103 protein-coding genes, 2 tRNA genes and 3 pseudogenes (2 of these 108 cut by a window edge) are annotated in these 115,343 nt (G+C 63.2%); 56 read left to right on the forward strand and 52 right to left on the reverse strand.

Going from position 1 to position 115,343, the window contains the following annotated elements; all coding sequences use genetic code 11:
- The 4 genes in view from denD to NLY37_RS17095 are tightly spaced (at most 58 nt apart) and all read right to left on the reverse strand, a layout consistent with a single transcriptional unit that may run on beyond the window.
- A protein-coding gene (gene denD / locus NLY37_RS17080; protein ID WP_023740968.1) for a D-erythronate dehydrogenase crosses the window boundary here: on the reverse strand, positions 1-330 show its start. The gene continues 654 nt to the left of window position 1, outside the view; only the first 330 of its 984 coding nucleotides appear in the window; its start codon is at positions 328-330; its stop codon lies off the left edge, out of view.
- Positions 331-342: 12 nt separating this feature from the next.
- A complete protein-coding gene (locus tag NLY37_RS17085; protein WP_023683268.1) occupies positions 343-549 on the reverse strand; it encodes a hypothetical protein in 207 nt (68 codons plus the stop codon).
- 58 nt (positions 550-607) lie between these two features.
- Positions 608-1,579 (reverse strand): cation diffusion facilitator family transporter, encoded by a 972-nt coding sequence (locus tag NLY37_RS17090; protein ID WP_023733468.1) that lies wholly within the window; start codon positions 1,577-1,579, stop codon positions 608-610.
- Between the two features lie 15 nt (positions 1,580-1,594).
- Positions 1,595-2,281: a GNAT family N-acetyltransferase gene (locus NLY37_RS17095; RefSeq protein ID WP_023733469.1), complete on the reverse strand. Its 687-nt coding sequence runs from the start codon at positions 2,279-2,281 to the stop codon at positions 1,595-1,597.
- Positions 2,282-2,364: 83 nt separating this feature from the next.
- On the opposite strand from NLY37_RS17095, the gene NLY37_RS17100 reads away from it, so the two are divergent.
- Positions 2,365-3,549 (forward strand): pyridoxal phosphate-dependent aminotransferase, encoded by a 1,185-nt coding sequence (locus tag NLY37_RS17100; protein ID WP_023710953.1) that lies wholly within the window; start codon positions 2,365-2,367, stop codon positions 3,547-3,549.
- A gap of 12 nt (positions 3,550-3,561) precedes the next feature.
- On the opposite strand, the gene NLY37_RS17105 is transcribed toward NLY37_RS17100, so the two are convergent.
- Both NLY37_RS17105 and NLY37_RS17110 read right to left on the reverse strand, forming a co-directional pair.
- Complete coding sequence (locus NLY37_RS17105; protein WP_023733470.1) at positions 3,562-4,323, reverse strand: SDR family oxidoreductase; 762 nt, start codon at positions 4,321-4,323, stop codon at positions 3,562-3,564.
- A 333-nt stretch (positions 4,324-4,656) separates the two neighbouring features.
- Entirely contained in the window at positions 4,657-5,394 is a 738-nt protein-coding gene (locus tag NLY37_RS17110; protein ID WP_023733471.1) for a tellurite resistance TerB family protein, read from the reverse strand.
- Positions 5,395-5,597: 203 nt separating this feature from the next.
- Between NLY37_RS17110 and NLY37_RS17115 the strand changes: the two genes are divergently transcribed.
- The gene (locus tag NLY37_RS17115) at positions 5,598-5,960 is read left to right on the forward strand and encodes a YybH family protein (protein WP_023733472.1); all 363 of its coding nucleotides are present in this window, start codon (positions 5,598-5,600) and stop codon (positions 5,958-5,960) included.
- Between the two features lie 23 nt (positions 5,961-5,983).
- Here the strand turns inward: NLY37_RS17115 and trhO are convergent, their stop codons facing one another.
- On the reverse strand, positions 5,984-6,910 hold the full coding sequence (gene trhO, locus NLY37_RS17120; RefSeq protein WP_023733473.1) for an oxygen-dependent tRNA uridine(34) hydroxylase TrhO: 927 nt from the start codon (positions 6,908-6,910) through the stop codon (positions 5,984-5,986).
- A 173-nt stretch (positions 6,911-7,083) separates the two neighbouring features.
- Between trhO and NLY37_RS17125 the strand changes: the two genes are divergently transcribed.
- A complete protein-coding gene (locus NLY37_RS17125; RefSeq protein WP_023701045.1) occupies positions 7,084-7,722 on the forward strand; it encodes a 2-dehydro-3-deoxy-phosphogluconate aldolase in 639 nt (212 codons plus the stop codon).
- Between the two features lie 144 nt (positions 7,723-7,866).
- On the opposite strand, the gene NLY37_RS17130 is transcribed toward NLY37_RS17125, so the two are convergent.
- From NLY37_RS17130 to NLY37_RS17140, 3 genes are all read right to left on the reverse strand, one after another.
- Positions 7,867-7,940 (reverse strand) — tRNA-Gln (locus NLY37_RS17130).
- A 115-nt stretch (positions 7,941-8,055) separates the two neighbouring features.
- A complete protein-coding gene (mepK, locus tag NLY37_RS17135; RefSeq protein ID WP_023733474.1) occupies positions 8,056-9,882 on the reverse strand; it encodes a peptidoglycan L,D-endopeptidase MepK in 1,827 nt (608 codons plus the stop codon).
- 389 nt (positions 9,883-10,271) lie between these two features.
- The gene (locus NLY37_RS17140; RefSeq protein WP_023740967.1) at positions 10,272-11,810 is read right to left on the reverse strand and encodes a sigma-54-dependent transcriptional regulator; all 1,539 of its coding nucleotides are present in this window, start codon (positions 11,808-11,810) and stop codon (positions 10,272-10,274) included.
- Positions 11,811-11,955: 145 nt separating this feature from the next.
- Here NLY37_RS17140 and NLY37_RS17145 point away from each other — a divergent pair, with 145 nt between their 5' ends.
- The 12 genes from NLY37_RS17145 (at position 11,956) to NLY37_RS17200 (ending at position 26,319) form a co-directional block, all read left to right on the forward strand.
- Positions 11,956-13,794 (forward strand): M3 family oligoendopeptidase, encoded by a 1,839-nt coding sequence (locus tag NLY37_RS17145; RefSeq protein ID WP_023740966.1) that lies wholly within the window; start codon positions 11,956-11,958, stop codon positions 13,792-13,794.
- 412 nt (positions 13,795-14,206) lie between these two features.
- A complete protein-coding gene (locus tag NLY37_RS17150) occupies positions 14,207-14,923 on the forward strand; it encodes a helix-hairpin-helix domain-containing protein (RefSeq protein WP_023740965.1) in 717 nt (238 codons plus the stop codon).
- Positions 14,924-15,086: 163 nt separating this feature from the next.
- Positions 15,087-16,232, forward strand: a complete 1,146-nt coding sequence (locus tag NLY37_RS17155; RefSeq protein ID WP_023740964.1) for an aminodeoxychorismate synthase component I — start codon at positions 15,087-15,089, stop codon at positions 16,230-16,232.
- Positions 16,181-16,843, forward strand: coding sequence for an aminotransferase class IV family protein (locus NLY37_RS17160; protein ID WP_031245950.1), 663 nt, complete (start codon positions 16,181-16,183; stop codon positions 16,841-16,843). Before NLY37_RS17155 ends, NLY37_RS17160 begins: the two co-directional genes overlap by 52 nt.
- Before the next feature lie 52 nt (positions 16,844-16,895).
- The gene (locus tag NLY37_RS17165) at positions 16,896-17,819 is read left to right on the forward strand and encodes a heme-dependent oxidative N-demethylase family protein (protein ID WP_023740963.1); all 924 of its coding nucleotides are present in this window, start codon (positions 16,896-16,898) and stop codon (positions 17,817-17,819) included.
- Positions 17,820-17,821: 2 nt separating this feature from the next.
- Positions 17,822-19,060, forward strand: a complete 1,239-nt coding sequence (locus tag NLY37_RS17170; RefSeq protein WP_023740962.1) for a hypothetical protein — start codon at positions 17,822-17,824, stop codon at positions 19,058-19,060.
- A 127-nt stretch (positions 19,061-19,187) separates the two neighbouring features.
- A complete protein-coding gene (locus NLY37_RS17175) occupies positions 19,188-20,633 on the forward strand; it encodes a homospermidine synthase (protein ID WP_023740961.1) in 1,446 nt (481 codons plus the stop codon).
- A 188-nt stretch (positions 20,634-20,821) separates the two neighbouring features.
- Positions 20,822-21,199 (forward strand): Omp10 family outer membrane lipoprotein, encoded by a 378-nt coding sequence (locus tag NLY37_RS17180; RefSeq protein ID WP_023671949.1) that lies wholly within the window; start codon positions 20,822-20,824, stop codon positions 21,197-21,199.
- 197 nt (positions 21,200-21,396) lie between these two features.
- On the forward strand, positions 21,397-23,424 hold the full coding sequence (locus NLY37_RS17185) for a bifunctional metallophosphatase/5'-nucleotidase (RefSeq protein ID WP_023740960.1): 2,028 nt from the start codon (positions 21,397-21,399) through the stop codon (positions 23,422-23,424).
- Between the two features lie 155 nt (positions 23,425-23,579).
- Positions 23,580-24,644, forward strand: coding sequence for a ferrochelatase (gene hemH / locus NLY37_RS17190; protein WP_023740959.1), 1,065 nt, complete (start codon positions 23,580-23,582; stop codon positions 24,642-24,644).
- Between the two features lie 158 nt (positions 24,645-24,802).
- Complete coding sequence (locus NLY37_RS17195) at positions 24,803-25,753, forward strand: SPFH domain-containing protein (protein ID WP_023671952.1); 951 nt, start codon at positions 24,803-24,805, stop codon at positions 25,751-25,753.
- A 101-nt stretch (positions 25,754-25,854) separates the two neighbouring features.
- Positions 25,855-26,319 carry an NfeD family protein gene (locus tag NLY37_RS17200; protein ID WP_023671953.1) on the forward strand — a complete coding sequence of 155 codons (465 nt, stop codon included), beginning with the start codon at positions 25,855-25,857 and terminating at the stop codon, positions 26,317-26,319.
- An 87-nt stretch (positions 26,320-26,406) separates the two neighbouring features.
- Here NLY37_RS17200 and NLY37_RS17205 read toward each other — a convergent pair whose 3' ends face one another.
- On the reverse strand, positions 26,407-27,402 hold the full coding sequence (locus NLY37_RS17205) for a KpsF/GutQ family sugar-phosphate isomerase (protein WP_023740958.1): 996 nt from the start codon (positions 27,400-27,402) through the stop codon (positions 26,407-26,409).
- 150 nt (positions 27,403-27,552) lie between these two features.
- Here NLY37_RS17205 and NLY37_RS17210 point away from each other — a divergent pair, with 150 nt between their 5' ends.
- The gene (locus NLY37_RS17210) at positions 27,553-29,337 is read left to right on the forward strand and encodes an outer membrane beta-barrel protein (protein ID WP_031245949.1); all 1,785 of its coding nucleotides are present in this window, start codon (positions 27,553-27,555) and stop codon (positions 29,335-29,337) included.
- Here NLY37_RS17210 and galU read toward each other — a convergent pair whose 3' ends face one another.
- Positions 29,338-30,243, reverse strand: coding sequence for a UTP--glucose-1-phosphate uridylyltransferase GalU (galU, locus tag NLY37_RS17215; protein WP_023714035.1), 906 nt, complete (start codon positions 30,241-30,243; stop codon positions 29,338-29,340).
- Between the two features lie 207 nt (positions 30,244-30,450).
- On the opposite strand from galU, the gene NLY37_RS17220 reads away from it, so the two are divergent.
- Positions 30,451-31,674 (forward strand): lytic murein transglycosylase, encoded by a 1,224-nt coding sequence (locus NLY37_RS17220; RefSeq protein ID WP_023714036.1) that lies wholly within the window; start codon positions 30,451-30,453, stop codon positions 31,672-31,674.
- Positions 31,675-31,776: 102 nt separating this feature from the next.
- Positions 31,777-32,982: an SGNH/GDSL hydrolase family protein gene (locus tag NLY37_RS17225; protein ID WP_023714037.1), complete on the forward strand. Its 1,206-nt coding sequence runs from the start codon at positions 31,777-31,779 to the stop codon at positions 32,980-32,982.
- Here the strand turns inward: NLY37_RS17225 and NLY37_RS17230 are convergent.
- Complete coding sequence (locus NLY37_RS17230) at positions 32,979-34,433, reverse strand: glutamate synthase subunit beta (protein ID WP_023671207.1); 1,455 nt, start codon at positions 34,431-34,433, stop codon at positions 32,979-32,981. The genes NLY37_RS17225 and NLY37_RS17230 overlap by 4 nt on opposite strands.
- Positions 34,434-34,573: 140 nt before the next feature.
- The gene (gene gltB / locus NLY37_RS17235) at positions 34,574-39,325 is read right to left on the reverse strand and encodes a glutamate synthase large subunit (protein ID WP_023740956.1); all 4,752 of its coding nucleotides are present in this window, start codon (positions 39,323-39,325) and stop codon (positions 34,574-34,576) included.
- Between the two features lie 509 nt (positions 39,326-39,834).
- On the opposite strand from gltB, the gene NLY37_RS17240 reads away from it, so the two are divergent.
- Both NLY37_RS17240 and NLY37_RS17245 read left to right on the forward strand, forming a co-directional pair.
- Positions 39,835-40,884 (forward strand): threonine aldolase family protein, encoded by a 1,050-nt coding sequence (locus NLY37_RS17240; protein ID WP_023686416.1) that lies wholly within the window; start codon positions 39,835-39,837, stop codon positions 40,882-40,884.
- An 18-nt stretch (positions 40,885-40,902) separates the two neighbouring features.
- Positions 40,903-41,799 (forward strand): MBL fold metallo-hydrolase, encoded by an 897-nt coding sequence (locus NLY37_RS17245; RefSeq protein WP_023740955.1) that lies wholly within the window; start codon positions 40,903-40,905, stop codon positions 41,797-41,799.
- On the opposite strand, the gene NLY37_RS17250 is transcribed toward NLY37_RS17245, so the two are convergent.
- Together NLY37_RS17250 and NLY37_RS17255 are read right to left on the reverse strand one after the other, a co-directional pair.
- On the reverse strand, positions 41,796-42,560 hold the full coding sequence (locus NLY37_RS17250) for a sulfite exporter TauE/SafE family protein (RefSeq protein WP_023686418.1): 765 nt from the start codon (positions 42,558-42,560) through the stop codon (positions 41,796-41,798). The genes NLY37_RS17245 and NLY37_RS17250 overlap by 4 nt on opposite strands.
- A gap of 157 nt (positions 42,561-42,717) precedes the next feature.
- Complete coding sequence (locus NLY37_RS17255; protein ID WP_023671202.1) at positions 42,718-43,185, reverse strand: Hsp20 family protein; 468 nt, start codon at positions 43,183-43,185, stop codon at positions 42,718-42,720.
- A gap of 458 nt (positions 43,186-43,643) precedes the next feature.
- On the opposite strand from NLY37_RS17255, the gene NLY37_RS17260 reads away from it, so the two are divergent.
- From NLY37_RS17260 to NLY37_RS17275, 4 genes and pseudogenes are all read left to right on the forward strand, one after another.
- Positions 43,644-44,603 (forward strand): alpha/beta fold hydrolase, encoded by a 960-nt coding sequence (locus tag NLY37_RS17260; RefSeq protein WP_023735042.1) that lies wholly within the window; start codon positions 43,644-43,646, stop codon positions 44,601-44,603.
- Positions 44,604-44,767: 164 nt separating this feature from the next.
- Entirely contained in the window at positions 44,768-44,938 is a 171-nt protein-coding gene (locus tag NLY37_RS17265) for a hypothetical protein (protein WP_023683236.1), read from the forward strand.
- Positions 44,939-44,941: 3 nt separating this feature from the next.
- Positions 44,942-45,181 carry a DUF1127 domain-containing protein gene (locus tag NLY37_RS17270; protein ID WP_023683235.1) on the forward strand — a complete coding sequence of 80 codons (240 nt, stop codon included), beginning with the start codon at positions 44,942-44,944 and terminating at the stop codon, positions 45,179-45,181.
- A gap of 124 nt (positions 45,182-45,305) precedes the next feature.
- Positions 45,306-46,126: pseudogene (locus tag NLY37_RS17275) on the forward strand (helix-turn-helix transcriptional regulator).
- A gap of 12 nt (positions 46,127-46,138) precedes the next feature.
- Here NLY37_RS17275 and hisN read toward each other — a convergent pair.
- Together hisN and NLY37_RS17285 are read right to left on the reverse strand one after the other, a co-directional pair.
- The gene (hisN, locus tag NLY37_RS17280) at positions 46,139-46,912 is read right to left on the reverse strand and encodes a histidinol-phosphatase (protein ID WP_023691771.1); all 774 of its coding nucleotides are present in this window, start codon (positions 46,910-46,912) and stop codon (positions 46,139-46,141) included.
- 337 nt (positions 46,913-47,249) lie between these two features.
- Positions 47,250-48,191, reverse strand: a complete 942-nt coding sequence (locus NLY37_RS17285; protein ID WP_023714042.1) for an N-formylglutamate amidohydrolase — start codon at positions 48,189-48,191, stop codon at positions 47,250-47,252.
- Between the two features lie 164 nt (positions 48,192-48,355).
- On the opposite strand from NLY37_RS17285, the gene cpdR reads away from it, so the two are divergent.
- Positions 48,356-48,718 (forward strand): cell cycle two-component system response regulator CpdR, encoded by a 363-nt coding sequence (gene cpdR / locus NLY37_RS17290; RefSeq protein ID WP_023671195.1) that lies wholly within the window; start codon positions 48,356-48,358, stop codon positions 48,716-48,718.
- A 111-nt stretch (positions 48,719-48,829) separates the two neighbouring features.
- Positions 48,830-48,904 (forward strand) — tRNA-Val (locus tag NLY37_RS17295).
- A 206-nt stretch (positions 48,905-49,110) separates the two neighbouring features.
- Here NLY37_RS17295 and NLY37_RS17300 read toward each other — a convergent pair.
- The 7 genes and pseudogenes from NLY37_RS17300 to NLY37_RS17330 all read right to left on the reverse strand — a co-directional run bounded on the left by NLY37_RS17300 (position 49,111) and on the right by NLY37_RS17330 (position 54,463).
- Entirely contained in the window at positions 49,111-49,398 is a 288-nt protein-coding gene (locus tag NLY37_RS17300) for a DUF982 domain-containing protein (protein ID WP_245260022.1), read from the reverse strand.
- Between the two features lie 112 nt (positions 49,399-49,510).
- The gene (locus NLY37_RS17305) at positions 49,511-49,933 is read right to left on the reverse strand and encodes a DUF982 domain-containing protein (protein ID WP_348626545.1); all 423 of its coding nucleotides are present in this window, start codon (positions 49,931-49,933) and stop codon (positions 49,511-49,513) included.
- A 64-nt stretch (positions 49,934-49,997) separates the two neighbouring features.
- Positions 49,998-50,461, reverse strand: a pseudogene (locus tag NLY37_RS17310) (Hsp20 family protein).
- A gap of 406 nt (positions 50,462-50,867) precedes the next feature.
- Positions 50,868-51,074, reverse strand: a complete 207-nt coding sequence (locus tag NLY37_RS17315) for a hypothetical protein (RefSeq protein ID WP_023710933.1) — start codon at positions 51,072-51,074, stop codon at positions 50,868-50,870.
- Positions 51,075-51,155: 81 nt separating this feature from the next.
- Positions 51,156-52,124 carry a GDP-L-fucose synthase gene (fcl, locus tag NLY37_RS17320; RefSeq protein ID WP_023740954.1) on the reverse strand — a complete coding sequence of 323 codons (969 nt, stop codon included), beginning with the start codon at positions 52,122-52,124 and terminating at the stop codon, positions 51,156-51,158.
- Between the two features lie 9 nt (positions 52,125-52,133).
- Positions 52,134-53,204, reverse strand: a complete 1,071-nt coding sequence (gmd, locus tag NLY37_RS17325) for a GDP-mannose 4,6-dehydratase (RefSeq protein ID WP_023740953.1) — start codon at positions 53,202-53,204, stop codon at positions 52,134-52,136.
- A 104-nt stretch (positions 53,205-53,308) separates the two neighbouring features.
- Positions 53,309-54,463, reverse strand: coding sequence for a dihydrodipicolinate synthase family protein (locus NLY37_RS17330; RefSeq protein WP_023740952.1), 1,155 nt, complete (start codon positions 54,461-54,463; stop codon positions 53,309-53,311).
- A gap of 229 nt (positions 54,464-54,692) precedes the next feature.
- Between NLY37_RS17330 and NLY37_RS17335 the strand changes: the two genes are divergently transcribed.
- The 14 genes from NLY37_RS17335 to NLY37_RS17400 all read left to right on the forward strand — a co-directional run bounded on the left by NLY37_RS17335 (position 54,693) and on the right by NLY37_RS17400 (position 70,808).
- Positions 54,693-55,751 carry a LacI family DNA-binding transcriptional regulator gene (locus NLY37_RS17335; RefSeq protein ID WP_023740951.1) on the forward strand — a complete coding sequence of 353 codons (1,059 nt, stop codon included), beginning with the start codon at positions 54,693-54,695 and terminating at the stop codon, positions 55,749-55,751.
- On the forward strand, positions 55,748-56,758 hold the full coding sequence (locus tag NLY37_RS17340) for a Gfo/Idh/MocA family protein (RefSeq protein WP_023740950.1): 1,011 nt from the start codon (positions 55,748-55,750) through the stop codon (positions 56,756-56,758). Before NLY37_RS17335 ends, NLY37_RS17340 begins: the two co-directional genes overlap by 4 nt.
- Entirely contained in the window at positions 56,755-58,356 is a 1,602-nt protein-coding gene (locus NLY37_RS17345; protein ID WP_023740949.1) for an acyl CoA:acetate/3-ketoacid CoA transferase, read from the forward strand. The genes NLY37_RS17340 and NLY37_RS17345 overlap by 4 nt, the downstream gene beginning before the upstream one ends.
- Positions 58,349-59,125 carry an enoyl-CoA hydratase/isomerase family protein gene (locus NLY37_RS17350; protein ID WP_023740948.1) on the forward strand — a complete coding sequence of 259 codons (777 nt, stop codon included), beginning with the start codon at positions 58,349-58,351 and terminating at the stop codon, positions 59,123-59,125. The genes NLY37_RS17345 and NLY37_RS17350 overlap by 8 nt, the downstream gene beginning before the upstream one ends.
- Before the next feature lie 11 nt (positions 59,126-59,136).
- Positions 59,137-60,648: an aldehyde dehydrogenase family protein gene (locus NLY37_RS17355; RefSeq protein WP_023740947.1), complete on the forward strand. Its 1,512-nt coding sequence runs from the start codon at positions 59,137-59,139 to the stop codon at positions 60,646-60,648.
- 58 nt (positions 60,649-60,706) lie between these two features.
- The gene (locus NLY37_RS17360; protein ID WP_027049809.1) at positions 60,707-61,960 is read left to right on the forward strand and encodes an ABC transporter substrate-binding protein; all 1,254 of its coding nucleotides are present in this window, start codon (positions 60,707-60,709) and stop codon (positions 61,958-61,960) included.
- Between the two features lie 253 nt (positions 61,961-62,213).
- Positions 62,214-63,164, forward strand: coding sequence for a carbohydrate ABC transporter permease (locus NLY37_RS17365; protein ID WP_023683220.1), 951 nt, complete (start codon positions 62,214-62,216; stop codon positions 63,162-63,164).
- Positions 63,161-64,120, forward strand: a complete 960-nt coding sequence (locus tag NLY37_RS17370; RefSeq protein WP_023671181.1) for a carbohydrate ABC transporter permease — start codon at positions 63,161-63,163, stop codon at positions 64,118-64,120. Before NLY37_RS17365 ends, NLY37_RS17370 begins: the two co-directional genes overlap by 4 nt.
- 20 nt (positions 64,121-64,140) lie before the next feature.
- Positions 64,141-65,256, forward strand: coding sequence for an ABC transporter ATP-binding protein (locus NLY37_RS17375; protein WP_023671180.1), 1,116 nt, complete (start codon positions 64,141-64,143; stop codon positions 65,254-65,256).
- A 5-nt stretch (positions 65,257-65,261) separates the two neighbouring features.
- A complete protein-coding gene (locus tag NLY37_RS17380) occupies positions 65,262-66,764 on the forward strand; it encodes a GMC oxidoreductase (protein ID WP_023740946.1) in 1,503 nt (500 codons plus the stop codon).
- A complete protein-coding gene (locus tag NLY37_RS17385; RefSeq protein ID WP_023671178.1) occupies positions 66,761-67,522 on the forward strand; it encodes a 3-ketoacyl-ACP reductase in 762 nt (253 codons plus the stop codon). Before NLY37_RS17380 ends, NLY37_RS17385 begins: the two co-directional genes overlap by 4 nt.
- 12 nt (positions 67,523-67,534) lie before the next feature.
- The gene (locus NLY37_RS17390; RefSeq protein ID WP_023740945.1) at positions 67,535-69,163 is read left to right on the forward strand and encodes a GMC family oxidoreductase; all 1,629 of its coding nucleotides are present in this window, start codon (positions 67,535-67,537) and stop codon (positions 69,161-69,163) included.
- Between the two features lie 20 nt (positions 69,164-69,183).
- Positions 69,184-69,501, forward strand: coding sequence for a Dabb family protein (locus NLY37_RS17395; protein WP_023683219.1), 318 nt, complete (start codon positions 69,184-69,186; stop codon positions 69,499-69,501).
- 89 nt (positions 69,502-69,590) lie between these two features.
- Positions 69,591-70,808: an MFS transporter gene (locus NLY37_RS17400; RefSeq protein ID WP_023740944.1), complete on the forward strand. Its 1,218-nt coding sequence runs from the start codon at positions 69,591-69,593 to the stop codon at positions 70,806-70,808.
- Between the two features lie 12 nt (positions 70,809-70,820).
- Here the strand turns inward: NLY37_RS17400 and NLY37_RS17405 are convergent, their stop codons facing one another.
- The 15 genes and pseudogenes from NLY37_RS17405 to NLY37_RS17475 all read right to left on the reverse strand — a co-directional run bounded on the left by NLY37_RS17405 (position 70,821) and on the right by NLY37_RS17475 (position 87,594).
- Positions 70,821-71,666 (reverse strand): EamA family transporter, encoded by an 846-nt coding sequence (locus NLY37_RS17405; RefSeq protein ID WP_023683217.1) that lies wholly within the window; start codon positions 71,664-71,666, stop codon positions 70,821-70,823.
- Between the two features lie 7 nt (positions 71,667-71,673).
- Entirely contained in the window at positions 71,674-72,582 is a 909-nt protein-coding gene (locus NLY37_RS17410; RefSeq protein WP_023740943.1) for an endonuclease/exonuclease/phosphatase family protein, read from the reverse strand.
- Between the two features lie 88 nt (positions 72,583-72,670).
- A complete protein-coding gene (locus tag NLY37_RS17415; RefSeq protein WP_023704038.1) occupies positions 72,671-74,224 on the reverse strand; it encodes a cation:proton antiporter in 1,554 nt (517 codons plus the stop codon).
- A 148-nt stretch (positions 74,225-74,372) separates the two neighbouring features.
- Positions 74,373-75,437, reverse strand: a complete 1,065-nt coding sequence (locus tag NLY37_RS17420; RefSeq protein ID WP_023701013.1) for an ABC transporter ATP-binding protein — start codon at positions 75,435-75,437, stop codon at positions 74,373-74,375.
- Positions 75,438-75,467: 30 nt separating this feature from the next.
- The gene (locus tag NLY37_RS17425) at positions 75,468-76,259 is read right to left on the reverse strand and encodes an ABC transporter permease (RefSeq protein ID WP_023671171.1); all 792 of its coding nucleotides are present in this window, start codon (positions 76,257-76,259) and stop codon (positions 75,468-75,470) included.
- Positions 76,256-77,170: an ABC transporter permease gene (locus NLY37_RS17430; protein WP_023671170.1), complete on the reverse strand. Its 915-nt coding sequence runs from the start codon at positions 77,168-77,170 to the stop codon at positions 76,256-76,258. The genes NLY37_RS17425 and NLY37_RS17430 overlap by 4 nt, the downstream gene beginning before the upstream one ends.
- Positions 77,171-77,233: 63 nt before the next feature.
- A pseudogene (locus tag NLY37_RS17435) lies at positions 77,234-78,339 on the reverse strand (ABC transporter substrate-binding protein).
- A gap of 239 nt (positions 78,340-78,578) precedes the next feature.
- Positions 78,579-79,751 (reverse strand): iron-containing alcohol dehydrogenase, encoded by a 1,173-nt coding sequence (locus tag NLY37_RS17440; RefSeq protein ID WP_023725206.1) that lies wholly within the window; start codon positions 79,749-79,751, stop codon positions 78,579-78,581.
- Between the two features lie 17 nt (positions 79,752-79,768).
- Entirely contained in the window at positions 79,769-81,154 is a 1,386-nt protein-coding gene (locus NLY37_RS17445; RefSeq protein ID WP_023740942.1) for an aldehyde dehydrogenase family protein, read from the reverse strand.
- Positions 81,155-81,167: 13 nt separating this feature from the next.
- Complete coding sequence (locus NLY37_RS17450; protein ID WP_031245945.1) at positions 81,168-81,587, reverse strand: type II toxin-antitoxin system VapC family toxin; 420 nt, start codon at positions 81,585-81,587, stop codon at positions 81,168-81,170.
- Positions 81,584-82,039 carry a DUF7662 domain-containing protein gene (locus tag NLY37_RS17455; protein WP_023740940.1) on the reverse strand — a complete coding sequence of 152 codons (456 nt, stop codon included), beginning with the start codon at positions 82,037-82,039 and terminating at the stop codon, positions 81,584-81,586. The genes NLY37_RS17450 and NLY37_RS17455 overlap by 4 nt, the downstream gene beginning before the upstream one ends.
- Positions 82,040-82,128: 89 nt before the next feature.
- The gene (locus NLY37_RS17460; RefSeq protein ID WP_023740939.1) at positions 82,129-83,499 is read right to left on the reverse strand and encodes a glutamine synthetase family protein; all 1,371 of its coding nucleotides are present in this window, start codon (positions 83,497-83,499) and stop codon (positions 82,129-82,131) included.
- Between the two features lie 78 nt (positions 83,500-83,577).
- Positions 83,578-85,134: an amino acid permease gene (locus NLY37_RS17465; protein ID WP_023691841.1), complete on the reverse strand. Its 1,557-nt coding sequence runs from the start codon at positions 85,132-85,134 to the stop codon at positions 83,578-83,580.
- Positions 85,135-85,213: 79 nt separating this feature from the next.
- On the reverse strand, positions 85,214-86,758 hold the full coding sequence (locus NLY37_RS17470; protein WP_023740938.1) for an amino acid permease: 1,545 nt from the start codon (positions 86,756-86,758) through the stop codon (positions 85,214-85,216).
- Positions 86,759-86,775: 17 nt separating this feature from the next.
- Positions 86,776-87,594 (reverse strand): N-formylglutamate amidohydrolase, encoded by an 819-nt coding sequence (locus NLY37_RS17475; protein WP_023740937.1) that lies wholly within the window; start codon positions 87,592-87,594, stop codon positions 86,776-86,778.
- Between the two features lie 147 nt (positions 87,595-87,741).
- Here NLY37_RS17475 and NLY37_RS17480 point away from each other — a divergent pair, with 147 nt between their 5' ends.
- The 3 genes from NLY37_RS17480 to NLY37_RS17490 all read left to right on the forward strand — a co-directional run bounded on the left by NLY37_RS17480 (position 87,742) and on the right by NLY37_RS17490 (position 93,032).
- Positions 87,742-88,569: a MurR/RpiR family transcriptional regulator gene (locus NLY37_RS17480; protein ID WP_023740936.1), complete on the forward strand. Its 828-nt coding sequence runs from the start codon at positions 87,742-87,744 to the stop codon at positions 88,567-88,569.
- A gap of 171 nt (positions 88,570-88,740) precedes the next feature.
- A complete protein-coding gene (locus NLY37_RS17485; RefSeq protein WP_023740935.1) occupies positions 88,741-89,904 on the forward strand; it encodes an efflux RND transporter periplasmic adaptor subunit in 1,164 nt (387 codons plus the stop codon).
- On the forward strand, positions 89,901-93,032 hold the full coding sequence (locus NLY37_RS17490) for an efflux RND transporter permease subunit (protein ID WP_023740934.1): 3,132 nt from the start codon (positions 89,901-89,903) through the stop codon (positions 93,030-93,032). The genes NLY37_RS17485 and NLY37_RS17490 overlap by 4 nt, the downstream gene beginning before the upstream one ends.
- Positions 93,033-93,102: 70 nt before the next feature.
- On the opposite strand, the gene NLY37_RS17495 is transcribed toward NLY37_RS17490, so the two are convergent.
- The 3 genes from NLY37_RS17495 to NLY37_RS17505 form a co-directional block, all read right to left on the reverse strand.
- Entirely contained in the window at positions 93,103-93,600 is a 498-nt protein-coding gene (locus NLY37_RS17495) for a hypothetical protein (RefSeq protein ID WP_023740933.1), read from the reverse strand.
- A 24-nt stretch (positions 93,601-93,624) separates the two neighbouring features.
- Positions 93,625-94,662 carry a zinc-binding dehydrogenase gene (locus NLY37_RS17500; RefSeq protein ID WP_023740932.1) on the reverse strand — a complete coding sequence of 346 codons (1,038 nt, stop codon included), beginning with the start codon at positions 94,660-94,662 and terminating at the stop codon, positions 93,625-93,627.
- A 215-nt stretch (positions 94,663-94,877) separates the two neighbouring features.
- Positions 94,878-96,119 (reverse strand): acyl-CoA dehydrogenase family protein, encoded by a 1,242-nt coding sequence (locus NLY37_RS17505; RefSeq protein ID WP_023740931.1) that lies wholly within the window; start codon positions 96,117-96,119, stop codon positions 94,878-94,880.
- A 127-nt stretch (positions 96,120-96,246) separates the two neighbouring features.
- Between NLY37_RS17505 and NLY37_RS17510 the strand changes: the two genes are divergently transcribed.
- The 3 genes from NLY37_RS17510 to NLY37_RS17520 are packed head-to-tail and all read left to right on the forward strand — an operon-like array spanning position 96,247 to position 98,605.
- Complete coding sequence (locus tag NLY37_RS17510) at positions 96,247-97,062, forward strand: SDR family oxidoreductase (RefSeq protein ID WP_023710918.1); 816 nt, start codon at positions 96,247-96,249, stop codon at positions 97,060-97,062.
- Complete coding sequence (locus NLY37_RS17515; protein ID WP_280790892.1) at positions 97,059-97,574, forward strand: MaoC family dehydratase; 516 nt, start codon at positions 97,059-97,061, stop codon at positions 97,572-97,574. Before NLY37_RS17510 ends, NLY37_RS17515 begins: the two co-directional genes overlap by 4 nt.
- Positions 97,571-98,605, forward strand: coding sequence for a phosphotransferase family protein (locus NLY37_RS17520; protein ID WP_023740930.1), 1,035 nt, complete (start codon positions 97,571-97,573; stop codon positions 98,603-98,605). Before NLY37_RS17515 ends, NLY37_RS17520 begins: the two co-directional genes overlap by 4 nt.
- A 250-nt stretch (positions 98,606-98,855) precedes the next feature.
- On the opposite strand, the gene NLY37_RS17525 is transcribed toward NLY37_RS17520, so the two are convergent.
- Complete coding sequence (locus NLY37_RS17525) at positions 98,856-99,557, reverse strand: hypothetical protein (protein ID WP_023700998.1); 702 nt, start codon at positions 99,555-99,557, stop codon at positions 98,856-98,858.
- A gap of 250 nt (positions 99,558-99,807) precedes the next feature.
- On the opposite strand from NLY37_RS17525, the gene NLY37_RS17530 reads away from it, so the two are divergent.
- Complete coding sequence (locus NLY37_RS17530; RefSeq protein ID WP_023671149.1) at positions 99,808-100,452, forward strand: TetR/AcrR family transcriptional regulator; 645 nt, start codon at positions 99,808-99,810, stop codon at positions 100,450-100,452.
- Between the two features lie 186 nt (positions 100,453-100,638).
- Positions 100,639-100,872: a DUF680 domain-containing protein gene (locus NLY37_RS17535; protein WP_023671148.1), complete on the forward strand. Its 234-nt coding sequence runs from the start codon at positions 100,639-100,641 to the stop codon at positions 100,870-100,872.
- A 123-nt stretch (positions 100,873-100,995) separates the two neighbouring features.
- On the opposite strand, the gene NLY37_RS17540 is transcribed toward NLY37_RS17535, so the two are convergent.
- The 6 genes from NLY37_RS17540 to NLY37_RS17565 are packed head-to-tail and all read right to left on the reverse strand — an operon-like array spanning position 100,996 to position 106,842.
- Positions 100,996-101,223 (reverse strand): hypothetical protein, encoded by a 228-nt coding sequence (locus NLY37_RS17540; RefSeq protein ID WP_023671147.1) that lies wholly within the window; start codon positions 101,221-101,223, stop codon positions 100,996-100,998.
- 52 nt (positions 101,224-101,275) lie between these two features.
- Positions 101,276-101,860 (reverse strand): sarcosine oxidase subunit gamma, encoded by a 585-nt coding sequence (locus tag NLY37_RS17545; RefSeq protein ID WP_023683198.1) that lies wholly within the window; start codon positions 101,858-101,860, stop codon positions 101,276-101,278.
- Entirely contained in the window at positions 101,853-104,846 is a 2,994-nt protein-coding gene (locus NLY37_RS17550; protein ID WP_023740929.1) for a sarcosine oxidase subunit alpha, read from the reverse strand. Before NLY37_RS17550 ends, NLY37_RS17545 begins: the two co-directional genes overlap by 8 nt.
- Positions 104,843-105,154, reverse strand: a complete 312-nt coding sequence (locus tag NLY37_RS17555; RefSeq protein ID WP_023683197.1) for a sarcosine oxidase subunit delta — start codon at positions 105,152-105,154, stop codon at positions 104,843-104,845. The genes NLY37_RS17550 and NLY37_RS17555 overlap by 4 nt, the downstream gene beginning before the upstream one ends.
- A gap of 12 nt (positions 105,155-105,166) precedes the next feature.
- Positions 105,167-105,589 (reverse strand): hypothetical protein, encoded by a 423-nt coding sequence (locus tag NLY37_RS17560; protein WP_023671143.1) that lies wholly within the window; start codon positions 105,587-105,589, stop codon positions 105,167-105,169.
- Positions 105,589-106,842, reverse strand: a complete 1,254-nt coding sequence (locus tag NLY37_RS17565) for a sarcosine oxidase subunit beta (RefSeq protein WP_023725217.1) — start codon at positions 106,840-106,842, stop codon at positions 105,589-105,591. Before NLY37_RS17565 ends, NLY37_RS17560 begins: the two co-directional genes overlap by 1 nt.
- 202 nt (positions 106,843-107,044) lie before the next feature.
- On the opposite strand from NLY37_RS17565, the gene NLY37_RS17570 reads away from it, so the two are divergent.
- The 8 genes from NLY37_RS17570 to NLY37_RS17605 all read left to right on the forward strand — a co-directional run bounded on the left by NLY37_RS17570 (position 107,045) and on the right by NLY37_RS17605 (position 113,241).
- Positions 107,045-107,413 carry a YrdB family protein gene (locus NLY37_RS17570; protein ID WP_023671141.1) on the forward strand — a complete coding sequence of 123 codons (369 nt, stop codon included), beginning with the start codon at positions 107,045-107,047 and terminating at the stop codon, positions 107,411-107,413.
- A 133-nt stretch (positions 107,414-107,546) separates the two neighbouring features.
- Positions 107,547-108,305, forward strand: a complete 759-nt coding sequence (locus NLY37_RS17575; protein ID WP_023671140.1) for an SDR family oxidoreductase — start codon at positions 107,547-107,549, stop codon at positions 108,303-108,305.
- Positions 108,306-108,411: 106 nt separating this feature from the next.
- A complete protein-coding gene (locus NLY37_RS17580) occupies positions 108,412-108,798 on the forward strand; it encodes an SET domain-containing protein (RefSeq protein WP_023740928.1) in 387 nt (128 codons plus the stop codon).
- A 176-nt stretch (positions 108,799-108,974) separates the two neighbouring features.
- Positions 108,975-109,253, forward strand: a complete 279-nt coding sequence (rpsU, locus tag NLY37_RS17585) for a 30S ribosomal protein S21 (RefSeq protein WP_023671138.1) — start codon at positions 108,975-108,977, stop codon at positions 109,251-109,253.
- Positions 109,254-109,456: 203 nt separating this feature from the next.
- Entirely contained in the window at positions 109,457-110,311 is an 855-nt protein-coding gene (locus NLY37_RS17590; protein WP_023686462.1) for a tetratricopeptide repeat protein, read from the forward strand.
- A gap of 257 nt (positions 110,312-110,568) precedes the next feature.
- Positions 110,569-111,042, forward strand: coding sequence for a DUF992 domain-containing protein (locus tag NLY37_RS17595; RefSeq protein ID WP_023671136.1), 474 nt, complete (start codon positions 110,569-110,571; stop codon positions 111,040-111,042).
- Positions 111,043-111,131: 89 nt separating this feature from the next.
- Positions 111,132-111,611 carry a DUF992 domain-containing protein gene (locus tag NLY37_RS17600; protein WP_023671135.1) on the forward strand — a complete coding sequence of 160 codons (480 nt, stop codon included), beginning with the start codon at positions 111,132-111,134 and terminating at the stop codon, positions 111,609-111,611.
- 193 nt (positions 111,612-111,804) lie between these two features.
- Entirely contained in the window at positions 111,805-113,241 is a 1,437-nt protein-coding gene (locus NLY37_RS17605) for an MFS transporter (protein WP_023740927.1), read from the forward strand.
- 120 nt (positions 113,242-113,361) lie between these two features.
- Here NLY37_RS17605 and coaBC read toward each other — a convergent pair whose 3' ends face one another.
- Both coaBC and ubiB read right to left on the reverse strand, forming a co-directional pair.
- On the reverse strand, positions 113,362-114,828 hold the full coding sequence (coaBC, locus tag NLY37_RS17610; RefSeq protein WP_023740926.1) for a bifunctional phosphopantothenoylcysteine decarboxylase/phosphopantothenate--cysteine ligase CoaBC: 1,467 nt from the start codon (positions 114,826-114,828) through the stop codon (positions 113,362-113,364).
- Between the two features lie 66 nt (positions 114,829-114,894).
- Positions 114,895-115,343: the 3' portion of a 2-polyprenylphenol 6-hydroxylase gene (gene ubiB, locus NLY37_RS17615; protein ID WP_023671132.1), read on the reverse strand. The gene runs 1,126 nt beyond the window's last position; 449 of the gene's 1,575 nt are visible here — the last part of the coding sequence; the start codon falls outside the window, past its right edge — the gene reads right to left on this strand; its stop codon occupies positions 114,895-114,897.

Consider the following 115,343-nt stretch of genomic DNA (forward strand, 5'->3'; position numbering starts at 1 on the left):
CCGCACGGCGTCGAACAGCGCCCGTGTGCCGTCGAGATTGACGCGGTAGCCGAGATCGAAATTGGCTTCCGCCTCACCCGACACGATGCCGGCGAGATGGAACATGACGTCGGGGCGTGAGGCGACCAGGCTCTCGGCAGCACCGGCGTTGGCAAGGTCGCCGGTATGCGTGGCGATGCTGACGCCGTCCATCGCCGGCGCCTGCGGCGGCACGATGTCGTGCAGGTCGAGCCCGGTGATCATGCGGCCGTTGAGCGTGCCGTCCTTGGCCAGCCGGTCGACAAGTTTGCGGCCGACCATGCCGGCCGCGCCAGTAATCAGGATGCGCATTTCGAAAGCCTCTTATTTGCCCTTGTTCTGGCTGCGGCCCCGCAACCAGAACACCAGAAAGAATGCCAGCACGAAGGCGATGCCGACGATGCCGGCAAGTACGGTCGAGATATTGCCGACAGCCAGCATCACCGTCGGCAGATAGAACGCCGCGATGCCGAACAGCAGCATGATCCAGGCTGCGGCAATCAGCGCGTTTCGCGTGTCGCGATCCATCATGCCGTCCCGCCACATTGGGAACTCGTCAACTCGGATGCCAATGCCATGAAATTCCCTGTCAGTGATAATGGCCGTGATGCGGTGGCGCACCATGGTCGTGGTCATGATCGTGCTCGTCATGGCTGTCGGCGCACTGGCCGAATTCCGGTTCGACCGTCGCGTGGCTGATGCCGTGTTCGGCGGCGAGCCGCTTCTTGATGGCGCTGACCGCCTGGTGCGGATCGACGCCATCGTTGAGGCAGGCATGCAGCGTCGCCATGTTGCTGGAGCCGTCCAGCGACCAGACATGCATATGGTGCACCTCACGCACGCCCTTGACGGTGCCGGCAATGTCCTTGGCGATGATGTCGCGGTCGAGGCTTGCCGGTACGCCTTCGAGAAGGACGTGGGCGGCTTCGCGCATCAACGACCATGCGGTGGACAGGATCAGCACCGAGACCAGCACCGACAGAATCGGGTCGATCGGCGTCCAGCCGGTGGCCAGGATGACCAGCGCCGCCACGATCGCCGCCGCCGAACCGAGCAGGTCGCCCAGCACATGCAGGATGGCGCCGCGCATGTTGAGGCTGTCGTGGTCGCCGCCATGCAGCACGAAGAACGAGGCGAAGTTTACCAGAAGGCCGGCGATCGCCACCACCAGCATCGGCCCGCCCAGCACCGGCGCCGGCGTCATCAGCCGGCCCCAGGCTTCGTAGACGATCCACAAAGCAATGGCGAATATGGCGATGCCGTTGGTGTAGGCGACCAGCGTCTTGACCCGGCCGAAACCATAGGTGAGGCGCACCGTCGCCGGCCGTCCGCCAAGATGGAAGGCGTACCAGGCAAGGCCAAGCGCGATCGAGTCGGCGAGCATGTGGCCGGCGTCGGCCAGCAGCGCCAGTGATCCCGTCAAAAGGCCGCCAAGCACTTCGGCCACCATGAAGCCGGCGGTCAGGCAGGCTGCGATCAGCACACGCTTCTTGTCGGTCGAGCCATGCACGTGGCCGGCGCCATGCCCAGCATGCGAACCATGATAATGGCTGTGCGCCATCGGAAAAAACTCCTGTTACGCGCCAAACTCGGCGCGGAAATCCTCGAGCCGCCGCTTCTGCCGGCCTTCGCCGTCGAAATTGGCGGGATCGAGCCATGCCTCATAGGCTTTGCGCAGCGCCGGCCATTCCTTGTCGATGATCGAGTACCATGCGGTATCGCGGTTTTCACCCTTGACCACAAGATGCTGGCGGAAAATGCCCTCGAACTTGAAGCCGAACCGTTCCGCCGCGCGCTTTGACGGCTCGTTGCGGTTGTTGCATTTCCACTCGTAGCGGCGATAGCCGAGCCCGTCGAAAATATACTTCATGAACAGGAACTGCGCCTCGGTCGCTGCCGGCTTGCGCGAGATCAGTGGCCCCCAATAGATGTTGCCGATCTCGATGACGCCATAGGCGGGATCGATGCGCATCAGCGTCTGTCGCCCGGCGACCTTGCCGCTGGCCTTGTCGATGACGGTGAAGAACAGCGGATCCTCGCTCGCCTCGACCTTGTCCAGCCATGGCTGGAAATCGGCGCGGGTTTGCGGCGGGTAGTCGGGCAGCCAGGCAAAGCGTCCATCGATGTCGGGCACGGACGACGCCTCGTACAACCCATCGCCGTGCTTTTCGGCGCTCAGCGGTTCGAGCCGGACATAGCGGCCGTCAATGGGCTTGCGCTCGGGCCGCGGACGCGCTTGCCAATCTTTGAGATTTTCCGACACGCAAAACTCCAATCCGTTTGACTTTTGTGAGCAGACGCTCACAAAAACGCGACCTAACAGCAAGAACCACACGGACGGGAAAAATGCTCCACACGATTTCGGCCTTCGACCGTCTCGGCGAGGAAAACGCCTTTGCCGTGCTGGCGCGCGCGACTGCACTGGCTCAACAGGGCCGCGACATCGTCAATCTCGGCATCGGCCAGCCCGACTTCAAAACGCCGCAGCACATTGTCGAGGCCGCGATCAAGGCGCTGCGCGACGGCCACCATGGCTACACCCCCGCCAATGGCCTGCTGGCGACGCGCGAAGCGGTGGTGCGGCGCACGCTGACCACTACCGGCGTCGAAGTCTCGCCCGAGAATGTAATGATCCTGCCCGGCGGCAAGCCGACCATGTTCGCGGCCATCTTGATGTTCGGCGAACCCGGCGCCGAGATCCTCTATCCAGACCCAGGCTTTCCGATCTACCGCTCGATGATCGAGTTCACCGGCGCCGCGCCCATTCCGGTGCCGATCCGCGAGGAGAACGGCTTTGCCTTCTCGGCAGAAGAGACGCTGGCGCTGATCACGTCGAAGACCAGACTGCTAATCCTCAACTCACCGGCCAACCCGACCGGCGGCGTCACGCCGCGCGCCGAGATCGAGAAGCTGGTGAAGGGACTGCAAGCGCATCCGCAGGTCGCCATCCTCTCCGACGAAATCTACGACGTCATGACCTATGACGGCGAGACGCATTTTTCGCTGCTCAATTTTCCGGAAATTCGCGACCGGCTGATCGTGCTCAACGGCTGGTCGAAGACATGGGCGATGACCGGCTGGCGCATGGGCTGGTCGATCTGGCCGAATGGCGACAAGGGCGGGCATCTCTACGACAAGGTCCGCAAGCTGGCGGTCAATTGCTGGTCCTGCGTCAACGCGCCGAGCCAGTTCGCCGGCATCGCCGCGATCGACGGCCCGCAGGACGATGTCGACAAGATGATGCGCGCCTTCGACAACCGCAGGAAGATCGTGGTCGAGGGGCTGAACGCGCTGCCCGGCGTCTCCTGCATAACGCCGAAGGGCGCCTTCTATGCCTTTCCGAATGTCTCGAAGACCGGCTGGAAGGCCAAGAAGCTCGCCTCGGCACTGCTCGAGGAGGCCGGCGTGGCGCTGATCGGCGGTCCCGATTTCGGCATTCTCGGCGAAGGCTACATCAGGCTTTCCTACGCCAATTCCGAAGAGAACATCTTGCGAGCGCTGGAGCGGATCGAGGCGTTTTTGAAGAAGTAGGCCTTCGGCTGCTCACCCACGCCCCACGAACGGCATCTTGGTCGCCATCACGGTCATGAACAGCACGTTGGCGTCGAGCGGCAGGCTGGCCATGTGGACGACGGCGTCGGCGACGCGTTGGACGTCCATCACCGCCTCGGCGGCGATGGTGCCATTGGCCTGCGGCACGCCGACCGTCATTGCGTGCGCCATATCGGTCAGCGCGTTGCCTATGTCGATCTGGCCGCAGGCGATGTCATAGGGCCGGCCGTCGAGCGCCAGCGTCTTGGTCAGCCCCGATATGGCGTGCTTGGTCGCGGTGTAGGGCACCGAGCCCGGCCGTGGCGCATAGGCCGACACAGAGCCATTGTTGATGATGCGGCCGCCCATTGGCTTTTGCTTGCGCATGACGCTGAAGGCGGCGCGAGCGCATAGGAACGATCCGGTGAGATTGACGCCGACAATATCGTTCCAGACCTCGACCGGGATCTCGTCGATGGGCGTCGACTTGTAGCTCATGCCGGCATTGTTGAAGAGCAGATCGACACGGCCGAAGGCTGCGGCCACCGTCTCGAACAGGTCATCGACTTCGCCGGCCTTGCTGATGTCGCAGGCAACTGCCAGCGCCTTGGCGTCCGCTTTCCCGGCTTCGGTAATGGCGGCGTCGAGCACCGCTTTGCGGCGGCCGCAAAACACCGTGTTCCAGCCCGCCTTGAGCAGCGCCGTGGCGACGCTCTTGCCGATGCCGGTGCCGGCGCCGGTGACGATGGCGGTTTTCTCTGTGAGGGCTGTCATGGATTTTGCTCCTGCGCGCCGCGCATCCCCGGCACAGATCGGGGTGCATCCGAATGCACCGACCCATCGCAAATGAGGGCGATCATGGCAAGCCGGACACTAATGCATGTCGCTCAAAAGTGGCCCCGGTTCTGAGAGAACGACATGCACCAGGACAAAAACATGAAGCGCCACGCGCTTTATGTGATCGGTCCGACAAAAAGGGCGGTCATTGGCGACCGCCCCCTGATCTGAACCGGGCTTGGGAGGAGGAAAAGCCGATCCGACTAACTAAAATCATGCGCTTCCTCGGTAAACGAGAAGTTAACGCTTTTCCCGCCGCGGCTGCGTTGTCTACCAGCGCGGGTTCGGCGCCGTGCCTGACGGAACCGGCACCTTGACCGCCGACACCGTCGCCTCGACATGATCGACGAGCGCATCCGGCAGGCCGAGCCGGCCGGCGAGCAGGTCGAGATAGCCGCGTTCGGCGCGCGTATCGGGGTCGATCGTCAGTCGGGACGCCGTGTAGAGCTCGAGCCTCTGCTCATCGGTCTTGGCGCCTGCGACCAGCGTATCGAGGTCGAGCGGGCTGTCCAGCTCGGCCATCAGAAACTTTTCCGCTTCCGTGCCGATGCCGGCCAGACTGAGCTTGCCGGCGATCTTTTGGCGTTCCGCGTCATCGACATGGCCATCGGCCTTGGCCGCCGAGATCATCGCCCGCACCAGGGTCAGCGTGAACTCGTCCTCCCCCTGTGGCGCCTGTGAAGGATGAAAGCCGGTGTCGGCGGGCGGCGGCAGCAATTCCGGCTGGCCGGCCGCCGGCGCCTGCTCGGGTGCATTGCCGGCCTTGTAATTCTGGTAGGCCTTGTAGGCGAGACCGCCGATCGCAGCCAGCCCGCCGAGCTTCACGGCCGTGCCGGTGACCTGCCGTCCCGTGCCGGTTCCAAGCAGCACCGCGGCCAGCGCACCGGCGGCCAGCGGATTGTCCTTGGCCATCTGCACAGCCTGCCCGGCCTTGTCGCGAACGGTGCCGGTTGTGCCGGGAACTTGCGAGCCGAGCAGATCGTCGAGAAGCTTCTTGGGGTCGAACATGGTGCCTCCAGAAAAGGGCCCGCGCCAACGTGGACGGGCAGGTTTTGGACGTTGCAGACGTAGGTCCCGATTGTTGACATTACAATGACGGACCGGCGCTTTGCTATCGGCGCCGGCAATGCCGCAAATCAAATTCGATGTGTCGAAACCCGCCTCGGCTTCGGTTAGTGTCGCCGCAACGTCGGCGAGGGAGGAGTTTTGCCGTGACCGATCAGCCAGACCGCGACCAAGCACGAGATCCCCAGGATCTGGAGCGCCTGCTAATTGATCGGCAATGGGCGGGAGACATTGAGGGCATGGTAGCGCTGTTCGAACCCGATGCCGTCATCGACACCGGAGCAGCCGAATTGACCCGTGGCCATGAGGCGATCCGCGCTTTGTTCGAAGCCTTTGCCGCGAGCTGGCGAAAATTCCAGCGCGGCGAGCAGCGCCCGGCGGCCATTAACGGCGAACTCGCGTTGACGTCGACCAGGCTTGCCGACGGCTCGATAACCTCAGAGGTCGCGCGCCGGCAGGCCGACGGCACATGGCTGTGGGTGATCGACCGCTATTCTGTCGTGTGGTGATCCAGTCAGGGCGTCGGCGGCACTTAACTGCCGATATGTCCCCTGCCCTGCGCCTGCGCAAGTTCGACCTGGCGCTGGCGCTCGGCATAGCGGGTGCGATCCTCATCCGAGCGTGCCTCGTAGCAATGCGGGCATGACACGCCGGTGGAAAAATGCGGCGACAGCCGGTTCTCCGGCGTCAGCGGATGCCGGCAGGCGCGGCAGAGTTCGGCCTCGCCTTCGGTCAACCCATGCGACACCGAGACCCGCTCGTCGAAGACGAAACACTCGCCCTGCCACAGGCTGTCTTCGTCCGGCACCTCTTCGAGATATCTGAGGATGCCGCCCTTGAGATGGAACACATCCTCGAAGCCGAGCGACTTCACATAGGCCGTCGCCTTTTCGCAGCGGATGCCGCCGGTGCAGAACATCGCAACCTTGCGGCCGTCGAGTTGGTCGCGGTGTTTTTCCACCCAGGCCGGGAATTCGCGAAAGCTCGACGTGCGCGGGTCCACCGCGCCCTCGAACGTGCCGATCGACACTTCGTACGCGTTGCGTGTGTCGATGACGATGGTGCCGGGGTCCGAGATCAGCGCGTTCCAGTCGGCCGGCGCGACATAGGTCCCCGCACCCGTCGCCGGGTCGAGGTCTTCGACGCCCATGGTGACGATCTCGCGCTTCAGCCGCACTTTCATGCGATGGAACGGCATTTCGGCGGCAGTGCTGTATTTGACCTCGAGATCGGCAAGACCCTCGATGGCCTCGAGATAAGCGATCAGGTCGGCTATGTCGGTTTCGCTGCCGGCGACCGTGCCGTTAATGCCCTCCTGCGCCAGAAGCAGCGTGCCCTTGATGCCGCGCCCGCAGCAGAAGGCGGCAAGCGGCGTGCGCAAGACCCGCAGCGCGTCGAAGTCGCCCAGCCTCGCAAATTTGTAGAGCGCGGCGACGCGCACGGGTTCATGGTTGGTCATCGCCAAGCCACTAGACTGTGGTCAAAGCGGATTCAAGGCAGAGCTAAAGCACTTCCTCGGTATTCGCCCGCAGGCTCGTTGGCCGACATGTGACATCGCGGCAGGCCGGGTTTCGTGGACTCGGAATCGGCCTTCTGCTAATCGGTTGAAATCACCTAGGGAGAGACAAGCCAATGCTCAGCAAGACCGAAACGCTCCTGTCGCTGCTCAATGGCCAGCCGGTCATTCCGGTGCTGAAGATCGCCAATGTCGCGGACGCCGTCCCGCTCGCCCGGGCGCTGGCCGCCGGCGGCCTGCCGGCAATCGAGATCACGTTGAGAACCGCCGATGCGCTGGAAGCGATCCGCCGCGTCGCCGGTGAGGTCGAGGGCGCCATTGTCGGCGCCGGCACAATTCTGGATGCCAAGCAGTTCGACGAGGCAGCGGCCGCTGGCTCGAAATTCATCGTCAGCCCCGGCATCACGCGAGAGTTGCTGGCGGCGGCCAAGGACAGCGACGTTCCCTTGCTGCCCGGCGCCATCACGCCCGGCGAGATCATGGCTGCCCGCGAGGCCGGCCTGCGGTTCCTGAAATTCTTCCCGGCCGAACAATCCGGCGGCATCGCCTCGCTGAAGGCCTTTGCCTCGCCGCTGGCCGACGTGAAATTCTGCCCGACCGGCGGCATCTCGGCCAAGAACGCGGCCGACTATCTCAGCCTGTCCAACGTTATCTGCGTCGGCGGCTCGTGGGTGGCGCCGGACGAGTTGGTCAAGGCCGGCAAGTGGGATGAGATCGAGGCGCTCGCACAGACCGCGAGCAAGCTCGGAAAATAACCTCGCTACTTTATCTTTGCGCAATTCCCAAGGGAAACGCTCCGCGCTTTTCCCGGCAAATCGTTTCACACTGTTCCTGGATTGCTCTCGGCACAAGAAACCCGGCCAGCTTGCGCCGACGGGGGTTGCTACGCATTGAGATTTTGGTTCCCGCTCAAGGGCTCGAACCTCGATTCACGCCTTCAAAGGGCGCTGTCCTACCATTAGACGAAGCGGGAATGCAGGCTGGTGGTTAGCATTCCGGGACGCTAGAAGCCAGTGCTGGAGATTCGCCAACAGCAAAAAGCCGCGCGGGTTGCCCAGCGCGGCTTCGATGTTTACCCCGTCGAGCTCTTACTTCGTCTGGAAGCGGGCGACCGAAAGGAATTTCACGGCATTGCCGGTGAAGCGGTTGGCATCGGCCATCTGGTTGTCCGCCTGGAAGCCTGCGGTGTAGACCTCGCTCGGCGGCGTATGCACGATGTTGTATGCATAGCGCGGCGCTGTCGTCGGGCTGGAAACGGTGGCGATGTTGTCGCCGCTGCTCAGCGCCCAGCGGGCCGCCTGCGGTTCGGCCGCCACCACCACTGCCTTCGGTCCTGGCTTCAGGTCGCGGGCCGAAGCCCTGGCTTCCTTGCGTGTCGTCTTGACGCCGGCGCCGATCACTGAGGCCGGATCGGTACCGGCGGGACGGGCAGCAATAGCACCGCGCGGCGATGCGGCATCGACACCTGACGGATCGTTGAACGCCGAGCGCGGCTCGAGCGAGGCGACCTGATAGTCGTCGGTAGCACCGGCTGTATCGGCGGCGCTGGCCTGTTCGAGAACCGCCTTGACCTCGTCCGGACGCTGCGACGGCAGCACCGAGAACGCGTCGGTTGCGCTCTGCTTGTGGGCAGCCGTATCGGCCAGCGCCAGCAGAACGCCCTCGTCCTGCGGCGCAAGCTCAGCCGGCGGCGAAGAGCGGTCGGGACGCCAGGTCGGCAACGGGACGTTCACCGCGACCTGCGCCGGAGCGGCAGCTTGATCGGCCCCCTGGTCGGCATTGCTCGCATCGGCCGTGCCGAACGGCACATTGGCCGGCGCCTGCGCCGTCGCCACCGTCTGTTCGGTGGTGGCATCGGCCACGCCGAACGGCACGGTCTCAGGCTGTTGCGCGCCGACATCGGCCTTCGGCCGCGGTGCGAAAGCGGGCAGCGGCACTTCCTTGGCGGGCAGCGCGGCGATGATCGTCTCCGGCGTGTCCTGCGGCTCCGAATCGTCAGCGCTGTCGTCGGCAAGCTGCGGAATGTTGGCGCGCTTGGCGTTCTGCGGCGACACGATCGCGATGCCAGGCAGATTGCTGTTGTTGTTGCTCGTGGCAGCCAGCACCGGCTTCACGCTTCTCGGCGGCGGCGCGGCGGTAGCGACATCGGCGCTGTCGTCGGCTTCGTCTTCGCCGCCACCGCCAAAGAAAGCGGACAGGAAGCCACCGGATTTCTTGGTGCTGCCGCCTGCGCTGGCCATCATGATGGCAGGAGAACCGGCGCCCTTGCGCGCCTTGTAGGAGGCGAGCGCCTGGTCATAACCCGGCAACGGCCTGCCGTCGCTCGGCACATGCAGCGTCTTGCCATTGGGGAACAGGCTGACCAGTTCCTGGCGGCTGATGCCTGGCCAATGTCGCACATTGCCGACGTCCATGTGGACGAAGGGCGAACCCGACGACGGATAGTAGCCGACGCCGCCGCCCTGCATCTTGAGGCCGATGTTGCGCAGCTTTTTCAGCGGCACACCCGGAATGTAGAAGTCCATCGCCTTGCCCAGCATATGCTGGCTTTCCTTGGCGACACCGCGGCTGCGGCTGCGCAGCATCGAATTGGTCGACGGCGAGCGATAGCCGCAGACGACCTGGATATAGTCGGTGGCGCCGGCCTGCCGGTAAGCTTCCCACACCAGATCGAGCAGGCGCGGATCCATCTTGGTCGGTTCGTTGCGACGCCAGTCGCGCAGGATGATGTTGATCTTCCTGAGGCCTGCCGGATCGTAGCGGCCATTGCGCTTGTAGACGATCTCGGCCTTTTCGTGCGTGTGGAGGTGATAGAGCTTGAGCGAGCGCGTTTCAGCGCTAGCGCCGGCAGCAGTTGCGGCGAGGAAAGCGAACGCAACGATCAACGCTGCCAGCCATCTCGGCCAGACGCCCATGTGATCGCGCCGCCCGTTTCTGTGTCGTTCGACTTTGTTCAAATCAAAAGGCCTTGCAGGCTGCCGTTTGTCCCCGGATTTGTCCAAACGGATGCGTGGTTCTCACATCCGAATATCGATCCTAATGGTTAATCATCGCTTATTGAAGCCGAAATGCGGTAACACCGTGGCGATATCCCGTCAAAAATAATACACAGGATTTCTTGGTAAACTGCTGGTTTAGATCAAGATTCAGCCTTTTCCCGCTACACGATCTGTTACCGCTGGCCTTAATGCGTGAACAACGCTGTCCGCATCAGCCATATTCCCGCCCCAACCCTTATGCAGCGCCGGATGTGGCATGGCAAGCTGGTCCCGGCCTTGCGTTGGCAAGCTGTGGAATTCGGCGTTCAGGAGGCAAGGCGGTCGAGGCGGCCGGTTTCCGGGTCGATGCCGTATTCCTTGAGCTTGCGGTAGAGCGTCGAGCGGCCGATGCCGAGACGCCGTGCGACCTCGCTCATCTGGCCGTTGTAATGGTCGATGGCGAGCTTGATCATTTCGAGTTCGACATCGGCCAGCGCACGCACATTGCCACGCTCGTCCAGCGCCCTCAATGTGCCGAAACGCTGAAGCAACCTGGCCGGAGGGGCGAGCTCGGCAGCTGCAGTACCGGCGTCATCAGTCTGCGCGCCATCGCCTTGCGATCCGGTGCTCAAGGCCATGCCGGGGTCCGACAAGGACGCATCGGCGTCGAGATTCACGGTGCCGTCGACCTGCGCCCGGATCTGCGGAAATTCGTCAGTCGTGAGCACATCGCCTTCGGCAAGCACCGAGGCCCTGAACACGGCGTTTTCCAGCTGCCTGATGTTTCCCGGCCAATCATAGGCCTGCAGCATGGCCAGTGCGGCATCCGAGATGCCGTGCAGGCGATTGCCCGCCGGCGCCACCTTGTCCATGAAATGCTTGACCAGATAGGGGATGTCGTCGCGGCGGTCGCGCAGCGGCGGCACGACGATCGGGTAAACGTTGAGCCGGTAGAACAGGTCCTCGCGAAACTTGCCGTCCTTGACCTGCTGCAGAAGGTTGCGGTGCGTGGCCGAGATCAGCCTGATGTCGACCCTGACGGTGGAACGGCCGCCGACCGGATCGACCTCGCCATCCTGCACGGCGCGCAACAGCTTGACCTGCACGTCGAGCGGCAGGTCGCCGATCTCATCCAGGAACAGGGTGCCCGAATGCGCCTCGACGAACTTGCCGGTGTGCTTTTCGGTGGCGCCGGTGAACGAACCTTTTTCGTGACCGAACAGGATCGATTCGACCAGATTGTCGGGGATGGCGCCGCAATTGACGGTGACGAACGGCTTTGTGCGGCGTTCGCCGCTGCCCTGGATGGCGCGCGCCACCAGTTCCTTGCCGACGCCCGATTCGCCCTCGATCAGGATCGGGATGTTGGAGGCCGCAGCCTTCTGGCCGAGGCGGATCACCCGGTCCATCGCCGGGCTGTGCGTAATCATGTCCTTGAATGTCAGGTGGCCGCCGCGACGCCGCGACGTGCGCTTGACCTCGTCCTCGACGGCCTCGACCTTGAGCGCGTTGCCGATCGCGGTCTGCAGCCGGTCGGGAGACGCCGGCTTAACGACAAAATCGAAAGCTCCGTGGCGCATCGCCGAAACCACCGTTTCGATGCCGCCCTGCGCAGTCTGCACGATGACGGGAACAGTGATGCCGCGCTCGCGCATCGCCTTCAGCACGCCGATGCCGTCGAGGCCCGGCATGACAAGGTCGAGGATGACTGCCGAAATATCCCTCGCATTGGGTTCGTCAAGCGCGCTCAGACCGGCCTCGCCGCCATCGGCAACGATGGCGCTGTGGCCGAATTTCGTCACCGCCGCTTCGAGCAGCCGGCGCTGCACGGGATCGTCATCGACTATAAGAATGGAACCTGTCATGACTGATTTGAGTTGCCCGCCTGGGAAATTCCCATGGATCATCTTGGCACAGGGTTCTAAACAAGGTTTCAAAAAACCCGGTGAACGAATTCCTTAGGATTTGACCGGCTTGTCCTTTCCCCTTGATTCCAGAAGGTAATTGTTGATGAGCAGGATTCTCGGTCGGCAGCTTGCGGCGGTAGCGTCCGGTCAGGGCGCGGCAGAACTCGGCGACCTGCCGGAATGGAATCTCGCCGATCTTTATTCCGGCATGGAGGCGCCCGAACTGAAGCGTGACCTTGCCAAGGCGGCGGCCGATGCCGTCGCCTTCGAGAACCGCTGGAAGGGCACACTGGCTGCGGAGGCCGGGCGCGGCAGCGCCGGCAGGCTTGGCGAGGCGCTGACAGCCTATGAGGCGCTGGAGGAACTGATCGGCCGCATCGTCTCCTATGCCGGCCTGATCTATGCCGGCAACACCGCCGATCCGCAGCGCGCAAAGCTCTATGGCGACATCCAGGAAAAGATGACCGACGCCAGCGCGCATCTTCTGTTCTTCGCGCTGGAGCTGAACCTGATCGATGACAAGGCGCTCGAATCCGCCCTCGCCGCCGACGCCGGCCTTGCCCATTACCGCCCCTGGGTGCTCGACCTCAGAATGGACAAGCCCTACCAGCTCGAGGACCGGGTCGAGCAGCTGTTCCATGAGAAATCGATCACCGGACGCGGTGCCTGGAACCGGCTGTTCGACGAGACGATGACCGATCTGCGCTTCGACATAGACGGCGAGGAACTGACGCTGGAGCCGGCGCTGAACCGCCTCCAGGACGCCGATGGGGAGGTCCGCCGCCGCGCCTCCGAAGCGCTGGCCGCAACCTTCCGCAAGAGCCTGCGCACCTTCACGCTGATCACCAACACGCTGGCCAAGGACAAGGAGATTTCCGACCGCTGGCGCGGCTTCGAGGACATCGCCGATTCACGCCATCTCGCCAACCGCGTCGAGCGCAGCGTGGTCGATGCGCTGGCGTCGGCCGTGCGCGAGGCCTATCCGCGCCTGTCTCATCGCTACTACGCGCTGAAGGCGCGCTGGCTCGGCATGGAGGTGATGAACCACTGGGACCGCAACGCCCCCTTGCCCGAAACGCCGCAGGCCGTGATCCCTTGGGACGACGCCAGGAACACCGTGCTGTCGGCCTATCAGCGCTTTTCCCCCGATATGGCGGAGATCGCCCGCGTCTTCTTCGACCGCAACTGGATCGACGCGCCGGTCAGGCCCGGCAAGTCGCCCGGCGCCTTCGCCCATCCGACCGTGCCTTCGGCGCACCCTTACGTGCTGCTCAACTACATGGGCAAGCCGCGCGATGTGATGACGCTGGCGCATGAACTCGGCCACGGCGTGCATCAGGTGCTGGCCGGCGGCCAGGGCGCCCTGATGGCTTCGACGCCGCTGACTTTGGCCGAGACGGCCTCGGTATTCGGCGAGATGCTGACCTTCCGTTCGCTGCTCGATCAGACCACCGACAAGCGCGAGCGCAAGGCGATGCTCGCCCAGAAGGTCGAGGACATGATCAACACGGTCGTGCGCCAGATCGCCTTCTACGAGTTCGAGCGCAAGGTGCATGCAGAGCGCAAGAACGGCGAACTGACCTCCGACAAGCTCGGCCAGTTCTGGCTCGAGGTGCAGGCAGAAAGCCTGGGGCCGGCGATCAAGCTGCGCGAGGGCTATGAGGTCTTCTGGACCTACATCCCGCACTTCGTCCACTCCCCCTTCTACGTCTACGCCTATGCCTTTGGCGACTGCCTGGTGAACTCGCTCTACGCGGTCTACCAGAACGCCGAGCACGGCTTCCAGGATAAGTATTTCGAGATGCTGCGCGCTGGTGGCACCAAGCATCACTCCGAACTTCTCGCCCCCTTCGGCCTCGACGCAACCGACCCCGCCTTCTGGCAGATCGGGCTTGGCGTGATCGGCGGCCTGATCGACGAGTTGGAAGCGCTCGACAGTTAATGCGCGCACCCATTGGACCGATGGCGCAGAGTGGCAGGTTCAGCAGCGGCCTCGACTTTGCAGAATCGCAGAACAGTTTAGCCGGAATGCATGTGACGGCAGCTCTGTTCTTGTTCTAAATATCTGTTCTTGAATAACTCTCCGGCGAAAATTCCGTTAGCTTTCCCGAAGCCGTATGATAGCTTTCCGACTGAAGCTCAGCCGGGCGCGCGGCTTAAGGCCGGACAGTATCCCGGCCCATGGCAGCGGTCTGACGAATGCGACAGCGACGGTTGGCAATGGGCGGAAAGCCGAACGCCGACACTCGACGACAGACCGGCTGTTCCCTGAGCCGCCGAACCACATTGGATGATCCGATCTGCCAAGGTCATGACTTGGGACGGCGGCGGACGGATCCGACTGGAGAGAGACGATGACCTTCTTTTACATTGTCCTGGCGTTCCTTGTAGGTGTGTTGGTTGGCTGGTTTATCTGGGGCCGGCTGCGCGGCGAACTTGACAGCCTGCGCGGCGATCTCGACCGCACCCGCAGCGAGCGTGACAGACTGCGCGCCGACGCCGATCGCCTGACTGGCGAACTCGACGCCTGCGGCAAGACCCGCGCCGATCTCGAACGCCGGCTGCGTGAAACATCGACTCCATCCGCCAAGCCTTCAAGTTCGGCGCCGGCCGCGCTGGTATCGACAGCGGCAACGGCCAAGTCCGCCCCGGCCGCGAAACCGACCCCCGCCAAACCCGCCGCGACCAAACCAGCTGCGGCCAAATCCGCGGCCGCAAAACCAGCGGCCAGCAAACCTGCCGCCGCCAAGGCCGCGCCCAAAACCGCGGCTTCAAAGCCCGCCGCCGTCCCGAAGAAGGCCGCCCCGGCAGCTGGGAAGGCCGACAATCTGCGTCGCCTGATCGGTATCGGCCCGGTCAACGACAAACTGCTCAAGGGCCTTGGCGTCACGACCTACGCGCAGATCGCCGGCTGGACCGCGGCCGACGTCAAGCGCATCGAGGACACGCTGAATTTCGACGGCCGCGTCGCCCGCGAAAAGTGGGTCGAGCAGGCCAAGCTGCTTGCCGCCGGCGACGAAAAGGAGTTCGCACGCCAATTCCCGAGCGCCGGGACCGCCAACAACAGCTGATCCGTCATCGGCAACATAACCAGAAGGCGGCGCTTTCGGGCGCCGTCTTTGTTTTTGCATTCGCCACTGTCTTTGCGCCCTGCGACGCCGCTCCCTCGATTGCGCGCCGCCCGGCCCCCATATAGAGCGGTTCTGGCGTCATCGACCGCAGTACCCGAGCCCCATGCCCCTGCCCTCTGCCATTTTCCGCAACGATGAAAGCGGCCGTCAGTTGGTCTTCGACCACCCGGCCGACATCATCATTGCCTATGATGCCAAGGATTTTCTGCCGGCGCTGGCGGCCGCGCAGGCGGCGAGCGATGCCGGCAAATGGCTGGCCGGCTATTTCTCCTACGAAGCGGGCTATCTGCTCGAACCGAAACTGGTGCCGCTGCTGCCTGAAGGCCGGCGCGCGCCACTGGTTTGTCTGGGTGTCTTCGATGCTTCGGTCGAAGAGGCGGTGCCGCGCAACGATGCGCCTGCCACCAATGGCCCCATCTTCGACGCCAGGGCCAGTTGGTCCGCTCAGGACTACGCCAAAGGCTTCGCGCGCCTCCACGACCACATCCGCAAGGGCGATTGCTACCAAGGCAACCTGACCTTTCCGGTCCGTGCCCAATGGTCGGGCGATCCGCTTGCTGCCTTCGACGCACTGACAGGACGCCAGCCGGTCAAGTATGGCGCGCTGATTTCGCTCGGCGATCCCATCGTCTTGTCGCGTTCGCCCGAGCTGTTCTTCGCGATCGATGCCGAAGGCATGATCGAAACCCATCCGATGAAGGGTACCGCACCGCGCGGCGCGACCAAGGCCGAGGACGCGCGGTTGAAGTCCTTCTTGCGCAACGACGAAAAGAACCAGGCCGAGAACCGGATGATCGTCGATCTCCTGCGCAACGACATCTCCCTGATCAGCGAGATCGGCACGCTGGAAGTGCCGGAACTGTTCCGCATCGAGAGCTACCCGACCGTCCATCAGATGGTGAGCCGTGTGCGGGCGAAGCTTCTGCCTTGTCTCGGCATCCGCCAAATCTTTGGCGCGCTGTTTCCCTGTGGCTCGATTACCGGCGCACCGAAAATCCGCGCCATGGAAATCCTGCACGAGCTGGAAGAGACACCGCGCGACGTCTATTGCGGCGCCATCGGCTGGATCGCGCCTGGCGGCATGATGCGCTTTTCGGTGGCGATCCGCACTATATCGCTCTTTTCCAGTGGCGAGGCCGTTTACAATGTCGGCGGCGGCGTCGTCTTCGATTCGACGGCGCAAGAGGAGTATCAGGAGTGTCTGCTGAAGGCGCGCTTCGCGACGGGGACACCGCCGATTTCGAGCTGATCGAGACGATGCGCTGGGAGCCCGGCCAGGGCTTTCTGCGCTTCGAACGCCATCTCGCGCGCCTTTACGGCTCGGCGGAAGAACTCGGCTTTGCCTGCGATCCGCAGCGGATCGGCGAGGTGCTGGCGAATACTATCGGGGCGCAGCAGACGGCGCTGCGCACCCGGCTCGTCCTGCAGCGCAATGGCGAAGTGACCGCCTCGGTCCAGGCCTATGAGCCGTTCGCCGCCGACAAGGTCTGGCGGCTGCAGCTGGCACGGGTGCGGCTCTCCTCGGCCGACACGCTGCTGCGCCACAAGACCGGCCGGCGGCAAGTCTACACTCACGCCCGCTCCGAATATCTGATCACCCAGGCCGACGAAGTGTTGCTCGCAAATGAGCGCAGTGAAATCTGCGAAGGCACCATCACCAACGTCTTCGCCGATTTCGGTGATGGCATGCTGATGACACCCAGGCTCGACTGCGGCCTGCTGCCTGGCGTATTGCGCGCCGAGCTGCTGGACGAAGGCCGCGCCCAGGAGGCGATCTACAGCTATGACGAGTTGAAATCCGCCAAAACACTGTTCGTCGGCAATTCTCTGCGCGGCTTGATCCCGGCAACATTGGCCTGATACGAAGCGGCTGCGAGAATAACAGCGGGCATTGGACACTTTCTAGCGAAGCATGAATTCTCCTCAGCCCACGCACACGCCCTATGATGGCTCCTCAAAGCTCTTCACCATCGGGCTGAAGCCGCTCGAGCTCGACAAATGGATCGAGGTCGACCGGTATCTCTTCGACCATCTCGCCGAAAAGCGCCGGCTGTATGCCGAAATTCCCGACAAGGTGTTTGTCGAGGAAGACGGCACGCGCGACGCCCAGCGCGAAGTGCGCGGCCTCATCGAAGCACATCTGCTGTCGACATTTCCCGGGATGTACCGGCGCACCAATGCCGGGGTTGAGGTCATTGGCGCCAAAGCCGACTCTGACGCCACCATCCCCGATGCCCCGCTGGTCGCAGCGTCGCTGCTCGTCCAGGAAGACCTGATCCTGATGCGCCGTGACGACACCGGCTGGCGGCTCGCCGCCGGCTCGCTGTGTTTCCCGTCATCCTGGTCGCTGGTCGAGAAATTCGGCCGGCCGCTGCAGCAGATCCACGCACCGGTGCCGGGCTTCGGTCCGGGCACCAGGCCGGCCGAGCTCATCAACCGCATGTTCGACGGCCTGCAGGGCCAGGCCGTCGAACGCTTCAACTGGTCGATCCAGGCCGGCGACGCGCTCTATCATCCGCTCTCCAATGTCGAGCGCATCGACCGTGCCACCAACCGCCCCTCGCGATTTCCCGACGGCGACGTCAACGCCCACGCCTTCATCCGCGTCGAGCGCCAGACGCTGCGCAAACTGCCTCTGTCGCGCGACATCCTGTTCACCATCCGCATTCATCTCGACCCGCTGAAAGTGCTGGCGCGGCATCCCGACCGGGCAACGCTTGCCGCCTCTTTCGCGGCGCAATTGCAGGCGCTGGATGAGGCTCAACTCGACTATAAGGGGATGACATCAGACCGTGACCGGCTGGTGCAACGCCTGCAAACCATGGCTCAGGAGTGACGATGATCCGACATGTTCTGAAGCTAGCCGTCCTGCTCGGTGCATTGCTGGCGTTGCCGGCAACAGCGCATGCGGAACCGGTGACCTATGCGGGGAAGCTCGGCAACATCGACATCGTCGTCGAGTTTACCGGTGATCCGGCGACGGCTGGAGAGGCACTGGCGGGCCGCTATTTCTACCGCTCCAAGGGCGTCGATATTCCTCTGCAGGCGAAGTCGAGCAAGGGCGCCACCTTTCAATTGGCCGAGGAAGAAGCCTGCGATGCCAAGAAGTGCGGCGACGGCCAGGCTCCAGCCATCGGCGCCGTCTGGCGGTTGAGTTCCGCCGACAAGGGCAAGACGCTGGAAGGCACCTGGACGGCCAAAAAGACCCTGCCGCTGAAGCTGACAAGGTTCGCCAGCCGTGCCCAGACGGAGACGCCGGCGACGACGCCACGCGATCTCTATGATTTCACCGATATGACATTCTCGGGTGACGATGCGCCGATCACCATGGCGGTATCGCCCTACGACTATCTCAAGCTGGATTTCGCGCCCAAGGCAGACGCCAAGGAAGGTTGGCCGGATGCAGCCTACAACTATGTCACCGATCCACGCACCAAATTCGCCAGGCCGCGCATCGTCGATCTCGCCGGCGGTGCGCCGATCGAAGCCGCCAATGCCTTGCTGCAGAACCGCCATTGGCATGACAGCCTCAGCGCCTTGACGTGCGCGGCGCTGCAATACGCCGGCTTCCACGATGGACCACCGATGGAGGGCATGGATGACGATTCGCTTGGCGGCTACGAAGACACGACGTCCAAAGTGACGTCATTGACGCCGAAGCTGATGAGCTGGTCGGAATCCGGCAGCCTCTATTGCGGCGGTGCGCATCCGAACAACTATTCCGACGCCTATGTCATGGACGTGCGCCGTGGCGCCTTGCTTACCCTTCAGGACATGTTTTCCGATACGGGCGACGGCAAGCCAGGCCCCTCGCTGGCCGCCTTCGTCAGGGAAAACCGCAAGAAGCCAAGCGACCAGGCCGAGGTGGATTACGAGGCCGAATGCGGCATCGACGATTTGATCAGCGACTATCTCGGCGCCAGCCTGAAGCGCGATGGCGACAGGCAGGTTCTGGTCTTCGGCCTGCAAGGTTTGCCCAACGTCATCCAGGCTTGCGGCGGCGATCTCGTTGAAATGCCGGTCTCCGAAGCACAAGCGCTGTTCACACCGGAATTCGCGAAACTGCTCGAACCGTAGGCGTATCTGGGCGGCCGGGAACTAACCTTATCCCTGCTTTTCGCTTTATTGTGACAATGATCTATGGTTTGTCGCGCGGCGGTCGAACGGCCGTTTTGGCGCGTTGCTTGAAGGAGTGCTCGATAAAATGGCGAATGAAAACTGGCCCGTTTACGGTGAAATCACCGGCCCTGTCGTGATGATCGGCTTTGGTTCGATCGGACGGGGAACGCTGCCTCTGATCGAGCGCCATTTCAAATTCGACAAGTCGCGCATGACGGTCATCGACCCGCTCGACACCGACCGCAAGCTGCTCGACGAGCGCGGCATCGCCTTCGTCCAGGAGCACGTGACCGAGAAGAACTACAAGAAACTGCTGACGCCGCTTTTGACCAATGGTGGCGGCCAGGGCTTTTGCATCAATCTGTCGGTCGATACCGGCTCGGTCGACCTGATGCGGCTCTGCCGCAAGCTCGGCGTGCTCTACATCGACACCGTCGTCGAGCCGTGGCTCGGCTTCTATTTCGACGCCAAGGCCGACAATGCCAGCCGCACCAACTACGCGCTGCGCGAAGCCTTGATCAAGGAGAAGCACGACAAGCCCGGCGGCGCTACCGCGGTTTCGACCTGTGGCGCCAATCCGGGCATGGTCTCGTGGTTCGTCAAGCAGGCGCTGCTGAACCTTGCCGGCGACCTCGGCCTCGAATTTTCCGAACCGGCGCAGGACGACCGTGACGGCTGGGCGAAGCTGATGAAGAAGGCCGGCGTCAAGGGCATCCACATCGCCGAGCGCGACACCCAGCGCACCAAGAAGCCGAAGCCGATGAACGTGTTTTGGAACACCTGGTCGGTCGAGGGTTTCATCTCGGAAGGGCTGCAGCCGGCCGAGCTCGGCTGGGGCACGCATGAGAGATGGATGCCGAAGAACGGCAAGGAGCACAAGCATGGCTCCAAGGCTGCGATTTATCTCGAACAGCCCGGCGCCAACACCCGCGTGCGCTCCTGGTGCCCGACGCCGGGCGCGCAATACGGTTTCCTGGTGACGCACAATGAGGCGATCTCGATCGCCGACTTCTTCACCGTGCGGTCGAAGAAGGGGAAGGTGCAATACCGCCCGACCTGCCACTATGCCTATCACCCCTGCAACGACGCCGTGTTGTCACTCCACGAAATGTTCGGCGCTGCCGGCAAGCCGCAGCCGGTCCACCATGTGCTTGACGAAAACGAGCTGGTCGATGGCGTGGACGAGCTTGGCGTGCTGCTCTACGGCCATGCCAAGAACGCCTACTGGTACGGTTCGCAGCTGTCGCTGGCCGAAGCCCGCAAGCTGGCGCCCTACCAGAACGCTACCGGCATGCAGGTCACCTCGGCCGTGCTCGCCGGCATGGTCTGGGCGCTGGAAAACCCGGAAGCCGGCATCGTCGAGGCCGACGAGATGGACTACAAGCGCTGCCTGGAAGTGCAGTCCCAGTATCTCGGACCGGTCAAGGGCTACTACACCGACTGGACGCCGCTCGATAACCGTCCGGGCCTGTTTCCCGAAGACCTCGACAAAAGCGACCCGTGGCAATTCCGCAACATCCTCGTTCGATAGCGGTTCCATACCCCTGCCTCACTGCCTTGCAATCGCCCGGAAATCGGGCGATTGAAGGGATGCGGACGAAAGCAGTGTGCATCCATTTGGACGCACGAGGGACGGCTCTGGAAACTTGAGGCCACGCACATCGTGTTCCCCAAAACGTCGTTTGACGATTGGGCCGATGCGTCAGGAGAGGATTTGATATGACGATTGCGCGCAAAATTCTTTCTGCGGGCGCGGCGGGCGTTCTTGCGACGATGCTTGCCGCCTGCACCACCGGCGGCTCCGACGGGCCACCGATCTCATCGCAGGCGCGAGGCGTCGAAGGCTCATGGCTGAACGCAGAAGGCAAGGCGGTCTCGACATTGAACGGCGGCGTCTTCACCACCGTTTCGGCGGAGACCGGTGAGAAATTCGCTGACGGCAGCTACACCAAGACCGGCGCCACCTCGGTCGAGATCAACGGAACCTCGCTGATCCGGCAGCAGCCAATCGCTTTCAACTGCCTGCTGGTGTCCATAAACCAGCTGAATTGCACCAGCTCCGCCGGGCAGAACTTCGTGCTGACCAGGCGCGGCTGAACCTTTCCCATGCGGCTTTGCGGATGGCGGCGGCGCGATGCCGCCGCCTTTTTTATGCCGGCAAACCGATGCCGGTTATCCGCCCTGATTCTTCTTGCATCGCCACAACCGCGATGTGAACATACCCGAAATGCTGGCTGTTATCCTGCAGTCGGGCAAGAGCGTTAAACGCCTTTGATCATATCCGGGAGACGAAGATGAAGAAGCTCGCCGCCATTGCCGCCCTCTCTGCCTCGACACTCGGCCTGTCGGCCGCACCATCCTTTGCCGACTATACGTTGAACATCCTGCATTTCAACGATTGGCACAGCCGCATCGAAGGCAACAACAAATACGAGTCGACCTGCTCGGCCGAGGAAGAGACCAAGGGTGAGTGCATCGGCGGCGCCGGCCGGCTGGTCACCGCGATCGCACAGGAGCGCAAGAAGCTCGAAGGCCAGAACGTGCTGCTGCTCAATGCCGGCGACAGCTTTCAGGGATCGCTGTTCTACATCACCTACAAGGGCACGGCGGAGGAGGAATTCCTCAATCAGATCAAGCCCGACGCGGTGACGCTCGGCAACCACGAATTCGACGATGGCGAGAGCGCGCTGGTGCCTTATCTCGACAAGGCGAAGTTCCCGATCGTCAGCGCCAATGTCGTGCCCAACGACAAGTCCGGCGCCGCAGGCAAGATCAAGCCGTCGATTGTGCTTGAGATCGGCGGCCAGAAGATCGGCATTGTCGGCGCCGTGACCAACGACACGCCGGAACTCGCCTCTCCCGGCCCCAACATTACCATCGAGGACGACGTCAAGTCGATCACCGCCGAGGTCGAGAAGCTGAAGGCGCAAGGCGTCAACAAGATCATTGCCGTCACCCATATCGGCTACAGGCGCGAGCGCGATGTCATCGCCAAGATCCCGGGCATCGATGTGGTGGTCGGCGGCCACAGCCATTCGCTTCTGTCCAACACCGACCCGAAGGCGGAAGGCCCCTATCCGACGATGGTCGACAACCCCGACGGCTCCAAGGTGCCTGTCGTGCAGGCCGCGTCCTATTCGAAATATCTCGGCGAATTCAAGGTCGTGTTCGACGACAATGGCAACGTCAAGGAAGCCAGCGGCGACCCGATCTTCCTCGACAAGTCGATCATTCCCGATCCGGCCGTTCTTGCCCGCATCAAGGAACTCGGTGCGCCGATCGAGGCGCTGAAGAACAAGGAAGTGGCCGAGACCACCGAGGCCATCGACGGCAGCCGCGAAAGCTGCCGCACCAAGGAATGCGCGATGGGCAACCTCGTCTCCGACGCCATCCTCGACCGTGTCAAGGGACAGGGCGTCGAGATCGTCGTCTCCAATGGCGGCGGCTTGCGTGCTTCCATCGATAAAGGCACCGTCACCATGGGCGAGGTGCTGACCGTGCTGCCGTTCCAGAACACGCTGGCGACCTTCCAGATTTCCGGCAAGGATCTGGTTGCCGGGCTGGAAAACGGCGTCAGCCAGGTCGAGGACGGCGGCGGCCGCTTCCCGCAAGTGGCAGGTCTGAAATACTCATTCGACAAGTCGGTCGCGCCCAATGCCGGCCGCGTCAAGTCGGTCGAGGTGATGGAAGGCGGCGCCTGGGCGCCGATCAACCCGGACAAGGACTATCTGGTCGCCACCAACAACTATGTCCGCCAGGGCGGCGACGGCTACAAGGTCTTCGCCGAGAAGGCCAAGAACGCCTATGATTACGGCCCCGGCCTCGAACAGGTGGTTGCCGACTATCTCGCCGCGCACCGGCCCTACACGCCCAAGCTCGACGGCCGCATCACCGAGGTTGCCGCAACCGTAGCGGCTGCCCCGGCCGCCGAGCCGGCAAAACCAGCCGAACCGGCACCTGCTCCAGCGGAACCGGCAAAACCGGCCGAGGCTGCACCGGCGGAGCCGGCGATGCCCGCATTGCCGGCAGGCTCCGGCGACATCACCACCACGCCGCCGACTGTCCCGGCGGAAACCGCCCCGGCAACGCCGAATCCGGCCGAACCGGCAAAACCGGCTGAAGCCGCACCTGCTCCGGCAAAGCCGGCTGACGCCGCCCCGGCCGAAGCCAGCCATGTCATCGTCGCCGGCGATACCTTTTGGGATCTCGCCAAGAAGGCCTATGGCGACGGCGCCAAGTGGAAGGTGATCTCCGAGGCCAACAAAGGCTACGAGCCACGCCGGCTTCCGGTCGGCGCGACCCTGACCATTCCGGCGAAGTAACCTCGCTTCGCGCTTGCGACCAACAAAATCCGTCCGGCAAAACGGGCGGGTTTTTGGCTTTCAGGGTAAGGTGCGGCCAGACGCGGCATTGAAAACTCGCGCCACATTGCTAGGTTCGCCCGACATCGTCGGTTTCGCGGTGTCGGGAGACCTTCATGACGCTTTCCACGCCTGTCGACCCCAAAGCCGCGAAAGCGCTCGACCCGCTGCCGGCCGGACATCCGCCGGTAAAGGCAGGCAAGATCGGCGTCATGTTGGTCAATCTCGGCACGCCGGACGGTACTGATTTCAAGCCGATGTGGCGCTATCTCCGCGAATTCCTGTCCGATCCGCGCGTTATCGAGCTCAACAAGGCGATCTGGTATCCGATCCTCTACGGCTTGGTGCTGACCACGAGACCGAACAAGTCCGGCGCCAATTACGCCAGGATATGGAACCGCGAGAGGAACGAGTCGCCGCTGCGCACCTACACCCGCGCGCAGAGCGAAAAGCTGGCCGCAGCGCTCATCGACCTACCCGATGTCGTGGTCGACTGGGCGATGCGCTACGGCAACCCCTCGACCGCGAGCGTCGCTCAAAGGCTGGTCGAACAAGGCTGCGACCGCATCCTGTCGTTCCCACTCTACCCGCAATACTCCGCGACCACCACCGCGACCGCCAACGACCAGCTGTTTCGCGCCTTGATGAAGATGCGCCGCGCGCCTGCCGTGCGCAGTGTTCCGCCCTACTATGACGAGCCGGTCTACATCGAGGCGCTCGCCCATTCGATCGAACGGCATCTGGCAACGCTAGACTTCGAGCCCGAGGTGGTCATCACCTCCTATCACGGCATCCCGAAGCCCTATTTCGAGAAGGGCGATCCCTATCACTGCCACTGCCAGAAGACGACACGGCTGTTGCGTGAACGACTGGGGTGGGATGAAAAGAAGCTGATCATCACCTTCCAGTCGCGCTTCGGCGCCCAGGAATGGCTGCAGCCCTACACCGACAAGACGGTCGAGAAACTGGCGAAGGACGGCGTGAAATCGATCGCCATCGTCAACCCAGGCTTTTCCGTCGACTGCATCGAGACGCTGGACGAAATCGGCCGCGAGGCGGCCGAGACCTTCCATCACGCCGGCGGCGAGAAATTCGCCCACATCCCGTGCCTGAACGACAGTGCAGAAGGCATGGCGGTGATCGAGGCGATGGTGCGGCGCGAGCTATCGGGCTGGGTCTGAGGCCGCCACGTTGCGGCGATCGATCGCCGCAGTTGCGCTATTCCATGCACTAATAATCAACGATCACCTGATTGTAACATTATTGAAACACACCTAAGTGTTTGGTGAAGTCGGTTGCATGGAATCAACGCCATGGCCGGCATCTGAGGGAGATACAAATGGACTTCAGTGGTTTCGGTATTGCGATTGGTGCGCTTGCCTTTCTGGTGTTGGTGCTTCTTATCAAAGGCATCCGGACAATCCCGCAAGGCTATAATTATACGGTGGAGCGCTTTGGTCGTTACACCAAAACACTAAGCCCCGGCCTCAACCTCATCGTGCCGTTCGTCGACCGAATCGGCGCCAAGATGAACATGATGGAGCAGGTGCTCGACGTTCCGAGCCAGGAAATCATCACGCGCGACAACGCCATTGTGGGCGTCGACGGCATCGCCTTCTACCAGATCCTCAATGCGGCCCAGGCCGCCTACCAGGTCGCCGGCCTGGAGAACGCCATCCTCAATTTGACGATGACCAACATCCGTACCGTCATGGGTTCGATGGACCTCGACGAACTGCTGTCGAACCGCGACGCCATCAACGAACGGCTGCTGCGCGTCGTCGACGAAGCGGCGCATCCGTGGGGCATCAAGATCACCCGCGTCGAGATCAAGGACATCAATCCGCCGGCCAACCTCATCGAATCGATGGGCCGTCAGATGACCGCCGAACGCAACAAGCGTGCGCAGATCCTCGCCGCCGAAGGCCTCAAGCAGTCGCAGATCCTCGAGGCCGAGGGCCGCAAGGAAGCCGCCTTCCGCGACGCCGAGGCGCGCGAACGCTCGGCCGAAGCCGAAGCGCGAGCCACCCAGGTTGTATCGGAAGCCATCTCCAAGGGCGACGTGCAGGCACTCAACTACTTCGTGGCGCTGAAATACACTGAAGCGATGGGCAAGATCGGCACCGCCAACAACAGCAAGGTCGTGCTGATGCCGATGGAAGCCTCGGCGCTGATCGGCACGCTCGGTGGCATAAGCGAGATCGCCAGGGAGGTGTTCCGCAGCGAAGGCACCGCCGGCGCCGCCAGGCAGGCCGCCCGCCCTCCGGTGGTTCGCCCAAGCGAGAACTGAGATCGGGCGAGAACTGAGATCATAAGAGCATGATCCCGAAAAGTGGGAGCCGGTTTTCGGAAAAGATCATGCTCTCAAACAAGAACTAGGAGCGCACTCCCATGTTCGACCGCATCATTTCCGAACTTGGTCCGTGGAACTGGATGGTTCTGGGCTTCGTCCTCCTGGTGATGGAGGTCATCGCGCCTGGAATATTCATGCTGTGGATCGGCATCGCCGCATTGGTGATCGGTGTGATTTCCCTGCTCGTCTGGGACGCAAGCTTCTGGGCCTGGGAAGTCCAGGTCCTCGCCTTCCTGGCCCTGTCGCTGGTCTCGGCCTTTGCCGGAAAGAAGCTGGTTGGTGGGCGTAATACCCCTAGCGACCAGCCGCTGCTCAACCGGCGCGGCGCGCAGTTGGTCGGCAGGATGGCAACGCTGGCCGAGCCGATCAAGGACGGTCGCGGCCGCATCAAACTCGGCGACACACTGTGGCGCGTCTCCGGTCCCGACCTGCCGGCCGGCACGCAGGTGCGCGTCGTCAGTTCGGCCGACACCGATCTGGAACTGACCGTCGAGGCAGTTTGACATTTCGAAAGCGCATGGCGCTTTCGATCCGGAAAATCAGGCCGCGTCGCCTAGGGCTTCCCGAACGCGACGCGTCCTTTGATTTTTTCAGGCGGCGCCGATGCGCAGCAGGTCGTGCAGATGAACCAGTCCCACGAGCCGCCTGCCTTCGACCACCATCAGGCTCGTAATGGCCGAATTATTGATAATCTGCAGCGCCGTCGCCACCAGCGTATCCGGTGTCGCCGTCTTCGGCTTTTTCGTCATCACCTGATCGACGCTCATTTCCATGAGATTGCTGCCGATGTGGCGCCTGATGTCGCCATCGGTGATGATGCCAACCAAAGCGCCGTCGGCGGCTGTGATGGCCACGCAGCCGAATCCCTTGCTCGACAATTCCAGGATCGCCTCGCGCATGCCGGTGCCCGAAGCCACCAATGGCAGCCTGTCGCCGACATGCATGATCTCGTGGATTTGCGTCAGATTGGCGCCGAGCTGGCCACCGGGATGGAAGGTGCGGAAATGGTCGGGCGTGAAGCCGCGCGCTTCGAGCAGCGCGATGGCCAGCGCATCGCCGACGACCAGCTGCAGAAGCGTCGATGTCGTCGGCGCCAGACCGTGCGGACAGGCTTCCGGCACCGACGGCAGGAGCAGCACCACGTCGGCCGCGCGCGCCAGCGCCGAGGCCGCGCCCGCGGTAATCGCAATCAGCGGGATCGAGAAGCGCCTGGAATAGGCGACGATGCCCATCAATTCTTTGCTCTCGCCGGACCATGACATGGCGATGATGGCATCGTCTCTGGCGATCATGCCGAGGTCGCCATGGTTTGCTTCCGCCGGATGGACGAAGAAGGCGGGCGTACCGGTCGAGGCCAGCGTGGCCGCGATCTTGGAGCCTATATGACCACTCTTGCCGACGCCGGTGACGATGACCCGGCCATCGATGCGCGACACGATGTCGACGGCGCTGGCGAAAGGTTCGGCCAATTCGTTCTCCAGCGCGGCGGCCAATGCCGCCACTCCGGCCTGTTCCGTGGCTACCGTTCTCAGCGCCGAGGCGATCGAAGCCTCCAAAGGCTTCTTTTCTTGGGATCCCGCATGCATGGCTGATGCGATTAGCGCTTTGCCGTTCGCGTGTCCAACAGAATTGCCGTCCAGCCATGTCCGACAGGCCGCCCTTCAACCCTCCGTTAACCATCCCCGTTTACGGTTCGGTAAGTATGGCGCGCTTGCGCCGCGCAAGCAGTGGTGACGATGTCGCGGGCCCAGCCTCAAGAGAAAAAAGGTCGAACGGGCAGAGCCTTTTGCGCTCTGCTTCTGGCGACGAGCGTGCTCGCTTTGCTGCGGCCAACTGCGCTTCATGCCCAGGAGACCGAGCTGCGCGGCGAGGTTTCGGAATCGGCGATCCTGTCCGACCAGCAGCGCCGGGCCAGGCAATTGAGCAAGGCCAGCACGCAGGTCAAGCCCGCCCCTGCCGACCCCGCCCCCACGGGAAACACGCCAACCGCTTATGTGCCGGCCAGCGATGGCGCCTTGCCTGACGACACCGACCCGTCACAGGCCGGCGCAAACAGCATTTTCGACCCGCCGGCGACCATCGACGATTCGTTCGCCGACAAGCCGCCAACCGTCCAGCCACGCCGTCCGTCGACGGCAAAGCAACGCGCCGCCGCGGATGCAGACCAGGCCAAGGACAAAACCAAGGCTGCCGACAAGAAGAAGCCTGGCAAAGCCACGGACCAGACCACCACCGGAACGACCCCGGACGGCACTGCGGCAGGCGACGCCGATCAGGACACAGCTAACCGCCGTGTCCTCACCGTCGACGGCGTCGACCGACGAAAGCTCGACCCCGGCGCCGAGCGCACCAACGCCATCGAGGGCCAGAAGAAGAAGCTCGAGGACGACCCGTACGCGGCAACCGGCATCAAGGTCGGCTCGTTCCTGCTGCGGCCGACGCTCGAGCAGGGCGTTGCCGTCACGTCGAACGCCGATTCCAGCGCTGGCGGCAAGTCGGCGGTGCTGTCCGAAACGGCGCTGCGTTTCTCCGCCGCCTCCGATTGGCGCGAGAATTCGGCGGTCATCGACGGCTACGGCAATTTCCGCAACACCATTTCGGGCCAGAAGATCAATGAGGCACGCGGCCGTATCCAAGGCACGTACAATGTCGACCTCGACAATGAACTGCGCGCCATCGCCAAGCTCGGCTACGAGATTGCGCCGGAATCGGCCTCCGCGCCCGACGCCATTGCCGGCGTCAAATCGCAGCCGATCCGCCAGACGGTCGACGGCAGCCTCGGCGTCGAGAAGGACGTTGGCAAGATGCGCTTTGCGCTGACCGGCGCAGTCACCCACGACATCTATGGCGATGCCGAACTTACCGATGGCACCTCGCTGTCGCAGAAGGACCAGGACAACACGCTCTATACCGCAACGTTGCGGACCGGCTATGAAATTTCCCCGGCTCTGACGCCCTTTGCCGAGATTGAGCTCGGCCGCCGGGTATATGACCAACGGATCGACAACAAGGGCTTCGAGCGCTCTTCGACCCGGCTTGGCGCACGCGCCGGTATCGAAGTCGACATGGGCGAGAAGCTCAAAGGTGAGTTCTCGGCCGGCTGGCTGCGGGAAGCGATCGACGACAAGAACCTGGAGGCGATTTCGGGAGCCACCATCAATGCCGACCTCAAATGGTCGCCCGAGCGCGGCACCATCATCGGCCTCACCGGGCGAACCACGGTCGAAGGCACAACGAATGCCGGTGAGAGCGGCGACATCCTCTATTCCGGCCGCCTCACCGGCGAGCGGCAGATCCGCGCCGACCTGACCGGCAACGCAGCCCTTGGGCTCGACTGGCGCAATTACACCGGCTCCGACGGCCATGACATGACACTGAGTGCAGAGGCCGGGCTGACCTGGTGGCTGAACCGTTACGTCGGTCTCACCAGCCGCGCCCGCACCGAAAAGCTGACCAGCAATCTGCCCGGGCGCAACTACACCGCCAACAGCATCTATTTGGGGCTGAAGCTGCAGCGGTAGCTAAAAAGCAGCGCCGCGACGCTCGGACGGCTTCATCTCATCGAGCAGCGTGCGGATGACGCCGGCCATGTTCTCGTTCATGTCGCTGCGCCACAGCGCGAAGGCGACATTGGCCTCGACGAACCCTTCCGGCGAGCCGCAATCGAAGGTGCGGCCCTGAAAGTGGTAGCCAAAGAAGGGCTGCTGCTTTTCCAGCTTCAGCATCGCGTCGGTGAGCTGGATCTCGTTGCCGGCGCCCTTTTCCTGGCTTTCCAGGATCTTGAAAATCTCGGGCTGCAGGATGTAGCGGCCGTTGATGTAGAGATTGGACGGTGCGGTGCCGGTCTTCGGCTTTTCGACCATCTCGGTGATGCGGAAGCCGTGATGCGTGTCCTCGCCCCGGCCGACAATGCCATATTTGTGGGTCTCGGCCGGATCGCATTCCTGCACGGCGATGATGTTGTTGCCCGTCTCCTCGTAGAGCTCGACCATGGCCTTCGTGCAGCTCTTCTCCGACTGCATGATCATGTCGGGCAGCAACAGCGCGAAGGGTTCGTCGCCGACCAGTTCACGGGCGCACCAGACGGCATGGCCAAGCCCCATCGGCACCTGCTGGCGGGTGAAGGAGGTCTGCCCAGGCGCCGGCTGCAGCCGCTGCAGGCGGGCCAACTGCTCGTCCTTGCCGCGCTGTGCCAGCGTATCATAGAGCTCGAACTGGATATCGAAATGGTCTTCTATGACCGCCTTGTTGCGGCCGGTGACAAAGATGAAATGTTCGATGCCGGCCTCGCGCGCCTCATCAACGACATACTGGATGACGGGCCGGTCGACGACGGTCAGCATCTCCTTGGGGATGGCCTTTGTGGCCGGGAGAAACCGTGTGCCGAGACCGGCGACCGGGAAAACTGCCTTGCGAACTCGCTTCATGCGTCAATTATCCGTTTGAGGGCGTGCCCGGCAATCCCGCCTCGCGACATTTTCGCGCCGGAATTGTGGATTATCGGGCCATTGAGGGAAACATCAACCGGTAAAGCATCCAGGTGTCTTTTCGTTCCAGGCGCCGCCTATGGTAAACCAATTGCTAACCCGGTTCGGCGATGAATGGTCTTTCCTGAGATAAAGAAAGGGGAAAATATGTCCGTTCGCAGTGCCGCAAAACTCTTTACCAGCGTGCTGACGGCGGCCAGCCTCTCGCTCGCCTTGCTGATGCCGGCCGGACCGGCCTTCGCCGATGCCGGGTTTCGGCAATGGGTCGCCGGCTTCCGCGCCACCGCCGTGGCGGGCGGCGTTTCCGGCGCGGTCTACGACCGGGCGTTCCGGGGCATCAATGAACCCGACCCGGTGGTGCTGGAAAAGGCACGCACCCAGCCCGAATTCACCGCACCTGCCTGGGACTATTTCGACAACCGCGTCCACGACCAGTCCGTTGCCGTCGGCCAGCAGATGGCCAGGAAATGGAAGCCGTGGCTGGAACGGATCGAGGCGAGGTTCGGCGTCGACCGCTACATCCTGCTCGCCATCTGGTCGATGGAATCGAATTATGGCGAGATCCTCAAGCGCGACGACATCATGCGCAATGTCATCCGCTCGCTGGCAACCCTCGCCTATGGCGACCCGAAGCGTTCGAAATTCGCCCGCACCCAATTGGTCGCCGCGCTGAAAATCCTGCAGACCGGCGACATCGACGAAAGCCACCTGATGGGCTCCTGGGCCGGCGCCATGGGCCAGACCCAGTTCATCCCGACCAGCTACCAGCATTATGCCGTCGACATGGACGGCAACGGCAAGCGCGACATCTGGAATTCGATCCCCGATGCGTTGGCGACATCAGCCAATCTGCTGAAGAAGAATGGCTGGCAGGGCGGCAAGACCTGGGGCTACGAGGTCACCATTCCGGCGGGCAAACTGCCGGCCGGCTCGAAGACATTGGCGCAGTGGCAGGCGCTCGGCGTCGCCAGGGCCAATGGCAAGCCGTTCAAGAACGCAACCGACAAGGCGACGCTGAAAGTGCCGGACGGCCGCGGCGGACCGGCCTTCCTGATGATCAAGAACTTCTCCGTCATCAAGGCCTACAACAACGCCGACAAATATGCCCTGGCCGTCGGCCTTCTTGCCGACGAAATCGCCGGCTCTAATGGTCTGGTGCAGGACTGGAAGCGGCCTTTCACCAAACTGTCCTTCGAGGAAAGGCAGGAGTTGCAGAAGCGGCTTTCGCAGCACGGACTTTACGACGGCAAGTTCGACGGCAAGATCGGTGACGGCACGAAAACCGCCATCATGACCTATCAGGCAACGGTCGGCTTGACCCAGGACGGGTATCCGAGCATGGAAGTGCTCAAATGGCTCAGAAAGAAATAGAGCCATCGGCAGCGCCGCGCATTGCGGCGCACAAGGATGCCGTAGCATTGATGTGTGCACGATCCTCTGCGAGGGCCATGCACCAAGGGATGGAGAGGGTGCTTGGTTTCGGCAGCGCGTATCCGTGTGATCGTTTTCCGCTTGCCGATCCTCGTTCTGGCCATCGTTGTCCTGGCGACGGGGGTCGCCGGCAGTTTCCACACACCGGCTTTGGCGCAGGAACAACCGCAGAACCGCGGCTGGTCGCTGCGCGACCTTCTGTTCCCGCGCCGCAGCGAACGCATCGAGCCGCCGCTCGACGTCCGCAAGGCAAAGCCGAAGGTCAAGAAGAAGCCCCGTGCACCCCTTGAACCTTCCGCTCCGATTGTCGAGAAGACACCGGATGCCCGCGTCGTTCTGGTGATCGGCGATTTCATGGCCAACGGCCTGGCCGAAGGCCTCGAAACAGCCTTTGCCGACAATGCCAACGTCAGGATCGTCGAGCGCGCCAACGGTTCTTCGGGTTTCGTGCGCGATGATGTCTACAATTGGCCCGAACAGGTCAAATCGCTGGTCGAGACCGAAAAACCCTCCGTGGTCGTCGTCATGCTCGGCTCCAACGACCGCCAGCAGATGCGCGTCAACGATGTGCGCGAGCAGCCGCGCTCCGAGAACTGGACCAAGGAATACGAACGCCGGACCGAAGCCTTGGGAAAGGCACTGGCGGCGACCAAGGTGCCTTATCTGTGGGTCGGCATGCCAGCCTTCAAGACGCCGAAGATGACCTCCGACATGCTCGCCTTCAACGACATCTACCACTCTGCTGCCGAGAAGAACGGCGGCGAATTCGTCGATGTCTGGGATGGGTTCGTCGACGAGAACGGCGCCTTTGTCTCGACCGGCCCCGACATTAACGGCCAGGCCGTGCGGCTGCGCTCCGACGACGGCATCAACGTCTCGAAAGCCGGCAAGCGAAAGCTCGCCTTCTACACCGAAAAGCCGCTGGCCAAGATCCTCGGCCTGGCAGCGCCAGGAAGCGTGGTGACGGCTGCCGCACCGGCCGGCGCCCCGGTCGAGGCGCCGTCGCTGCCCGCCGCCCCGATCGTGGTCGACCGCACCGTTCCGATGCTGCTCAACGATCCGGCGCTCGACGGCGGGACCGAGCTTCTCGGTGCGGCGGCGGCGCCGAAAGCCAATCCGGATCTGCCCGGCGAAAAACTAATCCTCGAAGGCAAGGCGCCCGAGGCCTCGCCCGGTCGCGCCGACGACTTCTCCTGGCCGCCCAAGGCCGCTGCCGCGACGGATACGACGACGGCGATCAACCGTTAACGGGGGAGTACCGTCGACCCCATCAGCGCTTCATCGATCGAGCGCGCGGCCTGGCGGCCTTCGCGGATCGCCCACACAACCAGCGACTGGCCGCGGCGCACATCACCTGCGGCGTAGAGCTTGTCGACGCTGGTCTTGTAGTCGCGATCGTTGGCTTCGACATTGCGGGAACGGCGGCTGTCGGTGGTGATTTTCATCTCACCGTCCAACTCTTTCGCCACGCCGGCGGCAGCCGGTCCGGCAAAGCCGATGGCGATGAAGGCGAGGTCTGCACGGATGACGAATTCGGTGCCGGCGATCGGCTTGCGCTTCTCGTCGACTTCGCAGCATTTGACGCCGGTCAGCTGGCCGTCCTCGCCGATGAATTCGAGCGTCGCCACCTGGAATTCGCGCTCCGCACCTTCGGCCTGTGAGGACGAGGTGCGCATCTTGGTCGCCCAGTAGGGCCAGACTGAAAGCTTGTCTTCCTTCTCCGGCGGCTGCGGGCGGATGTCGAGCTGGGTGACGCGCACCGCGCCCTGGCGGAAGGCGGTGCCGACGCAGTCGGACGCGGTATCGCCGCCGCCGACGACGACGACATGCTGGCCGCCGGCGATGATCGGATGCGACGGCCAGGCCACCGACTGGATCGGCTCGCCGCCGACGCGACGGTTCTGCTGCACCAGATAGGGCATGGCGTCATAGACGCCGCCGAGATCGTCGCCCGGAATGTTGGCCGGACGCGGCGATTCCGAACCGCCGCAATAGAGCACCGCATCGTATCCGGCGAGCAACTCTGCCACCGGCTTGTCGACGCCGACATTGACGCCGCAATGGAAGGTCACGCCCTCGCCCTGCATCTGCTCGATGCGGCGGTCGATATAGTGCTTCTCGATCTTGAAGTCGGGAATGCCGTAGCGCATCAGCCCGCCGGGACGGCTCTCACGCTCATAGACGCTGACCTCGTGGCCGGCGCGGCCAAGCTGCTGCGCCGCCGCCATCCCTGCCGGGCCGGAGCCGATGACAGCGACCCGCTTGCCCGTCTTCTTCTCCGGCGGATAAGGCCGGATATGGCCGGTTTCATAAGCCTTGTCGGCGATTGCCTGTTCAACGGTCTTGATGGCAACCGGAATGTCCTCGAGGTTCAGCGTGCAGGCTTCCTCGCAGGGCGCGGGGCAGATGCGGCCGGTGAACTCGGGGAAATTGTTGGTCGAATGCAGGTTGCGGATCGCATTGTCCCAGTCGCCATTGTAGACGAGGTCGTTCCAGTCCGGGATCTGGTTGTGGATCGGGCACCCGGTCGGCCCGTGGCAGAACGGGATGCCGCAATCCATGCAGCGCGCGGCCTGTTTCTCGACCTCCTTGTCCGACATCGGCAGCGTGAATTCGCGGAAATGCCGGATGCGGTCGGAGGCCGGCTGGTACTTGTGCACCTGCCGGTCGATTTCGAGAAAGCCTGTTACCTTGCCCATAGTCCAGTTCCTGCTGTCCAGATGGTGCGGTTTTCGCACCCGTTAACCCCTTGAGGCAGCCATGGCAACCTTGCATCCGAGGTCAAACTGTCGCTGAAAGTTCCGCCGGGAAGCCTGCGCCTCCCGGCAAGTCGAAAAACCTATTCCGCCGCCACGCCCATGCGCATGCGTTCCATCTCGATCAGCGCGCGGCGGTATTCGACCGGCATGATCTTGCGGAATTTCGGCCTGAAGATCGTCCAGTCGTCGAGTATCTCGCGGCCGCGTACCGAACCGGTGAAATGGACGTGGTTCGAGATAAGCTGGTAAAGCCGTTCCTCGTCATGGGTGGTCATGTCGCCCGAGACGTCGACGCGACCCTTGTGGTCGAGGTCACCGCCATGATGCAGCAGCCTTTCCATCAGATCGTCTTCTTCCGGAACCGGCTCCAGCTCGACCATCGCCATGTTGCAGCGCGCGGCGAAATCGCCGGCCTCATCCAGAACATAGGCCACGCCGCCCGACATGCCGGCAGCGAAGTTGCGACCGGTCTGGCCGATGACGACGACGATGCCGCCGGTCATGTATTCGCAGCCATGATCGCCGACGCCTTCCACGACGGCGGCGACGCCCGAATTGCGCACCGCGAAGCGCTCGCCGGCGACACCGGCGAAATAGGCCTCGCCCTCGGTCGCGCCATAGAGGACGGTGTTGCCGACGATGATCGATTCCGCCGCGACGATCCTGGACTCCTCCGGCGGCCGGATGACGATGCGTCCGCCCGACAGGCCCTTGCCGACATAGTCGTTGGCCGCACCCACGAGTTCGAACGAGATGCCGCGCGCCAGGAAGGCGCCGAACGACTGGCCGGCTGTGCCGGTCAGCTTCACCTGGATCGTGTCCTCGCGCAGGCCCTTGTGCCTGAAGCGCTTGGCGACTTCGCCCGACAGCATGGCGCCCGTGGAGCGATCGACATTGCGGATGTCGACCTCGATCTTGACCGGCTGCTTGCTTTCGAGCGCGGGCTTCGCCAGTTCGATCAGCTTGCGATCGAGTACATCGTCGATCGGGTGTTTCTGCCGTTCGGTCCAGTGCACCGCCTCATGCGGCGCGTCCGGCTTGAAGAACATCTTGCCGAAATCGAGCCCACGCGCCTTCCAATGCTGGATCATCTCGCGCTTTTCCAGCAGGTCGCTGTCGCCGATGATCTGGTCGATATGGGTGTAGCCCATCTCGGCCAGCAGCCCCCTCACCTCTTCCGCAACATAGAAGAAGAAGTTGATGACATGCTCGGGCGTGCCCTTGAAACGCTTGCGCAGAACCGGGTCCTGCGTCGCGACGCCGACCGGGCAGGTGTTCAAGTGGCACTTGCGCATCATGATGCAGCCGGCCGCGATCAGCGGCGCGGTCGAGAAGCCGAACTCGTCGGCACCGAGCAGCGCACCGATGATGACGTCGCGCCCCGTGCGCAAGCCACCATCGACCTGCAGCGCAACGCGCGAGCGCAGCCCGTTCAGCACCAGCGTCTGGTGCGTCTCGGCTAGGCCCATTTCCCACGGGCTGCCGGCATGCTTGAGCGAGGTCAGCGGCGACGCGCCGGTGCCGCCATCATAGCCCGATATGGTGATGTGGTCGGCGCGTGCCTTGGCGACGCCGGCCGCAACCGTACCGACACCGACTTCCGACACCAGCTTGACCGATACGTCGGCCGCCGGGTTGACGTTCTTCAGATCATAGATCAGCTGCGCCAGATCCTCGATCGAATAGATGTCGTGATGCGGCGGCGGCGAGATCAGGCCGACGCCAGGCGTCGAGTGCCGGACCTTGGCGATGGTGGCGTCGACCTTGTGGCCGGGCAGCTGGCCGCCCTCACCGGGCTTGGCGCCCTGCGCGACCTTGATCTGCATGACATCGGAATTGACGAGATACTCGGCGGTGACGCCAAACCGCCCCGAGGCGACCTGCTTGATCGCCGAACGTTCGGGATTCTTGCTGCCGCCGGGCAGCGGCAGATAGCGGTCGGCCTCTTCGCCGCCCTCGCCGGTGTTCGACTTGCCGCCGATCTGGTTCATGGCGCGCGCCAGCGTCGTGTGTGCCTCGCGCGAGATCGAGCCGAACGACATCGCCCCGGTCGAGAAGCGCTTGACGATATCGGCCGCCGACATCACGTCCTCTATCGCCACCTTCTTGCGGCCGGTCTCTTCCGCAAGCTTGATCCTGAACAGGCCGCGTATGGTCTGAGCACGGGCCGTCTCGCTGTCGATCTGCGCGGAATACTCCTTGAACGTCTCCCACGAGCCCTGACGCACGGCGTGCTGCAAGGTGGCGACGGCGTCGGGCGACCACATATGGGCTTCGCCGCGCATGCGGTACATGTACTCGCCGCCGACCTCGAGGCTGTTGCGCAGCACCGGATCGTTGCCGAAACCGTCGGTGTGGCGGCTGAGCGTCTCGGCCGCGACCTCGTCCAGGCCGACACCTTCGATCAGCGTCGCTGTGCCGGTGAAGTACTTCTCGACGAAATCCGACTTCAGCCCGATGGCGTCGAATATCTGCGCGCCGCAATAGGACTGATAGGTGGAGATGCCCATCTTCGACATCACCTTGAGGATGCCCTTGCCGATCGACTTGATGTAGCGCGAGACCACCTCGTAGGCGTCAACCTCAGCCGGCAGTTCGCCACGCTTGTGCATGTCGAGCAGCGTATCGAAGGCAAGGTAGGGGTTGATCGCCTCGGCGCCGTAGCCGGCGAGACAGCAGAAATGATGCACTTCGCGTGGCTCGCCGGATTCCACGACCAGGCCGACCGCGGTGCGCAGACCCTTGCGGATCAGATGGTGGTGCACGGCAGCCGTCGCCAGCAGTGCCGGAATGGCGATACGGTCGGGACCGACCTGGCGGTCGGACAGGATGATGATGTTGTAGCCGCCGGCGACAGCGGCTTCCGCCCGCTCGCACAGACGCTCGACGGCGCCCTGCATGCCGGCCGCGCCCTCGCTCGACCCGTAGGTGATGTCGATGGTCTTGGTGTCGAAACGGTCCTCGGTGTGGCCGATCGAGCGGATCTTTTCCAGATCGCCATTGGTCAGGATCGGCTGGCGCACTTCGAGCCGCTTGCGGCGCGAATTGCCGACCAGGTCGAAGATGTTGGGCCGCGGCCCGATGAACGAGACAAGGCTCATCACCAGCTCCTCGCGGATCGGGTCGATCGGCGGGTTGGTGACCTGGGCGAAATTCTGTTTGAAATAGGTGTAGAGCAGCTTCGACTTGTCCGACATCGCCGAGATCGGCGTGTCGGTGCCCATCGAACCCACGGCTTCCTGGCCGGTGGTCGCCATCGGCGACATCAACAGCTTGGTGTCTTCCTGCGTGTAGCCGAAAGCCTGCTGGCGATCGAGCAGGCTGACATCCTTGCGCAGCGCGCGCGGCTCGACCGGCTTCAGATCCTCGAGGATCAGCTGCGTGTTGTTGAGCCAGGTCTTGTAGGGATGCCTGGTGGCGATCTCCGACTTGATCTCCTCGTCGGAAATGATGCGGCCCTTGGCGAGGTCGATCAGAAGCATGCGGCCGGGCTGCAGCCGCCACTTCTTGACGATCCTCTCCTCCGGCACCGGCAGCACGCCGGCCTCTGACGCCATGATGACGCGGTCGTCGTCGGTGACGATGTAGCGCGCCGGGCGCAGCCCGTTGCGGTCGAGCGTGGCGCCGATCTGGCGGCCGTCGGTGAAGGCGACCGCGGCCGGCCCGTCCCACGGCTCCATAAGCGCTGCATGGTATTCGTAGAAAGCCTTGCGATCGGCATCCATCAGCTTGTTGCCGGCCCAGGCTTCCGGGATCAGCATCATCATGGCGTGGCTGAGGCTGTAGCCGCCCTGGAACAGGAATTCGAGCGCATTGTCGAAGCACGCCGTGTCGGACTGGCCGTCATAGGAGATCGGCCACAGCTTGGAGATGTTGTTGCCGAACAGTTCGGAATCGACCGAGGCTTGGCGCGCCGCCATCCAGTTGTTGTTGCCGCGCACCGTGTTGATCTCGCCATTATGCGCGACCATGCGGTAGGGGTGCGCGAGCTTCCATGACGGGAAGGTGTTGGTCGAGAAGCGCTGGTGGACGAGGATCAGCGCGGTCTCGAAACGCGGATCCGACAAATCCTTGTAATAGGCGCCGACCTGGTAGGCCAGGAACATGCCCTTGTAGACGATGGTACGCGCCGATAGCGACACACAGTAGGCGCCGATATCCTTGTTGTTGTTCTCGGCGTAGATGCGGCCGGAAATCACCTTGCGCAGCAGGTACAGCCTGGCCTCGTATTCCTCGTCATCTGGAATGTCCGATGTGCGGCCGATGAAGACCTGGCGATGGAACGGTTCGGAGGCCGCAATATCGGGCGCCTTCGACAGCGATGAATTGTCGACCGGCACGTCGCGAAAGCCGAGCAGCGGCAGCCCTTCTGACTGCGCCGATTCGGCGATGATCTCTTCGATATGGGCGCGCAGTGCCGCATCCTGCGGCATGAACCAGTGGCCGACGCCGTATTGGCCTGCCGCCGGCAGTTCGACGCCCTGGGCCGCCATCTCTTCGCGGAAGAAATGATCGGGGATTTGCACCAGCACGCCGGCGCCGTCGCCCATCAGCGGATCGGCGCCGACAGCGCCGCGATGCGTCAGGTTTTCGAGCACGAAGAGCCCGTCCTTGACGATCTGGTGCGACTTCACGTTCTTCATGTTGACGATGAAGCCGACGCCGCACGCGTCATGCTCGTTGCGCGGATCGTAGAGACCCTGCGCGGCCATACCGTTGCCGGTCAGGCCGTTGGTGGTTCGGCCTTCTTTGGTCAGAACGGTATTTTTAACGGCTGCCGCTTTCGTCTGCGCGGCCTGGCCGATAATCGCAGATGGCGTCAGTTCCGTCATCGTCCTGTCCTCCGATCCGGCCCCTTGCACGTCTAGCATTTGGGGCGCTGGTCTACCTTGGGAAGCGACTGGCTTCCGCTCTCATTCTTGCGGCACGTCTTTTCGAAATCCTTGGCGGTCCGTGCGGTGCACCGCCGGTTCGTATCCGGTATCGTACAGGCCACAGCCGAGCCGTCTACCCGTCGCTCGCGGCAACGGCCGGAGTGGCCCAAATGATACGCCAATCCAGCCTGACTTGTGCGACAAAATAAGACAGCACTACTGTCCTAAATTTTTATGGCAGAAATCCTGGGCGCACACAAGACCGATTCACCAAATTCTTGGACGTTTGGCGACAGAAAATTACGTCGGGCGCTGTTGAAACGAAATTTCGGTCCCGGCACTCCTTCGTGATCGCCTTTGGCTTTACCGCTTTTTCAGCCCTTGGCCCTTGCGCGTCAAACCCCGAAACGGCCATGGTCGCGCTCTTGTCGCAACCAGACTTTCTCAACCAGGCAGGGACTTTCCTGATGTTCTTTGCATCCGACAACTGGGCGGGCGTCCATTCCAACATTGCCGCCGGGCTGTCAGCCAATGCTGGCGGCTTTTCGACCGCCTATGGCGATGGCGATCTCGACCGGGCCGTCTACCAGCGTTTCAGCGAGATCTTCGAACGCGAGGTCGCGGTGTTCTTCGTCGCTACCGGCACGGCGGCCAACTCGCTGTCCCTGGCCGCTTACAACAAGCCCGGCGGCATTTCCTTTGCGCACCGCGAATCGCACATCATCGAGGACGAATGCGGCGCGCCGGAATATTTCAGCGGCGGCTCGCGTCTCCATGCTGTCGACGGCGCCCTGGGCAAGATCGATCCGCACAATCTTGAACGCGCCGTCGCCCGTTTCGCACCCGAAATCGTCCATTGGGGACGCCCGACGGCCGTCTCGATCACCCAATCGACCGAAGTCGGCACAGTGTACGGGCTCGACGACATTTCCACCATTTCGGAGATCGCCAAACGCTTTTCCCTGCCGCTGCATATGGACGGCGCCCGTTTTGCCAACGCATTGGTCGCGCTTGAGACGACGCCGGCCGAAATGACCTGGAAGCGCGGCGTCGACATCGTCTCGTTCGGCGGCACCAAGAACGGCTGCTGGTGCGCCGAAGCGGTGGTGCTGTTCGATCTAGACCGCGCCAAGGAGTTGTCCTTCCTGCGCAAGCGCGCCGCACAGCTGTTCTCCAAGTCGCGCTTCATCGCAGCGCAGTTCGACGCCTACTTCACGGACGGCCTGTGGCTGGACACGGCCCGTCATGCCAATGCCATGGCCGCGCGCCTGGCGGCTGCGATCGAGGATTCGGCAACGGCGAAGCTCGCCTGGTTGCCGCAGGCCAACGAGGTGTTCGCGGTGATGAAAAAGGCGGAAGCCGAAAGGCTGCAATCCGTCGGCGCAGCCTTTTACGACTGGCACAGGCCGCACGGCTTCGACGGCCATGTCGGCGAGGACGAGTTGCTCTATCGCTTCGTCACCAGCTTTGCCACGACTTCAGATGAGGTCGATCGCTTCGGCCAGATGATCGCCTGAACCCGCGAGACCGCGCCAATGACAAAGCCACCTCTCGGCTCAACCATGCGGCTGGTTCGCCCGGCGCCAAACGTGCTCGGCTTCTACGATGGCCGCGTTGACGGCGTTCGCGCCTGGTCGGACGAGCCGAACTGGCTGGACGACGGCGCCTATGCCCTCGGCATCTGCACCTATGCGATCGTCGATGGCTCGCAGGCGCTTGTCTACGACACGCATATTTCGCTGCCTCACGCGCGCTTCATCAGGCAGACGCTCGAAGACATGGGCGCAACATCGATCCGAATCGTGCTCAGCCACTGGCATGACGATCATATTGCCGGCAATGAGGTGTTTCAGGATTGCGAGATTATCGCCAACACGCTCACCGCCTCGGCGCTCGCGAACAACCGGGCGGAGATCGAAAGCAGTGTTCCACCGATCAAGCCTCTCGTGCTGCCGAACAGGACCTTCGAAGGCAGTCTTGACCTCACCGTTGGATCGATCGCCGTCGAGCTGCGTCAGGTCGAAATCCACAGCCATGACGGCACGGTGCTGTTCATGCCTGGGAACGGCCTGCTGCTGGCGGGCGACACGCTGGAGGATCCGATCACCTATGTCAGCGAGGCGGATCGGCTGGCGCAACATCTGGTCGATCTCGAACGCATGAGCGGGTGGCCGATAGACCGCATCTTGCCCAATCACGGCTCGCTCGAAGCGATTGAGCGAGGCGGCTACGACAAAGGCCTCATCGCCGCCACGCAAGCCTACGTTCAAAAACTGCTTCGCTGCCGGCGTGAGCCTGATCTTGCGAAGCAGGATCTGAAAACCTTCGGCGCCGACATATTCGCCACGGGCGCGGTCGAGTACTTCGCGCTGTACGAGCCCGTCCACCGGCAAAACATCGAGGCCGTTCTCGCAACCGGCACCGGTCGCTAAGCAAGGAAAGGCCGCGCCAAAAGCTCGAGGCCAAGCAAGATCAGGAAAACAAGAAACCAGCGCCGGAAGGTCGCCGGGCTGATCCGCTGCCGGAGCAACTGTCCGAGCCACATGCCGAGCAAGGCCGGCGCAACCGCCAGCGACGACATGGCGACATGCCCGACCTGGAACGCGCCGTGCGAGGCAAGGCCGGCAGCGAGCGCGATCGTCGACACGGTGAAGGACAGGCCGAGCGCCTGGATCAGATCGTCACGGCTCAAGCCCAGCGCCTGAATGTAAGGTACAGCGGGCACGACGAACACGCCGGTGCCGCCGGTGACGATGCCGGTAAGGAAACCGACGATGGGCGACGACCAGCGCTCGGCTGACGCGGGAACCGTCAACTGCCGCGCCAGCAGCGTATAGACGGCATAGACGATCAGCGCCGCCCCGAGGCCGGCCGTCGTCCATTTGACATTGTCGCTGGCCAGCAGCCATGAGCCGGCCAGCGTGCCGGCGACGATGCCGACCATCATCAGCCACAGCCGCCTGAGGATCCATCCGAAGCTCGGGCCGGCAAACAGCTGCCAGATATTGGTGACGAAGGACGGCACGATCAGCAGCGAAGCCGCGGCGACCGGCGGCATGATTGTGCCCAGCAGCCCCATCGCCAACGTCGGCAGTCCCATACCGGTAACGCCCTTGACAATGCCGGCCAGCAGGAAGGTCACCGCAATGGTTGCCGTTAGGGCCAGGGAAAAATCAGCCGAAAGATCAGACATCGCCCTTCATGGGAAGACGGCGCCCGCCGCAAAAGAGCCAGAACTCTTCGGTTGGGGTGACAGAGGCTGCGGCGAAAAAAAGCGGCCCCTCGCGGCGCCGCTTTCGTCTCGGGAGGAGACGCTTTCAACCTTGGGCGTTGTGACGCCGCCGTCTTGATCACGCGGCGTTCTTGGCCTCGATCTGCTTGGCGTTGGCCGAAGAGGCGGTAATCGCGATCTTGCGCGGCTTCAGCTCCTCGGGGATGTTGCGCTTAAGGTCGACGAAAAGCAGGCCGTTCTTCAGGGTGGCGCCGACGACCTCGACATGGTCGGCAAGCTGGAAGCGGCGCTCGAACGAACGCGAGGCAATGCCGCGGTAGAGCAGCTCGGAGCCTTCGCCATTGCCCTCTTCCTTGCGCTCACCCTTGACGGTCAGCACGTTGCGGTGGGCTTCGATCGAAATCTCTTCGTCCGAGAAGCCGGCAACCGCCATCGAGATGCGATAGGCGTCCTCGCCGGTGCGCTCGATGTTGTAGGGCGGATAGGTCTGCGCGCCATCGGGCTGGGCCAGCGAGTCGAGCATGGTGAACAGGCGGTCGAAGCCGACGGTCGAGCGATAGAGCGGGGAAAAATCAACGTGACGCATGAGGTGTTCTCCTGTTGAGCAACATGTTTGCGTGTGGCCGGTGCGAAACCCTGGAAAGGCGTTTCGGGTGGACCAGCAGCCCCGACATCGGCGGCTGCATCCGACATTTGGGGAGCGCAAAAGCGCATTTCAAGGATTTTTGAAGAGCGCCAATCGAGGCGTCGATGAACGGCAGATGAACCGCTGCTTCGGCGCCCGTTCAGCCGGCCGGCGCTAGAGTGCCCCCAGGATAAAGAACCAGGCGGCGCCGGATGAAAGCGCCGCGACGAGGCCGACCGGGTGTAACGTCCCTTCCTCCCGGATCGACAGAGGCCGGAAGCACGCCGCCGCAGGCTGCTTCCGGCCTTGCTTGTCGTTCGTCCGCCCCCTTGGCGTCCTCCCTTTGCTTTTCATCCATTGGCGTCTATCACCATGCCGACGCCCTGCCGGGTGAGACACCACGAAGACGCAAGCGCCTAATGACGGATCTCTTCCATCCCACGCCAGGCAATCCGCCGCCGCAAAATGTCGCCGGCGGCTTTTTCACCACGCGCGACGGCAAGAAGATCCGCTACGGCCTGTTTGCCGCGGTCACCCGGCCGCTGAAAGGCACCGTCGTGCTGCTGCCCGGCCGCAACGAGTGCATCGAGAAGTATTTCGAAACCATCCGCAACCTGACCGACCGCGGCCTCGGCGTCGCCACGCTCGACTGGCGCGGCCAGGGCGATTCCGACCGGCTGATCGCCGATCCGCAACGCGGCTATGTCCGCTCTTTCTACGATTACACCGGCGACCTCGAACAGTTCTTCGAGGATATCGTGCTGCCCGACTGCCGCGGCCCGTATTACATCCTCGCCCATTCGATGGGCGCCGTGATCGCGCTGCTCGCGGCGCCGTCGATGGTCAACCGGGTGCGTCGCATGGTGCTGATTGCGCCTTTCCTGACGGTGCCCGACTCGCCCGTGTCGGCAAAAACCGCGCGCCGCGTCTGCTCGATATTGTGCTTTCTCGGCCTCGGCCGGCTCTACGCCGCCTGGGGTCCGCGTCCCAGGGAAACCCTGCCCTTCGCCCTCAACAAGGTGACATCGGACCCCGGGCGCTATCAGCGCAACACGAAAATCTACGAGCACTATCCGCAACTGGCGCTCGGCGGGCCGACGATCCGCTGGCTGCAGGCGGCAATCAAGGCAGGCGAAGCCATCAGTGAGCCCGACTTCATGGCCAGGATCCAGGTGCCGCTGCTGATGATCGCCGCCGGCGCCGATCAGGTCGTCTCGACCAAGGCCGTGGAAGCCTATGCCAGGCGTCTGCGTCTGGGCTCGCTGCTGATGATCGATGGCTCGAAACACGAGATCCTGCAGGAGGCCGATGTCTATCGCGAGCAGTTGCTCGCCGCCTTCGACGCCTTCATACCCGGCAACGGCGACCCGACAGCCTGATGCCGCCGGCGCTGCATGTTGCGGCGCCTTGAGCTTGCGCCTGCTGACAGCCTTCTGTCAGGAGCAGCGCCGGCAGCACCCAAAGAGCTAAAGATTCTGACAGCCGGTGCCGCCCCGGAATGCTCATCTCTCCGTGTCGAACCGAACGCCAAGGAGATGACGTCATGACCGAGAAAACCTGCGCTGCCTGCGATTGCCAGCTGGACGCCAATCCGATCCGCGTCAAGGTCGGCGGCAAGACCGTCGAGGTCTGCTGTGAGGAATGCGCGATTGCGCTGAACGAAGCCGGCGCATCAGTGGCCGGCGCATCAGTGGCTGGCAACGGGGAAGCCTGAGCGATGCGCCCCGATCATGCAGCGGCGGCGCAATGCCTCGCACATCAGCCGACAACTCAAACCGCGACGTTCCGGCGGTCCTTGCGGACACAAGGCATCGCGGCGGCAAACTGGATCGGCCGTCAACTGGAAAGGCGCCGAAGCCGCCTTGCCTTGCTCGAAATGACCGACGAACAGCTCAAGGACATCGGCCTGTCGCGCAGCCAAGCTCACTGCGAATACATGCGCCGTTTGTGGGACTGAGCCATGCCGTACGAAGGGCCCGACAGGTGAAGTCTCCTGACAGGTTTGGACAAGCCGATCGCCTAATGTGCCGGAGCAGCTTTCGGCGCAAGGGTAGAATGCAACGGCCATGTCTCAGCTCACCATGTCGCAGTTCACGGTACAGACGCTTCTGGACACCGGCACCGTCAGGGTGAGGGATGTCCTCTGCAGCGGCGAATGCCGGCACAAGAGCGAAGAAGAGTGCACCGCTGCCACGCATCTTGTGTTTCCCTATCGCGGCGTCTTCGTGCGCCATGTCGGCCGCAACGATGCGGTCGCCGAAGCCAACCAGTTGTTGTTCTTCAACAACGCCGAAGGCTACCGGATCAGCCATCCCGTCGAGGGTGGCGATTCCTGCCTCGATCTCGTTGTCGAGGAGGCGCAACTGCAGGAGCTGACGCCGAAGGAGCAGTTGCGCTCGGGCAGCGCCGTGGCGTTTCGTCGTCAGCGCCGCCGCATCGACCCGCGGGCTCAGGCGCTGGTGGCGGTGCTGCGCCACAGCCTGAGCCGCAACATTGCCGAAACGCTGGAGGCCGAAACCCTGGCGCTGACGCTGGTGCGGGCGCTCCCTCGGCGAGGGCACCTCGCATGCCGCCGGCGCCAGCGCTGGCCGGCAGAAGCTGGTCGATCGCGCCAAGCTCGTCCTGTCCTCGGATCTTTCGCGGCGCTGGACGCTGGCCGAGATCGCCACTGAAGTCGGGGTATCACCGGTTTATCTCACGCAGGTTTTCCAGCATGCCGCTCTATCGCTACCATCTGCGCCTGCGGCTGGCGCGCGCGCTCGACCTGCTTGGCTGCTACGACAATCTGACCACGCTCGGCCTGGACCTCGGCTTCTCCAGCCACAGTCATTTCAGCTCAGCGTTCAGGCAGGTCTACGGGCGAACGCCGGCGGAATTCCAGCGCTCGATCAAGCCGCGCTGATCGGGTCGACTATCAGCCGCGCAAGGCTGCCATTGCAGCCGCGTGAAGCTCCGGCGTTGCGGCGGCCAGGATGTCGCCGCCCTTTTCCGCCGGACCGCCCTCGAATGTGGTGACGACGCCGCCGGCCTTTTCGATGATCGGGATCAGCGCCACGATGTCGTAGGGTTTCAATCCGGGATCGGCGACGATGTCGACGCTGCCGGATGCGATCATGGCAAAGGCGTAGCAATCGGCTCCGTAGCGGGCGAGCTGGATCTGTTTCTCGAACGCGTCGTAGCGGGTGCGCGCCTCGCCCTTGAAAAGCGCCGGCGTGGTGGTGAACAAGGTCGCCTCGTCAAGCTTCGTCCTCTTGCGGGTCGACAGCTTCCGCAGCCCACCGGGGCCTTCGTAGTGGGAGCCGGAAGCGTTGGCGTAGAACAGCTCGCCGGTGAACGGCTGCGCCATCATGCCGGCGACGGCGTCACCGTCGACCGTCAACCCGACCAGCGTTCCCCACACCGGCAGGCCTGAGATGAAGGCGCGGGTACCATCGATCGGATCGATCACCCAGACATGCCTTGAGGAGATGTTTTCGCTGCCATGTTCTTCGCCAAGGATACCGTGATCGGGATACTCAGCCGAGATCAGCGCCCGAATGGCGCGCTCGGCCTCGCGGTCGGCCTCGGTGACCGGGTCGAAACTGCCTTTTTCCTTGTTGGCCACGGCGCCCTGTGCGCGGAAACGCGGCAAGGTTTCAGCCGCCGCCGCTTGCGCGATCCGGCGCATGAAATCGATGCTGATGTCCACGTGATTCTCCCGCATTACAGAGTTCCAACCCGGTCTGCCGGCACTTTCCCGCCAAAACAAGCGGGTTTATCGATTTATCAGAGACATCAGCGTTGCCGAAATGTCACACATCGGGACCATCGAAACGCATTTTCACATCAGAGTGAATTAAAAAAGCGTGGGATCGATTGACATTTGTGCATCGCACAATAAATTTGTTCTCGGACAGGTTTTCCTGTCCATGCCCTCCTTGGGCGTTTCCTCCCTAGACTTCGACCGTGTCGTGCAAACGATGCGGTCTTTTTTTACGCTGCGGGATGGCCAGCGCGGGATCTCATGAACAGCCGCCGCTCCGGCGTCATTCGGCGGCCAGCGGGAGGTCGATGAAGTGGTGGTCGGGCATCGCCATCAGGTCGGCCGAAAAGCGCGCCATATCGTCGGCCAGCGCATCGAAGCCGGCCGATTTCTGGAACGTCCGCTCATTCATGTAGAGGCCGCGATTGACCTCGATCTGCAGCGCATGCAGATGGCGCGCCGGCCGGCCGTAATGCTCGGTGATGAAACCGCCTGCATAGGGTTTGTTGTGGGCGACGGTGTAGCCCATGCCGATGAGCAGGCCGATCGCCGTCTCGGTCAGGGCCGCCGTGGCCGAGATGCCGAAACGGTCGCCGACGATGAAATCCGGCCGCAGGCCGCTGTCGCCCACCCTGATGCTCGCCGGCATCGAATGGCAGTCGATCAGCACGGCATAGCCGAACCTGGCATGGGTTCTGGTCAAAAGCCGCTTCAGCGTCTCGTGATAGGGTTTGTAGACCGCCTCTATGCGCTGGACGGCCTCCGCCAGCGGCAGACGGCCGGAATAGATGTCGAGCCCCTCACCCACCAGCTTGGGCACGGTGCCGAGCCCGCCGGCAACGCGCGCCGAGCGGATGTTGCAGAAGGACGGCACCGGCTCGGCGAACATGCGCGGGTCGAGTTCCCAGGGCTCGCGGTTGACGTCGAGGTAGGCGCGCGGAAAATTCGCCGCCAGTATCGGCGCGCCCAGCGCCACCGCGCCGCCGAACAGCTCGTCGACATAGCAGTCCTCGGAGCGGCGGATGGCGTTCCGGTCGAGCCGCGCCATGGCCAGGAAGCGGTCTGGATAATAGCGGCCGCTATGCGGTGAGTTGAAGACGAAGGGAACGCGCTGCTCGGCGCCCGATCGGATTTCGAAGGGTGGAACGACCGAAAAATCTTCGGCTGCCGTCGTCAATTTGAACGAACCCGGAAACAGCAATGCATCATGATGGGAAACTGCCACCTCATCGGCCGCATGTCCAGCATTTCGGCATGTCAGGAACCCCGTCAAATCAGGATTAATGCAGCCAACGTTCACTTGATGTTTACCGTCAGCTCCTCATATACAGGATGGTTAACGGGCTTGCCGGACGGCAGGCTCGGCTGGGGTGATTCGGACGGGACAAGATGGCACGCATTCTGCTGGCGGAAGACGACGACGACATGCGCCGGTTCCTGGTCAAGGCACTGGAGCGGGCCGGCTACCACGTCAGCGATTTCGACAATGGCGCCAGCGCCTACGAGCGGCTGCGCGAAGAACCTTTCTCCCTGCTGCTGACCGATATCGTCATGCCGGAGATGGACGGCATCGAACTCGCTCGCCGCGCCACCGAGATCGATCCCGACCTGAAGGTGATGTTCATCACCGGTTTCGCGGCCGTCGCGCTCAACCCCGATTCCAAGGCGCCGAAAGACGCCAAGGTGCTGTCCAAGCCCTTCCACCTGCGCGATCTCGTCAACGAGGTCGAAAAAATGCTGCAGGCCGCCTGAAGCACGCACAGTGTGATCTCGCCGCTTCGGCGGCGCGACAAAACGAGCCTTTCTTTCCCTTTCCGGCTATTGACGCGCTGGACCAAAAATGGTGTATGCGCGGCTTCGGATGGGCGTGTAGCTCAGCGGGAGAGCACTGCATTGACATTGCAGGGGTCACAGGTTCAATCCCTGTCACGCCCACCATCCTTTCAATAACTTAGCCAAGCCCGTTTTGGCGTACCCCTTCGACGACTTAGCCGGTAAGGCGGCCACCGCTTGTGGCAGCCGCCTCGTGTTTGTGGACATCTTAATGCATGTCGCTCAAAAGTGGCCCCGGTTTTGAGACAACGACATGCCTAAAAACAAAGACCTAAAGCGCGTCGCCTGAGTCCGTTCAAACGGGACGCGCTTTAGACGTGGTGCGGGCTTAGCGTCCTTGAAGGCGCAGGCTCGATGCCGTCCTCCATAAGAATATCCTTCTTGCGAGCGAACGCGACGAAGACGCCTCGTGCTGTCTCGGGTTCCACATCGCCAATCAGAGCGGCTTTGCAAGCGCGAATAGCAGCTCTCTGCTCCGGGCTGTTGCCACACCATTCGGCTGCGAATTGATAGGCATCCGCGACCGTGTTGAGTTGGCGGGGAAAGCCCAATCCCACCCACACCCGGACTGGCTTTTCAAAAGGTTTCGATAGCATCATGACCTCCTTTCCTAATGCATGTCACCCAGAAGTATGCCGCGGTTCTGGGACAACGACATGCATCAAAACAAAGACTTAAAGCGTGTCGCATGAATCCGTTTCGCGACGCGCTTTAGGCAGTCACTCCTCCGCCTTCGCCACCTCTGCCCATCATCCACGGCATTGTCGTGGATACTTCCTCAAGGATTCTGGCTGCTTTCGCAAAACCGCTGAACGCGTCTCTGGCTGCGGAAAGCGGATAATCGCTATCGAAAGCTCGCTGGCAGGCCCGCAATGCGGTTTGGTGAATGGGGCCGCGCCTGTCCTTCGGCCATTCATAGAGGAACTCCAGAGCGTCCTCGAGACACGTGATTTCCTGAACAAGGTTGTCGCCGCTTTTCACGAAAACGGCGCTGTCAAACATCCGATCGTTCATATGATCCTCCAAATTGAACGAACCATTGAGTTTCATGGTTTGCGCGGTCCAGGCCAACTGCAGGCGCGCGACAGAGGCGCGCCAGTACGTCCTGCAGCGATCATCTTCGTTTCTCCGCAATCACAGCCTCCCGGCCGGAACCGGGAGGCGGACCCGCAGTTCAAAGTGTGACAGATCGACAGGATTACGCGGCTTTACGCGCGCGGTCCGTGTCTTGCGTGATCTGAGTGGCGGCCGTCGGCGTGTCGCCGACGCCGATGCTAATGCGGCGCGGTTTCAGCTCTTCGGGAATCTCACGGACGATGTCGATCGAGAGGAGGCCATTCTCCAGTTTGGCTGCCTTGATCTTCATGTGGTCGGCAAGCTTGAACGTCTGCCTGAAACTGCGATAGGCGATGCCCTGGTGCAGCAGCTGACGTCCGCTCTGATCATCAGCCTTCTGGCCTACCACGACCAGTTCGGGTCCATGCTGGGTCAGCTCAACTTCATCCTGGCTGAAGCCCGCGATTCCATCGAGATACGGTAATCGTTCTCGCCGACCTTCTCGATGTTATAGGGCGGCCAGTCTGGACGCGTGCCGCTGTCAAGCATGTCGAAAAGCCGGTCGAAACCGACGGTGGTCCGATAGAGGGTATCAAAGGTTCTCATAGCCACATCCTCCTTGAAGCAACATGGGTACAAGGACGCCGCCCCGTGCGGCGCCGCCATTTATTGCCGAGCCTTATGGCCTTGGCGGAAATCGAATTAGGAGGCGCCCCAAATGAGTTCAAGAGCATCTCGAATTTTTTTTAGTAGCATCCTTCGCATCGACGGAAAGCGAAATCTGAGTTTCTACGGGACCTTCCCTTCGAACAGTCGAACAGCCCCTTGAAGTACAGATCCGGCGGGAAGTTTTCGCGCGATCTGCGCGACCGCATCGTCTACTGCCCCGCCGTCCCGTTTCGTATTCAAATGCCGGCCAGCAAGGAACCGGGTAGCGGCCTTCCGATCCGTAAATCCACCCTGTCGGGAGCGAAACGTCCCGGCACGTGCCGCGACGTTTCTGGCTCGCGGATCACTGTGGCCGCGGATCGGGCCTGTCGGGCTTGTCATGAGGGGTGTTGTTGCCTTCACGGCACGGTGTGCCGATGCCGCAGCATTTGCCGTTGTAGGTGACACCGGGCTTGGTCTTCTCGCATTCCCTCGGCGGTGCCGTCTGACACCCTGCCAGCACCGAAACCGCGATGGCGGCGAGAAATGCGTTTCTTGAAGTGATAAACATTGACGTTCTCCTTGATGGACCGTGTTTGCTACACACCGCTTGGTCGCGGGCGGCAGCGAAATGGTTCAAGGAAAATTGGAATCAGGCCGCGCCGAGGCGGACATCACCCTTCTCAATATGGTTGAGAAACCACGCATATGTCTGTTCCAATCCATCGCGAAGCGCGTAGCGCGGGCGCCATCCCGTCGCAAACAGCCGCGAAACATCCATCAACTTGCGCGGCGTGCCATCTGGCTTGGTCGTATCGAAGGCGATATCAGCCTCGACGCCGGCGACCGATGCGACGGTCTGGGCAAGTTCGGCAATGGTGACATCCTCGCCCGAACCGACATTGACGTGGCTGTCGCCGGCATAATTCTTCAACAGCCAGACCAAGGCATCGGCGGCGTCGTCGACATGCAGGAATTCACGCCGTGGCATGCCCGAGCCCCAGACCTCGAGGCTGTTGCCGCCGCTCAGCGCCAGCGCATGCGCCTTTCGCATCAGGGCCGGCACGACATGGCTGGACTGGAGATCGAAATTGTCGCCAGGACCGTAAAGGTTGGCCGGCATCGCCGAGATGTAGTCGACGCCATGCTGGCGCCGATAGGCCTGGCACAGTTTGAGCCCGGCGATCTTGGCGATCGCATACCATTCATTGGTGGGTTCGAGCGGACCGGTCAGCAGCGCGTCTTCCCTGATCGGCTGCGGCGCGAGCTTTGGATAGATGCAGGACGAGCCGAGAAACAAAAGCTTGCCGACCTCGCTGCGAAAGGCGCCGTCAATGACATTGCCCTGCATAACCAGGTTTTGCTGCAGGAAATCGACAGGGAACCGGTCATTGGCCAGGATACCGCCGACTTTGGCGGCCGCCATCACCACCGCATCCGGCCTGTGCTCGGCCATCCAGCGCCGCACCCCTGCCTGGTCGAGCAGGTCGAGCCTGTCGCGCGATATGGTGAGTATCTCGCAGTCCTCGCTCGCCAGCCGGCGCACGACGGCCGAACCGACCATGCCGCGATGCCCGGCGACGAAGACACGCTTGCCTTTCAGATCAAAGGTCGCATCCATGAACCTGCCTCACGCAGAACGGCTGTTCTGCCGCGTGCCGCCGGCGGTGCGCGCCAGATCGGCCTGCACCATTTCCGCCACCAGATCCCTGAAGCCGGTCGTGTGCGACCACCCCAGCCTGGCTTTGGCCTTGGCGGGGTCGCCGAGCAGCAGGTCGACCTCGGTCGGCCGGAAATAGCGCGGATCGATGCGCACCAGGACAGTGCCCGAACCGGCATCGACACCGACTTCATCGACACCCTCGCCTTGCCAGCGGATGGTGCGGCCGGTCTCGGCAAACGCCAGCTCGACGAATTCGCGCACCGAATGCGCCTCGCCGGTCGCCAGCACGAAATCGTCGGCTTCGCTGTGCTGCAGAATGCGCCACATGCCCTCCACATAGTCGCGCGCATGGCCCCAATCACGCTTGGCGTCGAGATTGCCGAGATAGAGCGTGTCCTGCAGGCCGTGATGGATCGAGGCGACGGCCCGCGTGATCTTGCGGGTGACGAAGGTTTCGCCGCGTGTCGGGCTTTCGTGGTTGAACAGGATTCCGTTGGCGGCGAACATGCCGTAAGCCTCGCGGTAGTTGACCGTGATCCAGTAGGCGTAAAGCTTGGCCGCGGCATAGGGCGAGCGCGGATGGAAGGGCGTCGCCTCGCTTTGCGGGACCTCGCGCGCCTTGCCGTAAAGCTCCGACGTCGATGCCTGATAGAAGCGCACCGACTTCTCCAGGCGCAGGATGCGGATCGCCTCGAGCAGCCTGAGTGTTCCCAGCGCATCGGCATTGCCGGTGTATTCCGGCGTCTCGAAACTCACCTGGACATGACTCTGGGCGCCGAGATTGTAGATCTCACCGGGCTGTGTCTCCTGCACCAGGCGAATAAGGTTGGTCGCGTCGGTCAGGTCGCCATAATGCAGGAAGAAACGCGCACCGCGCTCGTGCGGATCGACATAGATGTCGTCAACGCGCTTGGTGTTGAACGAGGACGAGCGGCGTTTGACGCCATGGACAATATAGCCCTTCTGCAGAAGCAATTCTGCGAGATAGGCCCCGTCCTGCCCGGTAACCCCGGTGATGAGCGCCACTTTTTCCGTCATTGCCGCTCCGTCCGCATCCAATCCCGGCAACCGAATACAGATTTGGCGCGAGAACGCAAATCCCCCATACGGGGGACAGGTTTCAGCCAGCGATTGTGTCGTTCTCAGGCACCTGCAACCGCGCAGAAATGCTTCATCCTGGCCAGTGCAAGCTCGGGATCGGCGAGCAACCCTGCCTGGTCGGCAAGGCGGAAGATGTCGGCATAGTGCAGGATGCCGCGCGCCGACTGCATGCCGCCGACCATGGCGAAATGGTCCTGATGGCCGTTGAGCCAGGCAATGAAGACGATGCCGGCCTTGTAATACTCCGTCGGCGCCTCGAAGATCTTGCGCGACAACGGCATTGTCGGCGCCATCAGCGCGTCAAAGCCGGCGCGGTCGCCGTCAGCCAGTTTCGCGAGCGCCGCACTGGCGACCGGCGCGATGGCGTCGAATATGCCGAGCAAGGCGTGCGAGTGCCGCTTCCCGTCGCCGGCAATCAGTTCGGGATAGTTGAAATCGTCGCCGGTGAACATGACGACGCCTTCCGGCAACCGGTTGCGCAAGGCAACTTCCTTGCCGGCATCGAGCAGGGAAATCTTTATCCCCTCGACCTTGCCGGCATGGCGCTCGATGATGGCGACGACGGTGTCGAGCGCGGCCTCGAAATTGCCGCTGCCCCAATAACCTTTCAGTGCAGGATCGAACATGTCGCCCAGCCAGTGCAGGATGACCTTGCCGGATGCCTGGCTGAGGATGCGATCGTAGACCCTGATATAGTCGTCCGGACCCTTTGCGACCGCTGCCAGCGCCCGGCTGGCCATCATGATCGCCTTGCCGCCCTCGCCTTCAATGAAAGCGAACTGCTCCTCATAGGCGGCGATCACATCTTCGAGTGATCTCGAATTGGCCGGCGCCAGATGATCGGTGCCGGCGCCCGAGGCGAGGTCTGCGCCTTCGACGCTGCGCGCCTCGGCGATCGAGCGGCGGATCAATTCCTGCGCATTCGCCCAGTCGAAACCCATGCCGCGCTGGGAGGTGTCCATCGCCTCGGCGATGCGGAAGCCAAGCCGCCACAAATGATGCCGAAACGCCATCGTCTTGTCCCAATCGACCGCAGGCTTCGACCAGGGGTCGATCATCGCGAAAGGGTCGGCGACGACATGGGCCGCGGCATAGGCGATGCGCGGGAAAACCGCACCGATTACGGGCTCGACCGGACTGCCCGCGAGCTTGTAGCTGACGCGGCCGCCATTCTGCGTAGGCAGGGTGATATCCATGGCAACCTCCGTTTTCGGCATCCTATAAATGGAACGTTCCAATAAATCAAGAACCTTTATGATTGCGGCGATTGAACCGGTCCAAATGCCGAAGAAGGCTAAGAGTCCTTGCTAGGAACCACATCCATCACCTTTTCGATCTCCGCAAGAATCCCGATTGACTCTCGGTTGGCAGAGTGATTAGAACGTTCCAATAGATTTGCCCATTTAAGCGGAGGAAACCACCGACATGGCCAGCCGGGCCAAGGCAACGATCCTGGACATCGCCCGCGAGGCTGGTGTGTCCAAATCGACGGTGTCGCTTGTGCTGCAAGGCTCAGGGCTGATCCGGCCTGAAACCGCGGTCAAGGTTCGCAAGGCGATCGAGGATGTCGGCTATGTCTACAACCGCGGCGCCGCCAATCTGCGCAAAGCCCATTCCAACGTCATCGGCATGGTCATCAACGATCTCACCAACCCCTTTTTCGCCGAACTGGCGGTCGGCATGGAGCGCGTCTTCCAGTCAGCCGGCATCGTGCCCTTCATCGCCAACACCGCGGAGAACCCGGTGCGCCAGGAAGAAGTGCTGAAGTCGCTGATGGAACAGGGCGTCGCAGGCTTGATCGTGTCACCGGCACGCGGCACCACGCCGGGCGCCTTCCGTCGCCTCGAGATGGCGGGCGTGCCGGTCGTCTTCGCCATGCGCCGCCTGCCGGACAGCCGCATCCCGGTGATCGCTCCTGACAACCATCGCGGCGCGTATCTCGCCGCCGCCCATCTGATCGGCAAGGGCCATCGCCGGCTGGCCTTCTTCGGCGGCACCTCCGACCTAGTCGTCTATCAGGAGCGCCTGGGCGGTTTTCGTGAAGCTTGCGAGACATTGGGCATGGCCAGACGCGACGTGCTTGTCGTCGAAGGCGAGACCAGCCGCAGGGGCGGCATCGCCTGCCTGGAAACCGCCCTTGCCATGGCCGAGCCGCCGACGGCGGCGCTGTGCTTCAACGACGCCGTCGCCTTCGGCGTCATGCTGGCGCTGCGCAAGCGCGGGCTGGAGCCCGGCGCGGATTTCGCCGTCGTCGGCTTCGACGACGTGGTCGAGGCCGAGCATTATATGCCGGCGCTGACCAGCGTCTCGGTGGACACACCCGGCCTCGGCGAACGCGCCGCCCACGTCATGCTGAAGATGATCCAGTCGCGCATCACGCATGCCGAGGACCATATCGGCGCCGTCAATCTAGTCGTCAGGGACAGCTGCGGTCCCGATCGCGGCGCCCAGGACACATCAGCAGGAATGGGAGACGCGGCATGAGCGTCAAATGGGGACTGATCGGCGCCAGCACGATCGCCAAACAGTTCATGATCAACGCCATCCGCGCGCAAGAGGGTGGCGAGATCGCGGCGGTGATGAGCTCCAGTCCGCAGCGCGCCAAGACTTATGCCGCGGAACAGAATATTCCGCTTGCCGTCTCGACGCTGGACGACCTGCTCGGCGCCGAAATCGACGCCGTCTACATCTCGACCACCAATGAACTGCATCTCGAACAGGCATTGGCTGCGATCAAGGCGGGAAAGCATGTTCTGTGCGAAAAGCCGCTGGCGCTGAACAGCGCCGACGCGCGCACCACGGTCGCCGCCGCCAAGGCAGCCGGCGTGGTGCTTGGCACCAACCATCATCTGCGCAATGCCGGCGCCCACCGCGCCATGCACGACGCCATATCAGCCGGCCGTATCGGCAAGCCGATTGCCGCGCGTGTGTTCCACGCGGTCTATCTGCCGGAGAACCTGCAGGGCTGGCGCATCACCAAACCGGAAGCCGGCGGCGGCGTGGTGCTCGACATCACCGTGCACGATGCCGACACGCTGCGCTTCGTGCTCGGCGACGACCCGATCGAGATTTCGGCCTTCACCCAGTCGGCCGGCATGGCCGGCAGCGGGCTGGAAGACGGCGCCATGTGCATCTGGCGCTTCAAGTCTGGCGTGATTGCCCAGTCGCATGAAGGCTTCACCACCAGATACGCCGATACCGGCTTCGAAGTGCATGGCTCGGAAGGCTCGCTGATTGCCAAAAATGTGATGACGCAGAAGCCGGTCGGTTCGGTGCTTCTACGCACCGCCAAGGGCGAGGAGGAACTGAGCTTCGACCGCGAAGACCTCTACGTCAGGTCGCTGCGCCAGTTCCATGCCGCTATCAGCGGCGCGGGCCAGCCCTCCGCAACCGGCGAGGACGGCGTCTGGTCCCTGGCGTCGGCCGAAGCAGCGTTGCAGTCGGCAAAATCCGGCAAGGCCGTCACTATCGATCCGAAAGGTGTCGCGTGAGCAAGCTCGTCTCCGCCGCTGAAGCAGCAAGCCTGATCAAGGACGGCATGACCGTCTCCGTCTCGTCGTCGAGCGGCCTCGGCTGCCCGGATGCCGTGCTGGCCGCCATCGGCGAGCGCTTCGACGCCGAAGGCCATCCCAAAGACATCACCACGCTGCACCCCATCGCCGCCGGCGACATGTATGGCATCAAGGGCATCGACCATCTGGCCAAGCCCGGCTTGTTGAAGCGCACGCTCTGCGGCTCCTATCCCTCAGGCCCCTCCTCGTCCGAGCCGCCGCAGATATGGAAGATGATCGGCGACAATTCGGTCGCCGCCTACAACGTGCCCTCCGGCATCCTGTTCGACATGCACCGCGAAGCTGCCGCCAAGCGGCCGGGCGTGCTGACCAAGGTCGGCCTCGACACTTTTGCCGACCCGCGCCACCAGGGCTGCGCCATGAATGAGGCTGCAAGCGAGCCGATCGTCTCGGTGCAGCAGTTCGACGGCGAGGAATGGCTCTATTTCCGCTCGATCGTGCCCAACGTTTCGATCATCCGCGCCACCACCGCCGACGAGCGCGGCAACCTCACTTACGAGCATGAAGGCGCCTATTTGGGCGGCCTCGAACAGGCGCTCGCCGCGCGCAACAATGGCGGCATCGTCATTGCGCAGGTCAAGCGGGTCGTCGAGAACGGCACGCTGAAGCCGCATGACGTGCGCGTGCCCGGCGTCCTGGTCGACCACATCGTGGTGGCGCCGGACCAGTTGCAGACGACGCTGACTCCTTACGACCCGGCGATTTCGGGCGAGATCTTCCGGCCGTTGTCCAGCTTCCGCAACGCCGACATGAACGTCCAGAAAGTAATCGCGCGCCGCGTCGCCATGGAATTGCGCGACGGCATGGCGGTCAACATCGGCTTCGGCATCTCGGCCAACGTGCCGCGTATCCTTCTCGAGGAAGGCCAGCACGGCAAGGTCACCTGGGTGATCGAGCAGGGCGCCGTCGGCGGCGTGCCGCTGCTCGACTTCAAGTTCGGCTGCGCTTCCAATGCCGAGGCGATCATGCCCTCGCCGCACCAGTTCATCTATTTCCAGGCCGGCGGCTTCGATGCCTCGCTGTTGTCCTTCCTGCAGATCGACCGCCATGGCTCCGTCAACGTGTCGAAACTCTCGGCCCGGCCACATGTCACCGCCGGGGCCGGCGGCTTTGTCGACATCACGGCACGGGCGAAAAAGATCGTCTTCTCCGGCTTCTTCAATGCCGGCGCAAAACTGTCGCTCGCCGATGGCGGCATCCGCATCGATGCAGAAGGCAAGGTCAAGAAGGTGGTCAACGAGGTCGAACACATCTCCTTCTCCGGCAAGCGCGCCGTCGCGCAAGGGCAGGACATCACCTACGTCACCGAGCGCTGCGTGATGAAGCTGACGCCGAACGGTCTGATGGTGACGGAACTGGCGCCCGGCATCGACCTCGAACGCGATGTGCTGGCGCAGTCAGAGATTCCGCTCGGCATCGCCAACGATCTCAAGGTCACGCCGGCGGCTCTCTATCAGGACCGGCCGATCGGCCTGTCGCTGAATGGTGGCGCTTCTCTCGGAGGCGCGCATGGCTGAGCGCCTCGTCACCTTCGAGCAGGACGGCGCCATCGGCATCGTCACGCTGCGCCGGCCGGAGAAGTTCAACGCGCTGGACATTCCGATGCTGCGCGCTCTCGAGACAGCGCTCGACGAAGCCGAAATGGCTGAAGGCGTGCGCGTCGTGCTGGTCCGTGGCGAAGGCAAGGGCTTTTGCGCCGGCGGCGATGTCGAGGCCTGGGGCGAGATGAGCGCTGCTGACTTTCAGGTGCATTGGGTGCGTTATGGCCACCGCGTCTTCGACCGACTGGCGCGGCTGCGGCAACCGACCATCGCGGTGCTTTCCGGTCATGCGCTGGGTGGCGGGCTGGAACTGGCGGTCGCCTGCGACTTCCGTGTCGCCGAAACGCAGGTGAAGCTCGGCTTCCCCGAGACATCGATCGGCGTCGTCCCCGGCTGGTCCGGCACGCAGCGCGCCGTGCGCCGCTTCGGTGCGCAGATCGTGCGCCGCATGGCGCTCGGCGGCGAGCTCTTTGCCGCCTCCGACGCGCTTGCACTCGGCGTCGTTGACCGCGTGGTCGAGACCGGCCAGGCGCTGGCAGAGGCCAGGACTTGGGCCGAAAAAATCGCCGGGCGCGGGCCGCTCGCAACCGAAGCCGCCAAGCTGATGATCGCAGTCGCCGAAGGCGAGGAAAGTGCGGCCGCCACCGAGGCGCTCGCCAGCGGCTTCGTTGCGCTGACCGGCGACCTCAAAGCCGGCGTGAGCGCCTTCAAGGCCAAGCAGAAGCCGGCCTTTTCGAGATCCTAGAGAAAAGCATGATGAACGCACCGCTCAACATTTCGATGCCAGCCGAGGCGTCCAAGGCGCCGAAGGCTTACAAGCTCCTGATCGACGGCAAGCATGTCGATGCCCGTGACGGCCGCACGATTGCGCGCAACAGCCCCGGCCATGGCTTCACCGTTTCGCGCTATGCGCAGGCCGGCGAGGCCGAGGTGGAGGCGGCCATGCAGGCCGCGCACAAGGCATTCGAGACCGGCCCGTGGCCGCGCACGAAGGCGGCCGAGCGCGCCGCGATCCTGCTCAAGACGGCTGACCTGATCGAGGCCCAGCTCGAAGACATCGCCCGCCTCGATGCGCTGGAATCCGGCAAGCCGATCGCCCAGGCGCGCGGCGAGATCGGCGGCGCCGTCGACATCTGGCGCTATGCCGCCTCGCTCGCCCGCACGCTGCACGGCGAGAGTTACGCCAATCTCGGCGACGCCATGCTGGGCGTGGTGCTGCGCGAGCCGATCGGCGTCGTCTCGATCATCACCCCGTGGAATTTCCCGTTCTTGATCGTCAGCCAGAAACTGCCCTTCGCGCTCGCCGCCGGCTGCACCGCGGTGGTCAAGCCGAGCGAAATGACCTCGGCCTCGACCTTCGTGCTCGGCGACATCCTGATGCAGGCCGGCCTGCCCGCCGGCGTCGTCAACATCCTGGCCGGCCTCGGCGCCGATGTCGGGGGGCCGATGGTCAGCCATCCGCTGGTCGAGATGGTGTCGTTCACCGGCTCTACCCGCGTCGGCAAGATGACCATGGCTTCTGCCGCGCAGTCGCTGAAGAAAGTCTCGATGGAGCTCGGCGGCAAGAACGGCCAGATCGTCTTCCCCGATGCCGATCTCGAGGCGGCCGCTGACGCAGCAGTGTTCGGCGGCTTCTTCAACGCCGGCGAATGCTGCAATGCCGGCAGTCGGCTGATCGTGCATGAAGCCATCGCCGACGATTTCCTCGCCACTGTCAAGGCCCTGACCGCCAAGGTAACGGTCGGCGACCCACTCGACGACCGAACCAAGGTTGGCGCGATGATATCAGCCGACCATCTGACCAAGGTCGCAGATTACGTTGCGGCAGCAGCAAAAGACGGCAGCAATGTCTATAGCGGTGGCGGCCAATTGGCGTCCAATGCCGGCCAGTACCTCGATCCGACCATCATTCGCGGCGTTACCGAAGACATGGCTATTGCGCGCGAGGAAGTGTTTGGCCCGGTGCTCTCCGTGCTGACTTTTGGATCGATTGAAAAGGCGTTGCACATCGCCAACAACACGCCCTATGGTCTGTCTGCAGGGGTGTGGAGCGCCAGAATCGACACTTGTATGTCGGTGGCGCGTGGTGTGCGTTCGGGGACCGTTTGGGTGAACACATTCATGGAAGGCTTTCCCGAGTTGCCATTCGGGGGCTACAAGCAGTCCGGCATCGGACGCGAACTCGGCAAACGCGCTGTCGAGGATTATACCGAGGAAAAGACAATCCAGTTTCATCGCGGCCAGCGCACCGGTTGGTGGGTCGGCTGAGTTTGGAAGAACCCGGTGGGCTTCCACCGGTCGTGTAATGCAACAAGGGAGGTAGAACATGTTGCGCAAACTGCTTATCGGAACGGCTCTGGCGACGGCCTTTGCTTTCTCGGCCCATGCCGAAGACGTCAAGGAAGTGCAGATGCTGCATTGGTGGACGTCGGGCGGCGAAGCGGCTGCTCTCAACGTCCTCAAGGGCGACCTTGCCAAGGAAGGCTATGCCTGGAAGGACGTGCCGGTGGCCGGTGGTGGCGGCGACGCCGCCATGACTGCGCTGAAGGCGATGGTCGCGGCCGGCAATTACCCGACCGCGTCGCAGATGCTCGGCTACACCGTGCTCGACTATGCGGCGGCCGGCGTCATGGGCGACCTGACCGAGACGGCGAAGAAGGAAGGCTGGGACAAGTCGGTTCCGGCAGCCCTGCAGAAGTTCTCCGTCTATGATGGCAAGTGGGTCGCTGCTCCAGTCAACGTCCACTCCGTCAACTGGCTGTGGATCAACAAGGCGGTGATGGACAAGATCGGCGGCACCGAGCCAAAGACCTTCGACGACTTCGTCGCCCTGCTCGACAAAGCCAAGGCGGCTGGCGTTATTCCGCTCGCCCTTGGCGGCCAGAACTGGCAGGAAGCCACCATGTTCGACTCGGTTGTGCTGTCGACCGGCGGACCTGAGTTCTACAAGAAGGCCTTCAACGACCTCGACGACGAGTCCCTCAAGTCGGACACGATGAAGAAGTCGTTCGACAACCTCGCCAAGCTCGTCACCTATGTCGACCCGAACTTCTCGGGCCGCGACTGGAACCTTGCCACCGCCATGGTCATCAAGGGCGATGCCCTGGTGCAGGTGATGGGTGACTGGGCCAAGGGCGAGTTCAACGCCGCCAAGAAAACGCCGGGCACCGACTTCCTGTGCTATCGCTTCCCGGGCACGGAAGGCTCGGTGGTCTACAACTCCGACATGTTCGGCATGTTCAACGTTCCGGACGACCGCAAGGCCGCCCAGGTCGCGTTGGCCACCGCCACCCTGTCGAAGAGCTTCCAGTCGGCCTTCAACGTCGTCAAGGGTTCGGTTCCCGCCCGTACCGACGTTCCGGACACCGACTTCGACGCGTGCGGCAAGAAGGGCATCGCCGACCTGAAGGCTGCCAACGAAGGCGGCACACTGTTCGGCTCGCTTGCCCAGGGCTATGGCGCGCCTCCGGCGGTCGCCAATGCCTACAAGGACGTCGTTTCGAAGTTCGTCCACGGTCAGATCAAGACCTCGGACGAAGCCGTGACCGAACTGGTCAAGGCAATCGACGACGCCAAGTAAGCCCTGGCCGGCAAGACACCTTTCCCGCTTCGGCGGGGAAGGTTCGCCTCAGGATTGGCCGGCTGGCGCAATTCCAGGAAAAGTGTGAGCGGTTTTCCGGCCGGAATTGCGTAAAAGAAAGAGTTAGAGAGGTTCGCCGTTTCCGTGAAACGGTGAAACCCTCTTGAACACCATGCCGACCAGAGACCCGTATGCACGGGGCCGCCTTGCCTCCTGACGGCAGAGCACGGACGACCCTAACGGGAGGAGCCTCATGAGCAGTGTAGCGACGACCCAGATCAAGCTGACACCCGAGCGGTCTCGCCCCTCCGTGCGCGCGCGATTGCAGGACGCGCTGCCGAAGATCGTGCTGGCGCCGAGCTTCGCCATCACCATCGTCTTCGTCTATGGCTTTATCATGTGGACTGTCTATCTGTCCTTCACTAATTCCAAGACCTTCCCGTCCTATGTCATTACCGGACCACGCGCGTATCTACGGCTGTGGGGCTGGACGTTCGACTCCGACCCGCCATCGAGCTGGTACACGTCGATCGTCAATATGGGCATTTTTGGCTTTCTCTACATCGCCATCTGCCTGGCGCTCGGCCTGTTCCTGGCCATCCTGCTCGACCAGAAGATTCGCGGCGAAGGCGTGTTGCGGCCGATCTATCTCTACCCGATGGCGCTGTCCTTCATCGTCACCGGCGTCGCCTGGAAATGGTTCCTCGACCCCGGCCTCGGTCTTGAGCAGACCTTGCATCAGTGGGGCTGGACGAGCTTCCATTTCGACTGGATCAAGAACAAGGATTTCGTCATCTACACGGTGGTCATTGCCGGCGTCTGGCAGGCCTCCGGCTTCATCATGGCGATGTTCCTGGCCGGCCTGCGTGGCATTGACGGCGAGATCATGAAGGCGGCGCAGATCGACGGTGCCACCACCTTTCAGCTCTACCGCCGCATCGTCATTCCGCTGCTGCGGCCAATCTTCCTGTCGGCCTTCATCGTGCTCGCGCACCTTGCCATCAAGTCCTACGATCTCGTCGTGGCGCTGACCAGCGGCGGCCCCGGTGGCTCGGCCTGGCTGCCGTCCAACTTCATGTATGAGTACACCTTCAAGCGCAACGAAATGGCCGTCGGCTCGGCCAGTGCCGTGATCATGCTGATGACCATCGTCGCCATCATCGTGCCCTATCTCTATTCCGAACTGCGGGAGAAGCCGCGATGAGCGCTGTCGCCACCCCTGCCCGCCCCGCTGCTTCCCAAAAGGCCTCCGGCGGCATGAGCACCAAGACCCTCAACCGCATCGTCATTTACGGGCTTCTGGCGCTGTTTGCGCTGTTTTATCTGATGCCGCTGTTCGTCATGCTGGTGACCTCGTTCAAGACCATGGACGAGATCCAGAACGGCAACATGCTGGCGTTGCCCACGGCGCCGACCTTCGACCCGTGGCTGAAGGCCTGGGGCGAGACCTGCGTCGGCCTCACCTGCGCCGGCATCAAGGGCTATTTCTGGAACTCGATCAAGATGGTGGTTCCAGCCGTACTGATCTCGACCATGCTCGGCGCGCTCAACGGCTACGTCTTGACCAAATGGCGTTTTCGCGGCGCCACGCTGGTGTTCGGGCTGATGCTGTTTGCCTGCTTCATTCCGTTCCAGTCGGTGCTGCTGCCGATGGCGACCATTCTCGGCAGCTTGGGACGTTTCGGCGTGAAGCTGCAGAATGCGACGGGTACGAGTTTCGGTCTCGGCAATCCGACGGTCAACCTGGTCTTCGTCCATGTCGTCTACGGCATCGGCTTCACCACGCTGTTTTTCCGCAACTATTACGAGGCGTTCCCGAACGAACTGATCAAGGCGGCGCAGGTCGACGGCGCCTCCTTCTTCCAGATCTTCCGCCGCATCATGCTGCCGAACTCGATGCCGATCTTCGTCGTCACCGTCATCTACCAGTTCACCAACATCTGGAACGACTTCCTGTTCGCTTCGGCTTACGCCGGCACAGGCGACTCCATGCCGATGACGGTGGCGCTCAACAACGTCGTCAACACCTCGACCGGCGTCGTCGAATACAACGTCAACATGGCGGCCGCGATGATCGCGGCTCTGCCCACTCTGATCGTCTATGTCGTCGCCGGCCGCTATTTCGTGCGCGGGCTGATGGCTGGCGCGGTCAAGGGCTGATCAATTCGGAAGGAACGACCATGGCTTTTCTGGAAATTGATGGGCTGAAGAAGCGCTTCGGGAATGTCGAGATCCTGAAGGGCATCGATGTCGAGCTCGAAAAGGGCGGCTTCCTGGTGCTGGTCGGCCCGTCCGGCTGCGGCAAGTCCACCTTGCTCAACACGATTGCCGGCCTGGAGCAGATCACCGAGGGCGAAATCCGCGTCGACGGCCGCGCCATCAACGATCTGCACCCATCCAAGCGCGACATCGCCATGGTGTTCCAGAGCTATGCGCTCTATCCGAACATGACGGTGGCCGGAAACATCTCCTTCGGCATGGAGATGCGCGGCGTGCCGGCCGACGAACGCCAAAAGGCGATCGACAAGGTGGCCAAGGTCCTGCAGATCGGCCACCTCCTGCAGCGCAAGCCGAGCCAGCTTTCCGGCGGCCAGCGCCAGCGCGTCGCCATGGGCCGGGCGCTGGTGCGCGACCCCAAGCTGTTCCTGTTCGACGAGCCTTTGTCCAACCTCGACGCCAAATTGCGCGTTGACATGCGCATCGAGATCAAGCGCCTGCATGCCACCACCGGCACAACCATCGTCTACGTCACCCACGACCAGATCGAGGCGATGACGCTGGCTACCAAGATCGCCGTCATGCGCGACGGCGAGGTGCAGCAGTTCGGCACCCCGGCCGAGATCTACAACAACCCGACCAATTTGTTCGTCGCCGACTTCATGGGTTCGCCAGCGATGAACCTGATCCCGGCGACCATTGCCACGTCGGGCAATGCGCTGTCCGTCGTGTTGGAGCGCGAGGCGCGCGAGCCGATCACGCTGCCGATGGCCAACGCGCCAGCGGGTCTTTCGGCATTCCAGGGCAAGCCGATCATCTTCGGCGTGCGCCCGGAAGCGCTGACCGATCCGGAAGGTGCGGAACGCAACGCCTCCAACATTGCCACTGCCGACCTGCACATCGAAGTGGTCGAGCCGGCAGGGTCCGACACGTTCGCGGTGACCAACCTCGGCGGCAAGGGCGTGGTGGCGCGGTTGCGGGCCGACGCCAACATCCAGCCGGGCACCAGCACGCCGCTCGCCTTCAACCTGACCAAGGCCGTGTTCTTCGATCCGGCGACCGAACACCGCATCCGCTGATCGAGATGGTCAGCCCCGATATCGTCATCATCGGCTCCGGTATCGGCGGCGCTACGATCGCTTCCGGCCTGGCGGGCAGCGGTGCCTCGGTCCTGATGCTGGAGCGCGGTGAGCCCTTGACGGCAACGCCGCATGCCCGCGACACGCGCTCCATCTTCGTCGACGGCCACTACCGTCCGAAGGAGATGTGGCGCGAGCCCGGCGGTGCGGCCTTCAACCCCGGCAATTACTACTATGTCGGCGGCAATTCGAAATTCTACGGCGCGGTGCTGATCCGCTACCGCAAAGAGGATTTCGCCGCCATGGAGCACTTCGGTGGCGTCTCGCCGGCATGGCCGTTTTCCTACGATGAATTCGAGCCTTGGTATTCGAAAGCCGAGCAGCTGTTTCGCGTCCGCGGCTCGCTCGGCGAGGACCCGACCGAACCGTTCCACTCGATCCCCTATGCTTTCAAGCCGGTGCCCGACGAAGCGCCGATTGCGCGCGCCCGCGCCGAGCTGAAGGGACTGGGCCTGCACCCCGCCTCGCTGCCGCTCGGCGTCGACATCGACACCTGGCTGAAAGAGGGCAAGACCGGCTGGGACGCATTCCCCAACACCGCCCAGGGCAAGGTCGATGCGCAGACCGGACCGCTGACGGCTGCACTCAAGGACAGCAATATCCGACTCGAAACCGGCTGCCATGTCGAATATCTCGAAGCGTCGTCCGACGGCAAAAGCATCGCTGCCGTTCACTACCGTCAGAATGGCGAGCTGAAGAAAGTCGCGCCGAAGCTGGTCATCCTGTCGGCCGGCGCGGTCAATTCCGCCGTCATCCTGCTGCGCTCGCCTTCATCAGACGGTAAAGGCCTCGCCAACAGCTCCGACCAGGTCGGCCGCAATTTCATGAACCATAATTCGAGCGCCATGCTGGCGATCGATCCGCGCCGCAGGAACGACAGCGTCTACCAGAAGACGCTGATGCTGAATGACTACTATCTCTCCGACGGCAAAGGCGGCAAGCCGCTCGGCAACGTCCAGCTGCTCGGCAAGATCGACGGCAACATGTTGAAGGCCAACGTCAAACGCGTGCCGAAATTCGCGCTCGATTACATGGCCGGTCACGCCGTCGACTGGTATCTGATGTGCGAGGATCTACCCGATCCGGAAAGCCGCATCATGGTCGACGGCAAGGACATCGTCATGCAATGGCGGCGCTCCAACATGCAGTCGCTGGACGGGCTGACCAGGGTGATGCGTGAGAACTTCCGCGCCTGCGGTTATCCCATCGTGCTGTCGCGTCCCTTCGACAAGCGCACGCCCTCGCACCAGTGCGGCACGGTGAAAATGGGCGACCATCCGGCGACGTCGCCGCTCGACCCTTTCTGCCGCGCCTTCGACCACCCGAACCTGTTCGTTGTCGACGCCAGTTTTTTGCCGAACTCGGCCGCCGTGAATCCGGCGCTGTCGATTGCGGCACAGGCGCTGCGCGTGGCCGAGCATATTCGCCGAACGGACCTCGCGGCATGACCCGCCCCGCAGCAATCGTCACCGGCGGTGCGCGCGGCATTGGGCTCGCCTGCGCCGAGGCGCTGGCCGGGGACGGCTTCGACATTTTGATCGCCGACCTTGCCGAACAAGCGCCGGACGAACTGGCCGCCAACATCACCGCACGGGGTGCGGAGTTCGCCTATGTCCGTTGTGATATCGCCAACCTCGAGGATCACACGGCCCTCGTCGACGCCGCCATACGTGCCTTCAGCCGCATCGACTGCCTCGTCAACAATGCCGGCATCGGCGCCGTGGTGCGCGGCGATCTGCTGGAGCTGAAGCCCGAGAATTTCGACCGTGCGCTGGACGTCAATTTGCGCGGCACAGTCTTCCTTAGCCAGGCCGTCGCCAAGGCGATGCTGGCGGCTCCCAGCAATCATCCGCGCTCGATCATCACCATCACCTCGGTCAGCGCCGATATGGCCTCGCCGGAACGCGCCGACTACTGCATCTCGAAAGCCGGCCTTTCGATGTGGGTGAAGAACCTGGCGCTACGGCTTGCGCCGGAAAACATCGGCGTGTTCGAACTGCGGCCGGGCATCATTCGCACCGACATGACCGCGAGCGTATCAGCCAAATACGACGCGCTTATCGACAGCGGCCTGGTGCCGGCAAAACGCTGGGGCGAAGCATCGGACATCGGCGCCGTGGTGGCGACGCTTGCCGCCGGCAAGCTCGGCTTTTCCACAGGCTCGATTATCAATGTCGACGGCGCGCTCTCCGTGCCTCGACTGTAGGTGGATAGGGTTATGACCGACTACATCATCGTAGGTGCCGGCCCGGCCGGCTGCGTTCTGGCCAACCGGCTGAGCGAGGATCCAGCGAACTCCGTGCTGCTGCTCGAGGCCGGCGGCAAGGACTGGCACCCCTACATCCACATGCCGGCGGGCTTTGCCAAGATGACCAAGGGCATCGCTTCCTGGGGCTGGTCGACTGTGCCGCAGAGGCACATGCAAGACCGCGTCTTCTGGTATACGCAGGCGAAGGTGGTCGGCGGCGGCTCGTCCATCAATGCCCAGATATACACGCGCGGCAACGCTCGCGACTACGACGCATGGGAGAAGGAAGAGGGCCTCGCGGGCTGGGGCTATCGCGACGTGCTGCCCTATTTCAAGCGCGCCGAGAACAACCAGCGCTTCGCCAACGATTTTCACGGCGACCAGGGGCCGCTCGGCGTGTCGAACCCGATTTCGCCGCTGCCGATTTGCGAGGCCTATTTCCGCGCCGGCCAAGAGATGGGCATCCCCTTCAACCCGGATTTCAACGGCGCTAGCCAGGAAGGCGTCGGCTACTACCAGCTCACCCAGAAGGACGCCCGGCGCTCATCCGCTTCGGTCGCCTATTTGAAGCCCATCCGCGCCCGCAAGAACCTGACGGTCCGAACCGATGTGCTGGTCACCCGCATCGTCGTCGAGAAAGGCCGCGCCATCGGCGTCGAGATCGCCGACAAACCCGGCGGCGAGAAGACCATCATGCGCGCCGAGCGCGAAGTGATCGTCTCGTCCGGCGCCATCGGTTCGCCGAAGCTGTTGATGCAGTCGGGCATCGGCCCGGCTGATCACCTGAAATCGGTCGGCGTGACGCCGGTGCATGATCTGCCCGGTGTCGGCTCCAACATGCAGGACCATCTCGATTTGTTCGTCATCGCCGAATGCACCGGCGACCACACCTATGACAACTACGCCAAGCTGCACCGCACCGCGTGGGCCGGCTTGCAGTATCTGCTGCTGAAGAAAGGGCCGGTCGCCTCCAGCCTGTTCGAGACCGGCGGCTTCTGGTACGCCGATCCGACCGCCGCCTCGCCCGACATCCAGTTCCATCTGGGACTCGGCTCCGGCATCGAGGCCGGCGTCGAGAGGTTGAAGAACCCCGGCGTGACCTTGAACTCGGCCTTCCTGCGCCCGCGCTCGCGCGGCACGGTGCGGCTGAGCAGCGCCGACCCGGCCGACCACCCGCTGATCGATCCCAACTATTGGTCGGACCCTTATGACCGCGCCATGTCGATCAAGGGCCTCAGGCTTGCGCGCGAGATCATGCGGCAGAAGGCGCTTGCACCTTACGTGTTGCGCGAGGTGCTGCCCGGACCATCGCTCGCCAGCGACGACGAGCTGATCGACTATGCCTGCCGCACCGCCAAGACCGACCATCACCCCGTAGGCACCTGCCGCATGGGCCATGACGATATGGCGGTGGTCACACCGGACCTGCGCCTGCGCGGCATCGAGGGCCTGCGCGTCTGCGATGCCTCGGTGATGCCGCGCGTGCCTTCTTCCAACACCAATGCGCCGACCATCATGGTCGGCGAAAAAGGCGCCGACATCATCCTCGGCCGCGAGCCGCTTCCGCCGGCGGTGTTCTCCGGCAATCGGGCCGCATAGCCACTTAGGAGAACGAACCAATGATCAGACACTGCGTCTTCGTACGCTTCCGCAGCGATGTGCCCGCCACCGAGCGCACGGCAATCCACGCCGATCTCGAAGCACTGCGCTCCGTTGTCGACGGCATGGACACGGTCCATTTCAGCACCAATGTCAGCCCGGAGCCGTTCGCGCGCGGCTTCAGCCATGCCTTCACCATCGACTTCCGCGATGCCGCCGCCCGCGACGCCTATCTCGTGCATGAAGCGCATCAGCGCGCCGGCGCCCGATTGGTCGCAGCGCTCGAAGGCGGCACCGACGGGCTGATGGTGTTCGATCTCGACATTACGAAAAAGTGACCGCGCTTCTTTCGAAAGCCGGCTGACGCCTGTTCTCTTTTGCGCCCCAAGGAACATATCGTTCCCCGGGGGCGTTTAGGAGGAACGTCGTGGCTCTCACCGCGCAGCAGAAGAAAACCGTCCTTGCCTCCTTCCTCGGCTGGACGCTCGACGCTTTCGATTTCTTCCTTCTGACGTTCCTGCTCACCGATATCGCAGCCGAATTCAACACCGACGTCCCGGCAGTCTCCAAGGCGTTGTTCCTGACGCTGGCGACACGCTTCATCGGCGCCTTCTTCTTCGGCAGGCTGGCCGACAAATATGGGCGCAAGCCCATTCTGATGCTCAACATCGTCAGCTATTCGGTGATCGGCGCGCTGGCTGCCTTCTCGCCCAATCTCGGCATTTTCCTCGCGCTGCGCGCTCTGTTCGGCATCGCCATGGGCGGCGAATGGGGGCTGGGCAGTTCGCTCGCCATGGAGTCCATTCCGCCCAGTGCCCGCGGCATGGTCTCGGGCATCCTGCAATGCGGCTATCCCACCGGCTACCTTCTGGCGGCCGTGGTTTACGGCGTGCTCTACCAGCAGACGATCGGTGGTTACACGATCGGCTGGCGCGCCATGTTCCTGCTCTCCTTCCTGCCGGCACTGATCGTGCTCTTCATCCGCTCGCATGTGCCGGAATCGCCGGCCTTCGTCGAGGCGCAGAAATCCGTCAGACCTGGCCTTCTTGAAACGCTGCAGAAGCACTGGGGCGTCGCCGTCTATGCGGTCGTGCTGATGATGTTCTTCAATTTCTTCAGCCACGGCACGCAGGACCTCTACCCGACCTTCCTCAAGAAGCAGCATGGCTTCGACCCGCACACGGTGAGCTGGATCACCATCGTCGCCAATATCGGCGCCATCGTCGGCGGGTTGGCGTTCGGCGCACTGTCGGAGAAGATCGGCCGCGTCAGCGCGATAACGCTCGCCTGCCTGATTGCCTTGCCCTCGATTCCGCTCTGGGCCTTCAGCTCGACACCGTTCATGCTGGCCATCGGCGCCTTCGTCATGCAGGTCGCGGTGCAGGGCGCCTGGGGCGTCATTCCGGTGCATCTTAACGAGCTGTCGCCCGGCGCCGTGCGGGCAACCTTGCCCGGCTTCATCTACCAGGCCGGCAATCTCGCGGCGTCCTATGGCGGTCCCTACCAGGCCGGCATCGCCGAGGCGTCTGGAGGCAGCTATGGCTACGCGCTGGCGCTGTTTGCCGGCGTGGTCGCCGTCTGCATCATCCTCGTCATCCGCTTCAGTCCGGAACGGCGCGGACAGGTGATGACGGTGCTCGGCTGAAGTATCAGGCTCTCAGCCCAGCCTGAGGGCCACGACACCGGCGACGATGCTGAGCGCGGCGGCGCCGCGCCAGCCTGTCATCTTCTCGCCGAGCGCGAAAACCGAGATCATCATGGCAAACAGGATCGACGTCTCGCGCAACGACGCCACCGAGGCGATCGGCGCCTTGGTCATCGCCCACATGACGATCCAGTAGGCCGCGCCGCTGAGCACGCCGGTGAACAGGCCTGCCTTCCAGTCACGCGCCAGCACGGGCAGCGCCTTGGGCCCGCGAAAGATGAGGCACAGCACCAGCGCCCACGTGGCATCGCAGATGAACAGCCATGCGGCATAGCTCGTTGCCGTTGCGGCCAGCCGCGCGCCGCTGCCGTCGGAGAGCGTATAGCTGGATATGAAGATCGAAGTGCCGAGCGCAAAGCCGACCGCCCGCACATTGATCCGCTCCAGATGCGCGCCGCCGCGAAACGACATCACCAGCGTGCCGGCCGACAGCAGCAGGATGCCGAGGATGGCGAACGGCGCCGGCATCTCCTGCACCACGACAACGCCGCCGAGGGCGGTCAAAAGCGGCGCCGTGCCGCGCGCCAGCGGATAGGTCTGGGCGAAATCGCCGGCCTTGTAGGCGCCGATCAGGAAGGTCCGGTAGCCCATGTGAAAGAGCACCGAGGCGATGATAAAGGGCCATACCGCGGCCTTTGGAAACTCGACGAAGGGCAGCACGAACAGTGCGGCAAAACCCATGCCCAGCGTCATCAGCGTGATCGACAGGAAGCGATCGAGATGGACCTTGACCAGCGCGTTCCAGATCGCGTGCATGGCGGCGGCGGCAAGCACCGCGAAGAAGACGAAAAGCGTCATCGAGGGCTCACCGATCTCCCGAGCTCAAAGGCGTTTCGAGATCGATATCGATCCGGACCGGAAAATGGTCTGAAGCGATCTCGCCTATATCGGCACTGACCGAGCGCACACGGTCGGCGAACATACCGCCGACGAAGCAATGGTCGAGCCGGCGTTTTGCCACTTTCCCGTCGATCGTTTTCACATGGGTGTGGTAATCGGCAGCCGGCTCGCTAGCGACGGCAGCGGCATCAACAAAGCCGTCGAGATAGGCCGCCCCGCGATGATAGGGCGTGCTGCCGACGATGCGGCTGTATTCGGCGCTGCCAGGCTCCATGTTGAAATCGCCCATCCAGATCGCCGCCGTCGGGTTCTCCGGCTCGGCCTCGCCGCTGGTCCAGTTGCGCGAAGGCTCATCGTCCGCGCCGCTCCACGGGCCGCCCTCGGACGGCGCGCGGCGATGCTCGGCCAAGAGATAGTCGATCTGCTCCAGACGCTCCTCCGCCGCGATATGGGCGAGATGCAGCGACAGGACCCTTACCGGTCCGGCCGGCGTGCGGATCATGCATTCGAGCGCGGCGTTGCGCGTGTTGAGCGGCCGCAGCGTGCGGCGCATGGGCAGCGCGTGCAGCCGCGACCAGGCGATCGGCAGCTTCGACAGCAGCATGGTGCCGAACTGGCGGCGGCGGTTGACGACCCGGCCGTCGCGCTGCTCACTGGCGTCCATGTCGAAGGCCGGGCCATAGACCCAGTAATAGCTAGGCAGCAGCTTGGACAGGACCTCCGGCTGGTCGTCCTCATTGGTGCGCTGCCAATGCCGCTCGACCTCCTGCAGCGCGATGATATCGGCGCCGTCGACCAGCTTGGTGCAGCGCGAAAGATCGTAACGGCCATCGCCGCCGAACCCGTACTGGATGTTGTAGCTGACCAGCTTCATTGCTTATCCGGCTCAATTTCGCTTTGGCAGTAGCGGTTCGGCAGACGGGTTGCAATGTACCGGCACGACGGCGGAACTGGGCCAGCGTCTATGATGTGGTCAGCGGCTGGAACCGGCCCGCCGGCGATGCCGCCAGTTCGGCCCAGTCGATCTCTTCCTCCAGCCGGTGGTAGGCTTCGTCGCCGATCGTGCCGTTGCTGCGCAACTCCTCGAGCGTGTCGCGCTGGCGGTTGATGGCATAGAGGCGCAGCCGGTCGTATTCGGTCGCGGCCTGAGCGTCCTCCGGGTTTTCCGCAATCAGGCGCTGCGCTTCATACTGTTCGCGCACGACGGCGGCGGCCGCAGATGTCTTGCGGCTCAGCACGTCCAGTGCTGCCTGCATGATGGCGACGCGCGCCTGCGCCACCTCATTGTCGACGGTTCTATCGGGGTCGAAGTTGATCCAGCGCAGCAGCGGCTTCAGCGTCATGCCTTGCAGCACCAGCGTGCCCAGCACCACCGCGAAGGCGGCAAGCACGATCGGGTCGCGGCCGGGAAAATCGGCCGGCAGCGCAATGGCCACCACCAGCGTCACCAACCCACGCATGCCGCACCAGCCGACAATGACGGCGCCGCCGAACGTCGGCAATTCCCGCCTTGCCTCTTGGCTGCCGAAGCGGGCAAGCCACCGGATGATCGCGACGTAACTCGCCACCCAGACAAGGCGCGCGACGATAACGACGACCAGCACCGTTGCGGCGAAAAGGAATGCTTCGCCTTGCCCGTCGCCGGCCAGCCTGCCAACGATCGTGCGTGCCTGCAGGCCCATCAGCACGAAAGCCAGCACGTTGAGCACGAACACCGCCGACTCCCAGACCGAATAGGTGCTGACGCGGCGTCTCGCCGACGACTGGCGCGGCGCCCTGCGCGCAATGGTCATGGCATAGACGACGATGGTGATGATGGCGGAAAGGCCGAGCCTGTCGGCGATGATCCACACGGCGAAGGTTCCGGCAAACTGCACCACCGTGCTGCTCGCCGCATCCTCGATGCGGCCGAGCGCCAGCAGCGAGACGCGGCCAAACAGATAGCCCGCGATCACACTGCCGATCGTTGCCAGCAGGATCACCGGAACGGCGTTGCTGAGCATGATCGTGCCAAGCGCGGCCGAAACCGCCAGCCGGTAGATCAGCAGCGCCGTGGCATCGTTGAGCAGGCTCTCGCCCTGCAGGATGGCGGTGATGCGGTGCGGTACCTTGAACTGGCTGAGCACGGCGGATGCGGCCACCGCATCCGGTGGCGCGACGATGGCGCCAAGCGCGATTGCCGCCGCGATCGGCAGGCCGGCCATCTTCCAGCCGACCAAGGCAACCACCACGGTGGTGAAGACCACGGCGCCCAGCGCGAGCAACGCGAGCGACAGCCGGTAGCGCTTGAGGTCGCGCAGCGACGTGTCATAGGCGGCGTCGAGAAGCACCGGCGCGATGAACAGGGCAAGCGCCAGCTCCGGATCGATCTCGATTGTCGGCGCACCGGGTACGAAGGCAATCGCGACGCCGGCCAGAGCCAGCAGGGACGGATAGGGAATTTCCAGCCGCCGCGACAGCGCCGTCAGCGCGACGGCTGCCAGGAGTAGGATGAGGGTAAGTTCGAATAGCGCCATAGCCTATCGTAGCGGCGAAGCGGCATCATGGGCAGTGGCTGGATGGCAAGATGCTGTTGATTATCCAGCACTCGGGGTCCGGCAATGATACGGCCGTTCATCGCGCCAGCTCGAATCGACCGCCTCGGTCGCGCCAAAATGCTGCTTGCTAGTGCAGCACCAGCATATCGCTTGATGAGAACGATATGTCGGCCTTCTCGCCGACCGCGGGCGGTGGCGTTGCCGGGCTGTTGAAGGTGTCGAGCGACACCGTGTTGCCGCCGATGCCGACGCGAACGCGAATGACTGAGCCGAGGAAGTGCACTTCGGAGATTTCGCCCGACAGGCTTGAATCGCGCCCGGGTTGGCGTCCGAGCGAAATCGCCTCCGGTCGCAGCGCCAGCGACAGCGTGTCACCGGACTTCGAGCCGTTGAGCTTGCCCATTAGCGAGACTTCCTGCGTGTTGACGCGCACCTTGCCGGACGCGGCATCGGTGACAGTGCCTTCGAGCACGTTCAGCGTGCCGACGAAATTGGCGACGAACTTGGTCGCCGGCCGGTTGTAGATCTCGAACGGCGTGCCGACCTGCTCGGCCTTGCCGCCATACATCACCGCGATGCGGTCGGAGATCGACAGCGCCTCTTCCTGGTCATGGGTGACGAAGATGGTGGTGATGCCGAGCTTCTTCTGGATCGAGCGGATTTCCTCGCGCAACGACACACGCACCTTGGCATCGAGCGCCGACAGCGGCTCGTCGAGCAGAAGCAGCTTCGGCTTCGGCGCAATGGCACGGGCCAGCGCGATGCGCTGCTGCTGGCCGCCGGAGAGCTGGTAGGGATAGCGGTCGGCCATCTGCGGCAGCTTGATGATGTCGAGCATCTCGGCCACGCGTCTGTCGATGTCCGCCTTGGGCATGCCGGCGACCTTCAGGCCAAAGCCGATGTTTTGCGCCACCGTCAAGTTGGGGAACAGCGCATAGGCTTGGAACACCATGCCGACATTGCGCTGGTTGGGCTTTAGCCTCGTGATGTCCTTGCCTGCGACGACGATCTTGCCCGCCGACGGCTCTTCGAAACCGGCGACCATGCGCAGCACGGTGGTCTTGCCGCAACCCGATGGCCCAAGGAAGGAAACGAACTCGCCCGGCTCGACATCAAGATTGAAATCTTCGACCACGGTGGTGGCGCCGAAGGATTTTCGCACATGCTGGATGGAGAGGAATGGTTCGGCCATGGCTTTTTCTTTCGATCAGTACTTTGTCGATCAGTTCGGGCGGTTCGCCGATCTCGGCGCGAAACGGGACAGGATCTGGATCAGCGACATACAGCCCCAGGTGATGGCGAAGGCGATGATGGCAAGCGCCGCCGGCTCATAGGCGCGGTTGGCGCCAACGTTTTGCAGATAGGGGCCGAAGGCGGGCCGGTTGAGCAAGCTGGCCATGGTGAATTCGCCAATGACGATGGCGAAGGTAAGGAAGGCGCCCGACAGCACGGCGATCAGCACATTGGGCAGGATCACACGACCAATGATCGTGCCCCAACCGGCGCCAAGGATCTGCGCCGCTTCGGTCAGCGTCCTGACGTCGATGGTGCGCAGTCCGGTATCGACCGCGCGATACATGTAGGGCAGCGCCAGCATTGCATAGCCGATGACCAGCAAGGCATTTGTGCCCATGTCGGTCGCCAGGAACGGCAGCGGCGAATTCGAACCGTACATCCTGATATAGCCGAAGACGATGACGATGGCGGGAATGACCAGCGGCAGCAGCGTGATGAACTCTACGATCGGCCGCAGTTGCGGCAGGCGCAGTCGAATCCAGTAGGCGGCGGGCACCACGATCAACACGCCCAGAATGATGGTGAAGATGGCGGCAAGCACTGAGTAGCCAAAGGTCGCCTGAAAACGAGGGTCGCCAAGCACGATCTGATAGGCGTCGAAGGAATAAGCGCCGCGCCGCATGCGCAAGGAAAATTCCACCGTCGCGATCAGCGGAATGAAGAAATAGGCCGCGCCCAGCCCGAAGACGACCCAGGCCCAGAATTTTCCGGACTTCATTTCAGCCACCTCTCCGAGCGCGTCCGGAACCAGATATAGAAGACATTGGCCAGCCCAGTGATGACGATCATGCCGAAGGCGATCGCATAGCCGAGATGGGCATTGTGCAGCACGTCACCGCGTATCTGCGCATAGAGCAGGATCGGCACGATGTTGAGTGAAGAGCCGGTCAGCGCATAGGCGGTGGCGATGGCGCCGAAGGCATTGGCGAAGAGCAGGATGACCGTGCCGAGGAAACTCGGCCAGATCACCGGGATGACAACCATGCGCCAGTATTGCGTCTGGGTGGCGCCAAGTGTCGCCGCAGCCTCGCCCCACTCCTTCTTCAAGCCGTCGATCGCCGGCGTGATGATGACCACCATTAGGGGAATCTGGAAATAGACATAGGTCAGCGTCAGGCCCCAGAACGATAGGATGTTGAAGCCGTGCGCATAAATGTTGAGGCCGAACACGGTGTTGAGCAGCACCGTGGCGAGACCGAGGCGTCCGAGCGTGGCGATGAAGGCGAAGGCCAGCGGTACGCCGGCGAAATTGGAAGCCACGCCGGAGAATGTCAGCGTCGCCGAACGTATCCACTCCGGCAGTCCGCCGCGCACGATGGCGATGGCGATGCCGAGACCTGCGAAGGCGCCGATCAGCGACGAGGAAAGGCTGACCTTGAGCGAGATCCAGTAGGCGGCGACAATCGATGGCTGCGCCAGTGCTGCTATGTTTTCGAACGTGAATTCGCCGGCATCGTTCTGGAATGCACCCAGCATCAGATAGAGCGTGGGTAGGATCAGGAACATGATGGCGAAGATGAAGAATGGCGCAACGCCGAGCCATTGCGTCGGCAGTCGCATTGCACGCGCCTCGCTGGGGGGCGCGGTCTTCCCGGCAACTGCGTGATCGGAAAGCGAGATATCTGTCATGCGCCGGCTACCGTCTCCGAGGAACACCGGGCGGCCGCGAGGCCGCCCGGTTGGTTTCAAGCCTTACTTGACGTTGGCGCCGACGACGGCATCCCAGTTCTTGGTGACGGCTTCCTTTGCCTTGCCCTGCTCGTCCAGCGTCGGGAACACCGCGGCAGCGTAAGCCTCGGCCGGCGGCAGCTTGGCCATCACGTCCGCCGGGAGCTTGCCGTTCTTGGCAAGATCGTTGAAGCGGATCGGGTGGCAATAGCCCTTCAGCCAGCCGATCTGGCCTTCGTCGGAGTAGAGATACTCCAGCCAGAGCTTGGCAGCGTTCGGATGCGGTGCGAAAGCACTGATCGCCTGCACATAGACGCCGGCAACGACACCGGTCTTGGGCACGACGACGTCGACGGGCGGATTGCCCTTCAGCGTGTCGCGACCGGCAAGTGCATTGTAATCCCAGGTCACCAGGATCGGCGTCTGGCCTTGTGCCAGGGTCGCCGGTTTGCCGATGACCGGCACGAAATTGCCGGCGGCGTTAAGCTTCTTGAAGAAGTCGAGACCAGCAGTGCCAGCAGCTTCGCCGGCAGCCGCACCACCGGAAATGCCGGCCGCGTAGACGGCCTGGATGGCCTGGTTCGAGGCGCGCGGGTCGCCGGCAAGCGCCACGGTGTTGGCGAATTCCGGCTTCAGCAGGTCAGCCCAGTCAGCAGGCGCTTCCTTGACGAGGTCCTTGTTCACCAGGAAGGATAGCACGCCATAGTAGTCGCCGGTCCAGTAACCATCGGCATCCTTGGCGCTGTCGGGGATCGAGTCCCAGGTCACACTTTGTAGGGCTGGATCAGGCCGTCAGCCTTGGCGGTCGGGCCGAAGGACAGGCCAACGTCGATGACGTCGGGCGCCTGCGGGCCCTTGTTGTCCTTGTTGGCCTTGATCGCCTCGACCTCGTCGCCGGAGCCGGCATCGGGGTTGAGTTCGTTGATGGTGATCTCAGGATACTTTGCCTTGAAGCCGTCGATGACGGCGCCGTAGCCGCACCAGTCATGCGGCAGCGCGATGGTCGTGAGCTGGCCTTCCTTCTTCGCAGCGGCAACCAGTTCATCCATGGACTGGGCCGACGAGATAGCAGAGGTCGCCATGAGGGCGACGGCCGAAAGGGAAAGCACTTTCCCTGTGAACTTGAACATGTGTTCTCTCCGTTGAACTGGCGTCCTGGACGCCTGCGATGCGGTATCGGTTTCATATGACAGCCAGATGAAAGCTTTTTGAAACTGGCCCCCGGCGGTACGAAAAGTTAACTCTTTTTAACCGGCTGTAGCAATTAGCCTCGACTTAATTTCCCGGCTAATGGTTTATTGCCTTGCTTTTTGCCCCCTTGCCCTTCCTTTCCCTTCGTTTTTAGATCACGTCCGGCGCAGAAACCGCCTCAGACAGTGCCGGCGATAGTGTTCTCGAGCAGCGTCAGCGCCGCCTTTTTGGTCAGCCTGACCGGGTTGCCGCCGGCGGTCGGATCGACCACCGCCATGTCGGCGATCAGCCCTTTGCGCTTCTTGTCCATGTCGAGCCCCTTGATCAGGCCGGGCAGCGCATGCGGCACCTTCAATTCCTTGCGCAGCTTGATGATCGCTTTGGCAAAGCCGTCGAAGCCACCCTTGATGCCGCAATAGGCAGCGAGCCGGGCAATCCGCTCCTCGATGGAGTCGCGATTGAAGGCCAAGACATAGGGCATGAACACCGCATTCGTCATGCCGTGATGGGTGTCGTAGAGCGCGCCGATCGGATGCGACAGCGAGTGGATGGCGCCAAGACCCTTCTGGAAGGCGGCAGCACCCATGGCGGCCGCACTCATCATGTGGGCGCGCGCGACAAGGTCCTTGCCGTTGGCGTAGGCCTTGGGCAGGTTCTCGAACACCAGGCGCACACCTTCCACCGCAATGCCGTCGGCCATCGGGTGATAGCCCGGCGCGCAATAGGCTTCGAGGCAGTGCGCCAGCGCATCCATGCCGGTGCCGGCGGTGATGAAGCCGGGCATGCCGACCGACAGTTCCGGATCGGCAATGACGATTGCCGGCAAAAGCTTCGGATGGAAGATCACCTTCTTAGTGTGCGTCGCCTCATTGGTGATGACGCCGGCACGCCCGACTTCCGAGCCTGTGCCGGCAGTGGTCGGCACGGCTATGATCGGCGCGATGGCATCCGAATTGGCGCGCGTCCACCAGTCGCCGACATCCTCAAAGTCCCAGATCGGCCGCGTCTGGCCGGCCTGGAACGCGATCAGCTTGCCGAGATCGAGCGCTGAACCGCCGCCGAAGGCGATGACGCCGTCATGCTTGCCCTTCTTGAACACGGCGATGCCGGCGGTGAGGTTGGAATCGACCGGGTTCGGCTTCACCTCGGAGAACACGCCATAGGATACCTTGGCGTCGTCGAGGATTTTCAGCGTCGAAGCGACGACCGGCAGTTTCGCCAACCCCGGATCGGTGACGAAAAGCGGCCGCTTAATGCCGGTGGCAGCGAGCACCTCAGGCAGTTCCTTGATGCGCCCGGCGCCGAAGCGGACGGTGGTCGGGTAGTTCCATTTGGAGATCAGCTTGGACATGTCTTGTCTTTCAAAAATCAGATGGCTTCGCGCAGATGGAAGGATTTCGGCCGGGTCAGATTGTCGTAGCCGAGCGCCGAAAGGGCAACGCCTTTGCCGGTGTCCTTGACGCCGGTCCAGACCAGCGCCGGATCGAGGTAGTCGCAGCGGTTCATGAACACGGTGCCGGTCTCGACGCGGTCGCCGATCGCCACCGCATGCTCGATATCGCCGGTCCAGATCGAAGCGGTCAGCCCGTAGGGGCTGTCGTTCATCAGCGCGATCGCCTCCTCGTCGTTACGCACCTTCATGATGCCGACGATCGGGCCAAAACTTTCCTCGCGCATGACGCTCATCTGGTGGTCGACGCCGGTCAGCACTTCCGGCGCCAGATAGGGCGAGCCGGCCTTGTCGTTAGCCACCTTCATATTGATGTGTGCGATTGCACCCTTGCGCAGCGCCTCGGCCTTCTGCTCGCGGATCAGGTCGGCAAAGCGCGCCTGCGCCATCGGCCCCATTGTCGTCGCCTGTTCCAGCGGATTGCCGACGACATAATTCTTCGTCTCGGCGATGAAACCTTCGACGAACTGGTCGTAGACCTTCTCATGCACATAGACGCGCTCGATGCCGCAGCAGCACTGGCCGGAATTGTAGAAGGCGCCGTCGACCAGATTGGCCACCGCATGGTCGAGCTTGGCGTCGGGCAGCACATAGGCCGGATCCTTGCCGCCGAGTTCGAGCCCGAGCGTCATGAAGGTGCCGGCCGCCGCCTTCTCGATGGCGCGGCCGCCGCCGACCGAACCGGTGAAATTGACATGGTCGATCTTGCCCGAGCCGAGCAGCTTCTCGGTCTGGGCATGGTTCAGCACGACATTCTGGAACACGCCCTTGGGCAGCCCAATTTTGTCGAACGCCTGCTGGAACCGTTCGCCGACCAGCAGCGTCTGCGCCGCATGTTTGAGGATAACGGTATTGCCGGCCATCAGTGCCGGCACGATGGTGTTGACGGCGGTCAGATAGGGATAGTTCCACGGCGCGATCACCATGACGACGCCGAGCGGATCCTTCTTCACATAGCGTCGGAAGCCGTCCTTCGGGTTGGATGCCGGCACGGATTTCAGCGCGGCTTCAGCGATCTCGACCATGTAATTGGTGCGTTCCCTGACGCCGCCGAACTCGCCGCCATAGCGCACCGGTCGCCCCATCTGCCAGGCGATCTCCGGCACGATCTCGTCGGTCATCGCGACCAGCGCTTCGAGCATCGCCAGCATAAATTTGCCGCGCTCGACGATCGGTGTCAGCGCCCACTTCTCCTGCGCCGCCTTGGCGCGCTCGACCGCGGCATTGATCGCCTGGTCGGTCGCGATCGGCCGCTCGGCGTAAATCGAACCATCGATGGGCGATTTGAGTTTTACGGTTTCCAAAGGATACTCCAAGTTAGCAGGCTAGGGTGCGCAGATGGCCATTGCGGCCATAGCGAAGGATGGGCTCGTCACGCGTCACCAGAACCATGTCCAACGCTCTCGCACTTGCCATCAGTATCCGATCCATGGGATCACCATGAGGCGGACCGGGCAGGTTGGATGACGCAATCAGAATGGCTGGTGAGATAGCGCTGAGCTTTGCCGACATTCGCTCGATGAATCGCTGCACGAAGTCGAGTGGCGCCAATGGCAGATTGAGCCGGCCCTTGGCTACGCCAATTCCGATCTCCCATGCCGACATCGGCGAAAGATACAGACGGCCGTCATAGGCCGCTTCCGAAATCTCCCGGCTTGCGTGCGGATCGATCAGACTATCGTTGGCGACAAAGATCATCGCACATGTATCCAGAAGCAGGTTTGGCCCTTCGCTCATTTAAGCACCGCAAGTTTGCCGTCACGCGCGTCAGCCTCACCGCCCAGATAGCCCCGGTCCCATGGCTCGTCATCGAAAGGTTTGGTGATATCAAATCCGGCTTCGATTGTTATCAGGCCCTTCATGAAACCAAAACCGGGGTGGCGATCCGCGCGCGCCTCCTTTGGCGCGGCAGGCACGCTACCACTGGGCGGCGTCGAAATGGGCACTTTGCGAACGCGGCGAAATACCAGTTTCCCACTCCCTATATTGACGGATTCGGTCTCGAACCCAGCCTCAAGCCACTCCCTTGTCATGGGATTGTTGCTCGGATTGTTGCTCCACCATGCAGGGTATCGCTTCGATGCGGGCAGCGGCAGATTGAGCACTCTCTCGATTTCGGCGAATGACATCGGAACGCGATCGACATTTTGGGCAATGAGAAAGTCCTTGAGCGGCGCATATTTGGACATTGCAAACTCCTCAATGTAGCGCACTGCAGTTTACAGGTACCATATGGTACTAACTTCACTACAGTGTCAACATTAAAGCTGTATAAAGTTTAATACCGCTCGAACCCCCTGTGCAGTTCCCAATCCGTAATGCGGCGGTCGTATTCGAATTGCTCCCACTTTGCGGTGTGGACATAATGTTCGAGCACATCGTCGCCGAGCGCCTGCTTCAGCATCTTCGACTTGGCCAGCGTCTCGGTGGCGTCGCGCAGCGTCTTCGGGATCTCCGGCAGGCGCGAGGCCTGGTAGGCATCGCCGACGAACGGCTTCTGCAGTTCGAGCTTCTCGTCGATGCCGGCAAGGCCGGCGGCGATCAGCGCCGCGAAAGCGAGATAGGGGTTCAGGTCGGCGCCGCCGATGCGGCATTCCATGCGGATGCCCTTGGTGCCCTCACCGCACAGGCGGAAGCCGGCGGTGCGGTTGTCCTCGCTCCACATGATCTTGGTCGGTGCGAAGGTGCCGGCCTGGAAGCGCTTGTAGGAGTTGATGTAGGGCGCCAGGAACCAGGTAAACTCCCTGGCATATTTCAGTTGCCCAGCCGCCCATTGCTGGCCAAGCGTGGACAAAGTCCAGTCCGCCTTCTTGTCGAAGAACAATGGCGTGTTGCCATCGGCGCTCCACAGCGAATTGTGGATGTGGCTGGAATTACCGGCGAGCCCGTAATTGTATTTCGACATGAAGGAAATCGACTTGCCTTCGGACTCGGCAATCTCCTTGGCGCCGTTCTTCAGGATGACGTGGCGGTCCGCCATGTCGAGCGCCTCGGCATAGCGCACATTGATCTCTTCCTGGCCCGGGCCCCATTCGCCCTTGGAGTTTTCGATCGGAATGCCCGCCGCTTCCATCTCGTTGCGAAGCCGGCGCATGACGCCTTCTTCCTTGGTGGTGATGCCGATCTGGTAGTCGCCGATATAGGGCGACGCGGTGTCGAGCCCCTGCCAGTGCTTCTTGCGGGCGGAATCGTAGGTCTCGTTGAACAGGTAGAATTCGAGCTCGGAGGCGAAGTAGCCGATATAGCCGCGTTCGGTGAGCCGCTTGACCTGCTTTTTCAGCATCGCGCGCGGCGAATGCGGAAGGTCGTCATGGGTGTGGTGGTCGAGCACGTCGCAGATCACCAGCGCGGTCTTTTCCAGCCACGGAATCCGCCGCAGCGTCGCAAGGTCCGGCTTCATGACGAAGTCGCCATAGCCCTTCGACCAGCTTGCCGCCTTGTAGCCCGGCACCGGCTCCATATCGATGTCGGCGGCGAGCAGATAGTTGCAGCCATGCGTCTCGTCATGAGCAGAATCCACAAAGTACTGCGCCAGGAAACGCTTTCCCGCGAGCCGCCCCTGCATGTCGACGATGCAGGCCAGCACCGTGTCGATCTCGCCATTGGAGACCGCTTTCTTCAACTGATCGAACGAGAAATTTCCGGCCATCCTTTGGCACTCCAGTGCTTGGTCGTTGAGGACGAAACCATAGCCGGCTGCACGCCGGCCATGGCCATGATGGTGACGTCAGTGGCCGGTTTCGCCGACCGCCTGTTCGGCGGCCTTAATCGCTGCCTGACGTGCCGCGATGATGTCCCCCAGCGGCGGGCCCTGGAAGCGATTGCGCTCGAAGGCGAACCAGACAATCGCCGTCAGGATGAAGAAGCCGACGGTGATGTACAGCGCCCAGTCGTTCGGCGGCTGGATGCCGATGATGAAGATCAGGATCATCGACACGATCGAGAGAACGCCGAACAGCATGAAGATGCCACGGCCCAGGTTCCACGGTCCCATCTTGTCCCACTTCGGCGTTCCCCAGGCCACCATGCCGAGCACGATCGGCACGGTGAAGGACAGGAACAGGAAGATGACGGTGCAGGACACGACGATGGTGTAGGCCGAGGTACCGGCGACCGAAACCAGCGTCGAACCCCAGACGAACAGCACCGACAGGACCGACGCCGTCCAGATCGCCGCCACCGGCGTGCGATAGGTCGGGCTGACCTTGGCCAGTGCAGACGAGCCCGGCAGGCCGCCGTCACGCGAGAAGGCAAAGATCATGCGCGAAGCCGAGGTGACGGTTGCGAGGCCGCACAACAGCTGGGCGATGAACACGACGAGGTAGACGAACTCCTTGAGGCCGGGACTGACGCGCTGGTCGAAGGCCCAGAAGAACACGTTCCAACCCTGCTTGGCGGCGTCGTCCATGTTGGGGATCATCAGTACGAAGGCGGCCAGGAACAAATAGCCGAAGACCGCCGACCAGATAACCGACATCACCATCGCACGCGGCACCGATGAGGCCGCCTTGATGGTTTCCTCGGAAGTGTGTGCCGAAGCATCGTAGCCGGTGATGGTGTAGATCGGCAGCAGAAGGCCGAGAGCGAACACCCAGGCGTTCGAGACGGACGGCCAGACGCTGGCGCCGGCCTCACCCGAGTAGTTGTGGAAGGTGAAGAGCCGGCTGAAATCCCAGGTCTCGGCGGAGAACAGGCAGACGACAGCAATCAGGATCGAGCCGAAGAAGATCAGGTAGCCCGAAAAGTCGGTCAACTTCGCAGTCAGCTTGATGCCGAGATGGTTGATCAGGGCCTGGGCGCCGGTGATGATGACCAGGAAGATCATCTGATTGGTCAGCGTACCCTCGATGCCGAGCGTCGGCCCGAAGGCGCCGATGAAGAACGTCCAGGTGCCGACATTGATGGCGCCGAGCACGGTAATCAGGCCGAGCAGGTTGAGCCAGGCCGTCACCCAGCCGGTGCCGCGATTGCCGAGGATCGAACCCCAGTGATAGAGGCCGCCGGCCGTCGGATAGGCCGAGCTGATCTGCGACATAGCGACCGCGAAGGTAAGCGAGACGAAGCAGCCGACCAGCCAGCCGATGCCGATGCCGATGCCGCCGGCGCCCGACGTTGCCTGCGCCAGCGAATTGATGCCGCCCGACAGGATGCAGATGATGGAGAAGGAAACCGCGAAGTTGGAGAAGCGGCTTAGCCGCCGCTCAAGTTCCTGGGCGTAGCCCATGGAGTGGAGATGCTTTACGTCTTCCGCCTTGTCTGTGTCTGAATAACCCGGTGCTGCCATTGTAGTCCCCTTTTGCGTTCTTAGCTGGCCGGCCCTGCCCCGGTCGGCTTGCGCCGGCCGGAGCATCTAGTCTTTGCTGTTAGCCTGCCGTCTGGCCGACGGCTGCTTCCGCGGCCGCGATCTCCGAAGCGCGGCGAGCAATGTCGGCGCCGATCGGCGGGCCCTTGAAGCGGCGCGATTCGATACCGAACCACAGAACCACGAGCAGAACGATCAGGCCGATGGCATAGTTGATCAGGATGTCGAAGGGCGGCTGGATCCCGGCATACATCAGCACCAGAACGCCAAGCACCGTGATGACGGCGAACGGCTTGGACCAGATGCCGAGGCGGAACGGGCCGAATTCGGTCCAGCTCTTGCCCTCGGCAAGCAGGCCGGCGGCCACGGGCATGGCGTAGGACACGTAGAGGAACAATGCACAGCCGGCCGCCAGTGCGGCAAAAGCCGGCGAGTACAATGTCGCTGCGACCGCGAGCACCGCTCCGAGCCAGATCGCCGCCACCGGCGTACGCCATGTCGGGCTGACAGTCTTCCACACCGACGAACCGGGCAGGCCGCCGTCACGCGCGAAGGCAAAGATCATGCGCGAGGTCGACGTCAGTCCGGCGAGCGCGCAGATGAAATTCGCCAGCACGATTGCGATGGCAATCATGCTCTTCAGCAGGAATGGTGCCGGCAGATTGTTGAAGAGATTGAACCAGGCATTGGCGCCATCCTTGGCCGTCGCTGCCAGATCGGGGCTGGCCAGTACGAACGAAACGGCCATGACGAAGCCGAACACCAGCGACCACAGAACCGAATGGATCATGCCGCGCGGCACCGCCACGCGGGCATTGTGGGTCTCTTCGGACGTGTGGGCCGAAGCGTCGAAGCCGGTGATGGTGTAGAGTGGGTAGAGCAGGCCGATCAGGAAGGCGACGAGTGCCGTCCGTGCGGTCGGAACGTAGCCTGCGCCTGGATCACCGGTGTTGTTGACGAAGGTGGTGAGCCGCGAGAAATCCCAGCTTGCGCCCCAGATCAGGAACATCGCGGTCAACACGACGGCGACGACCAGAATGAGGTAGCCCGAGAAATCCGTCAGCATGGTGGTGAGCCTGATACCGAAATGATTGATCAGCGCCTGCGCGACCGTGATGATCACAACGCCGATCACCTGCTCCTGATAGCCCCACGCGGAGACGTCGTTACCGAACACGCCGGACCAGACAAGGTCCTTGAACAGCGCGTAGACGCCGACATTGACCGAGGCGACGACGAAGACCAGGCCGAGCAAGTTGATCCAGGCCGTGGCCCAGCCCCAGCCGCGCCCGCCGAGAATTGACGACCAGTGGTAGAGACCGCCGGCCGTCGGATAGGCCGAGCCGATCTGGCCAAGGGACGCGGCAACGACAAGTGCAAAGACGCCGCCGATGACCCAGCCGACAGTCGCCTCGAAGCCGCTGCCGGTCGCCATGGCCAGCGGGAAGGACGTGATGCCGCCCGCCAGAATGCAAATGATCGAAAAGGAAATAGCGAAGTTCGAGAAGCCGCTCATGCGGCGAGCCAACTCCTGGGCATAGCCCATGCTATGGAGGGTTTTTACATCCTCCGATCTTTCAGCGTCTGATTTGTCCGGTCCTGCCATTTTCGTCCCCTGTTTTTCTAGCTGGCCGATTGAACTGACTTTCCCACTGCGTGTCGCCGGGAACCCTTGGCCTCCTCGGGTTCCAGGTCAGAAAAAATGCCTGTGAGCAGATCCGCCCATTTCCGCTGCCCGGTCTCGCCGGAGATCTCGTCGTTGCGGATTTCGATCATTGCGCAGGCAAGGCCGCGCGAGCGTGCATGGCGCTCCAAAGTGAAATAGACGCGGTCGGCCGGCGAATAGGGCTCGTTGATGCCGACACTGACGCCGGAGAGCCGCTGCAGCGCCGCTATCAGCGGCGACGCCAGCCGGCGGTCGTCATCGTGGATGATGCCGATATGCCAGGGCCGGTTCTTGCCCTTGTAGACCGGGGTGAAGGAATGCACCGACACCAGCCGGGTCTCCTGCCCACGCGCCTGCCGGTCGTCGATGATCGATGCGATCGTGTCGTGGAACGGCCGCCACGACAAAGCGATGCGCTCGGCGCGCTCACTGTCCGACAGGCCGGCATTGCCCGGAATGGCCGTCGTCTCGCTGACCGGCGGCACCAGGTCCGGTGCGTCGAGCGGACGGTTGCAGTCGATGATCAGGCGCGAGATGCGGGTTTCGATGAGCGTCGCATCGAGGGCGGTCGCGATGCGGCGGGCCACCGGCAGCGCGCCGGGGTCCCAGGCGATGTGGCGGGAGAGATCTTCGGCCGGCAGGCCAAGCGTGCCGAATTCGAATGGCAGGAAGTTGGAAGCGTGGTCGCAGGTCAGCACGAAAGGGCTGGACCCGCCGGGGTTCGTCACCCCTACGGTATCAGACGATGCAAGGCTGGCGGGCCGTGCTCTCTCCATAGTCTGCCGTCCCCTGGGGAGCGCTGTATCTTATGTTACGTATTTTGCCTCATTGCGTCCCTGTGGATGATTTCATACAGTTTGTCCGGCTTTGTCAAACGCGATTTCGGGGAAGCGGTCTAGACGGGCTCAGGGGTGGGGAAAACGATGATTTCCAGCATTGCCGAACTGATTTCGGACCGCATCGGCACGATGCCGGCCGGCGAGCGCCGCGCCGCGCAAACGCTGATTGCCAATTATCCGCTGATCGGGCTGAAGACGGTCGCCGAGTTCTCGACAGCTGCCGGCGTATCGTCGCCGACAATCCTGCGCTTTGTCTCCAGGCTGGGGTTCCAGAACTATCCCGAATTCCAGTCGGCGCTGCAGGACGAACTGGCGGCGCAATTGCAGTCGCCGGCATCGCGCACGCTCAATCCGGCCTCGCCAGGCAGCAGTGCCGTGTCGCCAATGCTGGAGGCGACGCTGGACAATATGCGCGAGACCTTCAGGCATCTGTCCGACAGGCAGCTTGCCGACATCGCCGAAAGGCTCGCCGAACGGCGCGGCAAGACATTCCTGATCGGCGGCCGCTTCACCGATCCGTTGGCACGCTACATGGCCGCCCATCTCGCCATCATCCAGCCCGATGTCTATCACCTTGCCGGCCAGGAGAGCATCTGGCGCGACCGGCTGATCGACATGGGCAAGCGCGACGTGCTGGTGATCTTCGACATCAGGCGCTACCAGGACAGTCTGGTCCGCTTTGCCCAGACCGCGCATCAGCGCGGCGTTCAGATCGTGCTGTTCACCGACCAGTGGCTATCGCCGATCGCCCGCTTCGCCCGCCATGTCATTGCCGGACGCACCGCCGTGCCTTCGGCGTGGGACTCTTCCGCCGCTCTGTTCGTCGTCGCCGAGACGCTGATCGGCGCCGTCACCAGGCAGCTCGAGGCCGACAGCGCCAGGCGCATCCGCGACCTCGAAAGCCTGCGCTGACACGCTCAATCCCCGCCGCAAGTGCGCAAAATTACGCAGATTTAATGTGCATGGAAGCGGCAGAATTGCCATAAAGCCATGATATTGCGGCGGCTTCGCACATACCGGGTGCGTCGCTGCGCGTTTTTTTGCTTGGCGAAACCGGTAGACGTTTTGCCAACCGGAGTGTCGATGGTCGCCTGGAAACAGATCGTTTTTGCGCTTGTGATCCTGGTCGCGGCTGTCCTCGCCTGGGCGCGATTCTTCCCGGGCGCGCCGGAGGTTCTGGCACGCTGGGGCATCGACTGGACCTATGCTTCGGCGCCCGCCACAACCGGTGCGGTCGACACGACAAAACAGGCAGGCGGCCGCAACGCTGCCGGCCGCCCGGCAAATGTCGTCGCCTTGCCGGCGACCACCGCCACCATCAACGATCGCCTGCAGGCGATCGGCACCGGCCGCGCCAACGCCTCGGTGACGGTCAACCCGTACAGCTCCGGCCGGCTGGTTGAATTCCTCGTCCAGTCCGGCACCCGCGTCGAGAAGGGGCAGATCATCGCTGTTCTCGATTCCGAGACCGAGGTGATCTCGCAGGATCGTGCCAAGCTTGCCTTGCAGGATGCCCAGGACAAGCTCGAGCGGGTGAAATCATTGAGGGCCTCCAACGCCGCGACCCCGGTCGCCGTCGCCGATGCCCAAGTGGTGCTGGCCGGCGCCAAACTGGCGCTGCAGGATGCCGAACTCGCCTTGCAGCGTCGTTCGATCGTCGCCCCTATCGCCGGCACGGTCGGCATCCTGCCGATATCGGCCGGCAATTACGTCACCAGCCAGTCGGCGATCGCCACGCTTGACGACCGCTCCTCCATCCTGGTCGATTTCCTGGTGCCCGAGCGCTTCGCCGCCGCCGTCAAGGTCGGCGCGCAACTGTCGGCGACGCCGATCGCCAATCCGAGCAAGGCCTATACCGGCACTGTGTCGGCCATCGACAACCACATCGACGAAAAGAGCCGCACCCTGCTGGTCAAGGCTGCAATCGCCAATCCGGCGGATTCGCTGCGCGCCGGCATGTCGTTCGGCATCACCATGCGCTTCCCCGGCGACACCTATCCGGCCGTCAGCCCGCTGGCAATCCTGTGGGGTTCCGACGGCGCCTATGTCTGGCAGATCGAGGACGGCAAGGCCAGGCGCGTTCCCGTGCGCATCATCCAGCGCAACACTGAGACGGTGCTGATCGACGCCGAGATCGAGGATGGCGACATGGTGGTGACCGAAGGCACCCAGAGCGTCAGCGAAGGCGGCGCGGTCCGCATCGCCGGCCAGGACAAGCGCGCCGCGGACGCCGCCGAAGGCTCATGACCGCGCCTGTCAGCACCGCCAGCGAAACCGGCTTCACCGCTCTCTTCATCCGCAGGCCGGTCATGGCCTTCGTGCTGAACACGCTGATCGCAGTGGCCGGCCTTGCCGCCTTCTATGGCGTCGAAATCCGCGAACTGCCCGACGTCGACCGCGCCGTGGTCACCGTGTCGACGGCCTTCGAGGGTGCCGCCGCCGAAACCGTCGACCGTGAACTGACCGACACCATCGAGGGCGCGGTCGCCCGCGTCTCCGGCGTCAAGTCGATCTCGTCGACCTCTTCCTTCGGCCAGAGCCGCGTCACCATCGAGTTCAACGACGGCGTCGATTTGAACGTCGCCGCCTCCGACGTGCGCGACGCGGTCGGCCGTGTCGCCAACATGATACCGGAGACCGCCGACCCGCCGCGCATCGTCAAGGCCGATGCCAATTCCGATGCCGTGATGCGACTGGCCGTCACCTCCGACACCATGTCGGTGCAGGACATGACGGTGATCGTCCAGGACCAGATCGAGGACGAACTGGCCGCCGTGCCCGGCGTCGCCGACGTTCAGGTCTATGGCGACCGCGACAAGATCTTCCGCATCGATGTCGACCAGAACAAGCTCGCCAGCCTCGGCTTCACTGTGGCCGATCTGAGGGCAGCGCTTGCCTCGGTCGCTTTCGATTCACCAGCCGGTTCGATCACCACCACCAACCAGGATCTCATCGTCCGCACCACGGCCGATGTGACGACGCCGGAAGAATTCGAAAACATCATCATCGGCGGCACGACGCGCATCCGCGACGTCGCCACCGTCACGCTCGGTCCCGACATCGGCCAGACCTCGTTGCGCTCCGACGGCAAGACCGGCATTGGCCTTGGCATCATCCGCCAGGCGGAATCGAACACGCTGGATATTTCCACCGGAGTGAAGGCAGCCGTCGCCAAGCTGCAGGAAAACCTGCCCAAGGGCATGTCGATCAAGATCACCAGCGACGACGCCGTCTTCGTCAACGGCGCCGTGCACGAGGTCGAGATCGCGCTCGGCCTGTCGATCTCCATGGTGCTGATCGTCATCTACATCTTCCTGCTCGACTGGCGCGCGACGCTGATCCCCGGTCTCTCAATGCCGGTCGCCATGATTGGCACCATCGCCGCCATCTATCTCGCCGGCTTCTCCATCAACATCCTGACGCTTCTGGCGCTGGTGCTGGCGACCGGCCTTGTCGTCGACGACGCCATAGTCGTTCTGGAAAACATCGTGCGACGGCGCAACGAAGGCATGGGGCCTCGTGCCGCCGCCGTGCTCGGCGCCCAGGAAGTGTTCTTCGCCGTCATCGCCACGACGCTGACGCTCGTTGCCGTTTTCGTGCCGATCTCCTTCCTGCCGGGACAGACCGGCGGCCTGTTTCGCGAATTCGGCTTCGTCCTCGCCATGTCGGTGCTGCTCTCCTGCGTGGTGGCGCTGACGCTGTGCCCGATGCTGGCCTCGCGCATGTTGACCGGCGCATCGCTCCACCATGAAGGCGGTCACGGCATTGGCGCGCGCGTCGGTGGCGCGCTGAACGCGGCCTACAAGCGCGCCCTGCATGCCTGCCTCGGCGCGCCGTGGATCGTGCTGCTGGTTGCGGTGCTGTTTGCGGGCGTCGCCTTCAGCCTGTTCGGCACCATCCGCCAGGAACTGACGCCGAGCGAGGACCGCGCCGTCGTGCTGTTGCGCATCAACGCGCCGCAAGGCGTCAGCCTCGATTACACCACGCAGCAGATGCAGAAGATCGAGAGGCTGATCCAGCCGCTGCGCGATTCCGGCGAGATCGTCTCGACCTTCGAAAACGCCGGCCAGAACGGCGCCTACAATTCCGGCTTCATGGTGATGACGCTGGCGCCGTGGGACGAGCGCACGCGCAGCCAGCAGGAGATCATGGCGCAGATAAGCCAGCTGACCCGGCAGGTGCCATCCGTGCGCATCTTCCCGGTGCAGGCCAATAGCCTCGGCATTCGCGGCGCCGGCAACGGCCTGCAATTCGCGCTGGTCGGCAACGACCGCAAGGCGCTCGGCGACGCGGCGGTGAAGATCATCGCCCGGATGCAGGCCGATCCGCGCTTCCAGACGCCGCGGCTTTCCATCGACCCGACGCAGCCGCAGCTGGCGGTGGCGATCGACCGCGAGCGCGCCTCCGATCTCGGCATCGACATATCGGGTCTCGCCAACACCTTGCAGGCGATGCTCGACGGCAACGATGTCGTCGATGTCTACATCGCCGACCGCAGCTATGGCGTGAAGCTGGTCTCGACCACCAACCCGATCAATGATCCGACCGATCTGGAAAACATCTTCCTGGAGACCGCCGACGGCCGCTTCGTGCCAATGTCGACCATCGCCACGCTGACCGAGCGCGCCGTGCCGCCGTCGCTGACCCGCGAACAGCAGCAGCCTTCGGTGGCGATCACCTCGAACCTGAACGGCAATTTCGCACTGGGTGACGCGCTCGGCGTTGCCGAGCAGATCGCCGCCCCGCTGCTGCCGCCGGGCAGCCGCGTCCTGCCGCTGGCCGAAGCCGCGACGCTCGGCGAGACCAACAGCGCCATGATCACCATTTTCGGCTTCGCGCTGGTCATCATCCTCCTGGTGCTCGCCGCCCAGTTCGAAAGCTTCGTCAGCGCCGTCATCATCATGGCGACGGTCCCCCTCGGCCTTGCCTGCGCAATCTTTGCGCTGCTTTTGTCAGGCACCAGCCTCAATGCCTACAGCCAGATTGGCCTCGTGCTTCTGGTCGGCGTCATGGCCAAGAACGGCATCCTCATCGTCGAATTCGCCAACCAGCTGCGCGACCGCGGCCTCGGCGTGCGCGAGGCGATCGAGCAGGCCTCGATCATCCGCCTGCGGCCGGTGATGATGACGATGATCTGCACCATCCTCGGCGGGGTCCCGCTGGTGCTGGCCGCCGGCGCCGGTGCCGAAGCGCGCATCGCGCTCGGCTGGGTCATCGTCGGCGGGCTGGGTCTCGCCACCGTCTCGACGCTGTTCCTGACCCCGGTCGCCTACCTCCTGCTCGGCCGCTTCGTCACGCCGAAGGCGCATGAGGAAGCGAGGCTGAAGCGGGAGCTTGAGGAAGCGGCGTACGCCAATGTCGAGCCGGCGGAGTAGCTGGCTCCAGTGGCTGTAGATATAGGGAGGGGGCGGTCGTCAAGCACTGAAAACCGTTCGTGCGCCTCCACTATTTGCCAGTGAATTCTGGCAGTTGGATGTACGGGTTGGCCGGGTCGTACCGGTACCTCGGCTCACCTTTCCCCGGTGATATCGCACCCGCGATCAGTGCTCCTTTCGGCCCGAATTGATAGTCTATCCCGGCACAGAGGTGAGCGAGATCTTGGTAGTCAAAGCCGCGCAGCGCAACGCGGGTTTCAAACGCCGCTGCCTTGAGGGCGTCAGGCGAAAGCGCGCCGAGCGTGCTGTCGCGATATGCTTTGAGCTTGGCTTTATTGAGCTTGGACGACTGACACTCCGAGCCGACTTCTCGCGCCAGCACGATGTTTCTGACTGCGGTCGCAGCAGGATTGTCCAGGGCGGCCGAATACTTCTTGAGGAAGAAGTTGGTGCTGGGGTCATTGGTCATCGACTTGCGCCAGGAAGGCGGGAACTTGTCAGCAGCCTCGGCAGAAATCGAGCCTGTCATCCCCGTGAGGACGACTGCAACGAACCACAGTTGCTTCATGGGAGAACCTCGAACTCTTCTGCTCTACGGCCTAATAAACACCTTCCCGTTCGGCTTGGCCAGCTCCGCCGGGGCCTTCGCCATCGCCTCATCCAGCGGTAGCACCGCCGTCACGTCGGTTGACCAGCGCCCATCCGAAAAGCGCTTCTGTGCTTCCATGATCGCCGGGCCGCGCTTGTCGCGGAACTGGCGCATCCATTCGACCAGCCAGAAGCCTTCAATGTGCTTGTGTTGGAAGATCATCTGGCCGGGCTCACGGATGACAGTGGTGTCCGGATCGAGCCGTCCATAGATGATCCAGCGCGAGCGCTTCGGCATGGCGTCGAAGATCGCCGAGGCCAGCGGCCCGGTCACGGCATCGAGGAAGATGCGCGGCTGCTCGGCCTTGACCACATCGCGTAGTGTTGCCTTGAAATCCGGCGCCTTCTCGTTGAGCACATGGGCAGCCCCGATCTCCTTCAACAGCGGAATCTGCTCGTCGCGGCGCACGGTGACGATCGGCCGGAACCCAGCCTCCTTGGCGAGACCCGCGATCAGCTTGCAAAGCTGGCTGGCGCCGGCGGTCATGATGAAGGCTTTTTCGCCCGTCTCCTTGACGATGTCGAACATGGCGAGCGCCGTGAGCGGGTTGACGATCATCGCCGCGCCATCCTCGTCGCGGACCGTGTCGAGCAGCGGAATGCAGCCGGCAGCTTCGGCAACTGCATAGTCCGCCCACGCGCCCCAATTGGTGACGCCTGTGGTGAAGGCGATGCGCTTGCCGATCAGGCTTTTCGCATAGGGCTCGTCGCCGCTGGCAACGACCGTGCCGACACCCTCGAAGCCGGCCGGCTGGCCCTTGGCGCGCGGCTGACCGTACTGGCCCTTGATGAACATGACGTCGGACGGGTTGATCGAGGCGAGGCTGACCTTGATCAGCACCTGGCTCGGTCCGGGCGTCGGCACGCCGATGCTGCCAAGCTTGAGATACGGCTCCATCGCCTCCAGCGCACTGCCGGAGGGCGTCCTGGTGTAGCCGTCGCCGGTCAGCAGCAGTGCTTTCATGTCTGAGGGGATCGCCATGGCGGGGCTCCTTACAGTTTGAGGATGAGCTTGCCGGATGCGCCACGGCCAAGCACGCGCGTCACCACGGCGGCGGCATCGGCCAGCGGATAAGTGCCTTCGATGACCGGCCGAACCTTGCCGGCGCGATGCCAGCCGACCCAGCTCCTTCAGATTGTCGGCATAGACGAGGTGGCCGAGCGGCGCGATCGCGGGCGATGAGGGTTTTCATCCACTCAGACCTTTTCCTGCGTGTATTTCCTGAGCTCCGTGCGCGCCACCTGCCGGCGGTGCACGGCGTCCGGCCCGTCGGCGAGGCGCAGGGTTCGCAGATGCGTCCATGAGCGTGCCAGCGGCGTGTCCTGGCTGATGCCTTGCGCGCCGAACATCTGCACTGCCTCGTCGGTGACCTTGAGCGCGACGCGCGGTGCGATGACCTTGATCTGGCTGATCCAGGGCGCGGCTGCGCGCGCATCGCCCTGGTCGATCATCCACGCCGCCTTGAGGCAGAGCAGCCGCGCCATCTCGATCTCCATGCGGCACTCCGCGATGATGTCGAAATTGGCGCCGAGCTTGGCCAATGGCTGGCCGAAGGCCTCGCGGCGCACCGAGCGCTGGCACAGCAGCTCCAGCGCCATTTCGGCCTGGCCGATGGCGCGCATGCAATGGTGGATGCGGCCGGGGCCAAGCCGCCCCTGGGCGATCTCGAACCCCCTGCCCTCGCCGAGGATCAGGTTTCCGGCCGGCACCCGCACATTGTCGAAGCGAAGATGCATGTGGCCATGCGGCGCGTCGTCGTCGCCATAAACCTGCATCGGCCGCAGCTTGGTCACGCCCTTGGTACCGGACGGCACCAAGATCATCGAATGGCGGCGGTGCTGCGGCTCGGCTTCGCCGCCGGTCCGAACCATGACAATGTAGATGGCGCAGCGCGGGTCCCCGGCCCCCGACGCCCACCATTTCTCGCCGTTGAGTGCATAGTCGTCGCCTCGCCGTTCGCAGCGCATGGCGATGTTGGTGGCGTCGGAGGAAGCGACGTCCGGCTCGGTCATCAGATAGGCCGAGCGCATTTTCCCCTCGAGCAGCGGCGCCAGCCATGCCTGCTTGTGATCCTCCGAGCCATAGCGCTCCAGCACCTCCATATTGCCGGTGTCGGGCGCCGAGCAGTTGAAGGTCTCGGCGCCGAGATGCGCCTTGCCCATCTCCTCGGCGAGATAGGCATATTCAACGGTCGAGAGCCCGTAGCCGCGCTCGGACCCGGTCAGCCAGAAATTCCACAGACCGCGCTCCTCGGCCGTCTTCTTCAACCCTTCGAGGATCTCGGTCTGCCGCGCGGTGTAGACCCAGCGGTCGCCGCCCTTGCCGACCTCGCTCAAAAACTCATGATCGAGCGGCATGATCTCATCGCGCACCATGGTGGCGACGCGGGCGTGGATCGGCTTCAGCCGCTCGGTCATGCCGAGATTCATGTCCGCCATCGGTCTCCAACCCTTTCACGCATCTGGGGCACTTTACCCGTGGCAAGGATGACCGTACTTCGGGTAGCCTTGTCAACGCGAGCCCTTTCGCCCCAGACCGTGAGCAGAGAGGCGCGGAGGAATTGCGATGAGCTATCTGGAAGAACTGTTCTCAGTCGCCGGCAAGACAGCGCTGGTGACGGGAGCCGCGACCGGCATCGGCCGCATGGTGGCGACCGCTTTGGTCCAAGCCGGCGCTACCGTGATGATCGCCTCGCGCAAGGGCGAGGATTGCATCAAGGTCGCCGCTGAGTTGAACGGGCTCGGCGGCTCCGGCAGTGCCGAAGGTTTCGCCGGTGACGTCTCGAGCGAAGCAGGCATTGCCGCGCTGGTCAGCGAGGTCAAGGCGCGCACCGAGAAGCTGCACATCCTCGTCAACAATGCCGGCATATCCTGGGGCGCCTCGCTGGAGGATTTTCCCTATAGCGGCTGGGCCAAGGTGTTCGCCGTCAACGTCACCGCCGTCTTTCATCTGACGCGCGAATTGCTGCCGCTGCTGGAAGCCGCGGCCAGCGATGCCGATCCGGCTCGCGTCATCAATCTGGGCTCGGTGATGGGCACGCAGCCGCTGGCCGACGACGCCTATTCCTATACCGCGTCCAAGGGCGCCGTTCACCACCTGACGCGCACGCTGGCGATCGAACTCGCGGCGCGGCGCATCACCGTCAACGCCTTCGCGCCCGGTCCCTTCCAGAGCCGGATGACCGCCTTTGCCACGGGCACCGACGAAAAGGCCAGACATGTCGGCAGCCATGTCCCCATCGGCCGTATCGGCGTGGCGGATGACATCGGCGGCGCAACGCTCTATTTGTGCAGCCGTGCCGGTTCCTATGTCACCGGCGCCATCCTGCCGATCGACGGCGGGCAGTCGGTGCAGCATGGGCTGACATTGTTCAAGGAATGAGCCGCGGTCGGCGGCGAGGGGAGGACACCGCAGTGGAACCGATCAGTCTCGATGTGCTTCTGGCCAGCGTCGGCAAGGAAGTCGGCGTCTCGCCATGGCGCGAGGTCACACAGACCATGATCGACCAGTTCGCCGACGCCACCGACGACCACCAGTTCATCCATTGCGACCCCGAGCGGGCCAAAAACGAGACGCCGTTCGGCGGCACCATCGCGCATGGCTTCCTGTCGTTGTCGCTGCTCTCGGCGATGACCTTCGAGACCATGCCGCCGCTGGAAAAGGGCAAGATGGGCGTCAACCACGGTTTCGATTCGCTGCGCTTCCTGGCGCCGGTGAAGACCGGCGCGCGCATCCGCACCCGCTTCGTGCTGGCCGACGTCAAGGTCAGGCCGTCGGGCTGGGTGCAGACGGCGCATGACGTGACCATCGAGATCGAAGGCTCGAAGAAGCCGGCGCTGACCGCGCGCTGGCTGACGCTGACGCTGATGGAGCGTGAGCCGGAGACCGCATGAGCGGCGACGCCAATGCGCTGGATCAGACAGAACTTGCGCCCTATCTCGAGTTGCACATCCCGGGTTTTGCCGGACTTTCCGCAATCGAAAAATTCAAGTCCGGCCAGTCCAACCCGACCTATCTGCTGACCGCGGCCAGCGGCCGCTATGTCCTGCGCGCCAAGCCGCCGGGCCAGTTGCTGAAATCGGCGCATCAGGTCGACCGCGAATTCACGGTCATGAAGGCCCTGGCCGGCACCGCCGTGCCGGTGCCGGCGATGCTGCATCTGTCGGCGGAGGCGACGCCGATCGGCCGCATGTTCTACGTCATGGACTTTCTCGACGGCCGCATCTTCTGGGATCCGGCAGTGCCGGAGGCCGCTGGCAACGATGAGCGCGCCGCCCTCTACGATGCTATGAACGCCACGCTTGCGGCCCTGCACGATGTCGATGTCGAGGCGGTCGGGCTCGGCGATTTCGGCAAACCCGGCAATTACTTCGAACGCCAGCTGGCACGCTGGACCAGCCAGTACCGCGCCTCGGAGACCGGCACGGTCGCCGACATGGACCGGCTGATCGCCTGGCTGGAGACGCATATGCCAACCGATGACGGCCGGATATCCCTCGTGCATGGCGACTACCGGCTGGACAACATGATCTTCGCGCCCAGCGAGCCGAAAGTGCTGGCGGTTCTCGACTGGGAACTGTCGACACTCGGCCATCCCTTCGCCGACATCGCCTATCAATGCATGCAATGGCGGCTGCCGCACGCCTCAGGCTTTCGCGGCCTTGGCGGCGTCGACCGCGCCGCCCTCGGCCTGCCCTCGGAGGAAGCCTATGTCGCGGCCTATTGCAGGCGGCGCCGGCTGGGCGGCATCGACAATTGGAGCTTCTTCCTCGCCTTCTCCTTCTTCCGTTTGGCGGCCATCTGCCAGGGTGTCTACAAGCGGGCGCTCGACGGCAACGCCTCAAATCCCGAAAAGGCAAAAACCTATGGCGAAGCGGTGAAGCTGCTGTCGCACCTTTCCGCCAACCTGATCGACCGAACCTGACTCGACAATGAGATATTGTGGTCGGCGCGATTTGATGACAGATCGGATCAGTTCCGTTCCCCGACCGGGGAGCAAGCCCATACGGAGGTGGTGGCAACCGGCCTGGAAACAGGACGCAAACCGATCACCGTCTGTAGACAGAGCATGATGCCGAAAAGTGCGAAGCGGTTTTCGGACGACATCATGCTCTATCTATTTGATTAGAGCCGGTTTCAGATTTGAGGTCAATTCGACCTGAAATCATCCGGCTCTAGCGCGCATCGCTGGAAATGAACTTCATGTGCCGGCTGACTTGCAGGGCGATGTAGACGACCAGCGAGCATCCGATCGGAAACACGATCTCAATGAGGCCGGTGGCGACAGCCTGCGGCAATGCCAGCGCAATGTCCTTGGCTGCGGCAGTCTCGATCGTCAGCGCCGTGATCCCGCCGCCGAACACCGCGCCGGCCAAGGCACCCGCCAGCATGAAATGCAGCGAGCGAGGTTCTTCCTTGGATGCGAGCGAAGCCAGCATCCAGCCCAGCAAACCATACTCGATCGCCCGCAACATACCGAGCGTGGTGAGCGACAGGATCACGGGCTTTGCCGATACATCAAGCGCGCTCACCATCACCTTTTGCGTACCTTTGGCGATGCCCATGGCCAGCGGCCCCGAGATCATGGCGATCAGGCCGCCAAGCGAGGCTCGCACCTTGGTGATCGCCGTGCCGAGGCTGACGCCGGCGCAGACGAAGAATGACCAGGTCACGCCTTGCGCCAAGTCGATCAGAACCTGGGTCGGGGCCGGGTGCGAACCTGCCGCAAATCCGGCAGTCAGAATAAGCGCTTCCATGGCGAAGCCGATTGCGATCGCCAGCCATGCGACTATCACGACTCGCCTGAGCGCCAGCCTGGCGCCATGAGAAAGTGGATGTGCGCCCGGCAGCCCGGACGAAAGCTCTATCGCAGCCATAGAGGCCCCCCCAAAACCGAAATTTCTTGCAGAGCCGCCAGATAGGCTTTGTTTGTAACGGTCCGATGTTGCCTGCGAGCGCCCATGTTACACATGCTGTGACATAGATGCTGGCGAAATAGACCAGAACGGACACGACTATTCGAGAGATAGCTTGAGGGTCGCTTTTTGATGTCCCTGGCAGCGCCCTTGCCCGTTTCCGTACAGCGTATATATTTAGCCATGCACAACCAACCAAAGGCACCGGGTCTTGCCACTGAGCGTCCAGAAACGCCGCGAAAAACAAAAAGCCGAACTGCGTTCCGAATTGCTCGACGCAGCCCACAAGCTCGTCAAGGAAGAGGGCTATGAAGGCCTGACCATCCGCAAGTTGGCCAAGCGGGTCGGCTATGCTCCGATGTCGGTCTATTCCTACTTCGCCGACAAGCAAGACATCCTGTTTGCGCTGGCCGAGGATGCCTTCGAAACACTTGCCCGCCGCATCGAGGAGCATCCTTCCGACGATCCGATCGAGGCCTTGCGTGCGGTGATGACCGAATATGCTGCCTTCGGGCTCGGCAATCCCAACGAATACCGCACCGTGTTCATGACCGAAAAGACCAAGCTGCCGGAAGGCAGAAGCTATGAGGACATGGAAGAGGCCAACCCGGCGATGAAAGCGCTGATATCCAGGGTCGAGGCCTGCGTTGCTGCAGGCAAGCTGCAGGGCGATCCGCGCGCCATCGCCACCATGCTTTGGGCAGTCGGCCACGGCACCATCTCGCTTTTGATCACGTTCCCGTTCTACCCCTTCGGCGATCCACAGGCTTTCGTGACGCGGATGTGCGATTTCACACTCGCCACGCTCAGCACCCAGAATGTGCCGCCGCTGACCGAGACCCCGGTCGACTGCTGAGCATCCCCGCCCCTCCAATTCAACGTCCGGCCTGACAGCTTCGGCTGTGTCAGTGCGCCGCAATTTTCGGCATTCAAAAAAATTTGTCGTACGCGTACGGTTTCCGACTTGAAAACCCATCTCGGTGGACGTATGTGTACGTTGTATCGTACATGTACGAAAAAAGTTTAACCGATGGAGACTGACATGAACAAGACCCTTCTCGCCCTCGCCACCGTGCTGGCTCTCTCCGGCTCGGCTTTCGCCGCCAACAACACACACTCGACCAAGCAGGCCCCCGCCGCCACCTGCGTCGACACCACGACCAATGCCAAGCTCGATTGCGCCGTGACCGGCTCGGTCGAAAAGTCCGACGTCAAGGCCAAGAGCCCGCGTCTCGGCATCGAGATCAACCCATGGATCGTGCCGAGCACGTTCTAAGTTGATCGGGCTCGACCACAGCACAACGACTAATTTAAGGGCGGCAGGATAATCCCGGCCGCCCGTTTTTTCCTCAGCGCAAGTCGGCTTTTCCTGAGTTCAAACCTGGCGTAGCCGAACGGGTTATTTCTTGCGCGGTTTGCGACCCGGCACCGTCTTGGCCTTGCCGGGTCTTGCCGGCGCGCCTGGGATGGCGGTCGAGGTGATCGACACCGGATCGCTGGCCGGAAACGTGTCCTCGAGGCCTTCCTCGAGTTCCTCTTCGGCAGTCACCTCGTGATGCTGCTCATGTTCGAGTGAGCGCACGGCGGACGTCTTGCCAGCTGACTTCGGCGGCGCTTTCGACGGCATCGTATGTTCTCCCTGATGGGGGAAGCAGAACGGCTTGACCCGTCAAACGTTCCTACGCCGCCGCGTCGCTGGCTGCTTCCGACAGGAAAGTAAAGACATAGTCCGAGAAGGAACGCCAGCACTCGACCCGGAAAGCGTCGGCTGCCGTGCGCAACAGCAGGATTTCGCACTTGCCGAGAATGGTGCGCGACGCCGCGCCCACCGGAAAAGCCTCGAGCGACAAATCCTGCGGGCAGCCTGCATTGATCGCGGCGGCAGCCGCCGGGCCGGTGACGGCGAAGGCGACGTTGCGGTGCGAGATGCCGACCGCCGAATGCAATGCGGCAACCCCAGCACGATCGGCCAGCGGATCCTTGCCAGCCTCATCGATGACCAGCCACTCGTCAGGGCCAAGCCATAGCGCCGTGCGCCCTGTCTTCGACGCCGAAGTTTTCGGCTGCTTCGGCAAGGTCAGGCCGAGCGCCTTCGACAGCGCCGCGACGGAAGCCTCCGGCGCGCGCAGCGACATGCGCTCCGCCGGCGGCAGCACCTCGACCTTGACATCCGTTGCGGAAACGACGCGTCCAGCCAGGGCCGGGCGGCGCTCGACGGACGGCGCTGCAGCTGGGGCCGTCTTCTTTGCAGCAGCCTTAGCCATTGAGGCGCCCTCCCGTCTCGTCGAAGAACACCATGCCGGTAACCTCCACTTCGATCACGCCGTTCGGCATCGGCACATAGAGCGTGGCGCCCATCCGGTCGCGGCCGCCGGCAACCAGCGCCAGCGCGATCGAGCGACCGCAATTTTCCGACCAGTAGCTGGATGTGACGTGACCGATCATCTTCATCGGGATCGCCTGCTTCGGGTCAGCGACGATCTGCGCGCCCTCCTCAAGCACCACTTTCGGGTCCTTGGTCTTCAAGCCGACCAGTTGCTTGCGGCCCTTGGCGACAAGGTCGGGCCGCTTCAGGCCGCGGATGCCGACGAAATCGGTCTTCTTCTTGCCGACCGCCCAGTCGAGCCCGGCATCGTTCGGCGTCACCGTACCATCCGTGTCCTGGCCGACGATGATGTAGCCCTTTTCGGCGCGCAGCACGTGCATGGCCTCGGTGCCGTAGGCAGTAGCGCCATGCTTCTGGCCTTCGGCCCACAGCGCTTCCCAGACCGCCTGGCCGTGATCAGCCGGCACGTTGACTTCAAAACCGCGCTCGCCGGTGAACGACATGCGAAACAGCCTGGTCGGCACGCCGCAGATCTTGCCTTCGCGCACCGACATATGCGGCAGCGCCTCGTCCGACATGTCGATGCCTTCGACCAGCGGTGCAATGATGTCTCGCGACTTCGGCCCCTGCACGGCGATGACCGCCCATTGCTCGGTTATCGAGGTCAGCCAGACATTCAGATGCGGGAACTCGGTCTGGAGATAGTCCTCCATATGGTTCATGACGCGCGGCGCGCCACCCGTCGTGGTCGTCACATGAAAACGGTCCGGCGCCAGCCTGCCGACGACGCCGTCATCATAGATGAAACCATCCTCGCGCAGCATGATGCCATAGCGGCAGCGGCCGGGTTCCAGCTTCTCCCACGGATTGGTGTAGAGCAGTTCCATGAACCTGGCCGCATCCGGCCCGACCACTTCGATCTTGCCCAGCGTCGAGGCGTCGAACAGGCCGGCATTGCTGCGCACCACGACGCATTCGCGGTCGACCGCCTTGTGCATGTCCTCGCCGGGTTTGGGGAAATACCAGGCGCGCTTCCACTGCCCGACATCCTCGAACACCGCGCCTTGAGCTTCCGCCCAGGGATGGATCGCGGTCTTGCGTGTCGGGTCGAACAGCGGACCGCGCGAATGGCTGACGATCGCGCCGAAAGTAACAGGCGTATAGGGTGCGCGGAACGTGGTCAGCCCGACCTCGGGGATCGGCTTGCCAAGCGTCTCGGCGGCAATCGCCAGGCCGTGCATGTTGGAGGTCTTGCCCTGGTCGGTCGCCATGCCGTTGGTGGTGAAGCGCTTGACGTGCTCGATCGAGCGCATGCCTTCATGCACCGCCTGGCGGATGTCCTTGGCGGTGACGTCGTTCTGGAAATCGACGAAGGCCTTGACCGTCTTGTCCGGCCCGGCGCCGGGCGCCGCGCCCAGCATGCCGCGCGACCAGCTTTCCGACGCGTCGACCTTCGGCTTTACGCCCTTGGCCACTTTGCCGCCCGCATCCTTCGCCGCCTTTGCGCCGGCCGCATAGGCCTCATCGATCGACGCCGAGAGCCCATCCGTACCGTTGCAGGCGCCGACCGAAACGCAGTCCTGCGCATAGATGCCCGGCACGAAGCGCTTGGTCTCGTCATTGAAGGCGACCTTGCCGCGCGACTGTGAGAACAGATGCACCGACGGCGTCCAGCCGGCCGACATCAGGATGGCGTCGACCGGAATGGTGCGCTCGCCGCCCCCATTCTTCGGCTGCACCGTCATCGAGGTCACGCGCAACTTGCCGCCGGCGCGGATCACCGCGCGGCCGAAATTGACCTCGATCCCGAGCGCCCTCGCCTCGTCGATCACAGGTCCGGTCGGATGGTCGCGCAGGTCGACGATCGCCGCCACGTTGACGCCGGCCTTCTTCAGGTCGATCGCGGCGGAGTAGGCCGAGTCATTGGCGGTGTAGACGCCGACATTTTTGCCGACCGCGACACCGTACTGGTTGAGATAAGTCCGCGCCGCCGAGGCCAGCATGATGCCGGGCCGGTCATTGTCGGCAAACACCATGTGGCGTTCGATGGAGCCGGTCGCCAGCACCACGCGCTTGGCGCGTACCTGCCATAGGCGCTCGCGCGGCAGATCGCGGCCGGGGTTCTGCAGATGGTCGCTGACGCGCTCGACCAGGCCGACGAAATTCTGCGCGTAATAGCCGAACGCCGTCGTGCGCGAGAGCACACGGACATTGTCCATGGCGGCAAGCTTGGCTACCGCTGCTTGCGCCCAGCCAAAGCCGTCATGGCCGTCTATCCTGGCGCCGCTCTCGAAACGCAGGCTGCCGCCGAAGCCGGCCTGCTCGTCGACGAGGATGACACGCGCGCCGGTTTCGGCAGCGGCAAGCGCTGCCGCGATGCCGGCCGCACCGCCGCCCAGCACCAGCACGTCGCAATGCGCATAGCGCGAGGAATAATGGTCGGGATCTGGCTTGTCAGGCGAAAGGCCGAGGCCGGCTGCGGCGCGGATCTTCGGCTCGTAGAGGCTCTTCCAGGCTGCCTTCGGCCACATGAAGGTCTTGTAGTAGAAGCCGGCCGAAAATAGCGGCGATGCAATGTCGTTGACCGCGCCGACGTCAAAGGCGAGCGACGGCCAGCGGTTTTGCGAGTTGGCGACGAGCCCGTCATAGAGCTCCTGCACCGTGGCGCGGATGTTGGGCGCCTTGCGTGCCGCGTCGCGCTTGATCTCGACCAGCGCGTTGGGCTCTTCCGCTCCGGCCGACAGGAAGCCGCGCGGACGGTGATACTTGAACGAACGTCCCACCAGATGCACGCCATTGGCAAGCAGCGCCGAGGCCAGCGTGTCGCCTTCGATCCCGGTGTAGGCCTGGCCGTCGAAGCTGAAGCGCGCGGTCTTGGCCTGGCTGAGCCGGCCGGCGCTCGGAATGCGGAACGCGCCGCTCATTTGGAAGCCATTTCGTTGGAGTTTTTGGGCAGCTTGGACGGTTTCGGCTCGCCGGCCTTGTAAGTCATGACGAACTTGTCGGTGACGGTGTCGCGCACCGCATTGAAGAAGCGTGCGCAGCCATGGATGTGGCGCCAGCGCTCATAGATGATGCCCTTGGGGTTCGAGCGGATGAAGAAGAACTTTTCGAAGTCGTCGTCGCTCTCGCCCGCCATGTTGGCCGAACGCGCAATATGCGCCTCGCCGGCGTTACGGAACTCGAGCTCCGGGCGCTCTTCCTCGCAATAGGGGCAGCGGATGAGAAGCATTATCGTTCGTTCCTACAATTCGCCGTGGCCGACATGCGCGCCGGCCGGTTGGTTGCAAAGCCTCTGGCCCATCGCCGCAAAAGGCGCGACGAGCCGAATGCGCTCCTCTACGCTTGCGGCGGGGCGAAACAGCTCGCGATACGCCATGTTGCCGATCGTGAGCTGAAACGGATCGGTCGTCACGATGACGCTGCGCGGCTCGAATGTGTCGTCCTCGCCGAGATCGGAGGGCCTGTTCTCCATGAAGATGACCACCTTCTGGCCACCACTCCACACGCATCCCAGAATGCCGGCGTCGATCGAAAACGGCCAATTGGCTTCGTTGCCGGCGCGGCTGATCGGCTGCGTGCGCACTTCGTCCGGTGACGGAAAGTGGAACAGGTCCTGCTCCCCCGCCAGCACCAGCGGCACCGCTACAGCCAATTCCACCATCATCAGTGCGCCACCGCCGCCGCCGCTGCCTCGTCGATGAGGCGGCCGGTACGGAAGCGCTCGATGGTGAAGGGCGCGTTGATAGGATGCGGATCGTCCTTGGCAATCGTGTGGGCAAAGACATGGCCTGAGCCGGGCGTTGCCTTGAAGCCGCCCGTGCCCCAGCCGCAATTGACGTAGAGGCCGGGCACCGGCGTCTTGGCCAGGATCGGCGAACGGTCGGGCGTCACGTCGACGATGCCGCCCCACGAGCGCAGCATCTTCATGCGGGTGAAGATCGGGAACATCTCGCAGATGGCGTCGAGCGTGTGCTGCAGGATATGCAGGCCGCCGGTCTGCGAATAGGAGACATACTGGTCGGTGCCGGCGCCGATCACCAGCTCGCCCTTGTCGGACTGCGAGATATAAGCGTGCACCGTGTTCGACATAACCACGCACGGCACCACCGGCTTGACCGGCTCCGACACCAGCGCCTGCAGCGGATAGCTTTCCAGCGGCATGCGCACGCCGGCCATGTTCATGATCACCGAGGAGTGGCCTGCAGCCACCACGCCGACCTTCTTGGCGCTGATGAAGCCGCGCGTCGTGTCGACGCCCATGACCGCGCCATTGGCCGCCCGCTTGACGCCGGTGACCTCGCAATTCTGGATGATGTGCACGCCGCGCGCCGAAGCGCCGCGCGCATAGCCCCAGGCCACCGCATCGTGACGCGCCGTGCCGCCTCGCCGCTGCAAGGCAGCGCCGACGACGGGATAGCGCGCCTGCCTGGAAATGTTGAGCGGCGGGCAGAATTCCTTCGCCTGCTCAGGCGTCAGCCATTCATTGTCGATGCCATTGAGACGGTTGGCATGGACATGGCGCTTCAGCACCTGGATGTCGTGCACATTGTGCGCCAGCATCATGACGCCGCGCGCCGAATACATGACGTTGTAGTTGAGTTCCTGGGAGAGCCCATCCCACAGCTTCAGCGCATGGTCGTAAATGCCGGCGCTCTCGTCGTAAAGGTAGTTGGAGCGGATGATGGTGGTGTTGCGCCCGGTGTTGCCGCCGCCTAGCCAGCCCTTTTCCAGCACCGCGACATTGGTGATGCCGTGAACGGTGGCGAGATAGTAGGCGGTGGCCAGGCCATGACCGCCGGCGCCGACGATGATGACGTCATATTCCTTCTTCGGTTCCGGCGAGGACCATTGTTCCTCCCAGCCCTTGTGGCCGCGCATGGCCTCGCGGGCGATGGCGAATACCGAATATTTTTTCAACGTTCCAGCCTCGCAAATGGCGGTGGGGTATTTTACGCAGCCCCGGCGCGCGAGGTGTATCACTAGCGAAACGGCGCTTCCACCCTTGCGCTGTTTGCGACGGCGCTTGCCGTTTTGCGCCGCGGTGGAAAAGACCTGCCCGGGCTGGCAGGCATGGCTGCGTTCGGACACACTGGCGATCGCGAGACTCTGGAGGACGGATATGGGCAACGCCTGGTGGAATCTGACGTTGCGTTTCCTGCTGGAACTTGCCGCCTTGCTTGGCCTCGGCTTTGCCGGCTGGAGCCTCTCCGGCGGATGGTGGCGCTGGCTCTTCGCCTTGGCCTTGCCGTTCATTGCAGCTGCGCTGTGGGGAACCTTCGCGGTGCGCGGCGATCCGAGCCGGTCCGGACGCGCGCCGGTTCCTGTACCAGGCGCAGTCAGGCTGGTGCTTGAACTGGCCATCCTGTTTGGCGGTGCAGCCGGATTCTATGCCGCCGGTCACACAACCACGGGCGTTGTCATCACGCTGCTCATCGCCATCAGCTACGCATTTTCGCTCGATCGCCTCGGCTGGCTGCTGAAGCAATAGTCCGGCGCGCGGCGCTTGTGCCGCTGCGAAGCCATTCAGCAAGTCGAGCACGTATCGGGTGGCTAGCACCGTCCCGAACTGCGATCAACATCCCGGTTGCCGGCACAGCCGGCGCGATGAAAGGATGTAAAAAATGTTCGCACTCACCAATAAAATAGCGATCGTCACCGGCGCCAGTTCCGGCATCGGCCGCGCCACCGCAAAACTCTTTGCCGAAGAAGGCGCCAGGGTCGTCATCGCCGCCCGCCGCCAGGCCGAACTCGATGCGCTGGTCGTCGAAATCGAGGACGCCGACGGCACGGCAGTCGCGCTTGCCGGCGATGTCCGCGACGAAGCCTATGCAAAAGCCCTCGTCGATCTCGCCGTCGAAAAATTCGGCGGGCTCGATATCGCCTTCAACAATGTCGGCTCCGTCGGAACGATGGGTCCGATTTCGGAACTGTCGCTGGACGGATGGCGCGAGACGCTCGACGCCAATCTGACCAGCGCCTTTCTCGGCGCGAAATACCAGGTGCCGGCGATGGTCGAACGCGGCGGCGGATCGCTGATCTTCACCTCGACCTTCGTCGGTCACACAGTCGGCATGCCGGGCATGACCAGCTATGCCGCGAGCAAGGCCGGACTGATCGGCCTGACGCAGGTGCTGGCCGCCGAATACGGCCCCAGGGGCGTGCGGGTCAACGCGCTGATGCCGGGTGGCACCGACACGCCGTCGGCAACATTCAAGACGCCGGAATCACGCGCTTTCGTGGAAAACCTGCATGCCTTGAAACGTGTCGCTGTGCCTGAAGAGATCGCCCGCGCTGCGCTCTTCCTGGCATCGGATGCGTCGAGCTTCACCACAGGATCGGCGCTGTTTGCCGATGGCGGCGTCTCGATCACCCGGACGTGAAGCATTTCGCGGGTCATCGCCCGCGCCGATCCAGCCATAGAACCCGAAACCGGACTTGCTTTTTCCACGCGATTTGGCGATTCGGTTTCGGGTGAGGAGGACGGACATGCTGCTGATCAGGACCTATGTCGCCCAGAGCGCAATCGAAGGCGTCGGCGTGTTCGCCGCCGAGCCGATCAGGAAGGGCGCCTCGATCTGGCGGCTCGATCCGGATTTCGACCGGCTGATCCCGATGGACAAATACGAGGCGGCGCCGCCGCACCTCAAGGAATTGCTCGACCGCTATGCCTATCCGAGCCCCGACCGTCCCGGCTTCATGGTCTATGAAGTCGATAATGGCCGCTTCATGAACCACGCCGAGCGGCCGAACACGGATTTTTCGCAATATGGCGGCGCCACCGCCACTCGAGATATATCAGCCGGCGAGGAAATTACCTGCGATTACGGCGAATTCTTCGAGGATTTCGCACGGCTCCATCTGGCCAACGCCTAGTTGGCGCCCTATCTCGGGGCTGCCGTGGCAAATTGGCGGTTGTCCTTCATTTCCAGTGTGGACAGCGCGGCCTGATTCTGCTATCAGCCGCCACAATTCGTGGTGTAAAGCGCCGCGGAGGCATGTGGCTATGGTCACTTGCCTGTTGATATCAAACCCGAAAGACAGGATTGCCCGTGCAGGTACTCGTCCGCGACAATAACGTTGATCAGGCGCTTCGCGCTCTCAAGAAGAAGATGCAGCGCGAAGGCATTTTCCGCGAAATGAAGATGCGCGGCCATTACGAGAAGCCTTCCGAGAAGCGCGCCCGTGAAAAGGCCGAAGCCGTTCGCCGCGCCCGCAAGCTGGCCCGCAAGCGCGCCCAGCGCGAAGGCCTGCTGCCGATGACGCCGCGCCCGGTTGCTGCCGGCGCCGCCGGTGGTCCTGGTGGTGCTCCGCGTCCGCCGCGGTTCTGACGCCAATTTTTCGTCCTTTTCGAAGGATACTCTGAGGTGGCGCGATGCGGAATCGCCGCCACCTTTTTGTTTGGAGCGCCGCCATTCTGTTGGAGGCCGTTCCCTTGAACGCGCAAACGGCGTTCTAGATTTTGTTACGACAATCTGTGACCCGGCCCGGAGGGGGACCTGGACGGCGCGGCTGAAGTGAGGACAGGGCAGACATGAACGCAATCGGCGTAGAGCGCAAAACCACAATGCGCGGTTTGGCCCTGGCGGCAGCCCTGATGTCCGGCCTGGTGCTGGCCGGTTGCCAGAGCGTTCCGACCGGCGAATTCAACAACATCGACAAGGCGCAAGGCTCGAGCGAGAACATCTCCTCGCTGTCGGCGGTGATCCAGCGCAATCCGCAGGATCCGGAAGGCTACAATGTGCGCGGCTCGGCCTATGGCCGTGGCGGCCAGTATCAGGCGGCGCTGAAGGATTTCGACACCGCCATCCAGCTCAACCCGAATTTCTACCAGGCCTATTCGAACCGGGCGCTGATCCAGCGCTTCCTCGGCAACCAGGCGGCCGCCCTTGCCGACTACAACCGCTCGATCCAGATCAATGCAAATTATGACGCCGCCTATATCGGCCGCGGCAACCTCTATCGCAAGGCCGGCCAGACCCAGCAGGCCTTCAACGATTTCCAGAAGGCGATCCAGCTTGATACTACGGATGCGCGCGCGTACCACAATCGCGGCCTGATCTATCAGAGCCAGGGCCAGCACAAGTTTGCCATCGAGGATTTCTCGACCGCCATCTCGCTGGCGCCGGACGCCGCCGAACCCTACAACGGCCGCGGCCTCTCCTATCTCGCCATGAATGACGAGGACAACGCCTTCTCCGACTTCAACATGGCCATCAAACTCGACGGCAAGAACGCCGAAGCCTGGTCCAACCAGGCGCTGATCTACGAGCGCCGCGGCGACAAGGTCAAGGCCTCGAAGGCCTACCGCGAAGCCGTCCATCTCGACCCGACCTACCAGCCGGCCAAGGACGGCCTGTCGCGCACATCGGGCGCCACCGCCGGCTGAGATGCGGCCGCGCGCCGCCATCGGCGGCCTTTTATAACAACGTTCCATTCCTGATGCAGTGCGCCGCGTGAGCGGTTTCTCCCCGGGAAAGCGCAGAGCCCGTCCCCTAGGGATTGCGTATCCAGAAAACCCCACTATCACCCAATCTTAACCACCGGGGGCAAAGCGTTAACCCTTGCCTTGATCGCGCCAAGTTTTCAGCGGAACGCTCCGGGCCATTCAACCGTTGTTGAAGGCATTTTCGAAAGGACTGACCCATGATCAAGAAAATCATCTGTGCCGCGGCACTTGCCACGACGCTGCTTGCCGTTCCCGCCAGCGCCGGCAAGCTTCAGCTCGGCACGCTCGATTGCACCATCGACGGCGGCGTCGGTTACGTCATCACGTCGAACAAGGGCGTCGACTGCACGTTCCGCCCTTATCACCATGGGCCGTCCGAGAAATACACGGGGATGATCTCCAAGCTCGGCGTCGATCTCGGCCAGACGCATCAGGGCCAGCTGGTGTGGGCGGTTCTGGCCGCCACCCGCGGCCATGACGAGGGCGACCTTGCCGGCCATTATTACGGCGTCAACGCCGAGGCGAGCGTGGTGACCGGCGGCGGCGCCAATCTGCTGGTCGGCGGGCTCGACGGCGCCTTTGTGCTGGAGCCGCTCAGCGTCCAGGCGCAGACCGGCGTCAATGTAGCGGTCGCCGTGACCTCCCTGGAACTGATCCACTCGTTCAAATAAGCATCGGCAAATAAGGATCGACTGATCCCTCTACGCGCGGCGCGGAACAGGTTACTGTTCCGCGCCGTATGCTTTTTGGGGGATCCGCCGTGCTGAAACCAGCCATCGCCGCCGCTATCACCATCATCTGTACCGCCCAGGCCCAAGCGCAAGGCCAGGGTATCGAACTCGGTGTGCTCGATTGCGCCATCGGCGGCGGCACCGGCTTCATCTTCGGCTCCAGCAAGGATCTGAGCTGCACCTTCACGCCGGCCGACAAGAGCTTTTCGCCGGAAGCCTATTTCGGCGCCGTCAACAAATACGGGCTCGACATCGGCACCACCAAGCAGACCGTCATGCAATGGCTGGTGCTGACGCCGCTGAGGAACATCTATGCGCCCGGCGCGTTGGCCGGCGACTATATCGGCGCCAGCGCCGAAGTGACCGCGGCGGTCGGCGCCGGCGCCAATCTCCTGGTCGGCGGCTCCTCGCAGGCCTTCACCCTGCAGCCGCTCAGCCTGCAGACGCAGACCGGTATCAACATTGCGATCGGCGTCAGCCAGTTTCAGCTGCGCAGCATTGAGAACTGACCGGCGCATCAAGCGGAGAGGCTTCCGGCCAATCTCGACCGTTTGCACTTCGATAAAAAGCCACTTGAGCTCAACTGCGCTTGAGGTTTTACAACTCGCCTGACTGAAACAGCGCGCATGGCCCCGCCGGAAAGCGCGACTGGCTTCTGGCGCCATGCGCCGGCATCGAGATATGCAAAGGCAGGGTAAAAGAATGACTGAAATCACCAGCAACAAGGTCGACTGGCGGGCATTGTGGGCAAGCGGCGACCTCGCGCGCTTCTGCTTCATCAGCCTCGGCATCCTGCTGCACGCCACCAACGAGACGATGGTGGCGACGGTCATGCCGGCCATGGTCGGGGACCTCGCCGGTGTGCAGTTCGTCGGCTGGTCGCTGGCCGTCTACGAGCTCGGCGCCATTGTCGCCGGCGCAGCGGCCGGGCGGCTGGTCAGCTATGTCGCTCTACGCTCCAACGTCACGGTCGCCGCCCTGCTCTATGCCGTGGGCGCACTGATCTGCGCCACCGCGCCGTCCATGCCGGTGTTTCTTGGCGGCCGTCTGGTCGAGGGTCTCGGCGGCGGTGCGCTGGTGTCGCTGGCCTTCGTCTCGGTCGAGCGGCTGTTTAACCGCAGCATCTGGCCACAGCTGTTCGGCATCATGTCGGCGATCTGGGGCGTCGCCGCCTTCAGCGGCCCGATGCTCGGCGCGATCATGGTCGAACTCCTGTCCTGGCGCTGGGCCTTCGGCGTCTTCGTGCTGGGTGGCATCGCCATGGCATCGGCAAGCTTCATCGTCCTGAACACGCCGGAAGCGACGAAGCCGCAAGCCGCCGCCGGCACCTCGCCGCCCTTCCCCTTTGCAGCACTTGGCTGCCTCGCCATCGCCGTCGTGCTGATCGCCACCGCAGGCGTCGACGTCGCCTTGCTTCGATCGTCGCTGCTGCTGGTCCTCGGCCTCGCCGGCCTGGCGCTGTTCGTTTTCGTCGACGCCATGAAGCCGCAATCGCGACTGTTCCCGTCGGGCCTGTTCTCATGGCGCTCGCCGGTCGGCAGCGGCATGAGCATGGTTGCCGCCTTCTCGGTGGCGACAGTCTCTTTTTCCATCTACGGGCCGCTTCTGCTTACCACGCTGCACGGCATCCCGATCCTGACCACAGGCTACATCATCGCCGCCGAATCGATCGCCTGGTCAATCCTGTCGATCGCCGTCGCCAATGCGCCGCTGCAGCGCGAACGGCAGATCCTCGTCATCGGCGCGCTGATGATTGCAGCCGGCCTCGCCGGTTTCGCCTATGCCATCCCCGCCGGCTCGATCCCGGTGATCCTGCTCTGCGCTTTGTTGCAAGGCGGTGGCTTCGGCGTGTCATGGCCCTTCCTGACCCGCATCATCGTTGCCTCGGCCCGCGACGGCGAGCAGACGATCGCCTCGGCCGCCGTGCCGACCATGCAGCGCATCGGCTACGCCGTGGGCGCCGCCATGGCCGGCATCATCGCCAATGCCAGCGGCTTTTCGGACGGGCTGAACCGCGAGGCAGCAGCGCACGTCGCCGGCTGGCTGTACCTGGCCTTCGTGCCACTTGGCATTGTCGGTTGCCTGGCGGCGTTGAAGATGGCTTTGGCGGCACGCCGGCCGCAATTGGCGACAGGCTGAGGGCACGGCGGATCGAGAATTTGGCGACAGCATTCCGCCGGCGCTGTCGGCGTCAAATGCCCTCGGCCACAAGGCTGCCTGCAAGACCATGGCCTGCCCGATTGCGGAACCGGCGGCCGCTCAGGCTTGCAAACGCTCGGCGATGAGCGCGGCGAGCCGCGCCGCCACCTCGTCCTTGCCCATCTCAGGCCATTCCTCGACGCCGTCCTTCGAGACGATGCGCACCTTGTTGCGGTCGCCGCCCATGACGCCAGTGGGGACGACGCCGCTTTCATGCGAGACATCGTTGGCGACAATGAAATCGGCGCCCTTCTTCTTCAGCTTGGCCTCGGCATTGGCAATCAGGTCCTGCGTCTCGGCGGCGAAGCCGACAACCAGCCCCGGGCGTTGCCCGTGATGACCGACGCTGGCGAGAATGTCGGGGTTTTCGACCATTTGCAGCGCCGGTGGGCCCTGGCCCGCCACCTTCTTGATCTTCTCGCCGGCCGTGCCAGCGGTGCGCCAGTCGGCGACGGCAGCTACGAAGACCGCGGCGTCCGCCGGCAACAACTGTTCGACGGCCGCTTTCATCTCGGCCGCGGTCTCCACATGCGTCGTCACAACGCCGGCCGGATCGGCAATGCCAACCGGACCGGAGACCAGGCGTACATCCGCGCCCAGTCTTGCCAGCGCTGCCGCAATCGCATGGCCCTGCTTGCCCGAAGAGCGGTTGGCGATGTAGCGCACCGGGTCGATCGGCTCATGCGTCGGCCCCGAGGTGACGATGATCCTGCGGCCGGCCAGCGGCTTCGGCCTGCTGTCGAGCAGTGCCTCGATCACTGCCACGATGTCCAGCGGCTCGGCCATGCGGCCTTCGCCCACCTCATTGCTCTCGGCCATCTCGCCCCTGGCCGGGCCGACAAAGGCGATGCCGTCCTTGGCGAGCGTCGCCCGGTTGCGGCGCGTCGCGGCATGCGACCACATTTTCGGGTTCATCGCCGGCGCCATCAGCACCTTCTTGTCGGTGGCGAGCAGCACCGTCGAGGCCAGATCGTTGGCATGGCCGTTGGCGAGCTTGGCCATCAGGTCGGCGGTGGCCGGCGCCACCACCAAGAGGTCGGCCTCGCGCGACAGGCGGATATGGCCAACATCGTGCTCGTCACTGCGGTCGAAGAGTTCGGTGAAGACATGGTCGGCCGAAAGCGCGCCGACCGAAAGCGTGGTGACGAACTCCTGCGCCGCCGATGTCATCACGACGCGCACCGCCGCACCGCGCTCGCGCAGCCGGCGGATCAGGTCCAGCGCCTTGTAGGCGGCGATGCCGCCGCCGATGATCAGCAGGATGCGCTTGCCGTCGAGGGTGTTGTGCGTTTTTGTGGATTGACCTCGCTGGGACAGATCGTTGTCAAAACCTCCATGAGGCTCAACCAGGCGGCGGATTGTTGCATAGAGGGTTTCGCTCTCGGGCATGCCGGCTTCCGCCGACAGCACGCTTTTGGCAAGCGCATCACGCGCCTCTTCCTCCATCGACACCCCGCGCGCCGCAGCGCGCTCACGCAATTTCTGCTTCACGTCGTCAGCTAGATTGCGGACAGTAATGGTGCCCATGACTTGCTCCGCGACATCAATAGCGCGACTGCAACGCTAGCACACAGTTGCTAGCGATGCAAGCGATCAGAGCAGCTTCCACGCGATATACACCAGCGTCAGCGCGATCACCCATAGCGCCAGCCGGCCCGAGCGGGTGTAGCGCGCTTCGGCCTTACCGATGGCGCGCGATGTCGCTTCGTCGAAGCGGAGGCCGTGCTCCGCCATAAAATCGATCTCGCGTGACAGCCGCTCGGTGCGGGCGGCAAGATCGGGCGCCTGGCGGGCCAGCGCCAGCAGCGCCTTGGCGCCGTCGCGCGCGTCCATCAGCAGGCCGCTCGGCCCGAGATTGCCGGCGATCCACTGGCCGACCACCGGCTCGGCCGTCTTCCACATGTTGAAGGCCGGGTCGAGCGTGCGTGCGACGCCTTCGACCACCACCATGGTCTTCTGCAACAGGATCAGTTCCGACCGCGTGGCCATATCGAACAGTTCGGTGACCTCGAACAGCAGCGTGAGAAGCTTCGCCATCGAGA

This window comes from Mesorhizobium sp. C395A (assembly GCF_030323205.1).
GTDB lineage: Bacteria > Pseudomonadota > Alphaproteobacteria > Rhizobiales > Rhizobiaceae > Mesorhizobium.

Coding starts and splice junctions, on each gene's coding strand:
- NLY37_RS17085 (WP_023683268.1), bottom strand. CDS start 549: ATGATGGATCGCGACACGCGAAACGCGCTGATTGCCGCAGCCTGGATC.
- NLY37_RS17090 (WP_023733468.1), bottom strand. CDS start 1,579: ATGGCGCACAGCCATTATCATGGTTCGCATGCTGGGCATGGCGCCGGC.
- NLY37_RS17100 (WP_023710953.1), top strand. CDS start 2,365: ATGCTCCACACGATTTCGGCCTTCGACCGTCTCGGCGAGGAAAACGCC.
- NLY37_RS17105 (WP_023733470.1), bottom strand. CDS start 4,323: ATGACAGCCCTCACAGAGAAAACCGCCATCGTCACCGGCGCCGGCACC.
- NLY37_RS17110 (WP_023733471.1), bottom strand. CDS start 5,394: ATGTTCGACCCCAAGAAGCTTCTCGACGATCTGCTCGGCTCGCAAGTT.
- trhO (WP_023733473.1), bottom strand. CDS start 6,910: ATGACCAACCATGAACCCGTGCGCGTCGCCGCGCTCTACAAATTTGCG.
- NLY37_RS17125 (WP_023701045.1), top strand. CDS start 7,084: ATGCTCAGCAAGACCGAAACGCTCCTGTCGCTGCTCAATGGCCAGCCG.
- mepK (WP_023733474.1), bottom strand. CDS start 9,882: ATGGGCGTCTGGCCGAGATGGCTGGCAGCGTTGATCGTTGCGTTCGCT.
- NLY37_RS17140 (WP_023740967.1), bottom strand. CDS start 11,810: ATGACAGGTTCCATTCTTATAGTCGATGACGATCCCGTGCAGCGCCGG.
- NLY37_RS17145 (WP_023740966.1), top strand. CDS start 11,956: ATGAGCAGGATTCTCGGTCGGCAGCTTGCGGCGGTAGCGTCCGGTCAG.
- NLY37_RS17150 (WP_023740965.1), top strand. CDS start 14,207: ATGACCTTCTTTTACATTGTCCTGGCGTTCCTTGTAGGTGTGTTGGTT.
- NLY37_RS17155 (WP_023740964.1), top strand. CDS start 15,087: ATGCCCCTGCCCTCTGCCATTTTCCGCAACGATGAAAGCGGCCGTCAG.
- NLY37_RS17165 (WP_023740963.1), top strand. CDS start 16,896: ATGAATTCTCCTCAGCCCACGCACACGCCCTATGATGGCTCCTCAAAG.
- NLY37_RS17170 (WP_023740962.1), top strand. CDS start 17,822: ATGATCCGACATGTTCTGAAGCTAGCCGTCCTGCTCGGTGCATTGCTG.
- NLY37_RS17175 (WP_023740961.1), top strand. CDS start 19,188: ATGGCGAATGAAAACTGGCCCGTTTACGGTGAAATCACCGGCCCTGTC.
- NLY37_RS17180 (WP_023671949.1), top strand. CDS start 20,822: ATGACGATTGCGCGCAAAATTCTTTCTGCGGGCGCGGCGGGCGTTCTT.
- NLY37_RS17185 (WP_023740960.1), top strand. CDS start 21,397: ATGAAGAAGCTCGCCGCCATTGCCGCCCTCTCTGCCTCGACACTCGGC.
- hemH (WP_023740959.1), top strand. CDS start 23,580: ATGACGCTTTCCACGCCTGTCGACCCCAAAGCCGCGAAAGCGCTCGAC.
- NLY37_RS17195 (WP_023671952.1), top strand. CDS start 24,803: ATGGACTTCAGTGGTTTCGGTATTGCGATTGGTGCGCTTGCCTTTCTG.
- NLY37_RS17200 (WP_023671953.1), top strand. CDS start 25,855: ATGTTCGACCGCATCATTTCCGAACTTGGTCCGTGGAACTGGATGGTT.
- NLY37_RS17205 (WP_023740958.1), bottom strand. CDS start 27,402: ATGCATGCGGGATCCCAAGAAAAGAAGCCTTTGGAGGCTTCGATCGCC.
- NLY37_RS17210 (WP_031245949.1), top strand. CDS start 27,553: ATGTCGCGGGCCCAGCCTCAAGAGAAAAAAGGTCGAACGGGCAGAGCC.
- galU (WP_023714035.1), bottom strand. CDS start 30,243: ATGAAGCGAGTTCGCAAGGCAGTTTTCCCGGTCGCCGGTCTCGGCACA.
- NLY37_RS17220 (WP_023714036.1), top strand. CDS start 30,451: ATGTCCGTTCGCAGTGCCGCAAAACTCTTTACCAGCGTGCTGACGGCG.
- NLY37_RS17230 (WP_023671207.1), bottom strand. CDS start 34,433: ATGGGCAAGGTAACAGGCTTTCTCGAAATCGACCGGCAGGTGCACAAG.
- gltB (WP_023740956.1), bottom strand. CDS start 39,325: ATGACGGAACTGACGCCATCTGCGATTATCGGCCAGGCCGCGCAGACG.
- NLY37_RS17240 (WP_023686416.1), top strand. CDS start 39,835: ATGTTCTTTGCATCCGACAACTGGGCGGGCGTCCATTCCAACATTGCC.
- NLY37_RS17245 (WP_023740955.1), top strand. CDS start 40,903: ATGACAAAGCCACCTCTCGGCTCAACCATGCGGCTGGTTCGCCCGGCG.
- NLY37_RS17250 (WP_023686418.1), bottom strand. CDS start 42,560: ATGTCTGATCTTTCGGCTGATTTTTCCCTGGCCCTAACGGCAACCATT.
- NLY37_RS17255 (WP_023671202.1), bottom strand. CDS start 43,185: ATGCGTCACGTTGATTTTTCCCCGCTCTATCGCTCGACCGTCGGCTTC.
- NLY37_RS17260 (WP_023735042.1), top strand. CDS start 43,644: ATGACGGATCTCTTCCATCCCACGCCAGGCAATCCGCCGCCGCAAAAT.
- NLY37_RS17265 (WP_023683236.1), top strand. CDS start 44,768: ATGACCGAGAAAACCTGCGCTGCCTGCGATTGCCAGCTGGACGCCAAT.
- NLY37_RS17270 (WP_023683235.1), top strand. CDS start 44,942: ATGCGCCCCGATCATGCAGCGGCGGCGCAATGCCTCGCACATCAGCCG.
- cpdR (WP_023671195.1), top strand. CDS start 48,356: ATGGCACGCATTCTGCTGGCGGAAGACGACGACGACATGCGCCGGTTC.
- NLY37_RS17300 (WP_245260022.1), bottom strand. CDS start 49,398: ATGATGCTATCGAAACCTTTTGAAAAGCCAGTCCGGGTGTGGGTGGGA.
- NLY37_RS17315 (WP_023710933.1), bottom strand. CDS start 51,074: ATGTTTATCACTTCAAGAAACGCATTTCTCGCCGCCATCGCGGTTTCG.
- fcl (WP_023740954.1), bottom strand. CDS start 52,124: ATGGATGCGACCTTTGATCTGAAAGGCAAGCGTGTCTTCGTCGCCGGG.
- gmd (WP_023740953.1), bottom strand. CDS start 53,204: ATGACGGAAAAAGTGGCGCTCATCACCGGGGTTACCGGGCAGGACGGG.
- NLY37_RS17330 (WP_023740952.1), bottom strand. CDS start 54,463: ATGGATATCACCCTGCCTACGCAGAATGGCGGCCGCGTCAGCTACAAG.
- NLY37_RS17335 (WP_023740951.1), top strand. CDS start 54,693: ATGGCCAGCCGGGCCAAGGCAACGATCCTGGACATCGCCCGCGAGGCT.
- NLY37_RS17340 (WP_023740950.1), top strand. CDS start 55,748: ATGAGCGTCAAATGGGGACTGATCGGCGCCAGCACGATCGCCAAACAG.
- NLY37_RS17350 (WP_023740948.1), top strand. CDS start 58,349: ATGGCTGAGCGCCTCGTCACCTTCGAGCAGGACGGCGCCATCGGCATC.
- NLY37_RS17355 (WP_023740947.1), top strand. CDS start 59,137: ATGAACGCACCGCTCAACATTTCGATGCCAGCCGAGGCGTCCAAGGCG.
- NLY37_RS17360 (WP_027049809.1), top strand. CDS start 60,707: ATGTTGCGCAAACTGCTTATCGGAACGGCTCTGGCGACGGCCTTTGCT.
- NLY37_RS17365 (WP_023683220.1), top strand. CDS start 62,214: ATGAGCAGTGTAGCGACGACCCAGATCAAGCTGACACCCGAGCGGTCT.
- NLY37_RS17370 (WP_023671181.1), top strand. CDS start 63,161: ATGAGCGCTGTCGCCACCCCTGCCCGCCCCGCTGCTTCCCAAAAGGCC.
- NLY37_RS17375 (WP_023671180.1), top strand. CDS start 64,141: ATGGCTTTTCTGGAAATTGATGGGCTGAAGAAGCGCTTCGGGAATGTC.
- NLY37_RS17380 (WP_023740946.1), top strand. CDS start 65,262: ATGGTCAGCCCCGATATCGTCATCATCGGCTCCGGTATCGGCGGCGCT.
- NLY37_RS17385 (WP_023671178.1), top strand. CDS start 66,761: ATGACCCGCCCCGCAGCAATCGTCACCGGCGGTGCGCGCGGCATTGGG.
- NLY37_RS17390 (WP_023740945.1), top strand. CDS start 67,535: ATGACCGACTACATCATCGTAGGTGCCGGCCCGGCCGGCTGCGTTCTG.
- NLY37_RS17395 (WP_023683219.1), top strand. CDS start 69,184: ATGATCAGACACTGCGTCTTCGTACGCTTCCGCAGCGATGTGCCCGCC.
- NLY37_RS17405 (WP_023683217.1), bottom strand. CDS start 71,666: ATGACGCTTTTCGTCTTCTTCGCGGTGCTTGCCGCCGCCGCCATGCAC.
- NLY37_RS17410 (WP_023740943.1), bottom strand. CDS start 72,582: ATGAAGCTGGTCAGCTACAACATCCAGTACGGGTTCGGCGGCGATGGC.
- NLY37_RS17415 (WP_023704038.1), bottom strand. CDS start 74,224: ATGGCGCTATTCGAACTTACCCTCATCCTACTCCTGGCAGCCGTCGCG.
- NLY37_RS17420 (WP_023701013.1), bottom strand. CDS start 75,437: ATGGCCGAACCATTCCTCTCCATCCAGCATGTGCGAAAATCCTTCGGC.
- NLY37_RS17425 (WP_023671171.1), bottom strand. CDS start 76,259: ATGAAGTCCGGAAAATTCTGGGCCTGGGTCGTCTTCGGGCTGGGCGCG.
- NLY37_RS17430 (WP_023671170.1), bottom strand. CDS start 77,170: ATGACAGATATCTCGCTTTCCGATCACGCAGTTGCCGGGAAGACCGCG.
- NLY37_RS17440 (WP_023725206.1), bottom strand. CDS start 79,751: ATGTCCAAGCTGATCTCCAAATGGAACTACCCGACCACCGTCCGCTTC.
- NLY37_RS17450 (WP_031245945.1), bottom strand. CDS start 81,587: ATGAGCGAAGGGCCAAACCTGCTTCTGGATACATGTGCGATGATCTTT.
- NLY37_RS17455 (WP_023740940.1), bottom strand. CDS start 82,039: ATGTCCAAATATGCGCCGCTCAAGGACTTTCTCATTGCCCAAAATGTC.
- NLY37_RS17460 (WP_023740939.1), bottom strand. CDS start 83,499: ATGGCCGGAAATTTCTCGTTCGATCAGTTGAAGAAAGCGGTCTCCAAT.
- NLY37_RS17465 (WP_023691841.1), bottom strand. CDS start 85,134: ATGGCAGCACCGGGTTATTCAGACACAGACAAGGCGGAAGACGTAAAG.
- NLY37_RS17470 (WP_023740938.1), bottom strand. CDS start 86,758: ATGGCAGGACCGGACAAATCAGACGCTGAAAGATCGGAGGATGTAAAA.
- NLY37_RS17475 (WP_023740937.1), bottom strand. CDS start 87,594: ATGGAGAGAGCACGGCCCGCCAGCCTTGCATCGTCTGATACCGTAGGG.
- NLY37_RS17480 (WP_023740936.1), top strand. CDS start 87,742: ATGATTTCCAGCATTGCCGAACTGATTTCGGACCGCATCGGCACGATG.
- NLY37_RS17485 (WP_023740935.1), top strand. CDS start 88,741: ATGGTCGCCTGGAAACAGATCGTTTTTGCGCTTGTGATCCTGGTCGCG.
- NLY37_RS17490 (WP_023740934.1), top strand. CDS start 89,901: ATGACCGCGCCTGTCAGCACCGCCAGCGAAACCGGCTTCACCGCTCTC.
- NLY37_RS17495 (WP_023740933.1), bottom strand. CDS start 93,600: ATGAAGCAACTGTGGTTCGTTGCAGTCGTCCTCACGGGGATGACAGGC.
- NLY37_RS17500 (WP_023740932.1), bottom strand. CDS start 94,662: ATGGCGATCCCCTCAGACATGAAAGCACTGCTGCTGACCGGCGACGGC.
- NLY37_RS17505 (WP_023740931.1), bottom strand. CDS start 96,119: ATGGCGGACATGAATCTCGGCATGACCGAGCGGCTGAAGCCGATCCAC.
- NLY37_RS17510 (WP_023710918.1), top strand. CDS start 96,247: ATGAGCTATCTGGAAGAACTGTTCTCAGTCGCCGGCAAGACAGCGCTG.
- NLY37_RS17515 (WP_280790892.1), top strand. CDS start 97,059: ATGAGCCGCGGTCGGCGGCGAGGGGAGGACACCGCAGTGGAACCGATC.
- NLY37_RS17520 (WP_023740930.1), top strand. CDS start 97,571: ATGAGCGGCGACGCCAATGCGCTGGATCAGACAGAACTTGCGCCCTAT.
- NLY37_RS17525 (WP_023700998.1), bottom strand. CDS start 99,557: ATGGCTGCGATAGAGCTTTCGTCCGGGCTGCCGGGCGCACATCCACTT.
- NLY37_RS17535 (WP_023671148.1), top strand. CDS start 100,639: ATGAACAAGACCCTTCTCGCCCTCGCCACCGTGCTGGCTCTCTCCGGC.
- NLY37_RS17540 (WP_023671147.1), bottom strand. CDS start 101,223: ATGCCGTCGAAAGCGCCGCCGAAGTCAGCTGGCAAGACGTCCGCCGTG.
- NLY37_RS17545 (WP_023683198.1), bottom strand. CDS start 101,860: ATGGCTAAGGCTGCTGCAAAGAAGACGGCCCCAGCTGCAGCGCCGTCC.
- NLY37_RS17550 (WP_023740929.1), bottom strand. CDS start 104,846: ATGAGCGGCGCGTTCCGCATTCCGAGCGCCGGCCGGCTCAGCCAGGCC.
- NLY37_RS17555 (WP_023683197.1), bottom strand. CDS start 105,154: ATGCTTCTCATCCGCTGCCCCTATTGCGAGGAAGAGCGCCCGGAGCTC.
- NLY37_RS17560 (WP_023671143.1), bottom strand. CDS start 105,589: ATGATGGTGGAATTGGCTGTAGCGGTGCCGCTGGTGCTGGCGGGGGAG.
- NLY37_RS17570 (WP_023671141.1), top strand. CDS start 107,045: ATGGGCAACGCCTGGTGGAATCTGACGTTGCGTTTCCTGCTGGAACTT.
- NLY37_RS17575 (WP_023671140.1), top strand. CDS start 107,547: ATGTTCGCACTCACCAATAAAATAGCGATCGTCACCGGCGCCAGTTCC.
- NLY37_RS17580 (WP_023740928.1), top strand. CDS start 108,412: ATGCTGCTGATCAGGACCTATGTCGCCCAGAGCGCAATCGAAGGCGTC.
- NLY37_RS17590 (WP_023686462.1), top strand. CDS start 109,457: ATGAACGCAATCGGCGTAGAGCGCAAAACCACAATGCGCGGTTTGGCC.
- NLY37_RS17595 (WP_023671136.1), top strand. CDS start 110,569: ATGATCAAGAAAATCATCTGTGCCGCGGCACTTGCCACGACGCTGCTT.
- NLY37_RS17605 (WP_023740927.1), top strand. CDS start 111,805: ATGACTGAAATCACCAGCAACAAGGTCGACTGGCGGGCATTGTGGGCA.
- coaBC (WP_023740926.1), bottom strand. CDS start 114,828: ATGGGCACCATTACTGTCCGCAATCTAGCTGACGACGTGAAGCAGAAA.